Below are 88,148 nucleotides of genomic sequence, written 5' to 3'. Positions count from 1 at the left end.
ATGACTCATGATGAACCCTGTTCCATGGCTCCAGATGACAAACATGATCTCATATCAGGGACTTGTTCGCACCTTCCCTAGGTTAGATTAGCCTAATGTTAAAAAACCATTGCGGTCTTCCTGTGACCTATCTCAGTAATTCACCATAAATCCGCGTCTTCCCCCACCCCTTTACCATGGGGCAATCCAATTTTGTCAGGGTTGCCCCTATGTCCAGCACCAACCTCAAACTCGCCCTGGAGCTGGCGGCCAAGGTCACCGGCCGCGAGGACCTGGCCGCGCTGGCGGGGCAGGTGCAGGAGCGGGGCCCCCTATCTGACGAGACCGCCGCCGAGACCGAGCGCCTGGCGCAAACCCTGGAAGGTTTGACCCAGCAGCGCGACCTGATCGCCCAGTTCGAGGCCAGCGGCCGCGCCCTGACCCAGCTCGAACTGGCCACCATACTCTCCCGGGATAAGTTGGCCGAACTGCGCCGCGAGCAGCAGGGGGCGGCGGGTAGCGCTCGCCAGCTCACCGACCAGGAGCGACTGCTGGCTTCCGAGATCAAGCAGCTGGAGCGCCAACTGGTCGCCCAGGCTGCCAGCCATAGCCGCCTGCATGCCGGTCTCTCCCAAGCCGGGCTCGATACCCGCAACCTTGCCCAGGAACAGCAACGCCTGCAGCGGGAGCTGCGCGAGAGTGCGGCCCAGACCGACCGGCTGGGGCGTTCCCTGGTGCAGGGGGGGCAAGGCGCTGGCGGGTTCCAGGGGGCCATCGGTAGCCTGACCGGTCGCCTGGTAGCCCTGGCCGGTACCTGGTTCGGGATCCAGACCCTCACCAACCAGCTGGTCGCCATGTTCCAGACCGGCGATCAGGCCGAACGCCTTAGCGTCCAGCTCAAGGCGGTGATGGGGTCGATTGCCGGTGGCAAAGAGGCCTCCGCCTGGATCCAGGACTTCGCCAAGAACACCCCGCTGCAGCTCGACGAGGTCACCCAGGTCTTCGTGCGCCTGAAAGCCTTTGGCATCGACCCCATGAACGGCGCCATGCAGGGCATCGTCGATCAGGCCTACAAGCTGGGTGGCGGCTTCGAGGAGGTGCAGGGCATCTCCCTGGCGCTGGGCCAGGCCTGGGCCAAGCAGAAGCTGCAGGGCGAAGAGATCCTGCAGCTGATCGAGCGCGGGGTGCCGGTGTGGCAACTGCTGGAGCAGGTCACCGGCAAGAACACCGCCGAGCTGCAGAAGCTCTCGGAAGCCGGCAAGCTCGGCCGGGACACCATCCAGGCGCTGATGAACGAGATTGCCGCCCAGTCGAGCGGGGCGGCCGCCGCCAACATGAGCCTGCTCTCCGGGCTTATCTCCAACGCCCAGGACAACCTGGCCAAGTTCTACCGCATGGTGGCGGAGAACGGGGCGCTGACCTGGCTCAAGAACCAGCTGGCCAGCCTCAACCGTGAGTTTGACCAGATGGCCCAGGATGGCCGTCTGCAGGCGTGGGCCCAGCGTCTCTCCGACGGCATCGTCGGGCTTGGAGAATCCATCAAGAGCTTCATCCAGACCGTCTATGCCTGGCGCGATGCCTTGCTGGTGATGGCCCAGGCCTGGTTTGGCCTGAAAATCGCGGGCTGGATTGCCGATCTGCGCGGCCTCTATGGCCAGTTCGTCGCCCTGCCGGCGGCGACGGCCACGGCGGCGGGTGGCATGACCACGGCAGGGACGGCAGCGGCCGGGGCGACTATCGGCGTGCGGGCGCTGGGCATGGCCCTGAGGGCCCTGCTGGCTGCCGTGACGGTGGAGTCCATCATCCAGATCACCCAGTTCGCCGCCGCACTGCGCCAGTTGGTGCAGGCCGAGCTGGCGCTGCGAGAGGCGCAGGCCCAGCGTTCTGAAACCCAGGCCCGCCTGTCGGGGCAGCTCGCCGCCCTGTCTGGCGAACTGGGGCTTGCCATCACCAGCGTGGCGGAGCTGGACCGCCTGGTGGCCGAGGGCAAGGTGCATTACGACGAGGCGACCGGCAGCTGGCGAGCGGGGGCCGCCGCCGTTCAGGCGCTCGGCACCGAGGCCAAGCAGACCCGCGACTATCTGGATGAGATCAACGCCGTCGCCAGGAAAACGGCGGCAGAGCTCCCTGCCACGCTGGGCAAGGCTGCCCAGACCCTGGGGCTGGATTTCGAGCGGGCCAATGGCCGTATCGGTGAGAGCTTCAAGGAGACCCTCGGCGCCCTGGATACCCTGGTGCAGCACAGCGGCTCCAGTTCGGCGGCCTGTGAGGAGTACCTGGCGGCCGCGTTCAACCAGGCGAAGAACAGGGCCGAGATCGACGCGGTGATCGAACGCATGAAGGCGATGACCAAACAGGGTCAGCTCACCGGGGATGGCATCACCCGCTCCATGGCCATCGCGGCCGACGCCATGAGCAAGGTGAAGGGGGGCAGCGGTGACGCCAAGCAAGCTGTGGCGGCGATCGGCGATGGCTTCGACACCGCCGCCGCCCGGGCCAAGAGTGCTACCGATGCCATGCGCTCCGGCCTTCGCGGCGTGCAGGACGAAGCGGTGCAGACCGGCAACGCCGTGGCCTCGGCAGGTGGCGGGGGCGGTGCGGGCAGTGGCCGGGGGGAGGTCACCCGCAGCGTGGGCGCCGGCTCGTTCTTCTACAAGACCGTGGACATCAACAACCTGCGCGGCAATGCCGATGCCCTGGCTAACACGCTCGCCGGTGTGGAGGAGGAACTGGCCCGCTACAGCCAGAAGGTGCGCGATATCCCCGCCTACAGCGAGTGGAGCAAGTATTACGGCGAGAAGTTCCAGAAGGAGATGGAGGCCATGCGCACCAGGCTCCAGCAGGAGCTGAGCAAGGCTCAGGCCAAGGAATCAGAGAAGGTGCAGGCCCCCACACCGGCCCCCAGCCAAGCCGGACCATCAAGCGTTCCTCAGAGCTCATTCAGCCAGGGGCAGCCCCAGCGGATCATCATCGAGCTGCGTGCATCGAACGGCGCCAAGGCCGAAGTGCAGGCCGATGCTGCCAATGCCGCCGCCCTTATCAATCTCCTTAAACAGCAGGGACTGCGCTCATGAACGTCACCTTAAACGGCCTGCAACTGCCCGATGACCTCATCTGGCGAGACGAGTTCGATTGGGCCCCCGTCGAGCAAGTGGTCACGCCGACCCTTTCCGGTGCCCTCCTGGTCGAGGAGACGGCCAAGCCGGAAGGGCGCCCCATCACCCTGGTGGGCCATTGCCCACGAGCCACCGTGCTGTCGGTCAAGGCGCTGGAGGCCCAGGTGGCCCAGCTGATGACCTTGACCCTGCTCGACGGGCTGCAGCGGGAGGTGTTCTGGCGCCGGCCCGGCGTCGTGGCCACCCCCTTGATCGAGATGGCCGACCCCGAAGCGGGTGAACCTTATGCCCTGACCCTGAACTTTACCGAGGTGATCCGATGAGCATCTATTCCGGCGACATCAAGCTGCTCGGCAGCCAGCGCTTGACGGATACCCCCGATGGCGGTGGCCGGGTCACCGGCCGCGAGATCGTGAGCGGCGAGCACAACAGCCTGTTTCCAGACGTCAGCGATCTCGACCGCGCCTATGGGGTGGTCAACCTGCGCAAGGCGTTCCTCGCGGTGCAGACCGACGACACCGACACCTATTACGGCGCCAACACCACGGTGCTGCTGCCGCCGAGCGACCCCAGTGTGGGCCTGTGCCTGATGAGCACCGGGGATCACCACGACACCCGCGCCGAGGCCCGCGACGTGCTGGAGCGCTACCTGGCCCGTGGGCCCAAGTGGCGCGGCTTTCTGTACGACACCCAGCTGGAAGGGCAGCGGGCGATCCGCTTCTTCCAGCGGGTCGAGGTGCGCCTGCCGGAGGTGGGGGAGACCCTGGTGCTGGTCGGCGACGAGGGCAAGGCCGGCGAGTTCGAGCAGTACGTGCGCATCCTGGACGTGACCCAGCAACTGGCCAAGTTCAAGATCCAGGGTGAACCAGAGTTCACCCGCAATGTGGTGACCTGCACCCTGGCCGATCCGCTGCGCTACACCTTCGAGGGCGAGCAACCGACCCCCTATGACGTGGTGACCAACGTCAAGACCGCCCTGCGCGAGACCGTGGTGGCCGATGCGGCCAACTACTTCGCCACCACCAAGCTGGCCGAGGCGGTGAACCTGGGCGCCATGCAGGTGAGGGCCAAGACCATTTTCACCCAGCTGGTGCCGGCGGCCCGCAGCGAAACCCCGGCGGTGGACCTGACCGCCGCCGGCGAGCTGGCCAGCCTGGTGGATTCCGGCAAGGGACTGGTCACGTTCAATACCGTGGTCAGCATCGCCCCGAGCCGGGGCCTGTTCCTCGGCACCGGCGTGAAGCCGGGCACCCTGACCATCACCATCGGCGCCGCCGTCATCACCGACAAGGGCGGCGAACTGGTGGTGGCGGGGTCGGTGATCGGCGCCATCGACTACGGTCGGGGCCAGCTGGAGTTCAACGCCCAGTGCCCGAACTACGGCGCCGCGAGCAAGGCCGTCAGCTTCTGGCCAGCGGCCCGCCCGTCGCGCATCGCCGACACGGCGCAGATCGAGATCAAGGCCAACAACCGGGGCTATGCCTACACCATCACCCTGCAGCCGACCCCGGCGCCGGGCACCCTGACGGTGTCGTACATGGCACAAGGCAAGTGGTACGACTTGAAGGACAACGGCCGGGGCGAGCTGTTCGGGTCGGATCGTTCCTACGGGTCTGGCGTGGTCAGCCATGCCACCGGCTCGGCCATGCTGACCCTGGGGGCACTGCCGGACGTGGACACGGCGATCCTGTTCAGCTGGGCGACCCCGGTCAACTACACCAACCGCAGCGGCCAGGCCATCAGCATCAGCAAGAGCGCCTGGCAGCTGCCCCACACCGGCATCACCCCCAAGAGCCTGATCCTGACCTGGGGGAACGGCAAGACCGCCAACGATGCGGTGGGGGATGGGCGGATCCGGGGCGACATCACCGGCACCATCAACTACGCCGAGGCCATCATCGACCTGGAGCACATCACCCTGCCGGCACTGGGTCAGGAGTACGTGGCCCAGTACCAGTACGGCGAGCCGGTGACCGAGCGCCACATCGAGCCGGGGCGCCTCAGCACCCCCGGCCAGGTGGGGCACCTCTCCATCACCCTGGACGGGGATGGGGGCGGCGTCCACAACCTCACCCCGGGGTCGGTGCGGGTGAAGTTCAACGCGCTGTACGCCATCGTGGCAGCGTCAGAGCGGATCCTCTCCATCGAGAAGAAGGACCCCATCATCACCCTCACCGATGACGGCCAGGGCAATCTGAAAGATGCCAGCGGCAACGTGCTGGGGGCCATCGACTACAACGCCGCCACCCTGCATTTCATGCCGGATGGCACCGCCCTGCTGCCCGAACCCACCTATGCCTGGGTGCCGGCGGGCAGCCACCAGGACCCGGTGACGGGCACCTGGTACACCGACATGCGCTGGACCCTGACCGGCATCCAGTACGTCAACACCGCCTACACCTTCCCCGATGGCGAGGGGGGCTGGGTCGATGTGACCTACCGCAACAACAACAGCGCCCAGGCCCAGAACGCCACCCTGACCGCCCAGGCGCTGCGCATCGACGTGACCCCCGGGTTTTCCGAGGCGATCCTGGAGGGTTCGATGCGCTTCACCCTGGGCGGGTCCACCTATGTGGACCGGCAAGGGCTGCTCTACCGCGACCCGGATCCGGCGACCGGCGCCGGCATCCAGGCGGGCACCATCGACTACAGCAACGGGCTGGCGGTGCTGGCCGACTGGGCGGCGGGGCAGGGGGCCCAGCCGTCGCTGCAGTCCCTGGCCACCTCGTTTAACGTCCAGTCGGTGGACATGGTGACCTTCCGCACCCCGGGCGCCCCCGTGGCCCCGGGCAGCCTCTACATCAGCGCCAACACCGCCACCGGTCGGCGCATCGAGGCGACGGCGGATGGGGACGGCTATTTCACCACCGCCGACATGGATGGTCGGGTGAACTACCAGACCGGCGTGGCGACGGTGCGCTTTGGCCGTCAGGTCACGGCCGCCGGCAACGAGGCCGAGCCCTGGTATGACGCCGAACTGGTGGGGGAGGACGGCAAGATCTGGCGGCCGCTTAGCGTGGTGGCCGATACCATCCGGTTCAACTGCGTGGTGTTCAGCTACCTGCCGCTCAATGCCGATGTCATCGGGCTGGATCCGGTGCGGCTGCCGTCAGACGGGCGGGTGCCTTTCATCCGCAAGGGCTACATCGTGGTGATCCACAGTACCCAGAAGGCGGCCTTCCCGCTGGGGGTGTCGGCGGGGCAACAGCTGAATGCCAATCGGGTGCGGCTGGCCCATGCCCATGTGGAGGACAAGGATGGCAAACAGCTGGCCACGTCGCTCTACAGCGTCAACCTTGACAGCGGCGTGGTGACGCTTGCCAGCCCCTTGAACCTGACCGGTTACGCCGAACCCCTCTACGTGGTGCACCGCATCGAGGACATGAGCCTGGTCAGCGACGTGGAGATCTCGGGCCGGCTCAGACTGGCCAGGCCCTTGTCCCACGCCTATGACGCCGCCGATACCCTGGTGTCCAGTGCGCTCATCATCGGCGACTTGTGGGCGCGTTACACCGGGCTGTTCGATCAGAAGAGTTGGACCAATGTCTGGTCTGATTACCTCATCGGCGACCAGTCCACGGCGCAGTACAACGACACCGACTACCCGATCCTGGTCACCAACCGCGCCACCCTGCAGGAGCGCTGGGCCATCATCTTCAACTCCAGCACCACCTTTGTGCTGGTCGGGGAGCATGTGGGTCAGATCGCGGTGGGGGACGTGAACACCGACCTGGCGCCCATCAACCCCAACAACGGCCAGCCCTATTTCAGGCTGGATCACCGTGGCTGGGGGGCGGGTTGGTCGAGCGGCAACGTACTGCGCTTCACCACCCAGGCGGCGGCCTATCCGCTCTGGGTGATCCGCACCATCCTGCAGTCGGTGGCGGCGCAGGAGACCGACAAGTTCGAGCTGCAGCTGCGCGGCAACGTCAACCGTTAACCGGGTGGGGCAATCTGCCCCACCCCAACCAATCAGGAGAACACCATGGCTTTTCCGGTGAAATGGTATGCGAGTCAAATGCAGGGTGCGCCCAGCCTGGGGGATGCCAGCGCCGGGGCCCTGACGGCCTTGCTCAAGGCGGTGCTGGTGACCGGGTTCGGCACTCTTACCCTGACCAGCCTGGTGTGGGATGCCACCGAGGGGGCTGCCAAGGCCACCATCGCGGGCGGGCATGCCTATCTGAAAGACTCGGTGATCGAGGTGAGCGGCGCCAGCCCAGCCGCCTACAACGGCGAGCACAGGGTCAAGAAGGTGAGCAGCACCGAGGTGTGGTTTGAGCTGGACGGTGGCAACCCGGGCTCTGCCGGCAGTGGCACCATGTCGATGAAGGTGGCCCCCCTCGGCTGGACCCTGACCCATGAGAGCGGTGACGGCATGGTGGCCATCTACCGGCCGACCAACGTCAGCGAGTCGGGCAACGTCAGCCTTCGCATCGACAACACCGCATTTAGCGGCTGGACCGGTGCTGCGAATGCCCACTTGGCCAAGGTATTGGTGGTCGAGGATGTGGTGGACATCAACACTTTCACCACTGTCACCGAGGGGCGCTGGCCCGCAACGGGGCGTTATAGCGACAAGCGCTGGGATCTGATAGGCGATCCCCAGCTGTTCTATTTCATGCCCGCTTACGCCGCTGCCAATTACCAGTTCATGTACCATTTTGGCTACATCAAGAGCCTGCGGCCAGGCGACCGCTATCATGCGGTGTTCAACTCCTATCCCTCCCTGCTGGCCACCGATGTATCGCGCAACTGGAGCATTGGGGGTGGGGCTAACAACTCATCTTATGGCAATAACTGGCCACTGTTCGACAGCGTTGATAGTTATCTGGCCCGTCCTTTTCATCAATTGTTCGGCACCACGACCTTCTGGCGAAAGGGGCTGTTTGGCCGCTTTGGTACGGGCATGAATGTGCCGAACGGGCCGGATAATGGATTCTATCTTTCCGCCGACCCGGTGATGGTGATGGAGACGAACAGCCATCTGAGGGGGTATCTGCCTGGCCTCATCTGCCCGTTTTCCAGCCCTTTAGATTGGCACCGCAAGAACTTTGCGGGGCTCCCGGCCCTGCCTGCCAAGACTGTGCGGTTTATCCTGTTGGGTTATTCCCAAAGCCAGAACCCCGCATCCCAAGTTTGCTTGGTGGGATTTGACCTGACCGGCCCCTGGAGGTAACAGATGGCGAACGATCAAGCCTTGCGCGACCTGATACTGGCCAGCAACCCGGTGGTGTATTACCCGTTGGATAACTTGGCCAACCTTGGTCAGGATCTGTCGAGCAATGCCCACCATGGCAGCCAGAGCGGCACATTCAGCCAGCAGACCAGGCAACTGGGTGGGATGGATGTGGTCATGACCAAGGGAGAAAACACCCCCCTGGTGACGGTGCCAGACAGGCCGGAATTTCGGGGCACCACGCTGACCGTTGAACTGGTGGTTGCCGATATTGGCGACAACAATCTGGTGTGGCTGGAGCGCAACGGGTTGAACAACAACTGGTCAGTTCAATCTCTCGCATCCACTCAACCCTCGGCCGCCGGAAAGCCCCCCGCCATGCTCGGTTTTCTTGGCGTCCCCCAAAGCCCGGACGTCTATCTGGGTGGTGCGGCCAATTTGCCCCCGGTGGCGCATATCATCTTGATGTTCCAAGGGCCTCGGATGTGGTCGGTGGTTAACGGGGCTCTGAGCCCTGTCAGCAATCTGCCGGGGAGTGGGGTGCAAGCCACTCAGACCTCCATCCCCGTGCATATCTTCTCACGGGGTGGGGCCAATGGCGCCTTGGGGCTGATGGCGCACGTAGCCATCTACAACCGCCTGCTGACCAGTGATGAGCTGCTGGCTCGCGCCCAGCTGTTTTCGGGTATCGCCATGGGGTGGAAGGCATCACCGCTCACTGCCATCCCTGCCAACGAGGAGCCCCGCAGCCAGTTCGAGCCGCAGGATGTTGAGTGGCGTGGTAGCCCAGGGGCAGTTTATGCCGGCCCCATGCCTGCCTTGTCGGTGACGACCGACCCGCTCTGTCAGGGGCAGGATCTGAACTGGGTCAGGGATGGAAACCAGAACGTGCTGCAGGGCTACATCGAGAGCACCGTCACCATCGACGGGGAGGGGGTCAGGCGCCGGGTGCTCTGCTTCGACCAGGCGGGCAACCTTATCGGGGAGACCTACAGCCGGGCCTCTGATGGCAAATACCGGTTCGATCTGCTCTGGCTCAACCGCCGTTACATGCTGGTCGCCCAGGACGATCCCGCCTTCGGCCCCGCCGATTACAATGCGGTTGCGGCCGACTTCCAGCTCCCCACCCCCTACGCCCCCGGTGAGGGGGTTGGCCTGGTCTGACCGGGCCGCACTACCTGCGGAGGTTGATATGCTCGTGTTTTCTGACGCCCTGCGCACCAGTCGCGCCCAGCTGCTGGCGGCCGCCATCGACGAGGGCAGCGCGGGGGCTGCGACCCTCAAAATCTACACCGGCCCGAGACCCGCCCCCGGGGCGGCCATCACCGACCAGGTGCTATTGGTGGCGTTGCAGTTCACCCACCCTTGCGCCCAGAGCGTGACGGGCGGGGTGCTGACCCTCAAGCCCCTGGCCGAGCAGATGGCGACCGCCAGCGGGATCCATGCCTGGGGTCGCATTGCCGACCGGGACGGCGACTTTGTGGCGGATCTAGACGTGGGGCCACCCGGCTTCGGTGCCGACATCGAGATCCCGGCCAATGAGCTGTATGAGGGCGCCATGGTGCGCATCAACACCGCCACCTTTACCGAACCCTAACCGCTCCCCGTGAGCCCCGAGGTCAGCATGGCCAGAACAGACGCCCGGCTGGAGCTGTGCAAAGCCCGCAGGAGCAGCGCAGCCCTGGAGCTGAACCCGCTCCTGGTGGTGCGCTATGTGGCCGTGTTGCAGGGTACTTGCCTGCCCCCCACGTTTGCCAGCTCCCCCGGGCTGGTGCTGCCCGCTGTGTTGCAAGGGCATGTCCAGGCGCCGCTGGCAGACGTGGCGGTGACGGCAATCCACCCGGCCACCTTGGTCAGCACGGCGCCCGCCATGGTGACCGACATCACCGCCAGCGTGGTGATCGAGGCCGGCTTGGCCGTGACGGCCCGCCCCGCGCTCTACCAGTTCGAGGCCGATTACGACATCAATGTATTCAGGGGGCCGAGTCACATCAGTCAGGGGCATTGGAACCTGGCGCCAGAGGTAACGGCCAGCGTGGCGAGCGACTGGTCGCGCCCTGATGTGTTGCAGACGACCAACGTCAGCGACTGGCAGGAGGGGGCCCCGCTGACCGCCACCGTGGTGGATCTGAGCGCTCAGATGCCCCGCTGTACTGCGTTGAAACAGGAGCGCTTTACCGAAGGCCTGCCGCTGGGGGTGAGCCATGGCCAAGGCTTCACCAGCCTGCCACCGGGTCATGCCATCAATCAGTCGTTGTGGGCCGAGGGGATTGCCCTCGGCCATTGGCAGGTCGGTGGTTATCGCGATCCCCCCCGCCAGAACAAGGTCTGGCAGGCCGACAGCTGGCAGGAGGGCGTCCCGCTCGGGTTCATCCTTACTGGCCAGCGCTGGCAGCTTGGCCCGTCTCTTCATAAGGGCTGGCTGGACAGGTGGGAGGAGGCGATGCAGCCCCCCTGGGGGACCAGCTCGCCCCCCAAGCCGCCCATCAAGCCGGAGCGGCCAGACAAACGCACCAAGGCGCTGGTGTTTGGCCGACCCCGTGGGGATGCCTCCCTGGAGTTTGTTTGGTTCGGGCAGGCCCACATCGTTATTCCAACCCGGAGGGTTTACCTGGTGAGCAACGCAGCAAGCATTGTGCGGGTCAGGGATGGGATCGACATTCCCGCCACCTCGCTGAGCATCGAGCTCGATACCGACTCTTGGGCCTGGCAGTTCACGGCCCAGATCCCGCGCATCGCGGCGGCCGAAATGACGGACGAGGAGGAGGTGAGCATCCATGTCAATGGCCAGCAGTGGGATTGCGTGTGCGATGGCTGGCAGTCGAATCAGAGCTTTGCCCGCGAGTCGGCGACCCTGACTGGGCGCTCTCGCACAGCCTACTTGTCGCCGACCCACGTGTTACCCCAGGCGGTGAGTGAGAGCGGGGCGGCAACGATGGCCCAGTTGGCGGAGTCCCTGCTGCCGTTCGGCTGGACACTGGACTGGCAGGCGCCGGATTGGCTGGTACCTGGCGGTTTCTTCAGCCTGGACAGTCAGACCCCCATCGAGGCGATCAAGTACCTGGCCGAGGCGGCGGGCGGGTTCGTGCTGCCGCATCAACGCGATCGGCACCTGGTCATCAAACCGCGCTATCCGACCGTGCCCTGGCAGCTCGACGGGGCGCTGGCCGACGTGGCCATCCCCCGCGCCATCATCACGACGCTGGGTAGCGACTTCCAGCCGGGGCAGGCGGCGAACGGCATCTATGTCAGCGGTGGTCATCAGGGCATCAATGGACGAGTATTGCGCCAAGGCACGGCAGGGGATCGGCAGGCACCGGCCATCACCCACCCGCTGGTGTGTGATGTGGTGGCGGCCCGTGCTCAGGGTGTGGTGGGGCTGGCCAAGACCATGCCGAGGCGCACCCAGACCATCCAGCTGCCGTTGTCTGCCGATACGGGTCTCATCCTGCCCGGGGCGTTGCTCGCGGTGGATGGCTGGAAGGGCTTTAACCGAGGTGTCAGGGTCGCGGTTGAATTGGAGGGCCGGGCCATGACGGTGCGCCAGCAACTGAGTGTGGAGCGATTTTTATGAACCTGTTCAAGCAATTCCAGGAGCTGATACCCGGTGCCGACCCGTTGCTGGTTGGTACCGTCAGTGCAACGACGGTCACCAGTACCACACTGGAGACCCCGGGAGGGGGGGTGGTGATCGTGCGAGGGGGAGGTGTGGCCATCGGCCAGAAGGCGTTCTATCAGAGTGGTGCTATCATTGGGCCCGCCCCTGATTTACCAACCTATGAAATCGAGGTTTAAGTCTCTGTTAAGCGCCTTTCAATCTTGGCGATTCCTGATTCACCGAGTTTGATAAACGCGGCCGAGCTCTGTTTATCGTTTTACCCAGAAGTGTTTTTCATTTTTCGCGGCGGGCTACATTTCCCCGCAGTTCAACACATCAGAGCACCATAGCGGGTCACAATGAGGTATCTTATGCCACGATTTCATCCATTTAACGGTGTCGAGACCCCATATGATTATCAAACCCAAGGTTCGCGGCTTTATCTGCACCACCACTCATCCGGTCGGTTGTGAAGCCAATGTTCGTCGCCAGATTGCTTACACCCAGGCCAAGGGCACCATCGAGAATGGTCCCAAGAAGGTACTGGTGATCGGCGCCTCCACCGGTTATGGTCTGGCCTCCCGGATTGCCACTGCCTTCGGTAGCGGCGCCGCCACCATTGGCGTCTTCTTCGAAAAGCCGAGCTCCGAGACCAAGACGGGCTCCGCCGGCTGGTACAACTCCGCCGCCTTCGACAAGGCTGCCAAAGAGGCTGGCCTCTACGCCAAGAGCGTGAATGGTGACGCCTTCTCCCACGAGTGCCGCGCCAAGGTGATCGAGCTCATCAAGCAGGATTTGGGTCAAATCGATCTGGTGGTCTACTCCCTGGCCTCCCCGGTACGCAAGATGCCGGATACCGGTGAAGTTGTGCGCTCTGCTCTCAAACCGATCGGTGAGGTCTACACCTCCACTGCCATCGACACCAACAAGGATCAGATCATCACCGCCACCGTCGAGCCGGCGAATGAGGAAGAGATCCAGAGCACCATCACCGTCATGGGCGGTCAGGATTGGGAGCTGTGGATGGCTGCCCTGCGTGATGCGGGCGTGCTGGCCGACGGCGCCAAGTCCGTGGCCTACTCCTACATCGGCACCGATCTGACCTGGCCCATCTACTGGCATGGTACCCTGGGCCGCGCCAAGGAAGATCTGGACCGCGCCGCCTCCGCCATTCGTGGCGATCTGGCCGCCAAGGGCGGCACTGCCCACGTGGCCGTGCTGAAATCCGTGGTGACCCAGGCCTCTTCAGCCATTCCGGTGATGCCGCTCTACATCTCCATGGCCTTCAAGATCATGAAGGAGAAGGGCATCCACGAAGGCTGCATGGAGCAGGTGGATCGCATGCTGCGTACCCGCCTGTACGGCGCTGATCTGGCGCTGGACGAGCAGGCCCGTATCCGCATGGATGACTGGGAGCTGCGTGAAGACGTGCAGCAGACCTGCCGCGATCTCTGGCCCTCAATCACCACGGAGAACCTGTCCGAGCTCACCGACTACGCCGGCTACAAGCAGGAGTTCCTGCGCCTGTTCGGTTTCGGTCTGGACGAGGTCGATTACGATGCGGATGTGAATCCGGATGTGACATTCGACGTGGTCGAGCTCTGAGCCTGACTCAAGTGAAAACAGGGCCCTGCGGGGCCCTGTTTTTTTGGCAAAAATCCCGTCATGTTGCGGAATTTTATTATCGACGATCACCTTTTTCCCATATCAAACCCGCTAGGCTTGCGCTGTTTGGATCACATGACGGCATTGCCGAGGTACGGAAGCTATGACCACATCAACCGCGGCGCCCAAGAAGCGCCAACTCCCCACTGTCTATACCCTGCTTTTCATCATCATCGCCTTGATGGCGGCCCTGACCTGGGTGCTGCCGGCGGGCAAATACAACTACCTGACCGCCAAGACCCAGCAGCCTGTTGCGGCGGCGGCCGTGGCCGACTACAGCGGCGACGAGCGGCTGCTGCCGGTGCCCGGCAGCTACACCGAGCTCCCCTCCCAACCGCAGGGGGTGTTCGAGGTGCTCAAGGCACCGATCCAGGGCTTTCACAAGGCGGCCGATGTGGCGCTGTTCGTGCTCATCATCGGCGGCTTTCTGGCGGTGACCATGCAGAGCGGGGCGCTCGATGCCGGGGTGGGGGCCATAGTGCGCGCCTTCGCCGGGCGCGAGCGGCTGCTTATTCCTGTGCTGATCGCTTTGTTCGCCCTCGGTGGCTCCACCTTCGGCATGGCGGAGGAGACGGTGGCCTTCTGGGCGCTCATCGTGCCGGTGATGATGGCCGCTGGCTTCGATCGCATGGTGGCGGCGGGGATCATATTGCTCGGCTCCGGGGTCGGGGTGCTGGCCTCCACCGTCAACCCGTTTGCCACCGGCATCGCCTCCGGTTTTGCCGGCATTCCCATCGGTGAGGGGATTGGCCTGCGGGTCATCCAGTGGCTGCTGCTGGTGATCTTCGCCTCCTGGTTCGTGATGCGCTACGCCAAGCAGGTGCAGCAGGACAAGTCCCGCTCCGTGCTGGCCGACATCGTCTATGACGACGAGTTTTCCCAGATGAAGAGCGGCAATCTCGCCTTCACCGGCAAGCAGAAGCTCACCATGCTGGTCTTCTTCGGCACCTTCCTGCTGATGATCTATGCCGTGGTGCCCTGGTCGGATCTGGGCATCGATCTGCTGCCTACCTTAGGCTGGTGGTTCGACGAGCTCTCCACCCTGTTCTTCAGCGCCTCCATCCTGATTGCGATCATCAACCGGATGCCGGAGTCCAACTATGTGGCGACCTTCCTCAACGGTGCACGGGATCTCATCGGGGTGGCCCTGGTGGTCGCGGTGGCGCGGGGTATCTATGTGGTGATGGAGCAAGGCGTCATCATCGACACCATATTGCACTGGGCCGAGGGGCTGGTGAGCGGGCTGTCGTCGTCGGTCTTCATCCTGATGGCCTATCTGGTGCACATCATCCTGAGCTTCTTCATCCCCTCCACCTCGGGGCTGGCGACCGTCTCCATGCCGCTGATGGGGCCGCTGGCGGACTTCTCCGGCATCTCGCGGGATCTGGTGATCACCTCCTATCAGTCTGCCTCCGGCTGGATCAACCTGTTCGCTCCCACCGCCGCCCACCTGGTGGCGGGGTTGGCGCTCGCCAGGATCCCCTACGATCGCTTCGTGCGCTGGGTACTGCCCTTCATCCTGGGCGTCGCTCTCATCACCATGGGGGTGCTGGTGGCTGGCGCCCTTCTGCACGGCTGACGGCACGGATAAAAAACGACAGATAACAAAAAGGCTCCCGAGGGAGCCTTTTTGATGAGTGGAGCTTACTGCTTGTAGCTCTTGAGGAAGCGGGCGAGGCGGCCGATGGCCTCTTCCAGCTCCTCTTCCCGGGGCAGGAACACCAGCCGGAAGTGATCCGGCGCGGGCCAGTTGAAGCCGGTGCCCTGCACCAGCAAGAGCTTCTCCTGCTGCAACAGATCGAACACCATCTTCTGGTCGTCGCGGATGTCATACACCTTGGGATCCAGACGCGGGAACATGTAGAGCGCCCCTTTGGGCTTGACGCAGGAGACGCCGGGGATTTCGTTCAAGAGCTCCCAGGCCTTGTCCCGCTGGCGGCGCAGGCGGCCGCCCGGCAGGATCAGCTCGTTGATGCTCTGATAGCCACCCAGGGCGGTCTGGATGGCGTGCTGCATGGGCACGTTGGCACAGAGCCGCATGGAGGCCAGCATCTCCAGCCCTTCGATATACCCTCTGGCGCGGCCCTTGGGCCCGGTGATGACCATCCAGCCCTGACGGAAACCACAGGCGCGGTAGGCTTTGGAGAGGCCGTTGAAGGTCACCACCATGACGTCGTCACACTGGGTGCAGACGCTGGTGTGGGAGATGTCGTCGTAGAGGATCTTGTCGTAGATCTCGTCGGCGAAGATGATGAGATTGTGCTGGCGGGCTATCTCGATCAGTTCCAGCTGAAATTCGCTGCCGTAGACGGCGCCGGTCGGGTTGTTCGGGTTGATCAGCACCAGGCCGCGGGTGCGCGGGGTGATGCGGGCGCGGATGTCGTCCAGATCCGGATGCCAGTCGGCCCCCTCATCGCAGCGGTAGTGCACCGCATGGCCACCGGAGAGGGTGACGGCGGCGGTCCACAGCGGGTAGTCGGGGGAGGGCACCAGCATCTCGTCGCCGTTGTTGAGCAGCGCCTGCATGGCCATGACGATGAGTTCGCTGGCGCCATTGCCGATGTAGATGTCGTCGATGTCGACCTTGCGCATCCCCTTTTGCTGGTAATACTGCATCACCGCCTTGCGGGCCGAGAAGAGACCCTTGGAGTCGCAGTAGCCCTGGCTCTGGGGCATGTTGAGGATCACATCCTTGATGATCTCTTCCGGCGCATCGAAGCCGAACGGGGCCGGGTTGCCGATGTTGAGCTTGATGATGCGGTGGCCTTCGTCCTCGAGACGGCGGGCCTCTTTATGCACCGGGCCGCGAATGTCATAGCAGACATCGTCGAGCTTGTGCGACTTGTCGATAGTGAACATGGTGAGCGTGATTCCTTCCCCTGGGGGCGCGTTGGCAGAAAAGCTTTTTTTAGTATCAAATTTCTCTACCCCTATTCTTCACAGAATTGAATGCTAGAACAATCTAATTTATGGAATAAATCCCTGATATTTACCCCTGAAACAGGGTTGCTAGTCTGTTAAATTCAGCAGGATCGTTTGCCTCTCTCTCGCGAGACTAGTGAAAGATGAGGGCGAGGTTCATAAAGCAGTAAGAGTGTATTGAATTATCCACCTCATCTGGCACGATTGGCTGGGGGAAAAATCTGCTCCAACCCCTGCTGCCGGCCTAGTGCGCGCGCAGCTCATGGCGTCTTTTCATCCTGTCATCGAGGCTCTTCATGCACGCACCTGCCACCGGTCGCTACCGCCACTTCAAGGGGGGTTACTATCAAGTGCTCGCCCTGGCCCTGCACACCGAAACCCAGGAACAGCTGGTTGTCTACCAATCCGAGCAGGATGGTCAGGTCTATGCCCGCCCGGTCGCCATGTTCATGGAGTGGATCGAGCATCAAGGGCAGGTGGTGAGCCGCTTCACGCCGGTGGCGTGAGCCTGGCTCGTTGCCATGAAAAATGAAAAAAGGCGCCTGAGGCGCCTTTTGCATTGGGAAAACTGTCTTACAGACCCAGATTGGCTCTGGCATAGGCTTCGAAATCGGTACAACCACCGATGTGCTGCTCGTCCAGGAAGATCTGCGGCACCGTGGTGACGGGCTTGCCCGCCTTGGCGGCGAGATCGTCCTTGGTAAGACCGGCGACGTTGATGTCCACATAGCGGAACTCGAAGTCATCGCGCTCCTCGGTCAGCTGCTCGGCAACCTGCTTGGCACGAACGCAATAAGGGCAACCCGGGCGACCATAAATTTCTACAAACATCTTTTCTCTCCGTTAGATAAGGCCGTTGAGACGAGGCTGGCGACAGCATAGCCTCGGCTCCTGGCCAGTCAAAGCTGAAAATTCCGATACGTCTATTCGCCGTGCTCGATTGCACCCCGGACAGGTGCCGCCACAGGGGGCGGCACCTGGCACGGCATTCTGAATTGGCAGCGGCGAGGGGGGTCCCTCCTCAAGCCAGACTTACTGTTCGGCAATCTGGATGGGTTGCTGCTGATAGATGCTCTCCAGCACCCCTTTCTCGAACACTGTCCAGGTGATGGGGCAGCCTTGCTGGCAAGGCCACCCATATTGTTCATCACTGTTCGGCAATCTGGATGGGCTGCTGCTGATAGATGCTCTCCAGCACACCCTTTTCGAAGACGGTCCAGGGCCAGGCGGCCTTGCTGGCGCGGTAGCGCTCGTGGGTCGCCGGATCCTGGGAGAGGCCGCGCTGGAACATGACAAACGCCTTGCGCTGGCCACCCGCGGTGTCGATGAAACCGGCTAGGTTGGAGGTGCCGGTGATGGTACCTGTCTTGGCGTGCACCTTGTTCTTCATCATGGGGGCGGTGACGCTGCGTCGCCAGGCCAGGGTGCCGTCCACCTGGGAGCTTGGCAGCAGCTTGATGAAGTCGAGCTCGGCGTCGTTCGTCTGGATGAAGTGGAGCACCGACAGCATCTGGCGTGCACTGATGAGATTGTGGGCGGAGAGGCCGGAGCCGTCGGCCAGGGTGGCGTTGCCCAGATCGATGCCGTGCTTGGTCAGGATGGCGCGCACCGCCATGGTGCCGCTGCGATAGCTGCCCGGCTTGTTGTAGTAGTGACGACCCACGGTTTTGAGGAAGGTGTCGGCGTAGAGGTTGTCGGATTTCTTCAGCATCTTGGCAAGCATCACCGGCAGGGAAACCGAGTAGTGGGTGGCCAGCGTCTCGGCGCCAACCGGTGTCTTGTGGGTGACCCGCAGCAGGCCGTCGTGGCTGATCCCGGCACGGTTCATGGCCCAGCGGATGTTGTCCCAGCCCCAGGCTTCCACGTCGTGGATGGCAAAGCGCAGCCCCTGCGGCTCCTTGTTCGGGGTGATGCAGCCCTTGAGCTCGTAGAAGTTGCCCTTGGCCATGTCCACTTCCAGGGCGCAGAACTGACGCGCCATGTCGCCATAGCTCATCACCTCCACGTTGTCGGCGCCGATGCCGATGGGGACGCCGGTGGCGACGTTGCCCACGGCAGGCTTGCCAATCTGGGTGGCGGTGACGGTGCCGTAGGCACAGTTCTTGTCGATGATGACGGCCGAGACGGGAGCCGCGAAGCAGAGGGTCTGATCCCCCCAGGACCAGCCGTTGCCACGCTCATAGCCGTTGTAGGCGCCGGTGTTGACGTAGACGTTGCCCTGGATGCGGGTGACGCCGAGCTGCTTGAACAGGGCCACCAGATCCATCCGCGACAGGGTGGGGTCGCCGACGAAGTTGATCCAGATGTCGCCATTGATGGCATTGCCCTGCCTGGCGCCGGGCTGTGCCTGGATGTCGGTGGCGAAACGGAAGTCGGCGCCGAGCTCGAGGCGGGCGGCCAGGGCGGTCAGCACCTTCATGGTGGAGGCGGGGGCTATCATGTCGTCGGCGTGACGGGCAAACTCCACCCCGTTGTTGCCCTGGACGATGACGGCGTACTGGCCCCCCTTGGGCGGGGTCAGCGGGGTGGCCTGGGCCACCAGAGAAAAGAGAGCACAAAAACCAATCAACAGCCGCTGCATAGGATCCTCTAACTGAACGAAGGGCGCCGGCAGTGCGAAGCGCCCCTGATAATCAAACCTGGTTACTGTCATTTGCCCGCCAGACGATGTGGCTAGGCGAGTGAGTTGGCAGTGCGGTACCGCCCTTCATAGTCAAAAATTTTCTCCTTCACCTGCCAGAAACGCCCAGACTTGCGGGCGATGACGAAATCCGGGTGACGAAACTGGTTCGATACGGCCAGCACGCTCGCCAGGGTGGTGAATTCGGGCTCCAGGCCCGGGGCGGGCCAATGATGGCGCACAAAGTGTTGTTGAAACAAGCGTCGTGCACCGCTGGTATGAAAGGCGAAGTACTCCGTCAGGGTGAGACCGTCCTCATCGTGATAGGTCACTTCCAGCCGTTCTCCCTGTTTGCCGCGCCCTGCGGTGAGGGTGAGTCCCGCGCAGCGGATCACCATGCAATCCTTGAGATTGAGCGCCTCCTTGAGCTTGTCATCCGGATCCACCAGCAGCTGATCGCAACTCTGGCAGCGGCGGGCGGCGATGTCGTTTTCGGCGCCGCAAGCGGGACAGATCTTGGCGCGAAAGCGGTAGTCGCACTCCTCGCGGTGGCCCTCGTCATCTTCAAACAGCCCCTGACAGCGGCGGCCGTAGTGCTCGATCACCTTGCCCTCCTCGTCGGTTTTTCCCCAGAAGGTGTTGGCAAAGCCGCAGGCGGGGCAGGGCACCTGCACCGGCTCTGTACCGGCGTGGGGTCTGGGCTCCCCCACCTCGGGGGCGAACAGGTTGAAGTTGTTGCCCGCGTAGTCGAGCACCAGACAGTCGGTCTTGCCCGGCGAGAGACGCAGGCCCCGGCCCACGATCTGCTGATAGAGGGACACCGATTCCGTGGGGCGCAGCATCACGATGAGATCGACGTGAGGGGCATCGAAACCGGTGGTGAGCACCGCTACATTGACCAGAAACTTGATCTCCCGCCCCTTGAAGGCATGGATGAGGGCATCGCGCTCCGGCCCCGGCGTCTCGCCGGTGACGAGGGCCGCCGTCTGGGCTTTTGCCTGCAGCAGCCCCTGAATTTCCCGGGCGTGTTCGACGGTGGCGGCGAAGATCATCACCCCCTGGCGCTCGCGGGCATATTCCAGCACCTGGTTCAGGATATGGGGGGTAACCCGCTGCTGGCGTTTGAGCTCGCCATTGAGGTCTGCCTCGCTGAACAGACCGTTCTCCCGCGCCACCAGCTTGCTGAAGTCGTAGTGGACTATGGGGGCATCGATCATGCGCGGTGGCGTCAGGTAACCATTTTTGACCATGAAACGCAGCGGCAGCTCGAACACACAGTCGCCAAACAGCCGCTCGCCGTGACTCTTGACCATGCCGTGGTAGTGGCGCCGGTAGATCCAGCCCAGCCCGAGCCGATAGGGCGTGGCGGTGAGACCGAGGATCTTGAGGGCCGGATTGGCGGCCTTGAGATGGCCTAACACCTGATGGTACTGGCTGTCGTCATCTAGCGAGACCCGGTGACACTCGTCGATGATGAGCAGCGAGAAGGCGCCGTCGAAGGTATCCAGATTGCGCGCCACCGACTGCACCGAGCCGAACACCACCTGGGCGCTCGCCTCCTTGCGGGCGAGCCCTGCGGCAAAGATGTCGGCCTTGAGTCCCCAGGCCTCGTACTTGGCGTGGTTCTGCTCCACCAGTTCCTTGACGTGGGCCAGCACCAGCACCCGACCACGGGCCTTGCGTGCCAGTTCGGCGATCACCAGACTCTTGCCCGCCCCGGTGGGCAGCACCACCACGGCGGGATCCGGGTGCTTGCGAAAGTGGCTGATCACGGCGTTGACGGCGTCGGTTTGATAGGGTCTGAGAACGAACATGAGGGGGTGGTGTTTGGACATGGTGCGGCGCAGGATGGCGCCATTATAGGGATCTTGGGGCCACAAAAACAGCGGGCCGGCATGATTGCCGGCCCGCAGGTACCACCAAGGCGCGCTTAGTGGAAGGGGAACAGGTAATTGAGCCAGCTACCCATGCGCATCAGGATCTTGCGCATGATGGCCACATGGTGGACATGCTCGGTGTAGATGGCTGCCTGGCCGCTGGAGCCCGCGATCACCTGATACTTGGCCCACTCGGGGTCGGTGATCTCAAGGATGATGGGCAGGCGGCCCGGTACCTGGGCTGTGGTCTGATCGATGAGACCTGCCTGGGCCTGGATGTTGCCTGGTGCCATGGCGGGGATCACCGACAGCACCCTGGCCTTGAATATCTTGCCTGGGATACCGTCCAGTACCACCTCGGCCTCATCGCCATCCTTGAGCCGCTGCATGCTGTTTTGCCAGAACCAGCCGACGTAGGCATTTTCATCTTCATGGATGAAGGTCATCACGGGGCGATACATGAAGGGGGTGGCGATCATGCCCGGACGCAGCGCCAGCTGCACCACGTGGCCGTCGCTCGGGGCATAGACCACGGTCTGAGCCAGCTCGTACTTGGCGATGTTGAGCTGGGCGCTCAAGTCATCCAGCGACGCCTTCTGCTGGTCAATCTGGGCGACGATGTCGTCCACGTTGGCCTGGGTCACGTCGAGATCCCGCTGCTTGCCGATGCCGCGACGCATCAGCTCCTGAGCACGATCCCGGTCCAGGCTGGCGGAGCGCAGTCTGGCATCGAGGGCTTTGAGGAAATCCTTGTTGGAGGCGAGCCGTGCGGTCAGGCTGGCGACTTTCTCCTGGAAGGGCACAGCATCGAGGCGAAACAGCACATCACCCTGCTTGACCGGCTGGTTGGCCTTGACCGGCACCTCGATCACGCGACCCTTGACCAGGGGAACGACGGGGGTGGAGACGTAGTAATTGCGCGCCAGTTCGGAATAGGGGTGGTTGTAGTTCATCAGGACGATGAGGGCGCCGATGATGAAGACACCGCCGAGCACGGCGGTCGGTACAGTCCACTTGTTTAGCGGGATCTTGAAGATCTTGAAAATCCCTACACAGATGGCCGTATAGGTGAGGATAAGTAGCAAGTCCATGAAAGATTACCTATTTGTCGGTCTGTTCGAGCGTGGTCATGCGGGCCTGCAGGGCGGCAAGCTCTTGCTTGAGCGCGTTGATCTCATCTTCGTCTTTCTGCAATCGTTGATTGAAGCCCCAGCCGCGATCGGGACGATACACAGTGGCCCAGATCCAGAGGAAAGGCCAGAGCACATGCAGGGTGAACAGGCTGACCCAGCCGGCCACGTGAATAGCATCCTGGTGGGGGTGATTGCGATGTTTGGCAATCTCATACGGAATGTCGTGGATGACGATGATCCCGTAGAACATGACCAAGACGACGAACACCAATATTCCCAGGGCAATGTAATCAAGTACCATCGATTTCTCCCATCTTAGTCGCGAGGTAATGCCTTGTTTCGTCTAGACAAGGCATCCGGCCATGATGACAGCATATTAGCTGAGTGCAATAGTGCAACCGGGGAGTTGATATTCCGGTACAGGCTCGGTTAAACGCTTGGTTATTTATCATGCGCCATGAATTTCCTTCTATAAAATCAATCAGGAAAGAGATTCGTATGTCTCGTAGCATAAAAGGGTGGTGCGATGGAGAGGCGATGCAGGATAAGCCGCTGGTTGGCGGTGTTGCTGTTGTTCAATATCACGTTGATTGGCAGGCCGTGGGCAGCAGAGCCCAGGCTGGAGCCAACCGAGCAGGAGAAGGCACAGACACTGGTGTTGCTTCACGAACCCATCGTCATGCTCCAGGCCAAGTTTGGCCGCCTGGACGGAGCGGCCAGGGTCCGATTGACCCATGAACGGATCCAGCGTCTGGATCCCGCCGACCTGATCCCTCCTATCACCGTTCTCAAAGGCAGCCGGCAAGGTCAGGAAACGCGGGAGTTTATGGTCAACGGCAAGCGGATCCTGGTGCTGGTGGAAGGCGACCTGGAGGCTCTCGACGAGCTGACGCTGGAGCAGGCTAGCGAGCTTGTCCGGCAGCGGCTCGACAGGGTACGCCTCAAATACCTTGAGTTACACTCGACCCCCTATCTGGTGAAGGCTGGCGGCATGGCGCTCCTGGCCAGCGTGCTCTTCTTCGGCCTCATCTGGTCGCTGCAATGGGGGCATCGGCGGGTCAGGAAGTGGCTCGCCAATCGTCTGCTGCTGCAGAAGGGATTGATCCCCCACCAGTGGCGTCAAGTAGCGGGCAACGTGGAGGTCCGCTTGCTCGGCCTCCTGACCCTGCTGCTGCTCTTCATGCTCACCTATGGCTGGCTCACCTATGTGCTCGGCCTCTTCCCCCATACCCGGGCCTGGAGCGAGCAACTGGGTGACTCCCTGTTTACTCTGTGCGGCGACATGCTGGAGGGCATGATTGCGGCCATGCCCGGCCTGGTGACCGTGCTGTTGATTGTCGCCATCACCCGCTTCTTCATCCGGATGCTGGCCATTCTCTTCGATCGCATCGAGCAGGGACAGTTTCGTGTGCAGGGGTTGCACGCCGAGACCATTGGGGCCACCCGGCGGCTACTCTCCGTGGTGATCTGGCTGTTTGCCCTGACGGTGGCCTACCCCTATCTGCCCGGTGCCGACTCCGACGCCTTCAAGGGGATCAGTGTCTTCTTTGGCCTGATGGTGACCCTGGGATCGGCGGGGATCATGAACCATGCCATGAGTGGCCTGGTGCTCATCTATTCTCGTGCCCTGCGACCCGGCGATCTGGTGCAGATTGGCGAGGTGGAGGGGATGGTGAGCGAGCTCAATGCCCTCTCCACCAAGCTGGTGACACGTCAGGATCACGAGGTCACACTGCCCAACGCCGTGGTGGTGGGGGGCAAGGTGGTGAACCTGACGCGGCTGGCGGGGGAGAAGGGGATCGCACTGCTGACCAAGGTGACCATCGGCTACGATGCGCCCTGGCGCCAGGTGCATGCCATGCTGGAGCTGGCGGCCCGGCGCTGCACCCAACTCAACCAGGACGAGCCGCCTCTGGTGCGCCAGCTGAATCTGCAGGATTGGTACGTGGAATATGAGCTGCAGGTACGGATGAAAGACGGCCTGCTGCCTGCCGTGGTCAAGACGGAGCTTCACGGGCATATCCAGGATGTGTTCAACGAGTTTGGAGTGCAGATCATGTCCCCCAACTTCATTGCCCAGCCGGAGCAGGCGGTGCTGGTGGCCAGGGAGCACTGGTACCAGGCGCCTGCCGAGGGGCCCGGAGCGACCAGCAAAGGGTAAGCCCCTGGAAAATGAAGAGGCCCGGCAGCAATGCCGGGCCTCTTGTCATGGGGAAAGTGCAGTCTCGCGACTCAGCTCTCCTTGGCTTCCCTCAGCTGGGAGGGCCTGAACTTTATCAGGAAGGCCAGGGTGATCAGGGCCGTGCTCACCAGACCGATGATGGTGGATACGTTCATCGCCAGCCCGAAACCGATGGGGGCGTTGGCCAGGTAGGTGATCACCACGGCGGTCATGAAGATGGCGGGGATGGTGCAGATCCAGTGCAGCTTGCCCTCCTTGATGAGGTAGGCAGCCGCAGCCCACAGCATGATGACGGCCGTGGTCTGGTTGGCCCAGCCGAAGTAGCGCCAGATCACCCCGAACTCGGCCTTGGAGATGATGAAGCCGAGGATGAACATGGGGATGGCGATCAGCAGACGCTTGGCCAGCGGCTTCTGGGTCATCTTCAGGAAGTCCGCCACGATGAGGCGGGCACTGCGAAACGCGGTGTCACCCGAGGTGATGGGCAGGATTACCACGCCCAGGATGGCGAGGATGCCGCCGACGGTGCCGAGCAGGCTGGTGGAGACTTCGTGTACCACAGCCGCCGGGCCGCCGTTGGCCATGGTGGCGTTGAGCGCTTCGGTGCTGTCGTAGAAGGAGAGACCCAGGGTGCACCAGATAAGGGCGATGATGCCTTCACCTATCATGGCGCCGTAGAAGATGAAACGGCCGGACTTCTCGTTCTGCATGCAGCGCGCCATCAGCGGAGACTGGGTGGCGTGGAAGCCCGAGACCGCGCCGCAGGCGATGGTGATGAACAGCAGCGGCCAGAGCGGCAGCTCGGTCGGGTGCAGGTTGGAGAAGTCCATCCCGGTGTTGTAGAAGCCCTTGCCCGAGACGATGAGGCCGACGATGAGACCGACCGACATGAACACCAGCAGGGCGCCGAAGATGGGATAGAAGCGGCCGATGATCTGGTCGATGGGGACTATGGTGGCGAGGATGTAGTAGGCAAAGATCGCCACGATCCAGTAGACCAGGTCGGTGGAGGTGAGGTTGGCCAGGAGGCCCGCCGGGCTCAGCACGAAGACCACGCCCACCAGCATCAGCAGCACCACGGCGAACAGGTTCATGAAGTGCTTGGCGGCAGTGCCGAGGTGTTCACCGACCACGGTCGGCACAGAGGCGCCCTTGGCGCGCACCGACAGCATGCCGGAGAAGTAGTCGTGTACCGCGCCCGCAAAGATGCAGCCGAACACTATCCAGAGCATGGCGACCGGGCCGTAGAGGGCGCCGAGTATGGGGCCGAAGATGGGGCCGACGCCGGCGATGTTGAGCAGTTGAACCAGGTAGACTTTCTTGTCCGACATGGGGACATAGTCCACGCCATCGGCCATGGTGATGGCGGGGGTGGCAAGTTCGGGTTTCGGGCCGAATATCCGCTCGACGAATTTGCCGTAGATGAAGTAGCCCGCGACCAGCAGACCGACACAGAGGAAGAACCAGATCATTGTTACGCTCCAGCATTGTTATTTTATGGTGTGCGCGGTCAGTCTAGGTGGGGACTTCTGTTAACGGCAGGTAAAAGCGGGTGAGCGGCGACATGGCGACCCGAGCGGTCGCCTGCTGTGATCCGGCGCACAGCGGGCGTCCTTACTCCAGCCCCAGATCGTCCTTGAGCTCCTTGAGATAGCGTCGGCTGACCGGCACCCGGGCGCCGCTTGGCGTGACTATCTGGGCCAGCTGGTTTTCCAGCAACTGGATCTCGAAAATCGCGCCAGGGGCCACCAGATACTGACGATGGCAGCGCAGCAGCGGGGTCTTTTCCTCCAGGGATTTCAGGGTGAGCTGGGTGTGAAACAGCTCGCCCTGACAGGCGACGTGCACGCCGCCGAGATCCGAGAAGGCATACTCTACCTGTTCGATGGGCAACAGCCGTACCCGGTTGTGCAGATAGCCGGGGATGTGGCGAATGGCCGGCGCCAGCGCCGCCACCGGCTGGGGGCTGAGATCCTGGCGCAGGCGGCTTAGCGTCTTGGCGAGGCGGGCAGGCTCTACTGGCTTGAGCAGATAGTCGAAGGCGTTCTCCTCGAAAGCCTGGATGGCGTACTCATCGAACGCGGTGACAAACACGATGCGGGGCAGGGGATCGAGCATGGCCACCAGCTCCATGCCGCTGAGTTTGGGCATCTGGATGTCGAGAAATACCACGTCCGGTTTGAACCGCTGGATGAGGCCAAGTGCCTCGATGGCATTGGCGGCCGAGCCCAGGATCTCGATGTCGGGATCGCTGCCGAGCAGCTCGGCCAGTTCCTCGCGGGCATAGGGTTCATCGTCGACGATCAGGGTGCGGATCATGTCGGCTCCTTGGAAGGGGATTGCGGCTGTCTGGGCAGGGTGAACGAGACCCGGGTCCACTGCTCAGGCTCACACTGCACCCGGATGCCAAAGCGCTCGCCGAAGGCACTCCTGAGCCGTCTGTCCACAATGCTCATGCCAAGGCCATCGCCCTGTGAACCCGGTGGCCAGGCCCCGGCATTGTCCTCCACGCAGAGGGTGACACTGTCCTGGTCCTCCTCGGCGAAGAGCCGGATCCGTCCCTGTTCGAGCAGGGAGCCGGTCCCGTGCTTGATGGCATTCTCGATGAGGGGCTGCAGGGTGAAGCTCGGCAGTTGCACGTCGGCTAGGTGCGGCGGGATCTCGTTGATGACGGTCAGGCGCTCGCCAAAGCGTGCCTGTTCTATCTCCAGATAGGATTGGCAGTGCTCCTGTTCTTCCTGCAGGGTGGCCAGATCGTTCTGGCGCTTGAGGTTCTTGCGAAAGAACAGCGACAGATGCAGCAACAGCTGACGTGCCCGTTCGGGGTCGCGCCGGGTGATGGCACTGATGGTATTGAGGGTATTGAACAGAAAATGGGGATTGATCTGCGCCTGAACGAGCTTGAGCTCTGACTGGACCAGCAATCGCTGCTGCTGCTCCAGCCGCCCGCTCAGCAACTGTTGTGACAGCAGGTTGGCTATCCCTTCCCCCAGGGTGTGGTTGATCTTGAGGAAGAGCCGCTTCTTGGGTTCATAGAGCTTGATGGTGCCGATCACGCCTCTGTCTCCCTGTAGCGGGATCACCAGCACGGAGCCGAGCTGGCATTGGGGGGAGATGCTGCAGCGATAGGGGTGGCGGTTGCCATCGGCAAACAGCACCTTGTTCTGGGCGATGGCCTGCAGGGTGATGGCGGACGTGATGGGGGTACCCGGTTTGTGGTGATCCTCCCCCGTGCCGATGAAGGCGAGGATCTTGTCGGTGTCCGTGATGGCGACGGCGCCAACCCCGGTCTCCTCCTGCACGATATGGGCTATCTTGCGGCTCGCCTCGGGAGTGAAGCCCTGGGTCATGATCCCCAGGGTACGGTTGGCTATGGTGAGCGCCTTGGCCGAAAAGACCCGGGAGAACTTCTCGTACATTCGCTGCTGGTCGCGGATCATGCTGATGAAGAGTGCCGCACCACAGGCGTTGGCGAGGATCATGGGGGTGGCGATGGTGCGCACCAGCAGCAGGGACTTGTCGAACGGGGTGGCGACCAGCAGGATGATGAGCATCTGCATGATCTCGGCCGCAAAGGTGGTGAAGAAGGCAATCCGGGGCTGGAACAGCGCATCCACCCGGTTCGTTTGCATCAGCCGCCAGTGCACCAGGCCGCCCAACAGCCCCTCGCACGTGGTGGAGATGGCGCAGGCGAGATCGGTAAAGCCGCCCAGGGTATAGCGATGCAGACCCCCGGTCAGTCCCACCAGGAAGCCCACCAGAGGGCCTCCCAGCAGTCCTCCCAGCACGGCGCCGACGGCACGGGTATTGGCGATGGCATCGTCGATATCCAGCCCCACATAGGTGCCCAGTATGCAGAAACAGGAGAAGATAACGTATATCAGTATCTTGTGAGGAAGCCTGACCGAGTAGTTGGCCAGTGGGCGCAGCAAGGGACTCTTGGAGAAGAGGTAGGCGATCACCAGGCTGACGCTCATCTGCTGGAGCAGGGAGAGGACTAATTGCATAAAAAACCTTCCTCAAGAATCATCCCGGGCCAGAACGTCACCGGGGCGTACTGTGAGCAAGATCCTGTCTTGCTGCAGGACTCGGCCCCATGGCGGGGGAAGTTTGCCAGAATGAAAAAATAAAACCATATAAAATCAGCACGTTAAATTGATATTTGTGTAACCGGGCGGCGCTTGATATTGCTGGAGAGAGCATGAGTGTGCCCGCTGGGTACGCCACATGGAGGTGGCATGCTCCGCCCGGCCTTTGGCTGGGCGTTTTTTATCCAGCTCCAATGGCGGACAGTTTTGAGGGGGCTCGAGCAATTATTCAGGTTTGTCCAATGAGTTATCCCCAGCTTCTGGGGATAACTCAGAAGGCGAAATAGTAGCAGACGCGTCGACCTAGATGGAAAAACAACCGCTGCCCCTCATCCAGCTCCTCCTGCCTGAGGGTGGCGATGATGCTTCTCTCATCTTCCCGCAGATCGATCATGGCCACGGCTTCCGGGCGCTGCCCCTTGATGTAGGGTTGCACCTTGGGTTTGAGGGGCATGGTGGGTTCGCTCGATAACACCAGCGCCACTGTATCATCCTCCAGACGCACCAGGGATCCGGGCGGATAGACCCCCAGCACCTTTATCAACAATCTGACCAGATCTTGATCGAATTTCTTCTGGGACAACTTGTAGAGCTGGCCGATGGCCTGACTCGGCCCTGCCGGGTGGAGGCCGCTGCGTGGGTGCAGCAGTTCGTCGTAATAGTCCACCAGGCCGATGAGGCGGGCGAGGGGAGGGATCCTGTCTCCCTGGATACCGAGGGGAAAGCCGCTGCCGTCCAGCCGCTCGTGGTGGAGATGGGCAACCTCGCGGATCCTGGGTTCGAAAGCCTGCAGCTGGTTGAGCATCTCCAGCCCGTACTGGGGATGCATGTTGAGAAAATTGAGCTCCGCCTTGCTGAGTTCTCCCCGTTTCTGGGTGATCTGGCTCGGGATCTTGAGCTCGCCGATATCGTGCAGCAGGCCGGCCAGCCCTGCCTCCTCGATCTCGATATGGCTCATGCCGAGCTCCCTTGCCATCAGCATGGCGATGAAGGCCACGCTCAGGCTGTGTTGCAGCAGGATGTCCGTGTGCTGGCTGCGAATGAGGTGCAAACCCAGAGGTCCCTGATGGTCGGCGAGGCGGGTGGCGACGATGCGCACCATCTGGGCGGTGTTGGCCAGCCCCTCGTCGGGCTTGAGATTGAGGGCGCCGAGGGCGTCACGAAGATCTGACAGGGATTGGCCGAATGCCTTGTCGGCGGTGCGCAGGGACCGGCGAAAGGCCTTCTCGTCGAATGTGGATTCGGTCGGAAGGGGGGAGGCATCTTGCGTCGCACCGAGCTCAAATGAAGGGGCTGGCTCTGCACGCAGGAGGGGCTCGACGGGGAGATCGCTCTTGTCGGGATCCACCATCAGCAGGGTGAGTTCGAGGTGACGGAGGATGTCGAGCTGCTGCTGGTCGCGGATCTTGAAGGCATTGAACATGAAAGGGTGGTTGGTCCATCCCGTGGGGAGATGGATGTAATGGCCGATTTTCAACTGCTCGATGGAGGCCTGTATCAGCGCCATAGACTCGCTCTTCTGTCGAATTTGCCTATCAACAAGCTAGCAAAATTAAACAGATAGACAAACAAAAAAGCCCGCGCATGTGCGCGGGCTCTTGTCATCCGAAGCGGTTATCAGGCCTTGGATTTTTTCTTGCTGTCTACCTTGGCGTCGACTTTGACCTCAACCTTGGTCGCCACCTGAGCTTCCTCGATGAAGGGACGGCCATAGTAGGTGTCCATCAGGATGGCTTTGAGCTCGGTGATCAGCGGGTAGCGCGGGTTGGCGCCGGTGCACTGGTCATCGAAGGCTTCCAGCGCCAGCTGGTCAACCTTGGCCAGGAAGTCGGTCTCGTTTACGCCGGCTTCACGGATGGAGGCCGGGATGCCCAGAGTCGCTTTCAGCTCGTCCAGCCAGGTCAGCAGTTTCTCGATCTTGGCCGCGGTGCGGTCACCGGCAGCAGTCAGACCCAGATGGTCGGCCACTTCGGCGTAGCGACGACGAGCCTGCGGACGGTCGTACTGGGAGAACGCGGTCTGCTTGGTCGGGTTGTCGTTCGCGTTGTAGCGGATGACGTTGCTGATCAGCAGGGCGTTGGCCAGGCCGTGCGGGATGTGGAACTCGGCACCCAGCTTGTGGGCCATGGAGTGGCACACACCCAGGAAGGCGTTGGCGAACGCGATACCGGCGATGGTGGCGGCGTTGTGCACCTTCTCGCGGGCAACCGGGTCGTTGGCACCGTTCTGGTAGCTGGATGGCAGATACTCTTTCAGCAGTTTCAGGGCTTGCAGCGCCTGACCGTCGGAGTACTCGTTGGCCAGCACGGACACATAGGCTTCCATGGCGTGGGTCACGGCATCGATACCACCGAAGGCGCACAGGGATTTGGGCATGCCCATGACCAGGTTGGCATCCACGATGGCCATGTTCGGGGTCAGCTCGTAGTCGGCCAGCGGGTACTTCATGCCGGTGGCGTCGTCGGTCACGACCGCAAACGGGGTCACTTCAGAACCGGTACCGGAAGTGGTGGTGATGCAGACCAGTTCGGCCTTCACGCCCATTTTCGGGAACTTGTAGATACGCTTGCGGATGTCCATGAAGCGCATGGCCAGGTCTTCGAACGCGGTGTCCGGGTGCTCGTACATGACCCACATGATCTTGGCGGCATCCATGGGTGAACCACCGCCCAGGGCGACGATCACGTCCGGCTTGAAGGAGTTCGCCATCTCGGCGCCCTTGCGTACCACGGACAGGGTGGGGTCAGCTTCCACTTCGTAGAAGATTTCCACTTCCATGTTCAGCTTCTTGAGCAGACGAACCACTTCATCGGCATAGCCGTTGTTGAACAGGAAACGGTCGGTGACCACCATGGCGCGCTTCTTGCCTTCCAGGTCGCCCAGGGCGATCGGCAGGGAGCCACGACGGAAGTAGATGGATTTCGGAAGTTTGTGCCACAGCATATTTTCTGCCCGTTTTGCGACTGTCTTCTTGTTGATCAGGTGCTTGGGACCGACGTTCTCGGAGATGGAGTTACCACTCCAGGAGCCGCAACCCAGGGTCAGGGACGGGGCGAGCGCGAAGTTGTACAGGTCACCGATACCGCCCTGGGTGGAGGGGGTGTTGATGAGGATACGGGCAGTCTTCATCTTGTCGCCGAAGTACTTGATGCGGTCGGCGTTGCGATCCTGGTCGGTGTAGAGGCCGGAGGTGTGGCCGATACCACCGATGTTGACCATGTCGCAGGCCATTTCGACGGCTTCTTCGAAGTTCTTGGCGCGGAACATACCCAGGGTCGGGGAGAGTTTCTCGTGAGCGAACTCGTCTTCTGCACACAGCTCCAGACCTTCACCGATGAGGATCTTGGTGGTGGCAGGCACGGTCACACCGGCCATGGCGGCGATCTTGGTGGCGGGCTGGCCCACGATGTCGGCGTTCAGGGCGCCGTTGATCAGCAGAACTTTACGCACCTTGTCGGCTTCGTCCTTGGAGAGGATGTAGCCGGCGTGAGTTGCGAAACGCTCCTTGACCTGGTTATAGATGGAGTCGACCACGATGACGGCCTGCTCGGACGCACAGACCACGCCGTTGTCGAAGGTTTTGGACATCAGGATGGAGGCGACGGCACGCTTGATGTCGGCGGTTTCGTCGATAACGATGGGTACGTTACCGGCACCCACGCCGATGGCGGGCTTGCCTGAGGAGTAAGCGGCCTTCACCATGCCCGGGCCACCGGTGGCCAGAATAAGGTTGATGTCGTTGTGCTTCATCAGGGCGTTGGACAGTTCAACGGACGGTTGATCGATCCAGCCGATGATGTTCTTCGGGGCACCTGCGGCGATGGCTGCATCCAGTACCAGCTTGGCTGCGGTATTGGTGGAGTTCTTGGCGCGGGGGTGCGGGGAGAAGATGATGGCGTTGCGGGTCTTCAGGGAGATGAGGGCCTTGAAGATAGCCGTGGAAGTCGGGTTGGTGGTCGGTACGATACCGCAGATGATGCCTACCGGCTCGGCGATGGTGATGGTACCCATCTCGTCGTCCTGGCTCAGGATGCCGCAGGTCTTCTCGTCTTTGTAAGCGTTATAGATGTATTCGGAGGCGAAGTGGTTTTTGATTACCTTGTCTTCGATGATACCCATGCCGGACTCAGCCACTGCCATCTGGGCCAGGGGGATACGGGCGTTGCTGGCGGCCAGGGCAGCGGCGCGGAAGACTTTGTCTACCTGCTCTTGCGAGAAGCTGGCGAATTCACGCTGGGCTTCCTTGACGCGGGCAACCAGTGCATCCAGTTCAGCCAAATTGGTTACTGCCATGTTTATCTCCTGATGATTTGAAAACTGTTTAGTAAGACCTTGGCAATGCCCGGCAATTATAGTCGCCCTGTCAAGGAGAGAATCACCACAACGGGGTATTTACATGCCTTACTAAATTGTTTTCTGACCCGATTATAGAGCGGGGATGTGTCAGAAAAGATTGATCTGGATCATATGTAACAAAAGAACAAAAGAAATTTTGTTTCACCATCCCGAACGGTCAGATGTTACGGGTTTGTAGAGTAGAGTGCCGAGGGGATGAACACGAGGTGAACAGGCGCTTTTCTACCGAATGACGGCTGTCGGGTCACCCACTCTCCGCTGTTTCAGTGGTGGCAAAGAGGGCGGTGAGTGCCAGCATGGTGCCGTCCCCGGAGATCCTCTCGGCCGTGAATGGGCGCAGACGTTTCATTTCTGTTGGAAAAATGGTGGTTGCTTTCATCCGGTGACAGGCTCGGGGGTGAGATATCTGATGGTTGTGCGGCAAACAGCGGGGGCGATCCCTGTTCGCGTACAGTGCGGATGCGGATCAGGGGCGGCGAGAAAGGTCACCATGAAGATCAAGATCGCGTGTCAACGTGGAGACGAGCAGTGGTGGTGAATGCGGGTTATCGCCTGGGATCGTCAGGATCAATCCATGAAAATGGCTCTTTATTGCATGGAAATCTTGTGATGAGTGGATGTGGCGACATAAAACGCCAGCAGACTTTGCTGAAATGTTAAGTTGATATCATTGCCATTAACAACTCGATATGTTGATTTTTGTCGATTCATTAGAGGAACTAACTGAAAAGCCCCGGAAAGGGTGAGATTATTTGATTGGAGAAGGGAAATAGCATGGTGTAAATTTACGCGCAGTTTGACGGGGATGGCCCTCGGTGGCCCGAATTGGTTCTGGATGGCGCTTATGGCAGCAATTGACTTCTCTTTATACCTGAAATTTTTCGTTGGCCTGTTTGCGATCATCAACCCGCTGGGTCTGTTGCCGGTCTTTGTGAGCCTGACGGGCCACATGCAACCGGATGAGCGCAGGAAGACCAACACCACGGCCCACATTGCCGTGATGGTCATCCTCATGGTCTCCATGTGCATGGGGCAGCTGATCCTCGATGGTTTCGGCATCTCGCTCGCGTCGTTCCGCATTGCCGGTGGCTCGCTCATTACCCTGATCGCCTGGTCCATGTTGCAGGGCAAGCTGGGGGAGGTGAAGCACAACAAGCAGGAGAAGGGTGAACTGGCCGCGCGCGAATCCATCGCTGTGGTGCCGCTGGCTCTGCCCCTGATGGCCGGCCCCGGTGCCATCTCGTCCTCCATCGTCTATGCCAGCCAGAAGACTCTGCCCCAGCTGCTGGGCATGTTCCTGGTCGTGGTGGCCTTTGCCTACTGCTCCTGGCTCATCTTCCGTGCTGCCCCCCTGCTGTTCAAGCTGATGGGCAATACCGGCATCAACGTGGTGACCCGGATCATGGGTCTCATCATGATGTCCCTTGGCATCGAGATCATGGTGGCAGGGATCAAGGGAGTCTTTCCCGGATTGATGTGATTCAGGTCCATTTTGTCGGAGCCGGTCCTCGTGACCGGCTTTTTATTGTTTCTTTTTTGTTAGTCATTTCCTAGAATCGAGCGGCTTTGTATGAAAAACACCCATTGCTCGATATTTAAATGCTGAATAAATGGTTTAAAGCTGTTTTTTTGACCGCCAAAGCCGCCCCTACCTGATGATATCTATTGCATTATCAGAATTGTCAGGGAATTATGCGGGCAGCGGGATTTTTATCTCGTGAATGGACAAATGCATGGAATGTTCTTGTTGGAGTATGGAAATGACTCATAGAAAAACAATTATTAATACCCTTTTATTGACTGCACTCTTTGGTGGCGCCACCCTGGCACACGCCGCCGACGTCCCCGCCGGCACCAAGCTCGCTCCCGAGCAAACCCTGGTGAAAGGCAATGGCTCCGAGCCCGCCACCCTGGATCCGCACAAGACCGAAGGAACGGTTGAATCCAATATTCTGCGCGACCTGTTCGAGGGTCTCGTCACCTCAGGTCCCAAGGGTGAAACCCTGCCCGGCGTCGCCGAGTCCTGGGAAACCAAGGACAACAAACACTTCGTGTTCCACCTGCGCAAAGATGCCAAGTGGTCCAATGGGGATCCGGTCACCGCACACGACTTCGTCTTCGCCTTCCAGCGGGCCGTGGATCCCAAGACGGCTTCTCCTTACTCCTGGTACATGGAGATCCCGACCATCACGAATGCGACCGACATCATCGGTGGCAAGAAACCGGCCGACACCCTGGGGGTGAAAGCCAGCGACGATTACACCTTTGAAGTGCAGCTGGAGAAGGCGGTGCCTTACTTCGTCAGCATGCTCTCTCATACCACCACCTATCCGGTGCCGAAGAAAGTGGTCGAGAAGTTTGGTGACAAGTGGACCCAGCCCGGCAACATGGTTTCCAACGGCGCCTATGTGCTGAAGGATTGGGTGGTCAACGAGCGCGTCGACGTCGAGCGCAACCCCAGCTACTGGAACAACGCCAAGACGGTGATCGAGAAGGTGACCTACCTGCCGATCCAGTCCACCAACGCCGAGCTGAACCGCTACCTGGCCGGTGAAGTCGATCTCACCTACAACATGCCGATCGAGCGCTTCAAGCAGATGAAGAAGGAGCACCCGAACGAGGTGCAGGTGAGCGGTTATGTAGGCACCTACTACTACCAGTACAACTTCAAGCACAAGCCGTTTGACGACGTGCGTGTGCGCACCGCGCTCTCCTACGCCATCGATCGCAACGTGATTGCCGACAAGGTGATGGGCAAGGGCGAAACCCCGGGCTACACCCTGGTGCCCGACTTCGTCGACGGCTTCAAGCCGGTGGCCCCGGCCTGGTCCAAGCTGACCCAGGCAGAGCGCGACGCCAAGGCGAAAGAGTTGCTGACCGAAGCCGGTTACGGCCCGGGCAAGCCGCTCAAGTTCGAGCTGCTCTACAACACCGACGACAACCACAAGAAGGTAGCCGTGGCCGTCGCCTCCATGTGGAAGAAGCTGGGTGTGCAGGTGAGCCTGGTGAACCAGGAGTGGAAGACCTACCTGGAAACCAAGAAGCAGGGCAACTTCGACGTAGGCCGTGCCGGCTGGATTGCGGATTACAACGAAGCCTCCTCCATGCTGGATCTGATGCAGACCACTCACGGCAACAACGACGGCAAGTACTCCAACACCGCCTTTGACAAGCTGATGAGCGAGTCGCGTAACCAGGTGGACGCAGATGCGCGCAACAAGCTCTATGTCCAAGCCGAAGATATCCTGGCCAAGGACATGCCGATCGCCCCCATCTACCAGTACGTGACCTCGCGCATGGTCAAGCCCTATGTGGGCGGCTACCCGGCCAACCCGCTGGACAACCTCTACAGCAAAGACATGTACATCATTGCTCACTGAGTAAAGCAACAAGTCGCATAACAAGCAGGCCCGCCGGACGGCGGGCCTTTATTACAACCGCGACCCTTTGGAAGCAGTACAGGACAGGAAATGTCTATGTTGAAATTCATCCTTAAACGTCTATTGGAAGCGATCCCGACTCTGCTGGTCTTGATCACCGTCTCCTTCTTCATGATGCGCTTCGCGCCAGGTAACCCCTTCACCAGCGAACGCGCCCTGCCGCCGGAAGTGTTGGCCAACATCGAGGCCAAATATGGCCTGGACAAGCCCATCGGCGTGCAATACCTCACCTATCTGGGCAATCTGGTCCAGGGCGATCTGGGGCCCTCCTTCAAGTACAAGGACTTCACCGTCAATGATCTGGTGAGTCAGGCGCTGCCGGTCTCCGCCAAGATTGGCTCGGTCGCCTTCCTGCTGGCGGTCACGCTGGGAGTTACGTTCGGCACCATTGCGGCCTTGAAACAGAACACCCTCATCGACTATCTGCTGATGTCGTCGGCCATGGCCGGGGTGGTGATCCCGGGCTTCGTGCTGGCACCCTTGCTGGTGCTCTTCTTCAGTATCTATCTGGGCTGGTTCCCGGCGGGAGGCTGGCAGGGAGGCGGGGTGCAGTTCATGGTGCTGCCGGTGTTCGGCATGATGATGTATTACATCTCCGCCATCTCCCGCATCATGCGTGGCAGCATGATCGAGACCATGAACTCCAACTTCATCCGTACCGCCCGCGCCAAGGGGTTGCCGCTGCGCCACATCATCCTGAAACACGCGCTGCGTCCGGCCATGCTGCCGGTGGTCTCCTATCTGGGCCCGGCCTTCGTCGGCATCATCACGGGCTCCGTGGTGATCGAGACCATCTTCGGTCTGCCTGGCATAGGTCAGCTGTTCGTCAACGGTGCCCTCAACCGTGATTACTCCATGGTGCTCGGCCTGACCATACTGGTCGGCGCCCTCACCATCACCTTTAACGCCGTGGTCGATATTCTCTATGCCGTCATCGATCCCAAGATCCGTTACTAAGCCGGGAGTACATCATGGTTGTCACAACTGAAAAACGCGAAGCCATCGAGGCATTCGCCCAGAAAGTGGAAGTGGTGGAGGGACGCTCCCTGTGGAAGGATGCCCGTCGCCGTTTCCTGCGTAACAAGGCGGCGCTGACCAGCCTCATCATCCTGACCATCATCGGTCTGGCGGTGATCGTCGGGCCGCACCTGTCCCAATACACCTTCGATGATCCGGACTGGGGGGCCATGCAGGCCGCTCCTGACATGGAGACGGGGCACTGGTTCGGCACCGACAGCCTGGGGCGCGATCTGTTCGTGCGCACCCTGCTCGGTGGTCGCATCTCGCTCATGGTCGGCATCATGGGGGCCGTGGTGGCCGTCATCATCGGTACCCTGTATGGCGCCGCTTCCGGCTTCATCGGCGGTCGCGTCGACAGCCTGATGATGCGGGTACTGGAGATCCTCAACGCCTTCCCCTTCATGTTCTTCGTCATCATGCTGGTGACCTTCTTCGGTCGCAACCTGGCCCTCATCTTCCTCGCCATCGGCGCGGTGAGCTGGCTCGACATGGCGCGGATCGTGCGAGGCCAGACCCTGAGCCTCAAGAGCAAGGAGTTCATCGAGGCGGCCCACGTCTGCGGCGTCTCCAAGTGGAAGATCATCACCCGTCATATCGTGCCGAACGTGCTGGGCATAGTGGCCGTCTACGCCACCCTGCTGGTGCCGGGCATGATCATGTTCGAATCCTTCCTGAGCTTCCTGGGACTTGGGGTACAAGAACCCATGACCAGCTGGGGTGCCCTGCTGGATGAAGGCTCCAAGTCGATGGAAGTGGCCATCTGGCAACTCCTGTTCCCCGCCGGTTTCATGGTGGTGACCCTGTTCTGCTTCAACTTCCTCGGGGATGGTCTGCGTGATGCCCTCGATCCAAAGGATCGGTAAGACGCCAAAGGATCGATAAGACGCCAACGGCGCCATAAGACCCATCCGCTGGACGCGCGGCGTCAGCCGGATGGGCAGGAAAGCATCACGAGAGATCGATAAGGAGTTTTGATATGAAGTTACTGGATGTGAAAGATCTGCGGGTCGAGTTCAAGACCCCGGACGGCAATGTGGTGGCGGTCAACGACCTCAACTTCTCCCTCTCTGCCGGCGAGACCCTGGGAATCGTCGGTGAGTCAGGCTCAGGCAAGTCTCAGACTGCCTTTGCCATCATGGGGCTGCTCGCCAAGAACGGCATCATTACCGGCTCGGCCAAGTTTCAGGGGGACGAGATCCTGAACCTGCCGGAGCACAAGCTCAACAGGATCCGTTCCGAGAAGATCGCCATGATCTTCCAGGACCCCATGACCTCCCTGAACCCCTATATGAAGGTGAAGGATCAGCTGATGGAAGTGCTGATGCTGCACAAAGGGGTGAGCAAGGCGGCTGCGTTCGAGGAGTCGGTGCGCATGCTGGACGCGGTGAAGATCCCCGAGTCGCGCAAGCGGATGAACATGTACCCCCACGAGTTCTCCGGTGGCATGCGCCAGCGGGTGATGATCGCCATGGCACTCCTGTGCCGGCCGCAACTGCTCATCGCCGACGAGCCGACCACTGCGCTCGACGTGACGGTGCAGGCCCAGATCATGACCCTGATGAACGAGCTCAAGCGGGAGTTCAACACCGCCATCGTCATGATCACCCACGACCTGGGGGTCGTTGCGGGCATCTGTGACAAGGTGCTGGTGATGTACGCCGGTCGCACCATGGAGTATGGCCGGGTGAACGATATCTTCTATCACCCGAGCCACCCCTATACCGAAGGGTTGCTGCGCGCCATTCCCCGTCTCGATACCGAAGGGGAGGTGCTGCCCACCATCCCGGGCAATCCCCCCAACCTGCTGCGTCTGCCCACCGGCTGCCCCTTCCAGGAGCGTTGCCACCGGGCGCACGAGATTTGCGGCCAGCAATCACCAGTCCTGACCCCCTTCGGCGACGGACGGACAAGGGCCTGCCACTGGGTTTCGGATGCCATGATCAAGGGGGTGAACTGATGGGTACTGACAAGAAACTGCTGCTGGAAGTGTCTGACCTCAAGGTTCACTTCAGCATCAAGAGTGACAAGGCCTGGCCCTGGGCCAAGCCCTCCGCCCTGAAGGCGGTGGATGGCGTCACCCTGCGCCTCTACGAAGGGGAGACCCTGGGGGTAGTGGGGGAGTCCGGTTGCGGCAAGTCTACCTTCGCCCGGGCCCTGATCGGTCTGGTACCGGCCACCGACGGCAAGGTGGTGTGGCTGGGCCAGGATCTGACCAAGCTGGAGCAGGGTGCACTGCGGGAGAAGCGCAAGGAGATCCAGATGATCTTCCAGGACCCGCTGGCCTCTCTGAATCCACGCATGACCATAGGCGACATCATTGCCGAGCCGCTCATCACCTTCTACCCCACTCTCTCCAGGGAGCAGGTGAAGGAGAAGGTGCGTACCATGATGACCAAGGTGGGGTTGTTGCCCAACCTGGTGAACCGCTACCCCCATGAGTTCTCCGGCGGCCAGTGCCAGCGCATCGGCATCGCCCGGGCGCTGATCCTGGAACCCAAGATGATCATCTGTGACGAGCCGGTCTCGGCGCTGGATGTCTCCATCCAGGCCCAGGTGGTGAACCTGCTCAAGTCCCTTCAAAAGGAGATGGGGCTCTCCCTCATCTTCATTGCCCACGACTTGTCCGTGGTCAAACACATCTCGGACCGGGTGCTGGTGATGTATCTGGGCAACGCGGTGGAACTGGGCACCCGTCAGGAGATCTTCGCCAATCCTCTGCATCCCTACACCAAGGCGCTGATGTCGGCTGTGCCCATTCCGGATCCTGATCTGGAGCGCAGCAAGGTGATCCAGATCCTGGAAGGAGATCTGCCCTCGCCGATGAACCCGCCGTCCGGCTGCGTGTTTCGTACCCGCTGCCCGGTGGCTGGCCCCGAGTGCGCCAAGACCCGCCCCATGCTGGAAGGGAACTTCGATCATGCGGTTTCCTGCCTCAAGGTGGACCCACTCTGAACCAGAGAGCCGTATTCGGGGCGCCCAGGTGGCGCCCCGATTTTTTGCAGGGGCAGATAAGATGCCCCTTGGCGCCACCTTTGGAGGCTGTTACTATCCGCCGCACAAGGGGAGTAACTTCTCGCCGGTTTGTCGTCATTACGGTGCACCCATATCCTGCAGTGCACCCGGCAGCCGGGCAGTTGATGAAGATCAGCTGTAAGTGAGACCTTGCCGAGAGGCAAGGTGTATCTGCTCCAAACGCAAACCCACGCCTCTCGGTCGTGGGTTTTGTCGTTTTGGGAGAAGTGAAAAATGGGTGAATGGTGGATGTGGACCGGTTTCTTCAGCATAGTGCTGGTCCTGTTGTGGATTGACATCCGCTTTGTCGGCGGCGGCAAGGCGCACAAGGTGTCTCTGAAAGAGGCGGGGATCTGGTCCCTGGTCTGGGTCAGCGTGGCCCTGCTGTTCAACCTGGCCATCTGGCTCTGGCTGGATCACAGTGCCGGGCGTGAGATCGCCAACCAGAAAGGGCTGGAGTTCCTCACCGGTTACCTCATCGAGAAGGCGCTGGCGGTGGACAACGTCTTCGTCTGGCTGATGCTGTTTGGCTACTTCGCCATTCCGGCCGAGCTGCAGCGTCGGGTGCTGCTCTACGGGGTGCTGGGTGCCATCGTCATGCGTGCCGGCATGGTGTTCGCGGGCAGCTGGCTCATCGAGCAGTTCCACTGGATCCTCTACCTGTTTGGCGCCTTCCTGCTGCTGACCGGGGTCAAGATGCTGTGGGCCGCAGACAAGGAGCCGGATCTCGCCAACAACCCGCTGCTGGGCTGGATGCGCCGTCGCTTCAAGGTGACTGAGACGCTCGAGGGGGAGAACTTCTTCGTCTGGCGTGACGGTGTGCGCTACGCCACGCCGCTGCTGCTCATCCTGGTGCTGGTAGAGGTGAGCGATCTCATCTTCGCGGTGGACAGCATCCCGGCCATCTTTGCGGTGACCACGGATCCCTTCATAGTGCTGACCTCCAACATCTTCGCCATCATGGGCCTGCGCGCCATGTACTTCCTGTTGGCCGGCGTCGCCGAGCGCTTCGCCCTGCTGAAATACGGGTTGGCGCTGATCCTGATGTTCATCGGAGTCAAGATGCTGCTGCTGGATATCTTCAAGATCCCGACCGGCATCGCGCTCGGCGTGGTTGCGTTGATCCTGCTGGCCTCCATGGGGCTCAGCCTCTGGGTGACTCGCAAGAAGGTGACTGACCAGAAGAGGGTGTAAGCACCCGCAAAAAAGGGCTCCTTAGGGAGCCCTTTCTCATGTCAGCGATTTGTTTAGCGCTTGATCTTCTTGGGGTTGGTGTAGCCCCAGACGGTGTACATGTCTGCCAGCAGAGCGCCGTTGTACTCTTCCAGGTCAGACTGCTTCACTTCGGCATCCCCCTGGCGGCCGAACAGCACCACCTCGTCACCGGGTTTGATCCCCTTGATGTCGGTCACGTCTACCATGGTGGTGTTCATGGAGGTCTTGCCCACCACAGGGGCCTTCTGGCCATGGATCAGCACATAGGCCTTGTTGCTCATGGCGCGGCGGTAGCCGTCGGAGTAACCCATCGGCAGGTTGGCGAGCAGGGAGTCGCGCTTGAGGGTGAAGGTGCGGTCATAACCGACGGTGTTGCCCGCCGGGTAGTGGTTGACGGAGGCGACCTGGGTCTTGAACGCCATCACCTTCTTGTATTCGGTGTAGGAGGGGATGGTGTCGCCGTAGATGATGCCGCCCGGGCGCACCATGTCAAAGTAGGCTTCCGGTACTTCCAGGGTGGCAAAGGAGTTGGCGGCGTGGATGGTGAGCTTGCTGCGATCCAGCTTGCCGGCGTCGATCAGCCACTGGTAGTCCAGCTTGAACTGGGCCAGCCCCAGCTTGACGTCCTCTTTCTCCTCCACCGGGAAGTGGGTCATGATGCCGACCGGGGTGATCCCCTTGAGTTTCAGCATGGCCAGGGCATCGGCCTTGGCGTCATTCTGGCGCAGGTCGATGCCGTTACGGCTCATGCCGGCGGAGTTCAGGCCGATGTGCACCGACACGTTGGTGTTATGGCGCTGTGCGATGTCGGCGATCCCCTTGGCGCTCTCCAGGCTGCCTACCAGCTCTTCCAGCTTGTAGGGCAGCGCCTGCTCTACCTCGACCGGGGTGGCGGCACGGACCCGCATCAGGCGGCCCTCGAAGCCCTTCTCGCGGGCCACGCGGGCCTCTTCATTGCTGGCGATGCCGATGCAGGGAATGCCCGCCTTGACCACGGAGGGCACCAGCAGATCGATGCCGTGGCCGTAGGCGTCCGCCTTCATGATGGCGCAGATCTGCGGGCCCTTGTCGCCGAGACGATCCTTGAGGGTCTGGATGTTGTGCTCGAAGGCGGTCAAATCCACTTCCAGCCAGGCGTTGGCGGCGGTCTGCTCCTGGCCGTTGCGGGTGTCACTGGCCAGCGGCAGATAGGGGGCGGCGACGGCCTGGCCGGCGAGCAACCCGAAGACCAGGGTCGCGAGCAGGGTTTTCTTGTGCATGGGATGGTTCCTTTTTATTGTTTCTGTTGAGGATGGGCTCGCGTCAGACGCAAGCAGTGGCATGGCTGGGTCAGCATGTTGCTATGCTAATGATATGTTTAAATTTTTACCCAGATACCGACGCTGCGAGTGTATCTCAATGGCGTCATTTGTGGCACTTGTTGCAGGAAGAAAATATGCGTTTCGAGCTGCGTATCCCACCCTTGTTATTGTTTGTCGTGCTCGCCCTCGCCATGTGGCTGGGGCGGGGGGAGGCGCGGGGGACCGGGCTCCTGCTGGTGTTGGCCACGATGTTGCTGCTGGTGGGGGCCGTGCTGGGGGGCGGGGCGCTGCTGCACTTTCGCCGGGAGCGTACCAGCGTCCATCCGATCCGCCTGCAGCAGAGCCGGGTGCTGGTGACTCAGGGGGTCTATCGCATCAGCCGCAACCCCATGTATCTGGGGCTGCTGTGCTGGTTGCTGGCGCTGGCCTGCTATCTCGGGGGCCCCTGGGTCTGGTTCGGCCCGCTGCTGTTGCTGGGTTGGCTCACCCGCTTCCAGATCCTGCCGGAGGAGCGGGCCCTGCGCGCCCGTTTCGGTATCCCCTATGTGCAATACTGCCGCCGTGTGAGGCGCTGGTGCTGACAGCCAAACGACAAGAGGCCCGCAGTTGCGGGCCTCTTGTCGAGTAACGGAGAACCTTAAACCTTGGCGAGGTCAGTCTCGCCCAGGGGCGCAGTCTCTCCCAGGCTGTCTTCCGTCTTGGCCACCACGCTGGCGGCGATGGCGTTGCCCAGCACGTTGGTGGCGGAGCGACCCATGTCGAGGAAGTGATCGATGCCGAGCAGCAAGAGGATGCCGGCCTCCGGAATCTGGAACTGGTTCAGGGTGGCGGCGATGACCACCAGGGAGGCACGCGGCACCCCGGCCATCCCCTTGGAGGTGACCATCAGCAGTAGCAGCATGGTGATCTGCTGGGCCATGGAGAGCTCGATGCCATAGGCCTGAGCGATGAACATCACCGCGAAGGTGCAGTACATCATGGAGCCATCCAGGTTGAAGGAGTAGCCCATGGGCAGCACGAAGCTGGCGATGCGCTTGTCACAGCCGAACTTCTCCAGTCTGTCCAGGGTCTTGGGATAGGCGGCCTCGGAGCTGGCGGTGGAGAAGGCGAGCAGTATGGGCTCGCGGATCATGGCCAGCAGGGTCAGGATGCGACGGCGGATGAAGAGGCTGCCCATGGCGATGAGCAGCAGCCAGAGGCAGGCCAGGGCCAGGTAGAACTGGGCCATGAAGGTCCCATAGGTGGCGAGGATGCCGAGCCCTTCCTTGGCGACCATGGCGGCGATGGCACCAAACACCGCGAACGGCGCGAAGTTCATCACGTAGCCGGTCACCTTCAGCATGATCTCGGCGGCGCTGGCCATCAGCATCACCACCGGTTTGGCAGCATCTCCCAGGGCGGCGGCGGCCAGCCCGAAGAACAGGGAGAACACCACGATCTGCAGGATCTCGTTGGTGGCCATAGCCTCGATCACGCTCTTCGGGATGGCGTGGGTCACGAAGTCCTTGAGGGAGATGGCGGTAGCGGCCACGCCGGAGCTGGCGCCGTCATCGGGCAGGGAGAGGGAGAGGCCGACCCCGGGCTGCATCAGGTGCACCATCACCAGCCCCAGGGTCAGGGACATCAGGGAGGCCAGCATGAACCAGCCCAGGGTCTTGGCGCCGATGCGGCCCACGGTGCGGGTGTCGCCCATCTTGGCGATGCCGACCACCAGGGTAGTGAACACCAGGGGGGCGATGATCATCTTGATGAGGCGCAGGAAGATGTCGGTCAGCAGGGTGATGTCGCTGGCAAAGGTGGCGGCCTGGGTCGGGGCAAACAGGCGATAGCCTTGCCCGGTAACAATGCCAAGCAACATCGCAATGAGGATGGCAACGGTCAATTTGTTCATTTTCATGGGGGGACAGTCTCGATATGTGCAGTGCCTGTGCAGGTGGGAAGGGTGCCACCTCAGTCCGTTTTTGTGATCCGGGCCATGGAATCCTGACAGCCGGTATGCTGGCAGCATGCCTAATCACGGAGGGGAAATCCAGCGACTTATATCAGAACTTTATGTTGCAATTAGTTGTATGTGATATGGATCTTGTGAATTAATTATATTAATCGCTGTTTATTTTCATATTAGCCAGATAAATGGCTTCCAGACTCTGGTCGTCCAATGGGGCTTTTCCCAGAGAGAAGATCAGCAGTGCCGAGGTGCGGTGCTCTACCTGCATCTCGTCCATGAAGGTGTCGGGTTCGTACTCATCAAAGCCGAACTGGGGGCGGGTCGGGGTGATCCTGACCGCATCCCGCGACAGGGTCAGCGTCTGCACCTGCACCCAGGCGTACCCCTGCGCCAGCGCTATCTCCCCCGCCCGCTTGAGCACATACTTGCGGGCCGTCTCCCTGTCCACCAGATCGTTGCCCACAAACTCCAACTGCCAGCGTGTCTCCCCGAGCCGGGACTGGGAGAAACCTGTCTGGCCGTTCCAGAAGGACTTTTCGCTGTCATAGGCGGTGGCGCAGCCGCCGAGCAGCAGCGAGCCGCACAGGGTGAGGGCGAACAAGAGGGGGGAGTTTGGTGACATGGTGCTGGCCCTTGGCTGAGAGGAAGTCACTACAGCACAACGCCGCCCACGAGACAATCGCCGGCCTGGGTACCGCCGGGGAGACAAAAAGAAAAGGCCTTGTCGTTTGACAAGGCCTTTCTCGGGGAATTTGGTCGGTGTGAGAGGATTCGAACCTCCGACCCTCTACACCCCATGCAGATGCGCTACCTGGCTGCGCTACACACCGACGGAGTCAGCTCGGCTGACGGGAGGAAGTTTATGGAGATGCCCCGACCCTGTCAACAGGGGAAATCCCGGTTCGAGATCGTTTGCCTGCTTTGCGAGCAACTTCGGATCAAAGTGCGACCAGTCGCGCATTTTGTCGGCACCTCAGCGCCGTCTTGCATGAAAAACGGCCGCCCTGGTGGGCGGCCGTTTGGCGTGAGTGACAGGCGTCGCTCTCAAGCAGGGATCAGCGGTTGAAGGTCAGTCGCTTGCCCAATACCTGATCGGTGACCTGACCGTTCTGCCAGGCGATCTGGCCGTTGACCAGGGTCATCTCTATGGTGCTCTGGAAGCGGTAGCCGTTGAACGGGGACCAGCCGCACAGGTAGAGCAGGTTGCTGTCGTTGACCACATAGGGCTTGCCGAGATCCAGCAGCACCAGATCCGCGAAGTAGCCCTCGCGGATATAGCCGCGATCCTGCACCTGGAAGCGCTCGGCCACCGCGTGGGAGGTCTTCTTGACGATGGTCTCGAGGCTGAACACGCCGTTGTGGTAGAGCTCCAGCAGCGCCTGCAGGGAGTGCTGCACCAGGGGTACGCCGGACGGCGCCTTGAAGTAGCTGTTCTGCTTCTCTTCCCAGGTGTGGGGGGCGTGGTCGGTGGCGATGATATCGAGCACGTCGTTGCGCACTGCATCCAGCAGGGCGTGCTGGTCGGCGGCGCTCTTCACCGCCGGGTTGCACTTGATCTGGCTGCCCAGGGTGTCGTAGTCCGCCTCGTTGAAGAACAGATGATGGACGCACACCTCGGCGGTGATGTTCTTGTCCTTGAGATCCTTCAGATCCGGGGTGGCAGTGAAGAGCGACAGCTCCTTGGCCGTGGTCAGGTGCAGCACGTGCAGCTTGGCGCCGTACTGCTTGGCCAGGGAGACCGCCATGCTGGAGGATTTGTAGCAGGCGTCGGCGCTGCGGATGCGGCCGTGCTCGCGCATGGGCACATCTTCGCCCCACTTGGCGCGGGCCTCGTCTTCCAGCACCTTGATGGAGGGGGTGTCCTCGCAGTGGGTGACGATCATCACCGGGCTCTCGCGGAAGATGGCCGCGAGTGTCTCCTGGTTGTCCACCAGCATGTTGCCGGTGGAGGCCCCCATGAAGATCTTGATGCCGCAGGACTGCTTGGGATCGAGTTTCTTGATCTCTTCCAGGTTGTCGTTGGTGGCACCCAGGTAGAAGCTGTAGTTGGCGGCGGCGGAGTTGGCGGCTATCTGGTATTTGGCTTCGAGGGCATCGATGGTGGTGGTCTGGGGATTGACGTTGGGCATTTCCATGAAACTGGTGGTGCCACCGGCGACGGCGGCCCGGGATTCACTGGCGATGGTCCCCTTGTGGGTCAGGCCAGGCTCCCGAAAGTGCACCTGATCATCGATCATCCCGGGGATGAGGTGACGGCCTGCGGCATCGATCACCACGGCATCGGGGGCGCTGATGTCCGGGGCGATGCGGGCGATCCGCTCACCTTCGATCAAGACGTCGGAGGCATAGATGCGGCCTTCGTTGACCAGGGTGGCATTCTTGATAAGCAATTTGTTCATGGGGGGTTCCAGTTCCTTTGCCGATAATCCGGGGTCATAATATCGCAAACTGCACTTTCTCTGTAGCAAGGCCTGAGTAATGAAGTTATTTGTTAGAGATTTGACTGTGATCGATTCGAGCTATTTGTGCGAGCGTCGCGGCATGGTGGGCGAGAGCTGGTTGGTGGACATCGAGATGAGCGGCGAGCTCAACGAGATGAGCATGCTGCTGGATTTCGGGCGGGTGAAGAAGCTCATCAAGTCGATCATCGATGAAGAGGTGGATCACAAGCTGCTGGTGCCGGCCGAATGCCCCCTGGTCCATGTCCACGCTCTGGACAACGACGAGAGCACAGTGGATCTGCTGCGCCCGGGTCGCTCCATCCACCTGCGCTGCCCGACCCAGGGCTTTGCCTTCATTCCCGCCTCCCAGGTGGACAAGGAGTCGGTGACCCGCTATCTGCTGGCGGTGCTGGCCAAGCGGTTGCCGGGCAACATCAAGGATCTCTCCCTGACCCTGCGCCAGGAGAAGATCGAGGGCGCCTTCTACCACTACAGCCATGGCCTGAAGAAGCACGACGGCAACTGTCAGCGCATCGCCCACGGCCACCGCTCTCCGGTCGAGATCGAGGTGGATGGGGTGCGCAACGAGGAGCTGGAGCTGAACTGGGCCGAGCGCTGGGCCGACATCTACCTCGGCACCCTGGAGGACAAGGTGGCCCTCTCCGAGCTGGCGTTGAGCGAGCTGGCCAAGGCCCATCTGGGGGAACACCACCTGGGCTTCAAGTACGTGGCGCCCCAGGGGCTGTTCCAGCTCGCCATGCCTGCCGCCGAAGTGGAGATGATCGACACCGACACCACCATAGAGTTGCTAGCCCACCATATCGCCCGCGAGGTGAAAAAGCAGGTGGGGGACAAGTTCGTCAAGATTGTCGCCTATGAAGGGGTTGGCAAGGGGGCCATCGCCTACGCCTGATCTCCCTGCAAGCCGCCATAAAAACGAGGCCCCGCATCTGCGGGGCCTCGTCGTTTCACAGCCATGGCTCTGGGTGTCAGGCGCTGAGCCGGAAGCGCTGCACCAGACCCTCCTGCTGCTCGGCTAGGCTGTCGAGTTGCTGACTGGTCTCGGCGACCCGCTCTATGCCCTGATAGTTGAGATCCGAGATATCGGAGATGCGGTTGAGATTGGTGGCGATGTCGGCGCTGGTGGCCTGCTGCTGCTCGGCGGCGGAGGCTATCTGGCTCGACATGTCGCTGATGAGCACCACTATGCCCTGCACCTCCTCCATGGCGTTGTTGGCCTGGGAGCTCTGATCCATGCAGCTGTCCATCTCGCGGGAGCACTCCTGCATCACGTTGACCGCTCGGGCGACCCCCTGCTGCAGGTTCTCGATCATGGTCTGGATTTCGCTGGTGGACTGGGCGGTACGACCGGCCAGGTTGCGCACCTCGTCGGCCACCACCGCAAAACCGCGGCCCTGCTCGCCGGCACGGGCCGCTTCGATGGCGGCGTTCAGCGCCAGCAGGTTGGTCTGCTCGGCGATGCCGCGGATGACGTCGAGGATGTTGCCAATCTGGCCGCTCATGGCACTCACGTCGCCGATCACCTTGCCGGTCTGCTGCAGCTTGCCCGCCAGCTGGTGGGTGGTGGTGATGTTGCCAGCCATCACCTTGCGCCCCATCTGTGAGGCCTTCTCCACGTCCTGTACCCGCTCCAGGGTCTGGTTGGCGGCTTGGGCCACTTCCCGCACCGAGGCTTCCATCTGGGTCATGGCGGCGGCGACCGAGGCGGTCTCCTGGCGCTGTTTCTCCAGATCCGCCCGCACCGCTTCGGTGGTGTGGCGGTTGTCGTGGGCGGCGCTGTTGAGCTGGGTCGAGGCCTGGGAGAGTTGTCTGAGCACGTCTCCCATCTGCTGGATCAGCAGGTTGATCTGGCTGCCGAGCTGGCCGAATTCGTTCTGGCTCTTGAAGCCGACCCGCTGGGTCATGTCACCCTGTGTCACCTCGGTCAGTACCCGCAGCAGTTCCTTGAGGGGGCGGCGGATGGCCTTGCCGAGGGTAAAGGCCACCAGGATGGCGACGAAGATGGCGATGGCGATGCTGATCCCCTGGGTCAGGGTGCTCTGGGTCTGCACCCGATCAGAGGCGCGGATGCTGGCGTTCATCAACTGCTGGCTCTGGGTTGTGATCCCCTCCAGCTTGTTCTGGATGCTGACGATGAGCTGGCTCGCTTGCTTGCTCTGCTCGCGCATGGTCTGCTGCTGCTTCATCAGCGCCAGGTATTGGGCGAGTACCCCTTCATTGGCCGTGGTGTCGCGCACGAAGCCATGGACGTAGTGGCCCATGTTGTTGTCAAAGTCCTTGAGCTCCCCCTGGAGATCCTTGATGGTGCTGTTGAAGCCCTCGATCTGCATCTTGTTGCGCTTGAGCGCCGCTTCGATGGGGGCGGGGATGCTCTGGTTGAGGGCATCCATGGTGGAGAGCTCGATGGCGGAGAGCTTGGTGGTCAGGGTCTCGGAGAGCATCTTGATGAAGCTGTCGTCGACGGTCACCATCATGTCCCCCAGGTTCTTCTTGAACTGGGGCAGGCTGACCTGGAACTGGCCCTTGGCCTGGTTGACCTTGTGCAGCCGGGTGAGCAGGGCCTCGTGCTCGGTGGGCAGGGTCTGGGTCAGTTGCAGGTAGTCAGTCACCAGCTTGCCGAGGGCTGTCATCTCCCCCTGCAATTCGGGGTGCGCCGCCACCTGCTGCCTGAGGGTCGTCAGCATCTTGTCGACCTGACCCTTGGCTTGCTGCAGCTCGGCCACTTCCGCCGGCAGTTGCTTGGGATCCTGCTCGGTCAGCACGTCGGTGAGCCACTTGTTGGCGCTGAGCAGGCTGATCTGGGTCTGGCTGCTGGCGATCACCAGCGGCATGGACTCTTGTGTTACCTGATCCAGGGCATCGTTGAGTTCGCTCTGGCCGCGAAAGGTCAGTACCGCACTGGCGACCATGACGGCGACCAGGATGGCAAAGCCCAGATAGACTCTCTGTAAGATCGAGAGGTCTGACATTGTTTGTTTCATTATTGTCCCGCTGTCTATGCAAAAGTCCCTTGCCTGAGTACCCCGTCCCTTTGGTACCCTGCATGCCCAGATGGGGATGCCACTGGGGTACTCGGGACGTCATCCTCACTATCGGTATTCTTCACAATAACTGAAGGGATTGGGACAACGGCTGTGTCAAATGTCGGCTTGTGTCACACTTGGCGGGCTGTGGCGACATTTTTGGGAGTCGCTTGAGTTTTGCATTGAATTTTCTTTTTCATATAAAGGAGTTACCCATGGCGCAAGAAACCATTTTCAGCAAAATCATCCGCAAGGAGATCCCCGCCGACATCCTTTATCAAGACGATCTGGTGACCGCGTTTCGGGACATCCAACCCAAGGCCAAGACCCACATCCTGATCGTGCCCAACGTGCTGATCCCCACCGTCAACGACGTGGAAGTGGATCACGAGCTGGCGCTCGGCCGGATGTTCACCGTGGCCCGCAAGCTGGCGGCCGAGGCCGGGATCGCCGAGGACGGCTACCGCCTCATCATGAACTGCAACCGCCACGGCGGGCAGGAGGTCTACCACATCCACCTGCACCTGGTGGGTGGCCAGCCGCTGGGACCCCTGCTCAGCCTGTGATGCGTCCCGCCTCATTGACCGGCCTGCTGTTGGCCGGTCTGCTGCTGGGGGGCTGCGCCTCCCGCTGGCAAGACCTCTTCGTCTCCTATTCCGATCAGATGGTCCCCTTGCGCAACCAGCTGCTGCTGGGTCATGCCGCCGAGGCGCTGCCGAAGGTGCATGAGTCGGCTCCGGGTGACGACACCTATGTGCTGGATCAGCTGGAGAGAGGGCGCATCGCCTGGCTGGCGGGTCAGGACGGGGCCAGCAAGCAGGGCTTTGCCGCTGCCGACAGCCGCCTCGTCTGGGAAGACAATCAGGCCCAGTACCGCCTGAGCCGGGGTCTGGCCCAGGCGGGCAGCCTGCTCACCAACGATCAGACCATGGCCTACCGGGCGCCGGACTACGAGCGCACCATGCTGCGCCACTATCTGGCGCTGAACTACCTGCAACGGGGGGATGCCGAAGGGGCCCTGGTGGAGGTGCGCCGCGCCAACCAGGTGCAGGAGCGGGCGCTCAAGGCGCGGGCCGGCGAAGTGCGCAAGGCCAAGGAAGAGAGCGAAGAGGCCGAGGCAGATGGGAATATGCGCCAGCTGATGTCGCGTGGGGCACCCGAACTCGATCGCCTGATAGGTCAGGTGAAGAACGGTTTCCAGAATGCCTATACCTTCTATTTCTCCGGCGTGCTCTACGAGGCGGCCGGGGATCTCAACGACGCCTGGGTCGACTATCAGCGCGGCTACCAGATAGCGCCGGACAACCAGAGCCTGCAGGATGCCTTGCTGCGCCTGGCGCGGCTTCGCGGCTCCGCGGACGAGCTCAGGGAGACAGAGAAAAAGGTGGGCCGCAAGGCGCCGCCGCTGGTCAAGGATCAGGGCCAGCTGGTGGTGCTGTTTGAAGATGGCCTGATCCCGGCGCGGCGGGAGATCTTCCTGCCGCTGCCGATCTCCACCTCCAGCGGCGATTTTCGTACCTTTACCGTGGCGGTACCCTATTACGACAACAGGGCCAGCGACACTGGCCCGCTGACGGTGTCGGCGGGCAAACAGGCCGGGCGGACCAGCTCGCTGGTGCGACTCGAGGCGCTGGCGGCCAAGGATCTGCAGGAGCGGCTGCCCGGCATGCTGACCCGGCAGGCGCTGCGGCTGGTGGCCAAGGAGCAGGTGCGACGCACCGCCGCCAAGGAGGGGGGGGATGTGGGCAACATCCTGGTGGGCATCTTCAACACCCTCTCGGAGCGGGCCGATACCCGCAGCTGGCTGACCCTGCCCGCCGAGGCATCGAGCTGGCAGGGAATGCTGCCGGCCGGAGAGGTGCAACTCCAGCTGGGGGCGGGCAGCGCCATGCGTACACTGCCGCTTACCGTGCACGGCGGGCGCACCACGCTAGTGTGGGTGCAGCGCCTTGGCAACCGCCTGACTACCCGGGTGATGCCCCTATGAGTGCCCGTTCGGGCGAGATCACACACTGACCGGTTCGGCCCCCTGGCCACCGGCAAGGAGCACAAGATGAAAGCACATGGCTTGGCCCTCGGGCTGGTACTGCTGCTGGCGGGCTGCGCCACCAATACCTCCGGCGTGGCGCTCTATGGCGCGGCCGGGGCGGCGGCGGTGCAGGAGCAGCATCAAGATGTCAACGTCACCCTGACCGAGCTGAGCCGCCGCGAGCAAAATGGCCTGCTGCAGGTCAACGTGGCCGCCGCCAGCACCCAGCGCGGCGATAACCGGCTGCAATACCTGTTCTATTGGTATGATGACGCCGGGCAGGAGGTGGCCAGTGATGGCCGCGGCTGGACCCCGCTCAAGCTGCACGGCTACCAGACCCGCACCCTGTCCGCCCTGGCGCCGAGCCCGGCAGCCCGGGGCTACCGGATTTACGTACGCGAAGTGATTGAGGAATCGAACTGATGAGAATGAACCATGCCCTGCTGATACTGACCGGCACCCTGCTGCTCGGCGGCTGTTCCAGCACCACCGTCAGCTATGGCGACGCGACCGAGACCGAGACGGTGACCGTGGATTACGGCTCGAGCGATTTGCAGGCCATCGCCGACAAGATGGCGGACTCCATGCTGGCCTCACCGGCGACCTCCGAGATCACTGCCGGCGGTCGTCCCGTGATGTTCATGGACTCCATCCGCAACAAGACCTCGGAGCACATCGACACCGAGGCCATCACAGACACCTTGCGCACCAAGCTGCTGCGCTCCGGCAAGTTCCGCTTCGTTGACATGAGCAAGGTGAGCGCGGTCAAGCAGCAACTCGAGCACCAGCAGGGCAGCGGCATGGTGGATCCCGCCACCATGGTGCGCCTTGGCAAGCAGACCGGCGCCCGCTACATGGTCTATGGCAACCTCGCCAGCATCGTCAAGGACAACGGCAAGGTGAAGGACGTCTACTACCAGATGACCATGAACCTGATGGATCTGGAGAACGGCGAACTGCTGTGGGCCGATCAGAAAGAGATCCGCAAGCAGGCGAAGACCTCCACCTTTGGCTGGTGAGGCGACCCGGCAGCAAGGGGATCTGGCGGAGCTGACCCTGCTGGCCAGCCTGCCGGCCCCCTGGAACCAGGGGCGCCTTGAGCCGCTGGCGAGCGGCCTGACCAACGGCAACTACCGGCTGCACCTGCCCTCGGGGCAACGCGCCTTCCTGCGGCGCGGCCACCCGGATCCGGTGCGTCTCGGTATCGACAGGGCCACCGAGTGGCAGCTCTATCAGGGGGCCGTGGGGGAGGGGCTGGCCTTGCCCTGTTATCACAGTGAACCCGCCAGCGGCCTGATGCTGCTGGCGTGGTGCGACGAGCCGAACTGGGCCGCCGCGCCGCCGCCCCTGGCGGCGCAACCCCCCTTGCTGGCCGCAGTGCTGAGGCGCTTACACCGGCTGCCGCTGCCCGCCGTGGTGATGGCGGTGCGAGCCCACAGCGCCGGCTATCGCGACCGCCTGGCCCGGGTGCCCGCCTGGTTGCCGGCGCTGGAGCGGGCCCTGCTCGCGAGCCGCGAGCCGGACGACTGCTGGCTCCCTTGCCATCATGATCTCAATCCGGCTAACTTGTTGGGCCATAGACCCTGGGTCATCGACTGGGAGTATGGCGCCGCCGGTCACCCGGGCTTCGAGCTGGCCAGCATCCAGCGCACCCATGGTTGGAGTGATGAGCTGCGGTGCCAGTTGGAGAGCTGCTATCTTGAAGGCAGGGGAGGCGCTCATAAGCTGCTCAATACCAAAGGATTCCAGGCCGAAGCCTTCCTGCCCTGGGTCGATTACATCGGCCTGCTGTGGGCATTGCTGATGGCGGAGCAGCAACCCGGGCCCGATTATCAGGCCCTCATCGACATGAACCGCCAGCGCCTGGAGTGAGTCCGGGCAGAGGCCATGGCGCGACGCTTATTTTCTACGAATTGGAGGCATGCATGGTGACCAGATTCTCATGGCGTCAACCCCGCAGCTGGAGCCTGCTGCTGCTCTGCCTGCTGCTGACCGGCTGCGCGACCCGGGTGATCTACTACTGGCTCGATTCGGCCATCGTCTGGCAACTGGACGACTACTTCTCGCTGGACCGCAGTCAGAAGACCCTGCTGGACAGGGAGGTCAAGGGGCTGATGGCCTGGCATCGCCAACACGAGCTGCCCATCTATGCCCGGGATCTCGATGCCCTGGCCAAGGCGGTGGCCAGCCCCATGACCCCGGCCCAGGTCACCCTGCATCTGGACCGCACCCAGGCCAGCCTGACCCGCACCCTGGAGAACGCCATTCCCCGCACCGTGCGCCTCGCCAGCACCCTGACCGATGCCCAGGTGGCGCGCTTCATGACCGATAGAGTGAAACGCCAGCAGGAGCGCCAGCATGACTTCGCCACCGAGTCCAAGACGCAGATGCTCAAGGAGTTTCGGGAGAAGATGAACGAGCGGCTGGTGTTCTGGATTGGCAAGGTGAAGCCGGCCCAGGAGCCGCTCATTGCCCAATGGGCCGAGTGGCAATACGAGATGATGCCCCCCTGGCTGGAGTTCCAAGAGGCTTGGACCAAGGAGCTGGCGCGGCTGATGAAGCAGCGCCAGGATCCGGACTTCGGCAAGGAGCTGACCCGCCTGCTGCAACAGGGGGATGGACTCATGGATGGCCGCTTCACCGGCTACACCGACCAGTCCCGCCAGCGCACCATCCAGTGGCTCAGCGACCTCAGCCAGTCGATGGATCTCTCCCAGCGCGCCCACCTCTACACCCTGCTCAAGGACTATGCCGAGGACTTCGAGGCCATGATCCGCAGCCGCTGATTGACAGGATCCGCGCCGCAAGGGCGGCAGGCGTCATGGCCTGCCGCCCTTGTCCTTGTAGGGGGGCTATGGTAGTTTGCACTTTCTATTATTCGGGAATTAACTTTTTGAGCCTGCTGGACAAAGTGAAACTGGCGGCGATGACCCTGCTCATCGCGCTCACTCTGCTGCTCTCTACCGTCTCGGTGGAGGGGCTCAAGGCACCCGCTTCCCAGCACGCCGCCCAGCTGATGGGGGAGGCCGCGGACTCCACCGACGGCGCCCGGATCCAGCACGGCGCCAGCGACAGCGACGACGGTGTCGTCAAGTTCGTTGGCTCCCACCAGAATCACCTGCTGCGCCTCGAGCACTCCCTGAGCCGGGATCATCAGCCTGGCCGCGTGGTCTACGAGCTCGTCATGAGCTGGGCCCAGCAGGGGATCCTGCTGCTGCTGTGCGGCCTGCTGCTCTACGCCGCCCTCTGCTACCCGAGGACGAGCTTTCGCGATCACTTCGCCAGCATTCACCGGCACCGCCTGCAGCGTCGTCACCTGCAATACCGCTTCTCCCAGAGCTTCCTCGCCTGACCCCGATGGGGTCAGTCTGCCTGCTGTTGCCTCATCTTCTCTCTGTTGCTGTTCATTTTTAGTGAACGGCTAGGCTGTCTTGTTTCATTTTTTTGCACGGTGCGACCCGGCGTCGTCCCTTGCGCTCGCCTGACAGAGGCCGATTTCATGAGAAAAAAGAGTCATACCATACTGAACCGCATGAGCCTGTGGCAGTACGCCCTGCTGCTGCTGATGCTGGTCACCTTCGCGTTTTATTCCCTGCCCACCTTCTTCGGTGAGCAGCCCTCCCTCGGCCTCCATGGCCAGTCTCGCCTGAGCGGGGCGCAGCAGCGCCTGCTGCAGGAGCACCAGATAGCGCCCCAGCTGCAGATCGAGCAGAAGGAGCGGGCCCTGCTGGTGTTCGCCACCCAGGCCGAACAGCAGCGGGCCAAGCAGTTGCTGGAGCAGCAGGGGGTGGACAGCGCCGCCCTCACCCTGGAGTTTCACTCCAATGCTCCGACCTGGATAAGCCAGCTCGGCGCCGATCCCATCAAGCTCGGGCTGGACTTGCGCGGCGGCTCCCAGCTGCTGATCGGGGTCGACGTGGATTTTGTCATCGACAACCAGACCAAGAACCTGGTGGATACCCTGCGCACCCGCTTCCGCGAGGCCAACCTGCGCGGCGCCAGCGTGATGCGCACCGCCCAGGGATCCGTGGCCGTCACCCTGCCGGACGTCGCCGGGCAGGAGGGCTGGCTCAATGTCATCAAGGAGAGCGCCGGCACCCGTCAGGATCAGTGGACCCTCTCCCGCTCCGGCAATGAGCTCAAGCTGGTACTGAGCGACGCAGAGCGCACCCTGCTGGTGAACAACGCCGTGACCCAGAACCTGTCGATCCTCAAGAAACGGATCAACGAGCTCGGCATCGTCGAGGCCTCGGTCCAGCGTCAGGGTCAGGACGGCATCCGCATCGAGCTGCCCGGGGTGCACAACCCCAAGCAGGCGAAAGAAGTGATAGGCGCCACCGCGTCCCTGGCCTTCTACGAGGCCAAGGCCGACAGCCGCTTCTTCATGGCGGATCGCAACGGCCAGGCGGTCGGTCTGGCCCGCAACCCGGTGCTGAGCGGCGAGCACATCGTCGATGCCCGCGCCAACATGGGGGAGATGGGCCAGCCCCAGGTCAACATAGTGCTCGACACCCTGGGTGGCAGCAAGATGAACCAGTTCAGCCGCCAGCACGTGGGCAAGCCCATGGCCACCGTCTTCACCGAGTACAAGACCAACGCCGAGGGCCGGCTTCGGGCCAAAAGTGAGGTGATCAACGTCGCCACCATACAGACCGCCCTTGGCAACCAGTTCCGCATCACCGGGATTGGCAGCCTGCCAGAGGCCCAGGAGCTCGCCATGCTGCTGCGGGCCGGCGCCCTCACCGCGCCGCTCAAGATCCTGGAGGAGCGTTCGATCGGCCCGACCCTGGGCCTGCAGAACATAGAGGCGGGCTTCACTGCCCTGGCGTTCGGCATGGCGGGCATGATGCTGTTCATGATGGCCTGGTATCGCAAGTTCGGCTGGGTCGCCATCACGGCGCTCATCGGCAACCTGCTGATGCAGGTGGGGATGCTGGCGGTGCTGCCGGGGGCCGTGCTGACCCTGCCCGGGATTGCCGGCCTGGTGCTGACGGTGGGCATGGCGGTGGATACCCATGTGCTGATCTTCGAGCGGATCAAGGACAGGCTGCGGGAGGGGGGAAGCCTGGCCAACGCCATCGATTTTGGCTATCGCTCGGCGTTTCGCACCATCTTCGATGCCAACATCACGACGCTCATCTGCGCCGTGGTGCTCTACGCCATCGGCTCCGGGCCGCTGCAGGGCTTCTCCATCACCCTGATCCTGGGGCTCATCTCCAGCATGGTGACCGGCATCTGGGGCACCCGCGCCATCATCAACCCCTTGTGGGGCAACAGCCGCGCCAAGCTGCTGAGGGTATGACCATGACCGATCCCCATTGCCTGCGTCATCGCACCGCGCGTCCGAGCCAGCTCCGCGCCACTCGCTTCCCTGTGGGAAGCCTGCACCAACTGTCGAGGGAAGAAGAATGCTGAGAATGATCATTGCCATGGGCCTGACTCGCTGGCGTTACATCGGGATGTGGGCCTCGGCGCTGCTGACGGTGGCGAGCATCGCCGTGCTCGCCATCAACGGGCTCTCCCTCGGGCTCGACTTCACCGGCGGCATACTGCTGGAGTTTCGCATCCAGACCCTGAAGGAGGCCCACGAGCTCAACGCCCTGCTGAGCGCTCCTCTGGCCGGGGCGGTGGAGCTGCACGGCGCCGGTGTGCCCGGTGAATGGCTCATCAAGCTGCCTCCCCACGAGTTGCCCTGGGCGGCGGAGGATCTCGCGACCATGCTGGGGCAGCAACTTGCCCTGCCGGTGGAGCTGCTGCGCACCACCATAGTCGGCCCCCAGGTGGGCGCCGAGCTGTTCCAGCAGGGGATGCTGGCGGTGCTGGTGGCCTCCTTGGCCATTTCCGCCTACCTGGCGGTGCGCTTCGAGTGGCGCCAGGCCATCGGCATCCTGGTGTCTGTGCTGCACGACGGTCTGGTGGCCCTGGGGCTGCTGGCGCTGTTCAACATCGAGTTCGACCTCAACGTCATCGCCGGACTGATGGCGGTGATCGGCTACTCGCTGAACGACAGCATCGTCATCTCGGACCGGCTGCGGGACCTGCTCGGTTCGCGCACCCAGATGGGGATCCACGAGTGTTCCGATGTGGCCATCAAGGCCACCTTCAGTCGCACCATGATCACCTCGGGCACCACATTGTTCACCGTAGGGGCCCTGCTGCTGTTCGGTGGCGACGCCCTGTTCGGCTTCTCCTTCACCCTGTTCGCCGGCATCCTGGTGGGCACCATCTCCTCCATCACGGTTGCTTCCACTGTGCAGGAGCTGCTGGGGCTCTCGCCCCAGGCCTACCAGAAAAAAGAGGAGGAGCTTGTGGAGGCGGCCTGATGCCCTTGACACATCCTGCATGCAGAACGGGCCCTCGGGCCCGTTTTTGTATCTCTGTGGCTCGGCTAGAAGCCGGAGCCAGGTTGGCGCAAAAACTCGGTTTCTTCCGGGGTGCTGGTGCGCCCCAGGATGGCGTTGCGATGGGGAAAGCGGCCAAAGCGCTGGATGATGGCCTGATGGCGGCGGGCGAAGTCGGCGAACCCCTCGAAGGTTTCCCGGGCAGGGCCGCCCGCCTGCTCGGCCGCCAGCGCCTCGAACAGGGCCACGCTTCTGGCCTGCTGCTCCCGGGACTCCGCATGCTCCAGGGGCAGGTAGAAGAAGACCCGTGCCAGCGGGGAGAGGGCCTTGTCCGCGCCGAGGGACAACCCCTTGAGGCAGAGATCCCGGGCCTTGGCGTCCTGGGCAAAGGCCGCCGGCGTGGCGCGATGGATGTTGCGCGGCAACTGGTCCAGCAGCAGGATCAGCGCCAGCCTGCCGACCGGGACCTCGGCCCAGTGGGCGAGTTCGCCCTCGGCGGCGTCCTCTGCCAGCTCGCCAAAGCGGTGCGTCAGCAGCGCGTCCGTCTCGCCGCTCTTGCCCCACCAGAGGGGGGCTTGCCGGGTGGCGCGGGGGGCGTCATCGGCGTCATCGCCAAACCAGAAGTCGAACAGAGGTTGCCAGGGTTGCATGGGAACTCCTTGGGCCGTTGGCCTTCAGGTGGAACAAGGCCGATTGACCCTGTCATGGGGGGCTGCCGAAAGGGCGGCTTCTCGCTACACTGTGCCATCTTTTGCACGAAATGCGGAACCCCAGATGAGCAAGGTCGTCGCCAGGCCACCTGCCCGAGGGGGTCTCACCACTGATATAAGGAATGTTTGATTATGGCCGGAACCAGTCTGTTGGCCCTGCTCGACGATATCGCCAGCGTGCTCGATGACGTGGCCCTGATGACCAAGATGGCGGCCAAGAAGACCGCCGGGGTGCTGGGGGACGATCTCGCCCTCAACGCGGAGCAGGTCTCCGGGGTGCGGGCCGAGCGGGAGCTGCCGGTGGTGTGGAAGGTGGCCAAGGGCTCGTTTCGCAACAAGCTGATCCTGGTGCCCGCCGCCATCGCCATCAGCGCCCTGATCCCCTGGCTCATCACCCCCTTGCTGATGCTGGGGGGCGCCTACCTCTGCTTCGAGGGGGCCGAGAAGCTGGCCCACAAGTTCCTGCCCCACCACAGCGGCGACACGGCCTCGGCGGTGGAGGCGCTTCCGGACGATCTGGAGGCCTTCGAGCAGCAGAAGATAAAGGGGGCCATTCGTACCGACTTCATCCTCTCCGCCGAGATCATCGTCATCGCCCTCGGCACGGTGCAGGGCTCGAGCCTGGGCCTGCAGATCGCCGTGGTGGCGGGCATCGCCCTGCTGATGACGGTGGGGGTCTACGGCCTGGTGGGGCTCATCGTCAAGCTCGACGACATCGGCCTGCACCTGCTGCAAAAACCCGATGCCGGCGCCTTGCGCCGGGCGGTGGGCCGGGGGCTCTTGGTGACGGCGCCCCGGCTGATGCACCTGCTGGCGCTGGTTGGCACCATCGCCATGTTCATGGTCGGCGGCGGCATCCTGGTCCACGGCTGGCCCTTTGCCCATCACCTGATCGAGGGGGTGGCCGGCAGCCTGGCCCCCCTGGCCGGGGGGGCCGTGCTGGCCGCGGTGACGCCGACCCTGCTGAGCGCCCTGGTGGGGGTAGTGGCGGGTCTGCTGCTGGTGCTGGCCATGACCCTGGTGGGCAAGCTGACCCCCGCGAAACAGTAGCGCCGCCGCTCAGGAATCGTCCCCTGCCGACAGGGGCCGTCGCAGGTCTGATCTGCGGTCTGTTGCCCAGAATGGGGGCTAGGCAAGTGCCAGCCCCCTTCGTACTATTTGGCGGCCACTGCCCACAGAGGCGGGGCGCCCACATGGACGCAAACAGACAAGGACAGTTATGACCAACACCCTTTGGCAGGATGATCACATCTATGCCGCCCCCGATTGCCCTGCCATCGACGCCGACTTCCAGCGCGCCGCCGAGGGCCTGATCGAGATCGCCAGTCTGCTGGCCAGCCTGCCAGCGACCCGGGAGATCAACCCCTTGCGCCACCTGCTGAGGGCCATTCGCCGCCAGGCCAACGCCGTGAGGAAACAGGCCTGGAACAGCCAGGCCTTCGCCTACAACCGGCTCAGCCGCAACGGCCGCGACGAGGCCGCCCGGGTGCTGCTCTCCCGTGGCCAGCAGTTGCAGGCGACCCTGGCTCAGCTCATCAAGCCGGTGACCCTGTTCTGGCTGAACGCGCCCGAGGAGCAGGTGCGGGCCCTGCTGCAGGATCCCGAGCTGTTCGAGCTGGCCTACCTCATTCGCCACGATCGCCGGTTGCAGGATCAGACCCTCTCCCTCGAGAGCGAGCAGCTGATCGAGGGGCTGGCGGTGGACGGCCTGCAGGCCTGGGGGGATCTCTACGACAGCCTGGTGGGCAGGCTCAGCCCCAGGGTGGAGGGCGAGGCCATGGGGCTGGCCCAGGCGGACAATCTGCTCTCACACCCGGACAGGGCACGGCGTGCCCACGCCTGGCATGGCATTCAGGCCGCCTGGGCCGCAGAGCAGGAGACGGTGGCCGCCATCCTCAACGCCATCAACGGCTGGCGCAACGAGATCGCCGCCCAGCGTGGCAAGGCGCGCCGGCTCGATGCCCTGGACGTCTCCTGCCACCAGAGTCATATCGAGCGCAGAACGCTGGAGACCCTGATGGGGCAGGCCGAGGCCCACAAGGAGCTCGGCAGGCGGGCCCTGCGGGCCATGGCCAGCGCCCAGGGAATCGACGATTTCGCCCCCTGGGATCTCTATGCCCCGCCGCCCGCCGCGGCGCAGATAAGGCTTGGCTTCGGACAGGCACTGACGCTGGTGGCCGAGGCCTTCGCCGCCTTCGATCCCGAGATGGGGGCCTTCGCCCGCATGATGGCGGATCGGGGCTGGATCGATGCCGCACCGAGCGACAACAGGCGCAGCGGCGCCTATTGCACCGAGTATGCCGACCCCGCCGAGCCCCGGGTGTTCCTCACCTTCGAGGGCACCATGGACAACGTCATCACGCTCGCCCACGAGCTCGGGCACGCCTGGCACAGCTGGCTGCTGCGAGACCTTCCGCTGGAGCAGCGGGACTACCCCATGACGCTGGCCGAGACCGCCTCCCTGTTTGCCGAAGCCCTGGTGCGCGACGCGCTGCTCGCGCGCTCGCAGACCCGCGAGCAGCGCCTGGACATCGCCTGGATGGACGGGGAGCGGGTCGTGAGCCTGCTGCTCGACATCCCCTCCCGCTTCCACTTCGAACGGGCGCTGGTGGCAGGTCGGACCGAGGGGTATCTGGGGGCGGGCCAGCTGAGGGCCATGATGAAATCCGCAAAGCAGCAGTGGTATGGTGACACCCTCAGCCAATATGACGAGCTGTTCTGGGCCAGCAAGAGCCACTTCTCCATTGCCGAGTTCGGGTTCTACAACTACCCCTATCTGTTTGGCTACCTGTTCAGCCTGGGGCTCTATGCCCAGAAGGCGCGGGTTGGCGCCGACTTCGTGCCAGCCTATCGGGCGCTGCTCGCCGACACCGGCCGCATGAGCGCCGAGAGCCTGGTGGAGAAGCACCTGGGGGTCGACATTCGGGAACCTGCGTTCTGGGAGGAGAGTCTGCGCTATGTCGAGGAGGTAGTCAGCCGCCTCGAGCGACTGGTGTAGTCGCGAACCTTCCTGGGTTCCGGGAGGAGAGTCTGCGTTATGTCGAGGAGGCGGTCAGCCGCCTCGAGTGGCTGGTGTAGCCGCCCGCATTTGATCCGGCTGGTGTCGCAGCCAGCCTTGGTATTTCTGTTCGTGGCCCTGGGGCCACCCCTGTTTCACGACGGGCCGGACCCGTCTCTGACAATGAGCGTTCGATGCAACAACGAGTCTACCCACAGCAGTGGCAAAATCAGCACATCTACCCCTCCCTCGACAGCTGCGTGCTGGAGGCGGACATGAGCCTGGCTCGCGCCAGCCTGGCGGAATTGAGCGGTTTTATCGAGGGATTGGCCGGGGTGCAGGGTAACCAGCCGGCCCGGCAGGACTTCCTGCGGGAGGTACGCCTGCGGGCCCGGCGCATCCGCGAAATAGGCTGGAACATCGCCGTGCTGGCCGCCTGCACGGGGAGCCAGGACGCCCGGGATCCCCTGGCCAAGCAGTTGGCCTCCCGCGCCCGGGCCCTCAATGCGGACTTGTTCAAGACGCTGGCTCCCATCGAAGATCTGATGCTGGGGCTGCCCGAGGCCGAGTTCGAGCAGCTGATGCAGGACCCCCTGCTCGGGGAGGAGGAGTACCGGCTGCGCCACGAGCGCCGCCTGCAGGATCAGCGGTTGCCGGTGGAGGCGGAGCAGCTGGTCATCGGCCTTGGCACCGACGGGCTGCACGCCTGGGGCAACCTCTACAACGATCTGGTGGGCAAGATCCGCCTCGTTATCGACGGCCGTGAGATGGGGCTGGCCGAGGCGAGCAACCTGCTCTCCAGCCCGGATGGGGCACTGCGCAAAGAGGCCTTCGACGCCATCAGCGCCGGCTGGGAAGGGGAGCAGGAGACGGTCGCCGCCATCCTCAATGCCCTCAACGGCTGGCGCCTGGAGCTCTCGCGCCAGCGTGGCAAGGTGCGGACCCTGGATGCGCTGGATCTCTCCTGCCATCAGAGCCACATCGAGCGGGCGACCCTGGATACCCTGATGCAGGAGACCTGGCAGGCGCGCCATCTGGGTCAGCGGGCCTTGGGGCTGATGGCCCGGCGGCTCGGCATCGAGGAGCTGGGGCCTGAGGATCTGTTCGCGCCGCCCCCGGCGAGCAGCCACCGCAGCATCCCGTTCGAGGAGGCGATCGAGATCATCGCCCTGGCCTTCACCGGTTTCGATCCCGAGATGGGGGAATTTGCCCGCATGATGGCCGAGCGCGGCTGGATCGATGCGGCTCCCACCCCGAACCGGCGCACCGGGGCCTACTGCACCAAGTTTGCCGATCCGGTGGAGCCGCGGGTCTTCATCACCTATGCGGGCACCATGGACAACGTCATCACCCTGGCCCACGAGTTGGGGCACGCCTGGCACAACTGGCTCATCCGGGACTTGCCCATGAGCCAGCGCAGCTACCCCATGACGCTGGCCGAGACCGCCTCCATCTTCGCCGAGACGCTAGTGCGCAGCGCCCTGTTCGAGCAGGCCCAAAGTGCCGAGGAGCGCCAGGCCATCGCCTGGGCGAAAGCCGACGGCGCCGCCACCTTCCTGGTCAACATTCCGGCCCGTTTTGACTTCGAGCAGGCCCTGGTGGCCGAGCGCGAGCAGGGCTATGTCTCCTCGGCGCGGCTCAAGGCGCTCACCGACGAGGCGTGGGGGCGCTGGTATGAAGAGAGCCTTGGCCGCTATCACCCCATGTTCTGGGCCGCCAAGGCGCACTTCTCCATCGCGGGCTTCGGTTTTTACAACTACCCCTATCTGTTTGGTTACCTGTTCAGCCTCGGCGTCTATCAGCAACTGATAAGCCGTCAGGCCGCGGGTGAGCAGGATGTGGCACAGGCCTATCGCGCCCTGTTGCGGGACACCGGCCGCATGAGCGCCGAGGAGCTGGTGGTGAAACACCTGGGGCAGGATATTCGCGAGGCGGCTTTCTGGCAGGGCAGCCTGGCCCTGGTGGCGGCGGCGGTGGATCGCTTCGAGCAGACCCTGAGCTGAGGCCGGGCGCAGGCAGGGGCAGCGCGCCTGCCCTCGTCAGGGGCCTGGCGCCCCTTTTCCCCTGCCTGGCGCGCCCAAACGGGGTGGGGAAACGATTTTCCGGCGGCAGGGGGCGTGATCCAAAGCAAGAAAGTGCGATGTTTTGGTGGCGCCTCGGCGGTTCGCTGGGGTAGTTTCGATAGAACCGACACAGTTTTTGAGGTCTTATCCATGATCATCTATCTGCATGGCTTCGATGCCACCAGCCCCGGCAATCATGAGAAAGTGCTGCAGTTGCAGTTTATCGATGATGATGTGCGCTTCGTTCACTACAGCACGGTTCACCCGCGCCACGACATGAGTCACCTGCTCAAGGAGGTGAAGAAGCAGCTCGACATGAGCACCGACCCCAAGCCGCTCATCTGCGGGGTAGGGCTCGGCGGCTACTGGAGCGAGCGGATCGGTTTTCTGTGCGGTATCAAACAGGTGGTCTTCAACCCCAACCTGCACCCGGAAGAGAACATGCAGGGCAAGATCGACAGGCCGGAAGAGTACGAGGACATAGGCACCAAGTGTGTAACCGAATTTCGTAATAAAAATTCAGGAAACTGCCTGTGCATCCTTTCCGTTCAGGATGAAATCCGCGATAATCGGGACACTGAACGTGAATTGAAGAACTATTACGACATCGTATGGGATGAGCGCGAGACCCATAAGTTCAAGAACATCTCGCACCATCTGCAACGGATGAAGGCCTTCAAAGAAGCCTGAGCCATCACGTCAACCGATTTCGTTTTAGGGAGCCAATGGCTCCCTTTCGTTTTGAGGAACCAAGGAAAATCATCATGATGAATATTGTCGTTGTAGGCGGTGGCGCCGGCGGTCTCGAGCTCGCGACCAGCCTGGGCCGCAAGCTGGGCAAGAAGAACAAGGCCAGGATCACCCTGGTGGATCGCAACCGCACCCACCTGTGGAAGCCCCTGCTGCACGAAGTGGCCACCGGCTCCATGGATGCGGGCATCGACGCCCTGAGCTACCAGTCCCACGCCAAGAACCACGGCTTCGAATTCCAGCTCGGCAGCCTGACCGACATCAAGCGCGACGAGAAACGCATCGTGCTGGCGCCGATCCACGACGACAGCGGCGCCCTGGTGGTCAACGAGCGGGAACTGGCTTACGACGTGCTGGTGATGGCCATCGGCTCGGTCTCCAACGACTTCAACACCAAGGGCATCAAGGATCACTGCATCTTCCTGGACAGCCCCTCCCAGGCGCACCGCTTCTACAACAGCATGATGAACCGCTTCCTGCAGTTCGCCACCGAATACCAGCCCGGTGACAAGGTGAAGATCGCCATCGTTGGTGGCGGCGCCACCGGCGTCGAACTCTCCGCCGAGCTCTACAACGCGGTGGAGCAGCTCTACGCCTACGGCTTCAAGAACCTCACCACCGACAGCCTCAAGGTGACACTGGTGGAAGCGGGTCCCCGCATCCTGCCGGCCCTGCCGGAGCGCATCAGCGGCTCCGCCCACCAGGAGCTGGTCAAGCTGGGTGTGGACGTGCGCACCGCCACCATGATCACCGAAGCCACTGCCGAGGGTCTGCACACCAAGGATGGGGAGCTGATTGAAGCAGACCTCATGGTGTGGGCCGCGGGCATCAAGGCACCGGACTTCATGAAGGAGATAGCGGGTCTCGAGACCAACCGCATCAACCAGCTGGTGGTGAAAGAGACCCTGCAGACCACCCGTGACGAGAACATCTTCGTCATCGGCGACTGCGCCGCCTGCCCGCAGCCGGATGGCAAGTTTGTGCCGCCCCGCGCCCAGTCCGCCCACCAGATGGCGACCCAGGCATTCAAGAACATCCTGGCCAAGATGAACGGCGGCGAGATGAAGCCCTACCTCTACCATGACCACGGCTCGCTCGTTTCCTTGAGTCGCTTCTCCACCGTGGGCAGCCTGATGGGCAACCTGATGCGCGGCTCCATGATGGTGGAAGGCTACATCGCCCGCATCGTCTACATCTCCCTCTACCGGATGCACCAGGTGGCCCTGCACGGCTACATCAAGACCGGCCTCATCATGCTGGTGGGCCGCATCAACCGGGTGCTGCGCCCGAGCATGAAGCTGCACTGAGCCCTGAGTGGCAAGGTGCGATGGCAAACAAAAGGAGAGGCTCGCCTCTCCTTTTTGATGACCGTCTTTGAGGGCTGCGATCCGGCAGGTGTCGCCGGGTCGCAGCCAGCGCCTGTCCGCCCATCCCCTGTGGCCGGTTATTCGCGGTAGGGGGATGTTGCCTGCCGCAGGTTTGGGGTAGTCTGGAGCCCATTTTCACCTCAAGGAGCGCAAGATGATCCTCTCAACCACCCCCACCCTGGAAGGCAAGACCATTCGTGAATACCGCGGCATCGTCGTGGGGGAAGCCATCCTCGGCGCCAACATCTTCAAAGACCTGTTCGCCGGCATTCGCGATATCATCGGCGGCCGCTCCGGCGCCTATGAAAAAGAGCTGGCCCGGGCCCGGGAGATCGCCTTCGAGGAGCTCAGGGAGCGTGCCGCCGCCCAGGGTGCCAACGCCGTGGTCGGCATCGACATCGACTACGAGGTGGTGGGGCAGAACGGCAGCATGCTGATGGTCAGCATCAGCGGCACCGCCGTGGTGGTGTGAGGCCGCTTTCATCCCCTTGCAAGCCAGCACCCCGAGCCGATCGCGAGATCGGCTTTTTTGTGGGCGTGTTCCACTGGTCTGGCGAGCGAGAAATGGATTAGGATGAGACCTCTTCTCCGGGTTATCCCGGCAAACCATCCTTGGCAACAGAGATTTGTCCATGACTTTACTCAAACCGCCGGGGCTCAGGCCCGGCGACACCATCGGCTTTTTCTCCCCCTCCAGCGCGGCCACCGCCTGGGCACCAAACCGCTTCGCTCGCGCCAAGGCTTATCTGGCGGCGCAGAGCTTCGAACTCAAGGCGGGCAGCCTGACCGGGGAGCGGGATCACTGGCGCTCCGGCTCCATCGCGGCGCGGGCCGAAGAGCTCAATGCCCTCATCCGGGATCCAGAGGTGCGCGCAATCATGTCGGTGATTGGCGGCAGCAACTCCAACGCCCTGCTGCCCTATCTCGATTATGAGGCGCTGAAGCGGGATCCCAAGATCATCATCGGCTACTCCGACGTGACGGCCCTGCTGCTCGGCATTCATGCCCGTACCGGCCTGGTCACCTTTTACGGGCCGGCGCTGGTGGCCTCTTTCGGCGAGCTCTCGCCACTGGTGGACGAAACTCTGGCCGGGTTCAACCAGATTTGCCAGGCAGGTGGCGCCGCCGTGCCCCACACGGTGCCGACTCCGACGCAATGGACCGACGAGCGGCTGGACTGGGAACAGCAGACCCGGGCCAAGCAGTGCCTGCCAAACCGGTTGATCTCGGTGGGATCTGGCCGGGTGCGAGGCCGACTGATCGGCGGCAACCTCAATACCCTGGCAGGGATCTGGGGCTCACCCTATATGCCGCCCATAGCGCGGGGGGACATTCTGCTGCTGGAAGACAGCCTCCATTTGGCAGAGACGGTGGAGCGCTCTTTTGCCCACCTCAAGCTGTGCGGGGTGTTTGATCGCATCGGTGCCCTGGTGCTCGGCAAACACGAGCTGTTCGACAGCCAGGGCAGCGGCCGGCGGCCGCTCGATATCCTGCTGGAAGTGGTGGGGGAGCCGACCTTCCCCATTCTGGCGGAGTTCGACTGTGCTCACACTCACCCCATGCTGACGGTGCCGCTCGGCATCGAGGTCGAACTGGATCTCGACAGGCAGACCCTTACCCTGTGCGAGCCCTGGCTCCGCTAGCCGCAAGAGAAATGCAAAGAGGCCGCAGTTGCGGCCTCTTTGCTGTCTGCGCGCAGGCTTAGGGCAGGGCATCGGCCCGGAAGCCGGAAGGTGTTGCAAGGATCTGCGGCCCCCGTCTCTTAAATGTTTATTGCTCTCAGGGTAATGCGTCGGCCCGGAAGGTCGGCCCGGAAGGTGTTGCAAGGATCTGCGGCTCCCGTCTCTTAAATGTTTATTGATCTCAAGGTAATGCGTCGGCTCGGAAGCTGGCGCGGATCTGCGGCACCAGAGGCGAGGGGTCGAAGCCCTTCTCCTCCCCGAGCACCGGGTGGAGCAGGGGCTTGTCCTCTATGGGGGCGAGATCCCCCGCCAGCAGCGCTCGGGTGGCCTGGCCCATCTGGTAGAGCTGGCGCACCGGGGCGAACTGGGTCGCCAGGTTGAGGGGGTCATCGGCGCGGGTGAAAGCCATCATGGGGATCTGGTAGGCCGCATCCCGGGGCGGCTTGGCGCCGTGGATACCCTTGCCTGCGGACATCAGGAAGGGCTGGTGATCACCAAAGGCCACCACCAGATAGCGCTTGCCGGACTGGTCCAGGGTCTTGAGCAACCGCTCCAGCGACGCCATGGCGTCCACCACCCCGGTGTAGTAGGTGTTGAGCAGCTGGCGCTCTGCCGGGCTCTGATCCGGGCAGGCCTTGTCGATCTGCTGGGCCCGGTAGCGATCCCCGTCGAAGGGGCCGTGCCCCTGCATGGTGACCGCGTAGGCGAACAGCGGCTTGTCATCCTGCTCGCTGCGTTTGATCAGGTGATCGATGAGGGCATCGTCCGAGATGTAGAGCCCCTTGTGTTCCAGGGTGGTGAAGCGGGTGTCGAACCAGCGCTCCTCATAGCCGAGCGCCGGAATCGCCTTGGCGCGGCCCCAGAACTTCTCCACATAGGGGTGGGCGAACAGGGTCTGGTAGCCGCTTTGCTTCGCGCTCTGGGCAAGCCCGGGCACCTGGGCCGAGAGGTAGTAGTAGGGCACCACCCCCTGCTTGAGCAGACCCGCCGGCAGGCCGGTATTCATCTCGAACTCCGCCAGCACCGTCATGCCGCCCGTGGTGGGGGAGTGGATGGTCTTGTGCCACTGCGCCACCCCGGCGGGCAGGGAGAGCGTGGGGGCGGGGGCGCAGATCTTGCCCTGCCAGTCGAGCCAGAGCGACTCGTATTGCAGCACGATCACCAGATCGAAGCGGGGCGGCTGGCCCCGGGCTGGCTGGCTCAGTTCGGGGGTGCGCTCGTTGATCTGCAGGGGATAGCGAAAGACGTTGCCGCTTTGCAGCATCTCGTCCACCAGGTTGAACAGATAGAGGCCGGGGCCGGCGCGGATGATGTCCCTGTGGTAGTTCACCGCCCTGTCCACGTAGCGGATGTTGGCCCCGAGCAGCTTGTTGCCGGTCTGGGTGGCGAACACGCAGAGCGCGAAGAAGGCGACGGTGGCGGCGGCTGTGCGCAGGATCCAGCGCGACAGGGCAAAGCGCCAGCACAGGAACAACAGCCCCAGCACGGCCAGCACCGGCAGCACGGGGTGCTGATCGAGCAGGATGTGCAGCAGGGCCAGCAGGTTGCCGAGATCGTCCCCCCCGAGCGGCACCCCGTAGATGGCGATCTTCATGAAGTTGGCGAGCAGGCCTATGCCGGAGAGCGCCGTGAACACCAGCCCCATATAGAGGTTGAACCCCGCCAGGGCACAGAGGCTCCAGCCCAGCACCATGCTGCCCCAGGCGAGGTAATAGTGCTCGGGCCGAAAGCCCGACCAGAACAGAAACTCTCCCAGCTTGAACACCACGAAGCCGTGCAGCAACACGAAGGTGAGGTTGCCGAGCAGCAGGCTGCCGACGATCCGCGAGCGGTAGCTTCGGCGCAGCCGCGGCAGCATCACCCTGAGCACGGCGGCGCTCATCAGCAGCACCAGCAGCAGGCTGATCATCAGGTAGCTCAGGTTGAAGCCGCGCTCCGGCAGGGTCTGCAGTATCTGGCTGTATTCGGCGCTCTCGGGCCTGTCCGCCAGCAGCAGGCCGATCCGCAGTTGATAGCGGCTGTCCAGGGCGTCATCCGGTGCCCGCAGGGCGCTGTTGAGATCCAGGGTGCAGCGCTCCTGGCGACACTTCTGGCGCTTCTCCACCGCCTGGCTCAACTGATCGATGCGAATGCCCTTGTCGTTGAGCAGCTCTACCCGCACCTTGTCCCCCTCCTGCAGCGGTTTGAGCAGTTGCCACTGGCTGCGCACCACCAGATAGAGGCCGCGACTGTCGCTCTTGTAGAGCAGACTGTGGCGGCTGAGGGTGGCGATGGGCTGATCGGCGGGCCCCAGGATCAACGGTTGTGCCCGCCCGAGCCAGCCGGCGGGATTGAGCAGCGGCAGGGCGAGGGTCAGCAACAGCAGGGCTATCAGCAGACCGAACAGCCACCCGGCCAGAGACTGGGAAAGGGAGGGGCTGTGACCACAGACGGGGGCATTCATAGGGGCTCATCCTTGGAGCGGGCAGGGCAGCGATGGCTGCATCTATTTTGACCCGATGGTGAGGGGCTTGTTCCTTGATGTCAATTTAATGACAACGGGATGAATCTTGGGTGACGACCCGGGCGTGCGAATTGTGATCCCGATCCGGGAGGGGCATTCATTCTGTGATGAAAGCGTCATCATGGGGCTTTGCCGCTGGTCTGGGAGGGGGGCGCTGTTTAGTCTCTCAGTAACGGTTGGAGGTACATGTATGAATCCCAAGGTTGCGGCACGTCAGGCAAGATTGCTCCAGATGCTGGAGAACAACGACGAGATCCGGATCGGACGTGAGCGAGACTGTCCCCTGCCTCTTGCCCAGTTGTTAAGGCTCACCGAGGATCACCCGGACGTCGTCAGGGTCTATGGTCACGGGCTCACCGCCGAGGTGTTCCACCTCAAGGTGGAGGGCCATCACTGGTGCCTGAAGCGGTGCCGACCAGACTCCCTGGTGGCCAACGTCGACGGCAAGACCGCCTTTCTCACCGAGCTGGAGCGGCGTCGGGAGATAGAGAGCCTGCGGGAGCTGCACCCCACCATCCTCTCCAACGTGGTCTGCACCAGCTTCGGTTCGGCCCGCACCGGGGTGCTGGTTTCCCCCTGGCTGCGGGGAGAGCCGGTGCGCAGGCTCAATGAGCGCAACCTGGCGCAGATGCTGGCGGTGGAGGCCGAGCTGGCGCGCTGGGGCTGGTTTGACTGGGATCCGAGCCCGGGCAACCTGCTTGACGACGGCCAACAGATCTCGGTGTTCGACTTTGGCTACATGTGGCCTTTCGATCCCCTTCACGAGTTCAACTCCAACGGCCTCACCGATCCGGAATTTCATGTGCCGGAGCGGCTGGAGACCCGCACCCTGTCAGGGCTCTGGTTGGATGATGCCGATCCCTTGCCGCTGTTTCGCCACTGGCGGGGGCTCTGCCTCGCCTGGGCGAAGGGGGAGTTGCAGTACCTTAGCCGGGAGGGGGCCAGTGCCCCCGTGCTGGCCCGCATGCAGGGGCTGGTGGGAGAGTGGAGTGCGGCGCTGGCAAGCGACGAGGCGCTCGCCGCCAACTGGTGGCGCGACATGTATCGCAGCCACCGGCTCGACATTGCGGACGATCTCAGCGGCAAGAGCTGCGGCCCCATGACCCTGCGTCGCCTCGACTGGCTGGAGCAGGCGGTGCGGGATCACTTCCCGGCGCTGGCCGAGAATCTGGGGCCGGATGAGGCGGGGCTCAGCCAGGCTGCGCTGTTGCAACGGCTGGGGGGGCTGCGCGAGCAGATCCGGGCCAACCTGCTGCCAACCCCGGCAAGCCAGTCCATGGGCTGACATGACGGCTGACTCAATGACAAGAGGGGCGCATCGGCGCCCCTCTTCGTTGGTATCGATGCTGGTGTTATGGCCTTCCCCTGATAACAGACCCTTCTCCCCACGGGGAGAAGGGTCTGACAAGGCTTCGTCAGGCTCAGTCGAGCAGCTCCTGATGGAGGCGGTTGACGATGTTGCCCGCTTCGCTCTCCTTGACCAGGAAGCAGAGATTGTGGGCGCTGGCGCCGTAGCAGATCATCCGGATGTTGTGTTCACGAATGGCGTCGAACACCCGGCTGCCCACCCCGGCCGCCTCGCTCATGCGGTTGCCGATGAGGGCCACCAGCGCGAAGTCGGTCTCCACCTCCACCTTGCACAGCTGGCCGAGCTCCGCCAGCACCTTGTCGCCGAGGATGGGCTCGCCGTTGCTCTGGCTGCCAGTGTGATCCAGGGTCAGGGAGACGCTCACCTCAGAGGTGGTGATGAGATCCACCGAGATGCGGTGACGGGCCAGGATGCCGAACACCTCCGCCAAAAAGCCGTAGGCGTGGAACATGTTGAGGCTGTGCAGGGTGACCAGCACCTGCTGGCGGCGCAGGGCCACGGCGCGAAACAGCGGGCAGGTCTCGGTGCTGGCGCGGATCCAGGTGCCACCTGCTGCGGGATCCCTGGCTGAGCCGACGAACACCGGAATGTCCTGGCGCAGGGCGGGTTGCAGGGTGGCCGGGTGCAGCACCTTGGCGCCGAAGGTGGCCATCTCGGCCGCCTCCACGAAGCTGATTTCCGGGATGGGGCGGGCCCGGGTGACCAGGCGCGGATCCGTGGTGTAGATGCCGGGCACGTCTGTCCAGATCTCTATGCTGCCTGCGTCCAGTGCCTCGGCGAGCAGGGCCGCGCTGTAGTCGGAGCCGCCCCGGCCCAATGTGGTGGTGCGGCCATCGGCGTCGGCGCCGATGAAGCCCTGGGTGATGACTAGGCTGTCACCGAGCAGCGGGCCCAGGGTGGCTTGGCAGAGGGTGCGGGTGGCGGCGAGATCCACGGTGGCCTTGCCAAAGCGGCTGTCGGTGCGCAGCAGCTGGCGCGCGTCCTGCCAGCAGGCCTTGATGCCCCGCTGGTGCAGCAGTTCGGTGAAGAGGCGGGTGGACATCAGTTCGCCGCAGGCGATGAGGCGGTCTGCCAGTTCGGCATCGGTGTGCTGGCAGGCCTGGCGGGCCATGGTGCGAATGTCGCCGAGCTGGGCGTGGATGAGGGCGCTCACTTCGCCCGGGTTGCCGAGCGCCGTCAGGATGGCCTGCTGGATCCCGGTCAATCTGGCGAGCTGGGCATCCTGCCCGGCTTCGTCCAATTCACCCTGAGCCAGGCTCACCAGCAGGTTGGTGACCCCGGCGCTGGCGCTCAGCACCACCACCCGGGTCGCCGGATTGGCCAGCACCACGTCGGCGCAATGGTTCATGGCCGCTGCATCGGCGACACTGGTTCCGCCAAACTTGGCGACGTTGATCGGGTTCATTGCATACTCCTGTCTCAAGGTGAAAATCCGGTTTCATCGGGCAAAAGAGAGGAGGAGGCAGAAAATGGCAGGAATAGCGAAGGATCCCGGCCAGAAGCACTCCATCCGCGGTGCCCATCCCACAAGGATCCTGCTGGATGCCTGTGGGATGCACACGACCGATGACAACCCGGGGGATTCAGCCCCCGCAGCCGACGTTGAGGTATACCAGTTGCCTCACTCGTCTCGGCGCTGCTCCCCCTGACCCAAGTTCACCGGACGCTGGTGTCCTCCCTTGGGCTGCCTGGGCAGCGCTCCTCTTCTGGTGCCACCCTGGAAGGTGGCGTGCATGTAGAAATACCCTGCTCTGGATTGCACTGTCAATCGAGTTTGTAAAAAAGTACACAATTGGCAACAACCAGGCACAAGATCAATCAGTTACGAAATCGTCTTGGACAAAACCTTGGAGCGGCGCTGCCAGTTGTAGAGCCGCTGGCGCGCCACCGGCAGATCTTCCACCTCCAGGGGATCGAAGCCCCGCTCCCGGAACCAGTGGATGGAACGGGTGGTGAGCACGAACAGGCGGCGGATGCCGAGCCGCTTGGCCCGCTCGGCCACCTTGGCGATCAGCTGATCACCCCGGTTGGAGTTGCGGTACTCGGGATGGATGGCGACGCAGGCCATCTCGGCCATCGCCTCCTCCATGAAACAGTAGAGCGCCGCGCAACCGATGATGAGGCCGTCGCGCTCGATGATGGTGAACTTGTCTATCTCCATCTCCAGCTGCTCACGGGAGCGGCGCACCAGGATGCCTTCCTCCTCCAGCGGCCGGATCAGATCCAGGATGCCGCCGATGTCTTCGATGGTGGCGGCCCGTGCCCGCTCGGCGCTTTCGCGCACTATCTGGGTGCCGAGCCCCTCGCGGCTGAACAGCTCCTGCAGCATGGCGCCGTCATCCTGATAGCTCACCAGGTGGGAGCGCGGCACGCCGCCCCGGCAGGAGGCAATGGCCGCACGCAGGTAGCGGGCGGTGCCGGACATCTCCTCGCCGGCCTGCTCGAGCTCCACCAGCAGCTCTTCTGCCTGCTCGGGGAAGAGCTCGGAGATGGCCTCGCCTTGTCTGTTCATCACCCCCTGGGTGCTGCTGAAACAGATGAGCTTGTCTGCCTTGAGATCCACCGCCACCCGACGCGCCACCTCTTCGGAACTCAGGTTGAAGCTCTCGCCGGTGACCGAGCAGCCGATGGGGGAGATGAGCACCAGACCATGCTGATCCAGCTGGCGGGTGATCCCCTCCACGTCGATGCGCCGCACCCGGCCGCTGTGGCAGTAGTCGATGCCATCCTCGACGCCGAGCGGCTGGGCGGTGACGAAGTTGCCGCTCACCACGCTGATGCGCGCGCCCTGCATGGGGGTGTTGGCCAGCCCCATGGAGAGCTGGGCCGTGATGTCGTATTGCAGACCGCCACACACCTGTTTGATGATGGCGAAGCTCTTGTCATCGGTGACCCGGATCCGTCTGTGGTACTGGGCCTCGATGCCGGCGCGGGCCAGCGCCTCGTCGTTTTGCGGACGCGAGCCGAATACCAGGACCAGGCGGATCCCAAGCGTCTGCAGCAGGGCGATATCGCTGACGATATTGGCAAAGTTGGGGTGGCAGATGGCTTCCCCGCCCATCATCAGCACGAAGGTGGCGCCCCGGTGCACGTTGACATAGGGGGTGGATTGCCGAAAGGCATGGACCAGGCTGGGTTCGCGTTCACGCACGTGTTTCATTCCATAAAAAAGCAGCAATTTGCTCAATATATGAAAATAAATTCACAAATCAAGACTAAATATTGGTTTTGGTGTTTTGTGCCGCCATTTTGACCAGTCGCAGACGCCCTGTGCCAGGGCGAGTCGGGGGGCGGTCAGCCCGGTGAAGGGGCCGCCTCGGTTGATCCGGGCTCATAACCTGTTATCTTCGGGGTTCCTTTTCGTCAGCCGCATCGCGCGGGGTTTTATTCAAGGACAGGGCATATGGAGCAGATTATTTCACCGGCAGAGGCGCTGCCGGGACGACGGGAAGCGCTGGCGATCGGCCAGCAGCATGCCGTCAACGGCCACCCGACTCAGGGCCCCTGGCCCGAGGGGATGGAGCTTGCCTGGTTTGGCATGGGGTGCTTCTGGGGTGTGGAGCGCCTGTTCTGGCAGCAGCCCGGCGTCTATTCCACCGCCGCCGGTTATCAGGGGGGCCTGACGCCAAACCCCACCTACAAGGAGGTGTGCAGCGGTCTGACCGGTCATGCCGAGACGGTGCAGGTGGTGTTCGACCCCAGGGTCATCAGTTACGGCGAGCTGCTCAAGCTGTTCTGGGAGCAGCACGATCCGGCCCAGGGCATGCGCCAGGGCGGCGACATCGGCACCCAGTACCGCTCGGTGATCTTCTATGGGGATGACAGTCAGGAGGCCATCGCCCAGCAGAGTCTGGCCGCCTATCAGCAGGCCATGATGGCGAGCGGCGATGCCCGTCCCATCACCACCCGGATCCTGCCGTTGGCCCCTTTCTACTACGCCGAGGATTACCATCAGCAATATCTGGAGAAGAATCCGGAAGGGTATTGCGGGTTGGGCGGCATTGGCGTCTGCCTGCCGCCCAGCCTGAACCGCTGAGGCGCAGCATGTATAAAACAGGGGCCATCCGGTCCCTGTTTCGTTTTTTTGAAAGAAATATTAAAAAAAGTGTCCTGGTCGGGAACTTAACCGAACCTCGGCAGACTAACAATTAGCTACCATGGACGGCAGCCAAGACCAGACACATTTCTTGCCTCGACATTCATCCCACTGACAAGCGCGATGAATCGGAAGTGATAGCAAGCAGGGCTGCCCGTTGAAGGCGGCCCTTTTCACTTTTCGGCCGTGCAGCCGCGGGGGAGGGGCTAGCGGATGGTGCTGTCGAACAGGTTCTTGATGAGACTGATGAACTCATCGAGGAAGGCGTGCTGGGCCGGGGTGGGCGCCCGCAGCCAGACAGCGGAGAGCACCTCTTCCAGATCGGCCACCACGGCATCGGCCTCCTGCATGATCATGAAACGCACCTTGGGGTCGAGCTGAGGGTTCTGCTCGCAGATGGCCATGAGGTTGCCTGCCACCCGGTTGCTCACCAGATCCTCTATGGTCTGGGAGCCAGTGCCCTGCTGCTGGCTCTCGAACAGGCCCAGACTCTCTACCAGATACTCGATCAGCGCAATATAACCGTCGCTCTCTACCACCATGATGGCTGCCTTCATTCATTGCTTTGGGGAAATGGTGGGTATTTTAGTGGCTGGCCTTGGCTTGGCAAGCGGCAGTAGAGGCGATGGCGGACAAAACTGACCCCGCCGCGCTCGACGGTTTCCAATCCGGCCTGCTCGAACCCGTGGCGCAGAAACAGCGCGAGGCTGAAGGCGCTGGCCTCCGTGGTCAGGCTGTGCAGGCCCAACTGGCTGGCCGCCTGCAGCGCCTGTGCCAGCAGCAGGCCGCCGAGCCCCTGACGCGGATGATCCGGGCTCACATAGAGCAGGCTGAGGTGGCCGTCATCGCTTAAGGTAACAAAGCCAAGGGGCATCCCCTCCTGCTCCATGACCCAGCCGTGGTGCTCGCGCAGCTGGCTGGCGAGACCCGGATGACGGGCGCCCTGAGCCCATTGCTCCACCTGCTCCGGGCTGTAGTGTTCCGGGCCCAGGCGGCGCACCGACTGCTCGAACAGGGCGAGCAGGGCGGGGATGTGCTGCTCCCTCAGGGGGAGGATCCGGGCGGGCGCGGTGTTTTGTGTCTGCGGCATGGCTGTTATCCTGCCTTTGCTGATAAGGTCGGCTCCAGTGGCCGCTTGGCTTTGGGCAGCCCCGCCACCACGCGCTGGTAGGAGTGTTCAATCCAGCCCTGCCAGAGCTCGGCGTCCAGGCTCTCGCTCAGGGTGACCGTATTCCAGTGCTGCTTGTTCATGTGCCAGCCGGGTTTGACTTCGGGGTGTATCTCTCGCAGCAGCAGGGCGAGCTCGGGCTCGCATTTGAGGTTGATGGTGAGGGGCTCGGCCTGCCAGTTCACCAGGGCGAACATCTTGCCGGCGATGCGGTAGACCAGAAACTCCGGGCCGAAGGGGGTATCCTCGGTGGCCCCCGGCAGGCTGAGCAGGAATTCACGTAACGATACAAGGCTCATACAGGACTCCATGCTGGTCCGATGATAAGTGGCAGCATATTCAGCGGGGCGCCCCATCTGTTAATATGCCCGCCGAGTATATCCCTCAACCCCCTGGGAGCCCATAAGATGTTGTACCACAAGACCTTTGAGCTGGGCCCCGATCGGGATTGGGTGGTGTTCGTGCACGGCGCCGGCGGCAGCTCCTCCATCTGGTTCAAGCAGCTGCGCGCCTACCGGGAGCACTTCAACGTGCTGCTGCTCGACCTGCGTGGCCACGGCCAATCCAACCAGCTGCAACAGGTGGTCAAGGGACACTACAGTTTTCGTGCCGTGACCGAGGACATCCTGCGCCTGCTCGATCATCTGCGCATCCCCCGCGCCCATTTTGTCGGCATCTCCCTTGGCACCATCCTCATCCGCCACCTGGCCGAGCTCTGCCCCGAGCGGGTCAAGAGCATGGTGCTCGGCGGCGCCATCCTGCGCCTCGATATCCGCTCCCGGGTGCTGGTGCAGCTTGGCCGGGTCGGCCAGCACATCCTGCCCTACATGTGGCTCTACCGGTTGTTCGCCTTCATCATCATGCCGCGCCAGCACCATCAGGAGTCCCGCAACCTCTTCGTGCGCGAGGCTCGCAAACTCTGCCAGAAGGAGTTCAAACGCTGGTTCCGCCTCGCCACCGAAGTCAACCCGCTGATGCGCTACTTCAAGGAGCGGGCCCTGCCGATCCCGACCCTCTATGTGATGGGGGAGGAGGATCACATGTTCCTCGCCCCGGTGCGCGAGCAGGTGGCCCGCGACCCCTACAGCCGGCTCGAGATCATCGAAAACTGCGGCCACGTCTGCAACGTGGAACAGCCCGACCACTTCAATCGTCAATCCCTGGCATTTCTCTCTACCCAGGCGAGCGTCTTGCCCGCCGCGCCGCTAGAAGCCTGATCCCGCGCCAAGCCCCCTCCTGAGTGAGCGCAGTCCTCTCAGACGAAGTAGTGGGCGATATCGAGGTAGCGCTGGCGGATGTGCTCGATCAGCAGCCGGATCTTGCGCGGCGGCTGGCGGGTGAAGGGGTAGACGGCGTAGATGCCGAGCTTCTTGCCCACCCGCTCCGGAAACAAATCCACCAGATTCCCGCTCATCAAATCGTGATAGACCAGGCAGCGCGGCACATAGACGATGCCGCGTCCCCCCAGCGCCGCCTTGCGCAGGGCACCGGCGTTGTCGGTTGAAAAGCTCCCCGACACCGACACCAGATAGTTGCCGTCCTCCCCCTTGAAGGCCCACTCCGACGCCCCCGTGCTCTGGTAGGCGTAGCGCAGGCAGTTGTGAGCCTGCAGGTCTGCGGGCTCGCGCGGCGCCCCGAAGCGGCGCACATAGGCGGGGGCCGCGCAGATCACCCACTGGGAGTCGAGGATATGGCGGGCGATGAGGCTGGAGTCATCCAGATAACCGGTGCGAATGACCAGATCGAACCCCTCTTCCACCAGATTGACGAAGCGGTTGTCCAGCGACATCTCCACCGTGAGCCCTGGGTGCTGCTGGCAAAAATCGGCCACCGCATCGGCCAGTAGCAGCTCTCCCGAGATGGTGGGCACCGACATCCGCACATGGCCGCTCACCTTTTCGCCAAACCCCGCCACCGCGTCGAAGGCGTCCAGTGCGGCGGCCTTCACATTTTTCGCACCCTGATAGAGCTCCTTGCCTGCCTCGCTCAGGGTGAGCCGGCGGGTGGTGCGATAGAGCAACTGCACCCCGAGTTCTTCCTCAAGGCGCCCGATCCGTTTGCTAACCACTGAATTTGTAATGGAATTTTGCTCAGCCACCTTGCTGAAGGAGCCTGCCTCCACCACCTGGGCGAAGAGGATGAGGTCGTCGGTACTGGCCATATTGATCAACTTTTGGAACGAAGGTTGTTCATTATTTCCATATATCGCGAAAAAGGAACAGGGTAAGGTCACGTCCGATTAACAAAACAACAACAAGGTGCCCCCACGGTGCCTCTTCTGGACAAGGACGCAATGATGACAGACACCCTGCTGGCCCTGGTGGCCTTCTCGCCGATCCTGGTGGCCGCCGTGCTGCTGGTCGGCCTCAACTGGCCCGCCAAGCGCGCCATGCCCATCGCCTTCCTGTTGACCGTGTTCATCGCCCTCTGGGGCTGGCAGATGAGCCCGACCCGGGTCTTTGCCTCCACCCTGCAGGGGTTGGTGATCACGGTGACCGTGCTCTGGATAGTGTTCGGCGCCATCCTGATGCTCAACACCCTCAAACACACCGGCGCCATCAGCGCCATTCGCGGCGGTTTTACCAACATCTCGCCGGACCGGCGCATCCAGGCCATCATCATCGCCTGGTGCTTCGGCGCCTTCATCGAAGGGGCTTCTGGCTTTGGCACCCCGGCGGCCATCGCCGCCCCCTTGCTGGTGGCCATCGGCTTCCCGGCGCTCGCCGCCGTGCTGCTCGGCATGATGATCCAGTCCACCCCGGTGTCGTTCGGCGCGGTGGGCACCCCCATCCTCGTTGGTATCAACAAGGGGCTGGATAACCAGGCCATCGGCCAGACCTTGAGCGCTGGTGGCAGCAGCTGGGACATCTACCTGCAGCAGGTGACCACCAACGTGGCCCTCATTCACGCCACCGTCGGCACCCTGATGCCGGTGCTGATGGTGATGATGCTGACCCGCTTCTTCGGCCGCCACCGCAGTTGGACCGAAGGGCTCGCCATCCTGCCGTTCGCCCTCTTCGCCGGGCTCGCCTTCACCGTGCCTTACGCCCTGACCGGCATGCTGCTCGGTCCCGAGTTCCCGTCCCTCATCGGCGGTCTGGTGGGGCTCGCACTGGTAGTGACGGCGGCGCGTCGCGGTTTCCTGGTGCCCAAGGCACAGTGGGATTTCGCCCCCGAACAGGAGTGGCCCGCCGAGTGGCTGGGCTCCATCAAGCTGGATCTGAAAGAGGCCGCCGCCCGCCCCATGTCCCTGCTGCTGGCCTGGCTCCCCTATGTGGCGCTGGCCCTCTTGCTGGTGGCCAGCCGGGTGAGCCCGGCGTTCAAGGCAAGCCTCCTGTCGGTGAGCCTCGCCTTCACCGATCTGCTGGGGGAGAAGGGAGTGAGCGCGTCGATTGAGCCGCTCTACCTGCCGGGGGGTCTGCTGGTGCTCTGCGCCCTGCTCGCCACCTTGCTGCAATCGCGCTCCCTCGCCCCCTTCGGGCGGGCGATGGGGGAGTCCAGCCGCACCCTGCTTGGTGCCGGCTTCGTGCTCATCTTCACCGTGCCCATGGTGCGCATCTTCATCAACTCCGGCGTGAACGGGGCGGATCTTGCCAGCATGCCGGTGACCACGGCGAATTTTGCCGCCGGGCTGGTGGGGGAGTTCTTCCCGGCGCTCAGCGCCACCATAGGCGCACTGGGAGCCTTTATCGCCGGCTCCAACACGGTGTCGAACATGATGTTCAGCCAGTTCCAGTTTGAAGTGGCGCAGACCCTCGGGGTATCCACTGCCGCCATGCTGGCGCTGCAGGCCGTGGGCGCGGCGGCCGGCAACATGATTGCCATCCACAACGTGGTGGCGGCGTCGGCCACCGTGGGGCTGCTGGGGCGCGAGGGGGAGACGCTGCGCAAGACCGCGCTGCCGACCCTCTACTATCTGCTGGCCACCGGCCTCATCGGGTTGGTGCTCATGTACAGCTTCCACATCTCGGACGTCTTGCTGCAGCTCAAGTAAAGGAGAGCAAGTGATGAAGGTAATGCGGGTCTATCCGGCCAAGCCGGCCGATGTCTATCTCTACGCCACCTGTCTGGTGGACCTGTTCGACCCGGTGGCGGGGCTCGATGCCATCGCCCTGATCGAGCGGGAAGGGATAAGGGTGCACTTTGTCGAGAAACAGACCTGCTGCGGGCAGCCGGCCTACACCTCGGGCCATGAAGAGGAGGCGCGCAAGGTGGCGCAAAGCCAGATGGCGCTCTTCCCCGAGCCCTGGCCGGTGGTGGTGCTGTCGGGCTCCTGTGGCGGCATGATGCACCACCACTATGCGCGCCTGTTTCCAGAGAGCCGCGAGGTGGCGGCGTTTTGCGAGCGGGTGTTCGAGCTCACCGAGTTTCTGGCCCAGGTCTGCCGGGTGCGCTGGTACGGGGTGGGGAGGGCGAGCATCGTCATGCACACCTCCTGCTCGGCCCGGCGCGAGATGCAGGTACACAGCCGGGCCCGCGCCCTGCTGGGTCAGCTCGATGGGGTCACCCTGCATGAACAAGCCTACGAGAGCGAGTGCTGCGGCTTTGGCGGCACCTTCTCGGTGCGCCATCCCCACATCAGCCAGGCCATGGTGGAGGACAAGACCCGCCACCTGCTGGCCACCGGCGCCGACACCCTGGTGAGCGCCGACTGGGGGTGTCTCTTGAACATCAAGGGCTCCCTGGCCTATCAGGGCAAGACACTGCTCGCCATGCACCTGGCCAGCTTCCTGCTCGCCCACAGCAAGCCGTTGTCAGAAAAACAGGAGGCCCATCATGAGTGAGCACGCCAAGTATTCGCCGCGCCGCTTCCATCCCCAGGCCGAGGCGGCTCTGGCCGACCCCGTGCTGCGCCAGAATTTTCGCGGCGCCATGGATTACCTGCGCGCCAAGCGCCGGGATGCTTTCGCCGACCCGCTCGAGGAGGCGGCGGTGCGCGATGCGGCGGAGCAGATCCGCCAGCGCTGTCTCTCACGCCTGCCGGCGCTGCTGGAGCAGCTCGAAGCCAACTGTGAGCGCAACGGCATCCGGGTGCACTGGGCCCAGACGCCGGCGGAGGCCAACGCCATCATCCTTCGCATCGCCCAGCAACACGGGGTGAGCAGCATCGTCAAGGGCAAGTCCATGGTGAGCGAGGAGGTGGGTTTCAATCACGAGATGGCGCGCCACGGCATCCGCTGCCTTGAGAGCGACATGGGGGAGTTTATCGTCCAGCTCGACGGCGACACCCCGTCCCACATCATCATGCCCGCCATCCACAAGAACAAGCAGGAGGTGAGCGACACCTTCGCCCATAACCTCGATGGCTTTACCCCCACCACGGACGTGGACGCCCTGATCCAGACCGGGCGGCGGGCCCTGCGCGAAGAGTTTCGCCGCGCCGGCATGGGGTTGTCGGGGGTCAACTTTGCGGTGGCGGAGACCGGCAGCTTGTGCCTCGTCGAGAACGAGGGCAACGGGCGCATGTGCACCACGGTGCCGAAAGTGCACGTGGCCATCACCGGCATCGAGAAGGTGGTGGAGTTCTTATCCGACGTGCCGCCCCTCTACAGTGCCCTGACCCGCTCGGCCACCGGGCAGGCCATCACCACCTACTTCAACGTCATCAGCGGCCCACGCCGGGCAGGGGAGCTGGACGGCCCGGACGAGGTGCACCTGGTGCTGCTCGACAACGGCCGCAGCCAGGCTTATCGGGACGAGGAGCTGCGCAAGACCTTGCAGTGCATCCGCTGCGGCGCCTGCATGAACCACTGCCCGGTCTACACCCGCATCGGTGGCCACGCCTACGGCACCATCTACCCGGGGCCCATCGGCAAGATAGTCTCCCCCCACCTGCTGGGGCTGGAAAGCACCCAGGATCTGGTAACCGCATCGAGCCTGTGCGGTGCCTGCGGCGAGGTGTGCCCGGTGCGCATCCCCATTCCCGACATGTTGCAGCGCCTGCGCCGGGAGGCCAAGCACGACGCACAGCCCGGCCACGAACCGCTGGCGGGGCAGGGGGCGGCCAGGAGCCGGCTCGAGACGCTGGCCATGCAGGGCTTTGCCTTTGCCGCCACCCACCCGCGCCTCTATCACGCCGCGACCGGGGTGGCCGGTCGCCTGCGGGGGCTGATGCCAAAGCATCTTGGCCCCTGGACCCAGTGCCGCGAGGCCCCCAAACCCGCCCCCCAGAGCCTGCACGCCCTGCTGCGCCAGAAGAAAAAGGAGTCCTGAGATGTCGAGCAAAGAGGCCATATTAAGCCGCCTTCGCGGCGCCGCCACCCCCATTGCCCACGCCCCCCATGGCTGGCAGCCCTGGCGCGGGGCAGACGATAGCGCGCGGCGTGAGCGCTTTGTTGCCGGGATCAGCGCCAGCCATGCCGAGATCCTCACAGTCCAACAGGCAAACCTTGCCCGGGATCTGGCCGCCTGGCTGGATGAAGAGGGAGTGACGCATCTGGCCTGTGGCCAGGGCGGCCGCTGGCAAGCCGAAGTCGCGGCCGCCAGCGCCGGGCGCTCTGTGTTGACCCCGGCGGGGGAGTTTTCCGGCTGGAAGGACGATCTGTTTGACGTTTGTCAGGCAGGCATCACCCATTGCGCGGGTGCCATCGCCGATACCGGCACCCTGGTGTTGCTGCCGGATGGCGGCGAGCCGCGCACCTTGTCCCTGGTACCCCCCTGCCATATCGCCCTGCTGGCGGCGTCCACCATCGCCGACAACCTGGCGGGGCTGGTGGAGGGCGGGCGCTGGCAGCAGGCCATGCCCACCAATCTGCTGCTGGTCTCCGGCCCCTCCAAGACCGCCGACATCCAGCAGACCCTGGCCTACGGTGCCCACGGCCCGAGCCGCCTGCTGGTGGTGCTGGTGGAGGATTGCTGATGGGCTGGAATGAATTTGACGCCGCCGTGCTCTCGCGCATCCCGCCGGAGCGGCTGGTGAGCGACCCTGACTTGCGCCTCGCCCACGGCACGGACGCGAGCTTCTACCGGCTGGTGCCAGAGCGCATCGTGCGCCTCGACTCCCTCGATGAGGTGCGCTTCGTGCTCGGGGTGTGCCGCGAATTGAACCTGCCGTGCACCTTTCGCGCCGCCGGCACCAGCCTCTCGGGCCAGGCCCTGAGCGATTCGGTGCTCATCACCCTGACCGACAGCTGGCGCGGCCACCGCATTCTGGACGAGGGGGCGCGCATTGCCCTGCAACCCGGGGTGATCGGCGCCGATGCCAACCGCTATCTGGCGCCTCTGGGCCGCAAGATTGGGCCGGATCCCGCCTCCATCAACGCCTGCAAGCTTGGCGGCATCGCCGCCAACAACGCGAGCGGCATGTGCTGCGGCACCGCCCACAACAGCTATCACACCCTGCATGCCATGACCTTGCTGCTGGCCGATGGCACCGTGCTGGACAGTGGCGATCCGCAAAGCCGCGCCGCCTTGGCGGCCAAGCGCCCGGAGCTGCTGGCCGGGCTCGCCGCCCTGCGCGCCGAGGTGCTGGCGAACGCCGAGCTTGCCGCCAAGATTCGCCACAAGTACCGGCTCAAGAACACCACCGGCTACGCCATCAATGCCCTGCTCGACCATGAGGACCCCGTCGATATCCTCACCCACCTGATGATTGGCTCGGAGGGGACCCTCGGCTTTATCGCCGAGGTGGTGCTCGATACCGTGCCGGAATACCCCCACAAGGCCTCGGCCCTGCTGGTGTTTCGGGACGCCGAGCAGGCGTGTCTGGCCACCTCGCGCCTGAAAAGTGCGCCGGTGGTGGCGGTGGAGCTGATGGATGGACGATCCCTTCGCTCGGTCGCGGGCAAGCCCGGCCTGCCGGACTTTATCAAGACGCTGGATCTGGCTGCCTGCGCCTTGCTTGTCGAGGTGCATGGGGAATCGAAAGAGGAGCTGGTGGATCGCTGCGAGCAGGTGACGGCCATGGCCGCCGGGTTCGCTCAGGTCGCCTCTGTGCCTTTTACCAAGGAGAGCGCCGGCCTGTGGGCCATTCGCAAGGGGCTCTTCCCGGCGGTGGGGGCGGTGCGTACCACCGGCACCACCGTCATCATCGAGGATGTCGCCTTTCCCATCGAGCGTCTGGCGGAAGGGGTGGCGGGGCTGCAGCAACTGTTCGATCGCTTCGAATACGGTGAAGCCATCATCTTTGGCCACGCGCTGGAGGGGAACCTGCACTTCGTTTTTACCCAGGGGTTCGACGATCCGGCCCAGGTGGCCCGCTACGGCGCCTTTATGGATGCGGTGGCCGAACTCGTCGCGGTGCGCTTTGGCGGGTCCCTCAAGGCCGAGCACGGCACCGGCCGCAACATGGCCCCCTATGTGGAGTTGGAATGGGGGCCGGAGGGGATGGCGCTGATGCGGCGCATCAAGGCGCTGCTCGACCCCGATGGCTTGCTCAATCCCGGCGTCATCATCAACGATGACCCCAAGGCCCACCTGGCCCACCTCAAGCCCATGCCGGCGAGCGATGCCATCGTCGATCCGTGCATCGAATGCGGTTTTTGCGAGGCGGTCTGCCCCTCGCGCACCCTGTCGCTCTCGCCGCGCCAGCGCATCGTGCTCTATCGGGAGTTGTCACGCCGTGGTCGCAGCGGTGAAGCGGCAGGGGATCTTGCCCGGCTGTTTGACTATCAGGGCATCGACACCTGTGCCGCGACCGGGCTCTGCGCCGATCGCTGCCCGGTTGGCATCAACACCGGCAGCCTTATCAAGAAGCTGCGCAGCGACAAGTATCAGCGCTTCGTGCCCATCGCCCGCTGGAGCGCCGATCACTTCGCCGGCGTCACCCGCACGGCGCGCGGTGCCCTGGGGCTCAGGGGCATTGCCGGCAAGCTGTTGGGAGACAAAGCGCTGGCAGGATTGGTAAACGGGGTACGTAACGTCAGCGGCCAGCGCACGCCCGCCTGGCTGCCGACCCTGCCGGGGCCGAGCCGCTATCGGTGGCCGTCAGGGGAGGGGAGCAATGATGGATCCAGCGAGCGCGCCGTGGTCTATCTACCTTCCTGTGCCAGCCGGGTATTCGGCCAGCAGGAGGATGCCCCGTCACTACCGGACGTGGTGTTATCCCTGCTCAAGAAGGCGGGTTGCCGGGTGATAGTGCCGGTGAGAGTTGAGGGGCTCTGCTGCGGCATGCCCTATGACAGCAAGGGGATGAGCGAGGTGGCGGAAGCCAAGCGCAGTGAGCTGGCCGAGGCGCTGTGGCAGGCAAGCGAGCAGGGGCGCTGGCCCGTGCTGCTCGACACCAGTCCCTGTGTACAGCGACTGCTGTCGGGGGCGCTCGGCAAGGGCCTTCGGGTGTTTGAGCCCGCTACCTTTGTGCTGGAACACCTGCTGCCCCACCTTGAGCTGACCCCCATCGATGAGACCGTCATGCTCCATATCACCTGCAGCAGCCGGCGCATGGGGCTGGGGGAGACCATGCTGGCGGTAGCCCGCGCCTGCGCCCGCGAGGTAATTGTGCCAGAGCATATCCAGTGCTGCGGCTTTGCCGGCGACAAGGGGCTGATGACCCCGGAGCTCAAGGCCGCCGCGCTTTCCAGCCTGCCCGCCCAGGTCCCCAGCGATTGCCGTCAGGGATTCAGCAATAGCCGCACCTGCGAAATGGGGCTTAGCCAGCACGCCGGCATTCCCTATCAGAGCATCCTGTATCTGGTGGCGCAGGCGGCGAAATGAACAAGACCCGGCAGAATGAATTCTGCCGGGTCTTGTTGGTTGGCTAATAGGTGGGTGTTCTAGGGAAAGTGCGAACAAGTATCCCAAGAACAAAAAATGAAAATTTTAGTCATTTAATATCAATGGGTTACCAGTAAATGCTCTCGTGCCATATGACTTATTCGCACCTTCCCTAGATTTTTACACGCACAGCATCATTTATTTGTGCAGCGCGTTCTGATGATACCTTTCCAAGACCACACTTATTGATAAGCACCGAAAATAACCGAGCCAATATCGGCAATGACTTTATCACGCTCGTGAATTGAAGAGCCCTCTTTTCTTACATACATTGTAATGACAATGGGATGCTGGGTTTCTGACCAAACCATGGATATGATCCCGCGCACACCATAGTCACTGGCCCCGGAACGGTCCGCTATTGACCAACCTTTTGGTAAAGATGCCCTGAGCAAGTCATCAGCGACTCTGTTTCCCATCATCCATTGCTTCAGTTGGGCCCTGGATTCTGTTGACAATACATCTTGTAAAAGCAGTTTGTTTAGGCTGAGAGCCATTGCATCTGTAGTCGTTGTATCTCTGATATCATATTCAATGTTTTTTGTTAATTCCGGCTCATAACGATCGGAACGTAAAACGTTATCTCCCATTGAACGCATAAATGAAGTTAAACCCGCAGGGCCACCAACGGAAGATATGGCATAGTTTGCGCCAGTGTTGTCACTGTATGTCAAGGTAGCTTCACAAGCATCTCCAAGCGTAAACCGTTTACCAACGAGCTTTTCCGCTACCGGAGAATGCGTGACAATGTCAGACTCTTTTAATATGAAAGAGTCATTGAGCGTCAGTTGTCCTTTATCCACTTTTTCAAGTACATTGGCACAAGCCAATGCTTTGATTGTGCTATTAAAGTGGAAGCGTTGGTCGCCGTTTATAGATTCGTGCTCACCTGATTTTGTGTCTAACACAGTGACACCAACACGCCACCCTTGCTTTTCAAAAAAATTAACTTTTTCTTCCAGCGCGGATGCGAATGCACTCGGAGAGAGAAGGATAATACTCGATGCCAATAACGTGGTTCTGAGGCTTGATATACTGATTTTCATTAGGGTTTTTTTAACCTTCTGCAAATTTAAGCTATAAAATGAAGATATAATCTTGGTATGCTTTTCAAGTTCACTGATGAGTCGTATTCGGTTGCATATATTTATGGAAGGTGCGAATAAGCGGGGAAATTCTTCTCGGCTGACTCAGTCATTTCATTTCTTCATGTTTGAGCCGATTTTTT

At 62.6% G+C, this 88,148-nt stretch carries 71 protein-coding genes, 1 tRNA gene and 1 riboswitch; of the genes, 45 read left to right on the top strand and 27 right to left on the bottom strand.

The genetic code is table 11. The annotated features are described in order from the left end of the window. Window positions 1–209: 209 nt before the first annotated feature. From PG898_RS16820 to PG898_RS16775, 10 genes are all read left to right on the top strand, one after another. Entirely contained in the window at window positions 210–3,053 is a 2,844-nt protein-coding gene (locus PG898_RS16820) for a tape measure protein (RefSeq protein ID WP_270824616.1), read from the top strand. Beyond that, complete coding sequence (locus tag PG898_RS16815) at window positions 3,050–3,418, top strand: hypothetical protein (RefSeq protein ID WP_171269048.1); 369 nt, start codon at window positions 3,050–3,052, stop codon at window positions 3,416–3,418. The genes PG898_RS16820 and PG898_RS16815 overlap by 4 nt, the downstream gene beginning before the upstream one ends. Beyond that, a complete protein-coding gene (locus PG898_RS16810) occupies window positions 3,415–7,035 on the top strand; it encodes a curculin (mannose-binding) lectin protein (RefSeq protein WP_171269047.1) in 3,621 nt (1,206 codons plus the stop codon). The genes PG898_RS16815 and PG898_RS16810 overlap by 4 nt, the downstream gene beginning before the upstream one ends. Window positions 7,036–7,080: 45 nt before the next feature. Beyond that, window positions 7,081–8,271, top strand: a complete 1,191-nt coding sequence (locus PG898_RS16805; RefSeq protein ID WP_171269046.1) for a hypothetical protein — start codon at window positions 7,081–7,083, stop codon at window positions 8,269–8,271. A gap of 3 nt (window positions 8,272–8,274) precedes the next feature. Continuing rightward, window positions 8,275–9,435, top strand: a complete 1,161-nt coding sequence (locus PG898_RS16800; RefSeq protein WP_216368057.1) for a LamG domain-containing protein — start codon at window positions 8,275–8,277, stop codon at window positions 9,433–9,435. Between the two features lie 28 nt (window positions 9,436–9,463). Continuing rightward, on the top strand, window positions 9,464–9,868 hold the full coding sequence (locus PG898_RS16795) for a hypothetical protein (protein WP_171269045.1): 405 nt from the start codon (window positions 9,464–9,466) through the stop codon (window positions 9,866–9,868). A gap of 27 nt (window positions 9,869–9,895) precedes the next feature. Then, complete coding sequence (locus PG898_RS16790) at window positions 9,896–11,845, top strand: hypothetical protein (RefSeq protein ID WP_171269044.1); 1,950 nt, start codon at window positions 9,896–9,898, stop codon at window positions 11,843–11,845. After that, on the top strand, window positions 11,842–12,066 hold the full coding sequence (locus PG898_RS16785; RefSeq protein WP_171269043.1) for a hypothetical protein: 225 nt from the start codon (window positions 11,842–11,844) through the stop codon (window positions 12,064–12,066). Before PG898_RS16790 ends, PG898_RS16785 begins: the two co-directional genes overlap by 4 nt. A 214-nt stretch (window positions 12,067–12,280) precedes the next feature. Next, window positions 12,281–13,474, top strand: coding sequence for an enoyl-ACP reductase FabV (gene fabV / locus PG898_RS16780; RefSeq protein ID WP_139751411.1), 1,194 nt, complete (start codon window positions 12,281–12,283; stop codon window positions 13,472–13,474). A 163-nt stretch (window positions 13,475–13,637) separates the two neighbouring features. After that, window positions 13,638–15,113: a YfcC family protein gene (locus PG898_RS16775; RefSeq protein WP_171269042.1), complete on the top strand. Its 1,476-nt coding sequence runs from the start codon at window positions 13,638–13,640 to the stop codon at window positions 15,111–15,113. 65 nt (window positions 15,114–15,178) lie between these two features. On the opposite strand, the gene PG898_RS16770 is transcribed toward PG898_RS16775, so the two are convergent. Next, window positions 15,179–16,393, bottom strand: a complete 1,215-nt coding sequence (locus tag PG898_RS16770) for a pyridoxal phosphate-dependent aminotransferase (protein ID WP_005326864.1) — start codon at window positions 16,391–16,393, stop codon at window positions 15,179–15,181. 359 nt (window positions 16,394–16,752) lie between these two features. Between PG898_RS16770 and PG898_RS16765 the strand changes: the two genes are divergently transcribed. Then, window positions 16,753–16,962 (top strand): DUF1653 domain-containing protein, encoded by a 210-nt coding sequence (locus PG898_RS16765; RefSeq protein WP_005326862.1) that lies wholly within the window; start codon window positions 16,753–16,755, stop codon window positions 16,960–16,962. A gap of 67 nt (window positions 16,963–17,029) precedes the next feature. Here the strand turns inward: PG898_RS16765 and PG898_RS16760 are convergent, their stop codons facing one another. The 6 genes from PG898_RS16760 to PG898_RS16735 all read right to left on the bottom strand — a co-directional run bounded on the left by PG898_RS16760 (window position 17,030) and on the right by PG898_RS16735 (window position 22,387). Next, window positions 17,030–17,287, bottom strand: coding sequence for a GrxA family glutaredoxin (locus PG898_RS16760; protein WP_161507324.1), 258 nt, complete (start codon window positions 17,285–17,287; stop codon window positions 17,030–17,032). 201 nt (window positions 17,288–17,488) lie between these two features. Further along, window positions 17,489–17,617 (bottom strand): hypothetical protein, encoded by a 129-nt coding sequence (locus PG898_RS16755; protein ID WP_270824615.1) that lies wholly within the window; start codon window positions 17,615–17,617, stop codon window positions 17,489–17,491. Next, on the bottom strand, window positions 17,604–19,037 hold the full coding sequence (gene dacB, locus PG898_RS16750; protein ID WP_171269041.1) for a D-alanyl-D-alanine carboxypeptidase/D-alanyl-D-alanine endopeptidase: 1,434 nt from the start codon (window positions 19,035–19,037) through the stop codon (window positions 17,604–17,606). The genes PG898_RS16755 and dacB overlap by 14 nt, the downstream gene beginning before the upstream one ends. A 92-nt stretch (window positions 19,038–19,129) precedes the next feature. Further along, a complete protein-coding gene (locus tag PG898_RS16745; protein WP_171269482.1) occupies window positions 19,130–20,890 on the bottom strand; it encodes a DEAD/DEAH box helicase in 1,761 nt (586 codons plus the stop codon). 116 nt (window positions 20,891–21,006) lie between these two features. Next, on the bottom strand, window positions 21,007–22,044 hold the full coding sequence (locus tag PG898_RS16740) for an HlyD family secretion protein (RefSeq protein ID WP_043129292.1): 1,038 nt from the start codon (window positions 22,042–22,044) through the stop codon (window positions 21,007–21,009). A 10-nt stretch (window positions 22,045–22,054) separates the two neighbouring features. Next, the gene (locus PG898_RS16735) at window positions 22,055–22,387 is read right to left on the bottom strand and encodes a DUF3302 domain-containing protein (RefSeq protein ID WP_005326851.1); all 333 of its coding nucleotides are present in this window, start codon (window positions 22,385–22,387) and stop codon (window positions 22,055–22,057) included. Window positions 22,388–22,612: 225 nt separating this feature from the next. Between PG898_RS16735 and PG898_RS16730 the strand changes: the two genes are divergently transcribed. Next, window positions 22,613–24,247 (top strand): mechanosensitive ion channel family protein, encoded by a 1,635-nt coding sequence (locus PG898_RS16730; protein ID WP_226169571.1) that lies wholly within the window; start codon window positions 22,613–22,615, stop codon window positions 24,245–24,247. Window positions 24,248–24,318: 71 nt separating this feature from the next. On the opposite strand, the gene PG898_RS16725 is transcribed toward PG898_RS16730, so the two are convergent. The 5 genes from PG898_RS16725 to adhE all read right to left on the bottom strand — a co-directional run bounded on the left by PG898_RS16725 (window position 24,319) and on the right by adhE (window position 32,649). Further along, window positions 24,319–25,740 (bottom strand): carbon starvation CstA family protein, encoded by a 1,422-nt coding sequence (locus PG898_RS16725; RefSeq protein WP_005326847.1) that lies wholly within the window; start codon window positions 25,738–25,740, stop codon window positions 24,319–24,321. Between the two features lie 142 nt (window positions 25,741–25,882). Further along, entirely contained in the window at window positions 25,883–26,587 is a 705-nt protein-coding gene (gene btsR, locus PG898_RS16720) for a two-component system response regulator BtsR (RefSeq protein ID WP_139751416.1), read from the bottom strand. Beyond that, window positions 26,584–28,275, bottom strand: a complete 1,692-nt coding sequence (locus PG898_RS16715) for a sensor histidine kinase (protein WP_182785695.1) — start codon at window positions 28,273–28,275, stop codon at window positions 26,584–26,586. The genes btsR and PG898_RS16715 overlap by 4 nt, the downstream gene beginning before the upstream one ends. A 352-nt stretch (window positions 28,276–28,627) precedes the next feature. Continuing rightward, a complete protein-coding gene (locus tag PG898_RS16710) occupies window positions 28,628–29,863 on the bottom strand; it encodes an HD-GYP domain-containing protein (RefSeq protein ID WP_263685298.1) in 1,236 nt (411 codons plus the stop codon). A 110-nt stretch (window positions 29,864–29,973) separates the two neighbouring features. After that, window positions 29,974–32,649: a bifunctional acetaldehyde-CoA/alcohol dehydrogenase gene (adhE, locus tag PG898_RS16705; RefSeq protein ID WP_005326838.1), complete on the bottom strand. Its 2,676-nt coding sequence runs from the start codon at window positions 32,647–32,649 to the stop codon at window positions 29,974–29,976. A 907-nt stretch (window positions 32,650–33,556) separates the two neighbouring features. Between adhE and PG898_RS16700 the strand changes: the two genes are divergently transcribed. From PG898_RS16700 to PG898_RS16670, 7 genes are all read left to right on the top strand, one after another. After that, complete coding sequence (locus PG898_RS16700) at window positions 33,557–34,192, top strand: YchE family NAAT transporter (RefSeq protein ID WP_041205423.1); 636 nt, start codon at window positions 33,557–33,559, stop codon at window positions 34,190–34,192. A 280-nt stretch (window positions 34,193–34,472) separates the two neighbouring features. Beyond that, entirely contained in the window at window positions 34,473–36,092 is a 1,620-nt protein-coding gene (locus PG898_RS16695; RefSeq protein ID WP_025326561.1) for an ABC transporter substrate-binding protein, read from the top strand. A gap of 96 nt (window positions 36,093–36,188) precedes the next feature. Continuing rightward, a complete protein-coding gene (gene oppB, locus PG898_RS16690; protein WP_042649231.1) occupies window positions 36,189–37,109 on the top strand; it encodes an oligopeptide ABC transporter permease OppB in 921 nt (306 codons plus the stop codon). Between the two features lie 14 nt (window positions 37,110–37,123). Beyond that, entirely contained in the window at window positions 37,124–38,035 is a 912-nt protein-coding gene (oppC, locus tag PG898_RS16685; RefSeq protein ID WP_005326827.1) for an oligopeptide ABC transporter permease OppC, read from the top strand. Window positions 38,036–38,148: 113 nt separating this feature from the next. After that, complete coding sequence (locus tag PG898_RS16680) at window positions 38,149–39,129, top strand: ABC transporter ATP-binding protein (RefSeq protein WP_042649232.1); 981 nt, start codon at window positions 38,149–38,151, stop codon at window positions 39,127–39,129. Next, complete coding sequence (gene oppF, locus PG898_RS16675) at window positions 39,129–40,124, top strand: murein tripeptide/oligopeptide ABC transporter ATP binding protein OppF (protein WP_005326823.1); 996 nt, start codon at window positions 39,129–39,131, stop codon at window positions 40,122–40,124. The genes PG898_RS16680 and oppF overlap by 1 nt, the downstream gene beginning before the upstream one ends. Window positions 40,125–40,418: 294 nt before the next feature. Continuing rightward, window positions 40,419–41,378: a TerC family protein gene (locus PG898_RS16670; RefSeq protein WP_263685300.1), complete on the top strand. Its 960-nt coding sequence runs from the start codon at window positions 40,419–40,421 to the stop codon at window positions 41,376–41,378. A 53-nt stretch (window positions 41,379–41,431) separates the two neighbouring features. Here PG898_RS16670 and alr read toward each other — a convergent pair whose 3' ends face one another. Then, on the bottom strand, window positions 41,432–42,658 hold the full coding sequence (gene alr / locus PG898_RS16665; RefSeq protein WP_005326819.1) for an alanine racemase: 1,227 nt from the start codon (window positions 42,656–42,658) through the stop codon (window positions 41,432–41,434). A 176-nt stretch (window positions 42,659–42,834) separates the two neighbouring features. Here alr and PG898_RS16660 point away from each other — a divergent pair, with 176 nt between their 5' ends. Next, on the top strand, window positions 42,835–43,281 hold the full coding sequence (locus PG898_RS16660) for a methyltransferase family protein (protein ID WP_041205431.1): 447 nt from the start codon (window positions 42,835–42,837) through the stop codon (window positions 43,279–43,281). A gap of 56 nt (window positions 43,282–43,337) precedes the next feature. Here PG898_RS16660 and PG898_RS16655 read toward each other — a convergent pair whose 3' ends face one another. The 4 genes from PG898_RS16655 to PG898_RS16640 all read right to left on the bottom strand — a co-directional run bounded on the left by PG898_RS16655 (window position 43,338) and on the right by PG898_RS16640 (window position 47,047). Next, complete coding sequence (locus tag PG898_RS16655; protein ID WP_005330120.1) at window positions 43,338–44,597, bottom strand: dicarboxylate/amino acid:cation symporter; 1,260 nt, start codon at window positions 44,595–44,597, stop codon at window positions 43,338–43,340. Window positions 44,598–44,799: 202 nt separating this feature from the next. Then, window positions 44,800–45,270: a CC0125/CC1285 family lipoprotein gene (locus PG898_RS16650; protein WP_042649276.1), complete on the bottom strand. Its 471-nt coding sequence runs from the start codon at window positions 45,268–45,270 to the stop codon at window positions 44,800–44,802. A gap of 131 nt (window positions 45,271–45,401) precedes the next feature. Then, window positions 45,402–45,478: transfer RNA gene (locus tag PG898_RS16645), tRNA-Pro, on the bottom strand. Between the two features lie 225 nt (window positions 45,479–45,703). Next, entirely contained in the window at window positions 45,704–47,047 is a 1,344-nt protein-coding gene (locus PG898_RS16640) for a dihydroorotase (protein WP_042649277.1), read from the bottom strand. A gap of 79 nt (window positions 47,048–47,126) precedes the next feature. Here PG898_RS16640 and PG898_RS16635 point away from each other — a divergent pair, with 79 nt between their 5' ends. Beyond that, a complete protein-coding gene (locus tag PG898_RS16635; RefSeq protein WP_042649278.1) occupies window positions 47,127–48,002 on the top strand; it encodes a 6-carboxytetrahydropterin synthase in 876 nt (291 codons plus the stop codon). Between the two features lie 76 nt (window positions 48,003–48,078). Here the strand turns inward: PG898_RS16635 and PG898_RS16630 are convergent, their stop codons facing one another. Continuing rightward, window positions 48,079–50,091, bottom strand: a complete 2,013-nt coding sequence (locus tag PG898_RS16630) for a methyl-accepting chemotaxis protein (protein ID WP_171269615.1) — start codon at window positions 50,089–50,091, stop codon at window positions 48,079–48,081. 257 nt (window positions 50,092–50,348) lie between these two features. Between PG898_RS16630 and hinT the strand changes: the two genes are divergently transcribed. The 9 genes from hinT (at window position 50,349) to secF (ending at window position 58,485) form a co-directional block, all read left to right on the top strand. Next, a complete protein-coding gene (hinT, locus tag PG898_RS16625) occupies window positions 50,349–50,699 on the top strand; it encodes a purine nucleoside phosphoramidase (RefSeq protein ID WP_171269616.1) in 351 nt (116 codons plus the stop codon). Then, window positions 50,699–52,120, top strand: a complete 1,422-nt coding sequence (locus PG898_RS16620; protein WP_270824614.1) for a COG3014 family protein — start codon at window positions 50,699–50,701, stop codon at window positions 52,118–52,120. The genes hinT and PG898_RS16620 overlap by 1 nt, the downstream gene beginning before the upstream one ends. A gap of 66 nt (window positions 52,121–52,186) precedes the next feature. Then, a complete protein-coding gene (locus tag PG898_RS16615; RefSeq protein ID WP_041205436.1) occupies window positions 52,187–52,585 on the top strand; it encodes a YcfL family protein in 399 nt (132 codons plus the stop codon). Continuing rightward, window positions 52,585–53,181 carry a penicillin-binding protein activator LpoB gene (lpoB, locus tag PG898_RS16610; RefSeq protein ID WP_171269617.1) on the top strand — a complete coding sequence of 199 codons (597 nt, stop codon included), beginning with the start codon at window positions 52,585–52,587 and terminating at the stop codon, window positions 53,179–53,181. The genes PG898_RS16615 and lpoB overlap by 1 nt, the downstream gene beginning before the upstream one ends. Next, on the top strand, window positions 53,171–54,034 hold the full coding sequence (locus PG898_RS16605; protein WP_171269618.1) for a phosphotransferase: 864 nt from the start codon (window positions 53,171–53,173) through the stop codon (window positions 54,032–54,034). Before lpoB ends, PG898_RS16605 begins: the two co-directional genes overlap by 11 nt. Window positions 54,035–54,087: 53 nt before the next feature. Then, window positions 54,088–54,948, top strand: a complete 861-nt coding sequence (locus tag PG898_RS16600; RefSeq protein ID WP_041205443.1) for a DUF6279 family lipoprotein — start codon at window positions 54,088–54,090, stop codon at window positions 54,946–54,948. 68 nt (window positions 54,949–55,016) lie between these two features. After that, on the top strand, window positions 55,017–55,514 hold the full coding sequence (locus PG898_RS16595; protein WP_270824613.1) for a hypothetical protein: 498 nt from the start codon (window positions 55,017–55,019) through the stop codon (window positions 55,512–55,514). 147 nt (window positions 55,515–55,661) lie between these two features. Then, entirely contained in the window at window positions 55,662–57,464 is a 1,803-nt protein-coding gene (gene secD / locus PG898_RS16590) for a protein translocase subunit SecD (protein ID WP_042649286.1), read from the top strand. Between the two features lie 106 nt (window positions 57,465–57,570). Beyond that, entirely contained in the window at window positions 57,571–58,485 is a 915-nt protein-coding gene (gene secF, locus PG898_RS16585) for a protein translocase subunit SecF (protein WP_171268991.1), read from the top strand. A 65-nt stretch (window positions 58,486–58,550) separates the two neighbouring features. Here the strand turns inward: secF and PG898_RS16580 are convergent, their stop codons facing one another. Then, window positions 58,551–59,153, bottom strand: a complete 603-nt coding sequence (locus PG898_RS16580) for a DUF924 family protein (RefSeq protein WP_226169552.1) — start codon at window positions 59,151–59,153, stop codon at window positions 58,551–58,553. Between the two features lie 192 nt (window positions 59,154–59,345). Here PG898_RS16580 and PG898_RS16575 point away from each other — a divergent pair, with 192 nt between their 5' ends. The 7 genes from PG898_RS16575 to PG898_RS16545 all read left to right on the top strand — a co-directional run bounded on the left by PG898_RS16575 (window position 59,346) and on the right by PG898_RS16545 (window position 68,034). Next, a complete protein-coding gene (locus PG898_RS16575) occupies window positions 59,346–60,263 on the top strand; it encodes a DUF808 domain-containing protein (RefSeq protein ID WP_226169550.1) in 918 nt (305 codons plus the stop codon). A gap of 169 nt (window positions 60,264–60,432) precedes the next feature. Continuing rightward, the gene (locus tag PG898_RS16570; protein WP_263685304.1) at window positions 60,433–62,211 is read left to right on the top strand and encodes a M3 family oligoendopeptidase; all 1,779 of its coding nucleotides are present in this window, start codon (window positions 60,433–60,435) and stop codon (window positions 62,209–62,211) included. Between the two features lie 194 nt (window positions 62,212–62,405). After that, entirely contained in the window at window positions 62,406–64,214 is a 1,809-nt protein-coding gene (locus tag PG898_RS16565) for a M3 family oligoendopeptidase (protein ID WP_270824612.1), read from the top strand. Window positions 64,215–64,424: 210 nt separating this feature from the next. Beyond that, window positions 64,425–64,964: an alpha/beta hydrolase YcfP gene (ycfP, locus tag PG898_RS16560; protein ID WP_005331594.1), complete on the top strand. Its 540-nt coding sequence runs from the start codon at window positions 64,425–64,427 to the stop codon at window positions 64,962–64,964. Window positions 64,965–65,038: 74 nt separating this feature from the next. Next, window positions 65,039–66,331, top strand: a complete 1,293-nt coding sequence (locus PG898_RS16555; RefSeq protein WP_042649149.1) for an NAD(P)/FAD-dependent oxidoreductase — start codon at window positions 65,039–65,041, stop codon at window positions 66,329–66,331. Between the two features lie 214 nt (window positions 66,332–66,545). Further along, window positions 66,546–66,863 carry a heavy metal-binding domain-containing protein gene (locus tag PG898_RS16550; RefSeq protein WP_042649148.1) on the top strand — a complete coding sequence of 106 codons (318 nt, stop codon included), beginning with the start codon at window positions 66,546–66,548 and terminating at the stop codon, window positions 66,861–66,863. A gap of 160 nt (window positions 66,864–67,023) precedes the next feature. Beyond that, window positions 67,024–68,034 carry a S66 family peptidase gene (locus tag PG898_RS16545; RefSeq protein ID WP_226169548.1) on the top strand — a complete coding sequence of 337 codons (1,011 nt, stop codon included), beginning with the start codon at window positions 67,024–67,026 and terminating at the stop codon, window positions 68,032–68,034. A gap of 220 nt (window positions 68,035–68,254) precedes the next feature. Here PG898_RS16545 and PG898_RS16540 read toward each other — a convergent pair whose 3' ends face one another. Next, entirely contained in the window at window positions 68,255–70,516 is a 2,262-nt protein-coding gene (locus PG898_RS16540; protein WP_270824611.1) for an LTA synthase family protein, read from the bottom strand. A gap of 250 nt (window positions 70,517–70,766) precedes the next feature. Here PG898_RS16540 and PG898_RS16535 point away from each other — a divergent pair, with 250 nt between their 5' ends. Beyond that, window positions 70,767–71,861, top strand: coding sequence for a hypothetical protein (locus tag PG898_RS16535; RefSeq protein WP_226169546.1), 1,095 nt, complete (start codon window positions 70,767–70,769; stop codon window positions 71,859–71,861). A 136-nt stretch (window positions 71,862–71,997) separates the two neighbouring features. Here PG898_RS16535 and lysC read toward each other — a convergent pair whose 3' ends face one another. Further along, window positions 71,998–73,350 (bottom strand): lysine-sensitive aspartokinase 3, encoded by a 1,353-nt coding sequence (lysC, locus tag PG898_RS16530; protein WP_005327565.1) that lies wholly within the window; start codon window positions 73,348–73,350, stop codon window positions 71,998–72,000. Between the two features lie 86 nt (window positions 73,351–73,436). Next, window positions 73,437–73,659: riboswitch (Lysine riboswitch) on the bottom strand. 108 nt (window positions 73,660–73,767) lie between these two features. Continuing rightward, entirely contained in the window at window positions 73,768–75,096 is a 1,329-nt protein-coding gene (gene argA / locus PG898_RS16525; RefSeq protein ID WP_042648311.1) for an amino-acid N-acetyltransferase, read from the bottom strand. 252 nt (window positions 75,097–75,348) lie between these two features. Between argA and msrA the strand changes: the two genes are divergently transcribed. Continuing rightward, window positions 75,349–75,981: a peptide-methionine (S)-S-oxide reductase MsrA gene (gene msrA, locus PG898_RS16520; RefSeq protein WP_005327561.1), complete on the top strand. Its 633-nt coding sequence runs from the start codon at window positions 75,349–75,351 to the stop codon at window positions 75,979–75,981. Window positions 75,982–76,247: 266 nt separating this feature from the next. On the opposite strand, the gene PG898_RS16515 is transcribed toward msrA, so the two are convergent. From PG898_RS16515 to PG898_RS16505, 3 genes are read right to left on the bottom strand one after another with little or no spacing between them, the layout of a single operon-like run. Then, window positions 76,248–76,583, bottom strand: coding sequence for a DUF3802 family protein (locus tag PG898_RS16515; RefSeq protein WP_182788928.1), 336 nt, complete (start codon window positions 76,581–76,583; stop codon window positions 76,248–76,250). An 11-nt stretch (window positions 76,584–76,594) separates the two neighbouring features. Next, window positions 76,595–77,131, bottom strand: coding sequence for a GNAT family N-acetyltransferase (locus PG898_RS16510; RefSeq protein WP_263685306.1), 537 nt, complete (start codon window positions 77,129–77,131; stop codon window positions 76,595–76,597). A gap of 5 nt (window positions 77,132–77,136) precedes the next feature. Further along, window positions 77,137–77,508, bottom strand: a complete 372-nt coding sequence (locus PG898_RS16505) for an MmcQ/YjbR family DNA-binding protein (RefSeq protein ID WP_226169542.1) — start codon at window positions 77,506–77,508, stop codon at window positions 77,137–77,139. A 108-nt stretch (window positions 77,509–77,616) separates the two neighbouring features. Between PG898_RS16505 and PG898_RS16500 the strand changes: the two genes are divergently transcribed. Beyond that, window positions 77,617–78,426: an alpha/beta fold hydrolase gene (locus PG898_RS16500; protein ID WP_041205463.1), complete on the top strand. Its 810-nt coding sequence runs from the start codon at window positions 77,617–77,619 to the stop codon at window positions 78,424–78,426. 38 nt (window positions 78,427–78,464) lie between these two features. Here the strand turns inward: PG898_RS16500 and PG898_RS16495 are convergent, their stop codons facing one another. Further along, window positions 78,465–79,442, bottom strand: coding sequence for a LysR family transcriptional regulator (locus PG898_RS16495; RefSeq protein WP_318528112.1), 978 nt, complete (start codon window positions 79,440–79,442; stop codon window positions 78,465–78,467). Window positions 79,443–79,505: 63 nt separating this feature from the next. On the opposite strand from PG898_RS16495, the gene PG898_RS16490 reads away from it, so the two are divergent. Genes PG898_RS16490 through PG898_RS16470 form a run of 5 tightly spaced genes read left to right on the top strand, consistent with a single transcriptional unit; the run spans window position 79,506 to window position 86,860 of the window. Then, window positions 79,506–81,203 carry an L-lactate permease gene (locus PG898_RS16490; protein WP_263685308.1) on the top strand — a complete coding sequence of 566 codons (1,698 nt, stop codon included), beginning with the start codon at window positions 79,506–79,508 and terminating at the stop codon, window positions 81,201–81,203. 13 nt (window positions 81,204–81,216) lie between these two features. Beyond that, complete coding sequence (locus tag PG898_RS16485) at window positions 81,217–81,993, top strand: (Fe-S)-binding protein (RefSeq protein WP_082029929.1); 777 nt, start codon at window positions 81,217–81,219, stop codon at window positions 81,991–81,993. Further along, window positions 81,986–83,422, top strand: a complete 1,437-nt coding sequence (locus PG898_RS16480) for a LutB/LldF family L-lactate oxidation iron-sulfur protein (RefSeq protein WP_182785689.1) — start codon at window positions 81,986–81,988, stop codon at window positions 83,420–83,422. The genes PG898_RS16485 and PG898_RS16480 overlap by 8 nt, the downstream gene beginning before the upstream one ends. A gap of 1 nt (window position 83,423) precedes the next feature. Further along, window positions 83,424–84,068: a LutC/YkgG family protein gene (locus tag PG898_RS16475; RefSeq protein WP_263685309.1), complete on the top strand. Its 645-nt coding sequence runs from the start codon at window positions 83,424–83,426 to the stop codon at window positions 84,066–84,068. Continuing rightward, entirely contained in the window at window positions 84,068–86,860 is a 2,793-nt protein-coding gene (locus tag PG898_RS16470; RefSeq protein WP_270824610.1) for an FAD-binding and (Fe-S)-binding domain-containing protein, read from the top strand. The genes PG898_RS16475 and PG898_RS16470 overlap by 1 nt, the downstream gene beginning before the upstream one ends. Window positions 86,861–87,102: 242 nt before the next feature. On the opposite strand, the gene bla is transcribed toward PG898_RS16470, so the two are convergent. After that, window positions 87,103–87,966 carry a class A beta-lactamase gene (bla, locus tag PG898_RS16465; RefSeq protein ID WP_270824609.1) on the bottom strand — a complete coding sequence of 288 codons (864 nt, stop codon included), beginning with the start codon at window positions 87,964–87,966 and terminating at the stop codon, window positions 87,103–87,105. Between the last annotated feature and the right edge of the window lie 182 nt (window positions 87,967–88,148).

This window comes from Aeromonas sp. QDB31, from assembly GCF_027707605.1.
Lineage (GTDB): Bacteria > Pseudomonadota > Gammaproteobacteria > Enterobacterales > Aeromonadaceae > Aeromonas > Aeromonas media.
Note: the sequence above shows the minus strand (reverse complement) of the source record. Positions and strands in the feature narration are given on the sequence as shown.

What these genes read in the sequence shown, in the direction of transcription:
- PG898_RS16660 (WP_041205431.1), top strand. Translation starts at nt 42,835, where the DNA reads ATGCGTTTCGAGCTGCGTATCCCACCCTTGTTATTGTTTGTCGTGCTC.
- PG898_RS16635 (WP_042649278.1), top strand. Translation starts at nt 47,127, where the DNA reads ATGAAGTTATTTGTTAGAGATTTGACTGTGATCGATTCGAGCTATTTG.
- PG898_RS16510 (WP_263685306.1), bottom strand. Translation starts at nt 77,131, where the DNA reads ATGCCGCAGACACAAAACACCGCGCCCGCCCGGATCCTCCCCCTGAGG.
- PG898_RS16740 (WP_043129292.1), bottom strand. Translation starts at nt 22,044, where the DNA reads ATGGACTTGCTACTTATCCTCACCTATACGGCCATCTGTGTAGGGATT.
- PG898_RS16820 (WP_270824616.1), top strand. Translation starts at nt 210, where the DNA reads ATGTCCAGCACCAACCTCAAACTCGCCCTGGAGCTGGCGGCCAAGGTC.
- msrA (WP_005327561.1), top strand. Translation starts at nt 75,349, where the DNA reads ATGGAGCAGATTATTTCACCGGCAGAGGCGCTGCCGGGACGACGGGAA.
- alr (WP_005326819.1), bottom strand. Translation starts at nt 42,658, where the DNA reads ATGCACAAGAAAACCCTGCTCGCGACCCTGGTCTTCGGGTTGCTCGCC.
- PG898_RS16760 (WP_161507324.1), bottom strand. Translation starts at nt 17,287, where the DNA reads ATGTTTGTAGAAATTTATGGTCGCCCGGGTTGCCCTTATTGCGTTCGT.
- PG898_RS16630 (WP_171269615.1), bottom strand. Translation starts at nt 50,091, where the DNA reads ATGAAACAAACAATGTCAGACCTCTCGATCTTACAGAGAGTCTATCTG.
- PG898_RS16485 (WP_082029929.1), top strand. Translation starts at nt 81,217, where the DNA reads ATGAAGGTAATGCGGGTCTATCCGGCCAAGCCGGCCGATGTCTATCTC.
- PG898_RS16555 (WP_042649149.1), top strand. Translation starts at nt 65,039, where the DNA reads ATGATGAATATTGTCGTTGTAGGCGGTGGCGCCGGCGGTCTCGAGCTC.
- PG898_RS16640 (WP_042649277.1), bottom strand. Translation starts at nt 47,047, where the DNA reads ATGAACAAATTGCTTATCAAGAATGCCACCCTGGTCAACGAAGGCCGC.
- PG898_RS16575 (WP_226169550.1), top strand. Translation starts at nt 59,346, where the DNA reads ATGGCCGGAACCAGTCTGTTGGCCCTGCTCGACGATATCGCCAGCGTG.
- PG898_RS16715 (WP_182785695.1), bottom strand. Translation starts at nt 28,275, where the DNA reads ATGCAATTAGTCCTCTCCCTGCTCCAGCAGATGAGCGTCAGCCTGGTG.
- lysC (WP_005327565.1), bottom strand. Translation starts at nt 73,350, where the DNA reads ATGAACCCGATCAACGTCGCCAAGTTTGGCGGAACCAGTGTCGCCGAT.
- PG898_RS16595 (WP_270824613.1), top strand. Translation starts at nt 55,017, where the DNA reads ATGGTAGTTTGCACTTTCTATTATTCGGGAATTAACTTTTTGAGCCTG.
- PG898_RS16730 (WP_226169571.1), top strand. Translation starts at nt 22,613, where the DNA reads ATGGAGAGGCGATGCAGGATAAGCCGCTGGTTGGCGGTGTTGCTGTTG.
- PG898_RS16800 (WP_216368057.1), top strand. Translation starts at nt 8,275, where the DNA reads ATGGCGAACGATCAAGCCTTGCGCGACCTGATACTGGCCAGCAACCCG.
- PG898_RS16670 (WP_263685300.1), top strand. Translation starts at nt 40,419, where the DNA reads ATGGGTGAATGGTGGATGTGGACCGGTTTCTTCAGCATAGTGCTGGTC.
- PG898_RS16620 (WP_270824614.1), top strand. Translation starts at nt 50,699, where the DNA reads ATGCGTCCCGCCTCATTGACCGGCCTGCTGTTGGCCGGTCTGCTGCTG.
- PG898_RS16655 (WP_005330120.1), bottom strand. Translation starts at nt 44,597, where the DNA reads ATGAAAATGAACAAATTGACCGTTGCCATCCTCATTGCGATGTTGCTT.
- PG898_RS16480 (WP_182785689.1), top strand. Translation starts at nt 81,986, where the DNA reads ATGAGTGAGCACGCCAAGTATTCGCCGCGCCGCTTCCATCCCCAGGCC.
- PG898_RS16515 (WP_182788928.1), bottom strand. Translation starts at nt 76,583, where the DNA reads ATGGTGGTAGAGAGCGACGGTTATATTGCGCTGATCGAGTATCTGGTA.
- PG898_RS16545 (WP_226169548.1), top strand. Translation starts at nt 67,024, where the DNA reads ATGACTTTACTCAAACCGCCGGGGCTCAGGCCCGGCGACACCATCGGC.
- oppC (WP_005326827.1), top strand. Translation starts at nt 37,124, where the DNA reads ATGGTTGTCACAACTGAAAAACGCGAAGCCATCGAGGCATTCGCCCAG.
- PG898_RS16710 (WP_263685298.1), bottom strand. Translation starts at nt 29,863, where the DNA reads ATGGCGCTGATACAGGCCTCCATCGAGCAGTTGAAAATCGGCCATTAC.
- PG898_RS16680 (WP_042649232.1), top strand. Translation starts at nt 38,149, where the DNA reads ATGAAGTTACTGGATGTGAAAGATCTGCGGGTCGAGTTCAAGACCCCG.
- PG898_RS16540 (WP_270824611.1), bottom strand. Translation starts at nt 70,516, where the DNA reads ATGAATGCCCCCGTCTGTGGTCACAGCCCCTCCCTTTCCCAGTCTCTG.
- PG898_RS16700 (WP_041205423.1), top strand. Translation starts at nt 33,557, where the DNA reads ATGGCAGCAATTGACTTCTCTTTATACCTGAAATTTTTCGTTGGCCTG.
- oppB (WP_042649231.1), top strand. Translation starts at nt 36,189, where the DNA reads ATGTTGAAATTCATCCTTAAACGTCTATTGGAAGCGATCCCGACTCTG.
- fabV (WP_139751411.1), top strand. Translation starts at nt 12,281, where the DNA reads ATGATTATCAAACCCAAGGTTCGCGGCTTTATCTGCACCACCACTCAT.
- PG898_RS16790 (WP_171269044.1), top strand. Translation starts at nt 9,896, where the DNA reads ATGGCCAGAACAGACGCCCGGCTGGAGCTGTGCAAAGCCCGCAGGAGC.
- PG898_RS16600 (WP_041205443.1), top strand. Translation starts at nt 54,088, where the DNA reads ATGGTGACCAGATTCTCATGGCGTCAACCCCGCAGCTGGAGCCTGCTG.
- adhE (WP_005326838.1), bottom strand. Translation starts at nt 32,649, where the DNA reads ATGGCAGTAACCAATTTGGCTGAACTGGATGCACTGGTTGCCCGCGTC.
- PG898_RS16725 (WP_005326847.1), bottom strand. Translation starts at nt 25,740, where the DNA reads ATGATCTGGTTCTTCCTCTGTGTCGGTCTGCTGGTCGCGGGCTACTTC.
- PG898_RS16785 (WP_171269043.1), top strand. Translation starts at nt 11,842, where the DNA reads ATGAACCTGTTCAAGCAATTCCAGGAGCTGATACCCGGTGCCGACCCG.
- secD (WP_042649286.1), top strand. Translation starts at nt 55,662, where the DNA reads ATGAGAAAAAAGAGTCATACCATACTGAACCGCATGAGCCTGTGGCAG.
- hinT (WP_171269616.1), top strand. Translation starts at nt 50,349, where the DNA reads ATGGCGCAAGAAACCATTTTCAGCAAAATCATCCGCAAGGAGATCCCC.
- PG898_RS16810 (WP_171269047.1), top strand. Translation starts at nt 3,415, where the DNA reads ATGAGCATCTATTCCGGCGACATCAAGCTGCTCGGCAGCCAGCGCTTG.
- PG898_RS16475 (WP_263685309.1), top strand. Translation starts at nt 83,424, where the DNA reads ATGTCGAGCAAAGAGGCCATATTAAGCCGCCTTCGCGGCGCCGCCACC.
- ycfP (WP_005331594.1), top strand. Translation starts at nt 64,425, where the DNA reads ATGATCATCTATCTGCATGGCTTCGATGCCACCAGCCCCGGCAATCAT.
- PG898_RS16795 (WP_171269045.1), top strand. Translation starts at nt 9,464, where the DNA reads ATGCTCGTGTTTTCTGACGCCCTGCGCACCAGTCGCGCCCAGCTGCTG.
- bla (WP_270824609.1), bottom strand. Translation starts at nt 87,966, where the DNA reads ATGAAAATCAGTATATCAAGCCTCAGAACCACGTTATTGGCATCGAGT.
- dacB (WP_171269041.1), bottom strand. Translation starts at nt 19,037, where the DNA reads ATGCAGCGGCTGTTGATTGGTTTTTGTGCTCTCTTTTCTCTGGTGGCC.
- btsR (WP_139751416.1), bottom strand. Translation starts at nt 26,587, where the DNA reads ATGATCCGCACCCTGATCGTCGACGATGAACCCTATGCCCGCGAGGAA.
- PG898_RS16805 (WP_171269046.1), top strand. Translation starts at nt 7,081, where the DNA reads ATGGCTTTTCCGGTGAAATGGTATGCGAGTCAAATGCAGGGTGCGCCC.
- lpoB (WP_171269617.1), top strand. Translation starts at nt 52,585, where the DNA reads ATGAGAATGAACCATGCCCTGCTGATACTGACCGGCACCCTGCTGCTC.
- secF (WP_171268991.1), top strand. Translation starts at nt 57,571, where the DNA reads ATGCTGAGAATGATCATTGCCATGGGCCTGACTCGCTGGCGTTACATC.
- PG898_RS16535 (WP_226169546.1), top strand. Translation starts at nt 70,767, where the DNA reads ATGAATCCCAAGGTTGCGGCACGTCAGGCAAGATTGCTCCAGATGCTG.
- PG898_RS16695 (WP_025326561.1), top strand. Translation starts at nt 34,473, where the DNA reads ATGACTCATAGAAAAACAATTATTAATACCCTTTTATTGACTGCACTC.
- PG898_RS16550 (WP_042649148.1), top strand. Translation starts at nt 66,546, where the DNA reads ATGATCCTCTCAACCACCCCCACCCTGGAAGGCAAGACCATTCGTGAA.
- PG898_RS16500 (WP_041205463.1), top strand. Translation starts at nt 77,617, where the DNA reads ATGTTGTACCACAAGACCTTTGAGCTGGGCCCCGATCGGGATTGGGTG.
- PG898_RS16505 (WP_226169542.1), bottom strand. Translation starts at nt 77,508, where the DNA reads ATGAGCCTTGTATCGTTACGTGAATTCCTGCTCAGCCTGCCGGGGGCC.
- PG898_RS16815 (WP_171269048.1), top strand. Translation starts at nt 3,050, where the DNA reads ATGAACGTCACCTTAAACGGCCTGCAACTGCCCGATGACCTCATCTGG.
- PG898_RS16650 (WP_042649276.1), bottom strand. Translation starts at nt 45,270, where the DNA reads ATGTCACCAAACTCCCCCCTCTTGTTCGCCCTCACCCTGTGCGGCTCG.
- PG898_RS16615 (WP_041205436.1), top strand. Translation starts at nt 52,187, where the DNA reads ATGAAAGCACATGGCTTGGCCCTCGGGCTGGTACTGCTGCTGGCGGGC.
- oppF (WP_005326823.1), top strand. Translation starts at nt 39,129, where the DNA reads ATGGGTACTGACAAGAAACTGCTGCTGGAAGTGTCTGACCTCAAGGTT.
- PG898_RS16470 (WP_270824610.1), top strand. Translation starts at nt 84,068, where the DNA reads ATGGGCTGGAATGAATTTGACGCCGCCGTGCTCTCGCGCATCCCGCCG.
- PG898_RS16770 (WP_005326864.1), bottom strand. Translation starts at nt 16,393, where the DNA reads ATGTTCACTATCGACAAGTCGCACAAGCTCGACGATGTCTGCTATGAC.
- PG898_RS16745 (WP_171269482.1), bottom strand. Translation starts at nt 20,890, where the DNA reads ATGTTCGTTCTCAGACCCTATCAAACCGACGCCGTCAACGCCGTGATC.
- PG898_RS16580 (WP_226169552.1), bottom strand. Translation starts at nt 59,153, where the DNA reads ATGCAACCCTGGCAACCTCTGTTCGACTTCTGGTTTGGCGATGACGCC.
- PG898_RS16765 (WP_005326862.1), top strand. Translation starts at nt 16,753, where the DNA reads ATGCACGCACCTGCCACCGGTCGCTACCGCCACTTCAAGGGGGGTTAC.
- PG898_RS16775 (WP_171269042.1), top strand. Translation starts at nt 13,638, where the DNA reads ATGACCACATCAACCGCGGCGCCCAAGAAGCGCCAACTCCCCACTGTC.
- PG898_RS16490 (WP_263685308.1), top strand. Translation starts at nt 79,506, where the DNA reads ATGACAGACACCCTGCTGGCCCTGGTGGCCTTCTCGCCGATCCTGGTG.
- PG898_RS16570 (WP_263685304.1), top strand. Translation starts at nt 60,433, where the DNA reads ATGACCAACACCCTTTGGCAGGATGATCACATCTATGCCGCCCCCGAT.
- PG898_RS16565 (WP_270824612.1), top strand. Translation starts at nt 62,406, where the DNA reads ATGCAACAACGAGTCTACCCACAGCAGTGGCAAAATCAGCACATCTAC.
- PG898_RS16735 (WP_005326851.1), bottom strand. Translation starts at nt 22,387, where the DNA reads ATGGTACTTGATTACATTGCCCTGGGAATATTGGTGTTCGTCGTCTTG.